Here is an 84,789-nt window from a genome sequence, read left to right as displayed (position 1 = left end):
CGGATCTATGTAGCCATCATCCTGAGCATAACGGGGGAGTACGAACATACCTGTTTTGACCAGCTTGCCCAGGCCCATACGTTTTTGATAACCTATTGGCTGGGCCAGGGCAGCCAACGGGTATCCGCAGGGCAGCCCCTGGGCATCTATCATCTGGTCGAACGCAAAGTCCTGCCCTTCCTGGTCGACATCGTCGATCAACCGGATGCTGCCGCCCGGATCCAGGCGAGAAAAAACCACTTAGCCCAGCACATGACCCGCTACTAACGGTTGCACTCCTATTGATCTACTCGTCAGGGGTATCCTGGCGAAAACAGCCTATAGTGTCAGCTATTGATTGGGCTTGGTGGCCTAGATGAGGTACCGGAAAGATAGTGCCTCCAAGCGGAATGGTTCGTGTAAACGCTACCGACTTTATGGATGCCCGAAGTGGCTGGTGTGCATTTTGTGATTAATAGTAGCCGTCTTAAATGATAGGTTACATTGGACAGCTATTAAAACCAGTGTTCTATAAAAACGCTCCCGATTGTGACGAAGTGACTTGCCTATATCGGCTTCTTACATAGGGCGTTTAATTAATAACTGTCATATTCTATCAGTCGCAGATGCCAAGGCGTTCAATTGGATAATTTGTCGTAACAGTTCGTTCCTTTTCAACACGGGCTGTTTCATTTATAGGAGGCTGGCTATAAAAAAGCAGCAGGTCAGCCTTATTTATAACCAATACCTTGTGGGAATGGCATCATCTTTGATCGGGGTCTTTTTCACTGATCCCCTCGTAAACTACTAGCAGCCCTATGAACGCCCTGTCATTACGCGTTTATCAACAAATACTGGCCCAGCTCAACCAAATGAGTGTACGCAGTAATCGTCATAAAATGACCGTGTACGTTGATTTAAATCCAACTCAACGATCAGTCGATGAGTCTTCCCCTCCCGAAACAGCCGACTTAGAAAAAGTAGTGGCTTTCCATATCATGTTTGAGCGCAAAAACCACGACTCCAAGTGGCAATTAGTGACCCCATTACGGTTTACCGATTAACTTCCTTTCACGGCCCTAAGGGCTGATTGGCTTAATGGAACGGTTCACTACAACAGGCTTAGGGGAAAGCAGTCCGTGGGCGGGTCCATACCCATGGCTTGAGGGAGCTGCCCGTGTCGCTTGCCTGACACCGGCCAGTTTTCGATAAGGCGTCACGCCCCCGATGGGGGGAAGGAAACGAGCCGCCCGGAGCCGCTCCGCTAACCGTTTGGAAACCGTGCGCCCTTTGATGTAGCGCTCGGCCACCAGGGCGGCAATCGGAGAAGCCACATCGCCCCCCCAGCCCGCGTTTTCCACAAAGACGGCTACCGCAATCTTGGGATCGTTCATGGGAGCAAAGCCCACAAAGATCGAGTGATCAAACTTGGCCCCGTGTTTGGCATTTTGCGATGTCCCCGTTTTCCCACACATATCCAGCCCCGGCAAATTGGCCGATTTGGCGCTGCCACTCACAATCGCCCGGCGCATACCATCAATGACCGGCAGATAGTACTGCCGATCGATGCCGGTCGAGTGCCGCTGGCGGTAGTGATCCGGCAGTTGAGCCCCCGCCTGACCAAACCCTCTTAGAAAATGAGGGGTGATGAACCAACCTCGATTGGCAATGGCAGCGGCCAGGTTGGCTAGTTTCAGGGGGGTAATGAGTAGCTCCCCCTCCCCGATACTCAACGAAGAGACATACGAAAACTTCCAACGATTAGCCCCTTTGTACATCTTATCATAGTACGGTACGTCAGGCAGGTTACCCCGCCGCTCGCTGGGTAAATCCACCCCCAGCGCCTGGCCAATGCCAAACTTTTCCACCCGCTCATGCCACCGGGCCAGGCCCACCGCTGAAGCTTTGAAGGTATTGGTTTCGGCATTGTGATAGATCATGTGCCGAAAGACCTGGTAAAAGTAGGGGTTACAGGAATTACCGATGGCCCACCGTAAGGCGTTGCCTCCCCGGCAGTGACAACGCATGGGTGAGCCGGCGTGGCCGTACACCGTAGCAGGAGAAAGCGTCCCCTCTTGTTGGGCCACCAGGGCCTGGACCAGCTTAAAGGTTGAGCCGGGGCGGTAACTGGCCATGATCGGACGGTTAAACAGGGGCTTATACGGATGTTTCAGTAGGGCACCATATTGGTTGGCCAGGTTTTTGGCCGACAGCTGGTCGGGATCAAAGGTGGGGGCCGATACTGAGGCCAGGATCTCCCCGGTGGCCGGTTCGATGGCCACGATGGCGCCCACTTTATTGAGCATCACACTGTCGGCAAACCGCTGCAAGTCGGCATCCACACTGGTGATCAGGTTTTTGCCGGCTACGGCCAGGGTATCAAAGGTCCCATTTTGCCAGGATCCTTTGGGCGTGCCGCGCACATCCTGCATAACAAACTTGACGCCCCGCTGACCCCGTAGCTGTTGTTCGTAGTAGCCCTCCAATCCGCTCTGACCAATGTAGTTTCCCGGTTGATAGTAGGGATAGTCCTGCTCATCGAGCTTTTTACGGCTGATCTCGCTGACATAGCCCAATGTATGAGCTAGTGTATGGCCCGGATAGGTTCGGACCGAACTGATTCGGGCCTGAAACCCCCGGTAGTCGACCAGCGCATCCTGCAGGTGGGCGAATTCCTCCTTAGTCAATCGACGCAGGAAAAGCGAGGGTTTGACCATCGAGTAGGCTTTGGCCGCTGTCATGAGGCTGTCGAATGCGGCTGGTGAGAGCTTCATTAAGTGGCAGAACGCAGCGGTATCGGCTATCGTAACTTTTTTGGGGGTTACATACAGGTCATAGACCGGGACGTTGTCAACCAGCAGCTTGAGGTTACGGTCATAAATTTGTCCCCGATGGGGTGTCTGGTAGACTCGGGTAATGGAGTTCTTCGAAGCTCCCAAAGAGTAGGTATCATCGACGACCTGCAAATAGAACAGCCGGGCTACATATACCAGGGCCACGCAACAGAAAGTCCCCAGCACCACCCACTTACGATCTTCGAACATGAATTAGACGACTATTTATCTCCCGTTACTGTCCTATTTAAGCAATCCCTGGCGAAGCTTGACTTGTTGGCGAGGGCCGTGCTGTCATTGGCCTTCAGCGAGTTGATTCTGCTCATAGCGCGCTTGGCAACTATTCTAAGCGGCCCCTTAAGGGCTATCCCTAGGAGAGTGCCAATATTTCGTTTATATAGCAAGCAATCGGCCTCGTTGACCGAGCACTAAACGGCAGGGTATCATCAAATTTACGAAGAAGTTTGTGCTGGTGAAAGCAATCGTGCTAAATGATCGCGTATAGTAGGAGTCTAAAACGAATGCCTATCGTTGCTTGGTGGGAGATCAACAAAAGGGACGTTTCATTCAACCGCCCACCAATGATTAGCGCCTGTTTTGCTCAACGACAAGAAGGCTCCTTGCGGGTTTACTAATTAATTTTTTGCAACGCCGCTAGGCTTCAAGGGAAAAATACGTAAATAGTGGTGTATGTGGTGTTTGCCACTGATTGAGCCGCCGTGGTCGGCTAGAAGTCCGTGCAATCACCGATGCGGGACCACTGGGTAGTCATAAAAAAAATTAATATTTCGCAAAACGCTCCTCTCTAAGACGAATCAGTCTTTTCATTGCATCCCGTAGAAGGCGAATGTACAAATCTTCATTCGAGTAGAGAGGCGCGATTGCACTGAATGTAAGCGCTCTTTATCTACAACTTTAACCATCAACTATACCGTTGAGCTTAGGGCAATCAAGGGCGGTTGGCTGCCGAGCAAAAGTTCTTCGTAAAAAGTCAGTCGATCTTCGTCATTCGTCAGCTAAGCAGCCACTCAGCTACCTTACTTTTGCTGCATACGTTCACTCATCTACCAACGCCCATGTTTCTAGGTCATTTTGGGGTCGCACTGGCCACCAAGCCCCTTCAACCACGTGTCTCGTTAGGGATCCTGTTTCTGGCTACCCAACTCGCCGATCTGCTTTGGCCGACCCTGTTACTGCTAGGCGTAGAGCGAGTCCAAATCCGCCCCGGTCTAATGGCCGCTTCACCTTTTGACTTCATCTATTATCCCTTCTCCCATAGCCTGCTAGCCCAACTAGTATTGGGCTTGCTACTGGGCACTACGTATGGCCTCATCCAGCGTAATTGGTCAGGAGCATTGCTGGTGGGCTTAATCGTGCCCTCTCACTGGTTACTAGACTTGGTGGTCCACCGTCCCGATCTACCGCTCTACCTGGGATCATCCCCTAAAGTGGGGCTAGGCCTGTGGAACAACCTACCTGCTACGGTAGCCCTCGAAGTAGGTTTGCTCGCCCTAGGTCTGTGGCAGTATACTCGCGCCACCCGACCCCGTAACCATACCGGCCGCTTTGCGCTGTGGGGGCTGGTTGTGTTTTTAGTGGTGATCTATTTAGGGGCGGCCTTTGGCCCACCGCCGACCGATGTGTCCGCCTTAGCCTGGAGTAGTCAAGCCCTATGGCTAATCGTAGTGCTGGGCTATTGGGTTGATAAGAATCGAGCGCCAGCGGGGACCATAAGATAATTAAGAACGTAGGCTAGGGATTGAACGAGACAGTAACGTATTGAACAACAATCCTAAAAGGAGTATTCTCAAGAAGTGCTCCCAAGTGAGACGTGTAGGAATTGTCGATGTTTGCTATTTAAACTGGGCGTTTTGTTGTTTAATACCTGTCAGCGACTACCCCTAGCATACGCTTTTGCAAAAGCCACATGAGTTATACCAATGCTCTCCAAAGAATACCAGTAATGAGGTGCTGCTTCACGATGGCTATTTTGTCCTTGGCGTACAGTGGTCCTACTTGTGGAAGGCAAGTAGGAAGTAGAGACCAGAGGAGTCGGCTGCTTCATGAACCGGAAGCCATCCTTGCGAATAATAAAACTGTAACGCTGACTGGTTGGCTGATTTGCATTTGAGGGTGGCCGGTCGTCCAATCTCCCTTAAACACGCTTGTAAAAGCGATTTACCGACGCCTTTTCCCATAAAGGAGGGATCGACAAACAGAGAATGAATGAAATTGTCCAGTGGCCACCAGGCAATAAAACCAACCGGAAGCTGTTGGCTGGTAGCGACTAACACCTGTTCGTCTTGAGTAACTTGATCAAAGTCCAGTAGCTTAAACGTAGCAGGGTCTACCCAGGGAAACGCCACTTGACGAGCTTGCCGATAGATACGTCTTAGGTCTGAAATATGTTGGGGATGCTGTTTTACAATTGGCCACATCATAAGTTGTCCGGGAAGTGAATGCGTTGAAATAATTTAGCCCTCGTCAAGCTCCCTCGATAGATAACTTTACTAGTACTTTAACGCGATAGGCGACTAGTACGAGTTGAAGAACAGTAGAAAATCATTGTCTCGCAAAACACTCCCTCTTGAGACAAAGGGGATTTTGCTGTTCGTAAAATGGACATTGACTAGACAGCTAGTTCTACCAACTGGTATCGACTAGCCTTAGCCTGCGAAAACCTTGCTGAATTCTTTTTAATTGGACCTGAACGATTAGTCCTGGATTTTTAAGCCGTCCAATGCTTTGGCCACTTTCTTATTCGCTCCGTAGATGATGATCCCGACCAGGTCTAAGTCTTTAACCAGAGAGAAGCTATTTCCTGCACATTTATCTTCTCCAGATTTTATCGCAAAACGAGGGCTGGTGTGAATACCGATGGTAAGATCTCGATCTCTGGCTCGTCGAAAAGCCCGTGGCAGTTTTTCCGATGTATCGGCCTTGTGAACCAGGATTGGATGCTTAATAAATGGAAAGAATTTTACCTGATCCGATGTGGGTGTGCCGATAAACACGTACCGGCACGTTGGATCGCGGCCAACCTAAGCTTGGCTGCGGGGAATTTATAACTAGCCTCTTGCTCCTAATTGAGTACTATTTTTAAACGTACCCAATTGGGGTATGTCATTTTGTCAAACGGGACACGCGTAGCCGTCTGACGCTTTCATGTACGAAGCGAGTTGCTCGATGAAGGTGATGGTATAGGGCGGCAACTGTTTGGTTTTGAGAGTAGCTGCGTACCAGGTTCGCAAAACCCGTTTCTCAGTAATGCGGACGGCAACCAACTGACCCGATTGCAGATAGGGTTTCACCACCCAGTTGGGCAACACGGCCACCCCTAGCCCCGCCTTCACCATCTCCAGAATAGCCTCGGTTAGGGTTATTTTATACACTTTTGGTGGGCGCCGATTCTTGAAAAGCATTGTAAAATTGGAGCTTTCTTCATCTGGAATGTTATACATAACATAATTCTGCTCCGCAAACTCATCGATTTCTACCCAGTTACGCCCTACCCAGGCATGGTCGGGAGCAACAATGGCTACGAACTCATCCTGGAAAAGCGCGGTATACATAAACTTCGGATTGTCGTCGCCTTCAGTGATGGCCACGTCGATTTTATTGGCTAACAGATGATGGTCGGCATCCTGGGTAGCCGCTTCCAGCTCGACCTTAACATCCACCTTTGGATAAATACGCTGGAATTCCCGTAAAAAACCGGCCAGCCAATGGTAAGACGTGTAACACTGGGTACACAGGCGTACTTCACCGGCTTCCTGATCGGTAAGACACCGAACCTTAGCCCGTGTTTCGGCTACTTCCCGCAGAATTGTTTCCGCTGCCTGTAACACCACCTCGCCCGCCGGGGTCAGCAACATCTGTTTTTTATCGCGGATGAATAATTGGGTGTTGAAATCGCTCTCCAGCTCTTTCAACTGGTGACTCAGGGCGGACTGCGTCAGAAACAGCCGGTCGGCCGCTTTGGTCAGATTCCCCCAAGTGGCCACTTCTTTTACCATTTGAAAATGCCGTATTTCCATGATGAATATTATTCATGATTTCGACAAAAATAATTCGTTTTGCTCATATATAAAAACCATTCACCTTTGCAGAGGTCAATCAATTCCCCAGGGTGGGAGCCACAAAAAAGATGAAAACACTACTACACCACAGCAAGCAATGGCTGCTCTTGAGTTTGCTTTTTGCCACGACAGTTGCCACTGCTCAGGCTACTGATAGTCAAGAGGATAATTCGCGATTACAAGCCCGTACATTTGATGTTGGTATGTTCATGGGCGCAGACTGGACAATCAATCTAATGCTGGATGTGCATGAGCCAAAACAGGTCAGCGTCCTATTGCGGAATGCCCGGAACACCGTACTCCACCAGGTGCATTTGAGACGAGTGCCCATGAAATACCGGCTAAAGTTCAAGTTTGGCGAGTCGGAATTTGGCGAATACCAGCTCGAAATCAGCGATGGTCAACAGACCATTGTGCGCCGGGTCGAGGTTGTGAAGACACCGACTATCGAATCCCAACGGTACATTACGTATGGGCCGCAAACGAACCCGGAATGAGCCTGATGACGTGGAGTTTAGTTTACCGTATGTTACTGATAGCGTTGGGCAGATATTAAAATGACTGTCTCACAATTCACTCCTTGTCGAGACGAGGTGGATTGCCTAATCTGGGGCCCTTGAAGGCGAACTAGTAGTGTCGGGGATTGCTTTGGCTCACTTAGTCGCAAAGAGTCTTTGCCGCCTTTTCACAAAACAACCGCTTCCTTTTAGCAGGAAGCGGTTGTTTTGTGAAACACCTCTTTTATTTCAACTGCCAATGATTCGTGACAGCTAACAAAGAAGAAGTCCACAGAAAAATAAAAAGCGGTTGCTTTACTAACGAATCAAATCAATGAGAATTAATGCTAATCCCACAATTAAGGCAATCAGACCCAGCGGAGAAGCTACATTTAAAATCAGCAGCAGTAGCCCCACAATTCCCACGATCACACCGATGGTTAGCATTGACTTGGCCATGGTCCGATCGGGTGACAGATGATGTTTAATTTTCTTGTCCATTTGCTTGAGCATAACCCGCTTCAAAAGCGTTGTTTTGGGGGTCGAGACGTTTTTGCTGGAAACGTCCGCGGCAGCAGGAGTGGACAATACTTCCCGAATACGGGCTATCCGCTTGGTCACCTTTCTATTGGTGGCGAATCGAGTATCCTTGTGAACATAGGCATCCAGTTGGTCAATAGCTTGCTTAGACTCGGAGATTACCTCAGGGGCCGAAGCTAGTTGCCCTCGGTTCATTGGTTCTGCTGGTTGCTGAGCCTGCCTTGAGGGTAGTAATGCCAACGCTGCAGGGGTAGTACCTACGGCCTTTGGGGAGTTGAACGGTTCTCTAGCCGTGGGCTGAAAATAAGCCACGGGTCGGCTACAGGAGGAAAGGACGGCGACACTCAAAAGTGCGCCAATGAAGAACTTGGATAACTGACTCATAATTAAAATTTTAGTGGTTTACTCGACTAGGTAAACTCAGAGGCAATCAATTTGTTAGTTTCGTACAACAATTACTTAATAAAGTCTTGCTGGCGGTTAGTTTTGCGACTAAAAAAAACGCTTAAAGATCGATTCAGTAACCCATTAAGATTCCCCGAACTTAATGGATAAAGCAATGGGGGAAATAGTATGCTGGACAGGTAGAGTTGGACAGGCAGTAAAAACAGCGTTTTGTAGAAAGCTGATAGTATCTTTTTTGAACACTATCAGCAGCCTTAAGATGACAGCCAATCCGCCACCTAACACGTTGGTGGCGGATTGATGGTTTGTCAAGCAACTACTGAAAGGATTACACGCTGCGACCCTGAATTAATCGAAAAATGATGGCAATCACGGCGATGACCAGCAGAATGTGAATTAACCCACTGCCCGCAATACCGGCTCCCAGCACACCCAGGAAACCCAGCAGCCAAATGATAATGAGCACTACAGCGATGGTATACAACAGATTACCCATGAGTGAAAATGTAGTTAATGATTCGTACCCTTAACCAGCCTGGCTAGCAATTGTTGTTGCGTCAGCCTGCCCATGCCCGACTTCCGGTCCGCTCAACGGGCTACTGGGTAACCCACAACAGAGTGGTAAACCCATTTGTGACCAAAGGCAACCATATTAACCTAAATGTTCATGGAAGAGCTGAAACGGCTTTCGCTGAATAATAGGCTATTAAAAAAAGATTAAACCCATTAACTGGTTTCTCCAGCGGTATGTTTAGGGGCGAAGTTTGCGGATATACGCAGGCTACTGACCACTCACCAGGACCATGAAAGACAAGCCACCTTCGACTTCTCCGAGTAGTATCTTCGAACGCTTTGCCTCGGAGGTCACCAAGGCTACCGGCAGCTCGACCGCCTTTATCATCGCGCTCACAGCGGTACTCCTATGGGCTGTTACCGGACCAATCTTCGGCTTTTCAGAAACCTGGTAGTTGGTCATCAATACGGGCACGACCATCATTACCTTTTTGATGGTCTTTTTAATTCAAGAAGCGCAGAACACGGACTCAATGTCGGTGCAACTCAAACTCAATGAGCTGATTGCCGCTACGAAAGGGGCCAGCAATCGGCTGGTGTCGGTCGAAACCTAACCGAAGAGGAGCTATGTGTCTTGCAGCAGCACGATCAAACCATGGCCGAGCTCACTCAGAAAGCTTCTGACCTCCGCCAGTCCCACTCGGTCGAGGAGGCGATTAAGGTAGTGTCCCAAAAATTAGAACAACAGGATGATGCCGGCCATCCGCAGTACATTAGCGTTACGAGCTCGAATTATTTTCACAGCCGTGTTTATCGGATAACGTAGAATGAAGCTATTACTTTGCCGACTCAATCAGTACTGGGCAGCTTACCGGTTCATCTGGCTCATTGCTAAGCTATATTTCTGGGATTGACCCCATTTTCGTCATGCCCTAATCCAGCTTTAGGCCCAGTGAATCCTGAATCATATGCTGTTGGTTTAAGTAGCTTATATAAGTTGCTTCGGCAGGCTTTTGCGGTAGTGAAGTTCGATGAGGATTTTGATCCGAATTATAAGCCAATTTTTACGCTCGATCGCTTGACTTTTAACACAGTTCATAAGAATGCATATGCAACTTGCCTAAGAATTATACAAATACCAAGCCGTGTTCCAAATGAATTGACACTTCAAAGTGATTGATAGTATACGAAAGTGATATTCATTCCTGTTCTCAAAATACGCTCCCCATGAGACGAAGGAACTATCATGCATGTGTTTCTTTATTTGGGCATTTAAACAAACGGATTTTAAAAAGTAGTTAGCCTCAAATTTTATACGTTGACTTCCCATTTAGCGTTCCAGGCGACCGAGTAAACACCCCGCACGTTCGACTTTTGGTGGTTATAGACCCGTGAATTAGTCCGTGAAAAAAGCAACTTCCTTCTTGCGAAAAAAGCAACGGATGCGTTTGCGATCAGCCTGTAAATAATCAACCGTTTCCAACACGGCGGCTTGAAGTGATTCCAGGCTTGTAAAAATTCGATGTTTCAGCGATCGCTTGAGTTGGCTCCAGACTAACTCGACTGGATTGAGCATTGGACTGTAAGCCGGTAAACGCTCTAGAGACACTCGACCAGGTCGATGGTGAAGCCAATCTTTGACGGTCTGCGAACGATGGATGGCCGCTCCATCCGCACAGGCGGCCCGGCCAAATAACCAGCAAGTTTTGATATCGGTAATGCCAACAAAGCTTGCCTAAAAACCAGCTAATCGCTTCGCTGTCAAAAGGCTGATCTTGACCCGCCAGATACAAGCGACCATTTATTTTGTAACACTCATCTGATCTCATCGTGCTTGATTAAAATAGTTAGAGATCCCGAATGAATAACGACCCGATCCGCCCCTGCTTCAATCATCCCTTGTATATCACCCGGCACCTTCGACAGCAGATCATAGCCCGTTAGCTGCTCGATCCCCACTACTAATGGAACAAGCGGGGCGGGCTCATTTGAACGGTCGTATCTATGTAACCGGGCAAGATCAGTCCTTCACCAGTAAGCATTCTTCATCGGACCGTAAATAGGTAAAGTGAGGTTTAAACACAAAAAGGGTGAGTTGTTAACTCACCCTTTTTGTGTTTAAACCTCATACAAGCGGTTAATACGTAACGAGTGTGGGTAATTGCGCTTCAAAAAGGGCGGTAAAATTCTGACTGGTTAGTATATGGCCTTGCTTCTGGGCAGCGTCCGCCACACTGTATCCCCACTCAGCCGCCGCCATTCGTTGCGTGGGTGTTCCGTGGTGGCCATTACTGGTAAACCCACAGTCCCCGATGTTGAAAAATACTTGTAAGAATTGTTTAACCCGTTTCCACTGCATAGACGCTCCCCGTGAATGGGAGAGATAATAAGCCGAGTAGGCATCGGCCATTAATTCGGTTCTACGGGTCGCTTCCGGACTGTCTACCGCCTCGAAAAGGTTCAGTTGAAATTGAATTTGATGACCATACTCATGCGCCAGTATTGCCTGCGACGCGACATCACCGTACCCAATGGCGTAGTAGGCGTCCACGATTCCATCACCCATGATAATCTTGGGAGGAATTACACCCACCGGGGGGAAGTTGAAACTTGGCTGTGCAAAGGCGTTGAACGTAAAGATGGGATGGTTCCCCCGTCGGTATTGCGGCACTTCGTCCAGTAAGGTGATGATCAGATCGGCGTAAAACTCCGCGACAGGTTGGCTATCGCCGTAGATAATCTTGTCAATTCGGATAACTTTCTCTCTGTCAAGCAGCATACTGCCGTGCATGGCAGCCAGCACCATATTATCCGATTGAATATTCCAGAAACGGCGTAAGTCCTTGAAGCCTGTCGTCGTGCGTTGGGAGTACTCGCTACTCACCCCAAAGTATTGATTAGCAGAACTGTTCTCGAATAACAACGCATCATACGTCGGGAAGTCCAGCATGCCCGTAATGGCCGCGAAAAAAAAGACTTCGTCGTCCCAGTCGGCAAGTTGCTGACCCAGCCATTGATTAAGCGGGGTGTTATCGTTACAGGGTGTCGGCGTGATAGCCCGGCTCACCATCTCCCGATACTGCGGGTCGATTTTTGATAAAAGCGGTGTGTTTCGCTGGAGTCGTTTCTCGTAGCCAGCGGGCAACGAAGAACGCAACTTAACAAGCTTTTCTTTTAAGCCAGCTGAAAGTCGGGCAGACCGACTTGTTGACGGGGGCTGGGTAAGACGGCTATCGGTTAGGGTATCCTTTTCGCAACCGGTCATCAGGATAAAGGAAAAAACGAAGACTGTAATAGAGAGTTTAAGGTTTTTCATGAGCAGTAGTTTAGGATTGACTGACTAAGTTTGCTTACTGAGACAAGGTATTTTATTTGTAAGCGCGGGGCTGCTTCTAATCCTGTTAATAACGATACTTTTTATCAAACGGTCAGTTTTCAGCAACCCTACCCTTGATAATCAGGAATGGCTGAATAGCTTTGTCAGGCCAGCGGGTAATTAAACAAAACCCCCCGCTAGCAATGCCAGCGGGGGGTCCCTCTCCCTTAATTACTAAGTGTATGCTATCTTAACGTAGAGTATGTAATTGTATGCAACAGTATACTCTTTAGAAGTTGAGTTATAGCATTAGTCACTTTATTCCCCTAGCGGTATGAACACTTAGTTGTAATGACTCGGGTAAGGTACCTCCCTGGCTTTGTGGTTATAGTCAATGAGCATCATCATGTACCGAAGATCCGTTAGAAACCCAATGGCTGGTCCAAAGCCGTGAAAGTGAAAGGTGCCGGCCTCGGCCAGCAAGCGGCCGGTCACCCCTTTGTAAACATAGCGGCCGGGGCGGTTGAAGATTTCAACAAAGCCCAGCGAGCGAAGTACGTCGTGATTGATTTCCATTAGTAAGCCGTGAGTATGTCTTTCCAGCGGGTGGTGTAACACTTGGATAAATGCTCCTGCCGGTGGCTCCAGTCCGGATGCGGATTCTGAGAAGCCAGCCGGACAAAATCCCGACCGTGCCGTTTGTTTAACCGGTCAATTGTACCGGCTAGTTTCAACAACCGTTCATCGGGTCCTTCCACAAACACCCCCTTTTGCCGGTAATCGAACGGCACAAAGTTAGACAGAATCAGTCCCACCTTCTGGTAACTATAACCAAACTGAAAGATGGACTTTAGGGCTGTTTCGGCGTAACGTATAAGCTCGGCCGTGCTGCTGGTCGGATGAGGCAGTTCAATGGTTCTTGAATTGTAATACTGCTTGCTGGGCATACCGTTGCCGGGCGTTCGGCGGAATCGGTTGGTGTGTAAGAAAACCGTCAGCGTTCCACAAAGCGAGTCCTGTTTACGTAGCTTCTCCGCCGCCCTAGCTAAGTGAGTGGTCAGGGCCTCAGTGACGGTGTTCAGATCGGGCACCATCCGCCCAAACGAGGGAGCCGACACGATGGCCTTTTTGGGGGGTGCGGTCACTTCCAGCATTCGGCAGGGAAAGCCGCGCAGCTCATGCACCAGGCGCAGGCCGTTGACGGTCAGGACGCTGTTGATCCAGTCATCGTTTGCATCGCGCAGCTGGGCGGCCGTGGTGATCCCATTCTGTTTCAGCTTACCCGCGTACCGGCGTCCCACGCCCCACAGATCGCTTACGGGAAAATCAGTTAACACCTCGTTGATTCGTTGAGGGGTATCCAGCACGCAGACCCCGCCCAGTTCAGGCCGGGACTTGGCTACCTTGTTGGCCAGTTTGGCCAGCGTCTTGGTTGGTCCAAATCCTACGCATACGGGTATACGGAGCCACTGTTTGACGGTGGACCGAATGGTTTCACCGAGCCCCTGATAACTTGGATACAAGCCTTCATAGCCATCTACCGCCAGGAAGGCTTCATCAATGCTGTACACTTCAACATCCTCCACGAAGCGATTCAACAGGGACATCAACCGGCTGCTCATATCAGCGTACAAGGTGTAATTGGAGCTAAATACGGCTATGTCATGCTGCAGTTGAAGTTCGGTCAGTTCGAATAAGGGTTGCCCCATTTTTATACCAAGGGCTTTGGCTTCGTTAGAGCGCGCCACAACGCAACCGTCGTTATTACTTAAGACAACAACGGGTTTCCCATTTAGGGCGGGATTGAAGCTACGCTCACAGCTCACATACATAGCGTTGGCATCGACGAGGGCAAACATAGCTAATGAACCGTTTGAATGTTGTGAGTAACAACGCCTAAGATTGAAAATGCTTCGCCGGCATGGACGTAGATGGGCATGTACTTCTCATTCGAGGACTCCAGTATGATCACCTCACCGGCCTGCCGTATACGTTTCACCGAGTGGCCACCGTCGTACCAGACGACTACAATTTTGTTATCAATGTGAACTCGTGAGCTGTCGACCACCAGCACATCCCCCGGACAGATTCTATCCCCGATCATGCTGTCTCCCGTTACTCGCACAAAGAAGGCCGCTTCAGGATGAGCAATACATAGATCATTAAGATCTAACCGCCTTTCAACATAGTTCTCGGCTGGGCTTGGAAAACCACCTTGAACCATTGATGAAAAGAAAGGTATCTTATGTTTAGAAGAAAGTTTAGCCCGAAAGATGGAGCCGGGCGGCAGGTGGTCTATATCATCGATCATAGGCAACTCAAATAACCAAAGGACTGCTATATTATACTTTTGTTATATATGTTGCAAGTATTATATAGCAGATTGGTATTATCTGATGGATAAGGCAGGAACTACTGTACCCTTCCGTACTTGTTCTAAATAGATCAACTTTAAAATACTGCTAGGAGCAATATTTTAAACATGCTTCGAAACTACACTTAAATACGGTTTCAACCTGTATCATATTACCTTTGACAAACCCATGACGCTCGTTATGGGTTTGTCAAGAATGTGAAATAGTATTACATTTCGAGGTAAGTTTGATTAAACACTTATTGACAAACCGTACCCATTTAAATTCATGGAAGTATCTTATGCCTATTCAAATTTCGGTAAGCCCTTGGCCGAAATCACATTAAACGACCTAAATCATTTTTTTGCTACTGAGCAGGAAGAATCGGATACCCTAGAATTTAAGTCTTACGCGGAGAGAGGTCAAAATAACCATACACATAAAGAAGCCGGCGTATTAAAGACTATCTGTGCCTTTCTTAATTCGAGTGGTGGTTTAGTGATCTGGGGAGCACCGGAAGGTCACACACCGCAAGGTCGACAAACGAAAGTATTTACCGGGGATCTATCACCGGTAACCAAATTAATTGAAAAAGATACTTTTATTGCGAAGGTTGCTAATGCAATTGTTCCCCTAAGCAACCTTGTTAAAATGCATCGCGTCGAAGTTGTGCCCAATGAATATGTCTATCTCTTTGATGTGAGCCAAAGCATTAGTAAGCCACATCAATTTGACAATCGGTACTGGGTTCGCTCTGATGGGCAATCGAATGTTGCTCCACACTATTTAATTGACGCCCTTTTCAAGCAAATCAGATATCCTAATTTAGGTGGGTATATAAAGTTTGGTAGTTGTTTTCTTGCTTACACAAATGTCCTTGATTTGCATCTACGTATTATTTTATTTAATCATTCTAAAGAACAGAATGAATACGACTTGTACTTTTCGATTGCAGCAGATAAAGGTAAATTCGTAGGTAATAGAGGGGAAGGATTAGGCATTTTTGAGTTAGATGATACACGATTCAGAAAGGATGAGGTAGCCAAGATTGTTAGTTATAGTCACTCGCCTTTTCATGATATCATACTAAGAATTAACTATGATGAAATAGTTAATGAGCGTGAAGAGGGAATTTCATTCGAAGTTATGCTAACATTTGGTGGTAGGTTATCCCCAATGAAACGAAGCAATTACAAACTTACATTTCGTCGTTTTGGGGGCTTCTCGAGAGGTCAGGAGGAAGAAATAGAAAACATGTTTCAAATTAATAAGGAAGTAAATACAATGATGAACGAACTAGGAATGTCAGAAGAAGAGCGAGTAAGACTATTCTTGAATCAATAAAACTATCACAATAAATCGTAACTTATGACCTTCACGTATCAGCTCTCGTATCTTCAAGAACTGAATTATCCAGCTTTCTTACAAAAACCTGCACTGACGAACGAAGCGAAACATCTTGTACTTGATCGGCATAAAATAAATCAAGCTGTTGAGCAACTCAATGCGGGTTCAAACATTGATGTTATTGCCAATGATGATCCGGTTGCAATTAGCTTACTTGTGCACGAACTTACTTTTCAAGCGACGAAAGTATTTACTAACACATCAACCCCACCTCGTACAATACCAGGCCACCTCTTTGTATTATTTCATGGAGAGTCAATACCGCATAAGATATGGTAAACCAGACTGAGAGCAGATATGTCATCTACTACCGAGTGTCAACTAAGAAGCAAGGCGAGTCAGGATTAGGATTAGATGCTCAGCGATCTTACGTTGGACACTACTACAAAGACAAAAATATTATAGCCGAGTTCCTTGAGGTGCGATCCGGTAAGACAATCAGTAAGCGACCTGAATTAAAAAAGGCATTGGCTTTGTGCCAAAGTGAAGGAGCGGCACTGGTGGTGGCCAAGATTGACCGGCTCAGTCGTGATATAGAACAGGCCCTATATATTTATAGAGAACTGGATGGCCGACTAGAGAGTTGTGACATCCCCAATCTAGACAAGTTCACGCTGACACTTTTCATGGCCATTGCCGATCGAGAGCGCGAATTAATTGGCCTGAGGACCAAGCAGGCACTTGATCAGAAGCGTCTGCGGGTAGGAGAATGGAGAAAGGGAGGTGCAAATAGAAAGAAGGCTGCAGCCGGGCTTATTGGAGCTCAGGTTGTAAAGGAAATGGCTGGCGACAACGAGAATAGCCGCCGGGCTTCGGCGTTAATCGACTCGTTGAGAAAAGGTGGTGAAAGTTATCCGGCTATTGCCCATCAATTAAATCGTGCCGGCTTTAAGACTCCTCGGGGCAAAGTCTTCATTGCTACTCAAGTAAGGCGTTTGTATCAGCGATCCTTGCAGGAGCCAGACCAAACACTGAAATAATGTCTCTCGGCTATTTAAACGCGTAGCCTGTCCAAAACTTCCATAATCTTGACTACCTCCTCAGGCTTCCATAGGTCTGGCCGCTTCGCCCGCTTGTAAAGTAAGTCGCGGGTGATGCCAGCTTGCTCAAGCACTAGACCGATTACTTTGGTTGATTTAAGCCGTTCCTGAAGGTCCAGCTGTGCCTGTGCGAAATCAATTAATGCCTGCTTATCCTCCTGGGTGCCCAGAGCTTGAATAAGATTCTCAAAGTCATCTGTCGACAACGCCCGATGTCCGAGCTTTTTTAAATAGACCGTACCCGGGCTTCCAGACAATAGCCGATCTTCACCTCTATCCAGAAGCTCTTTGGTTTTCCCCTGCACGGCAATGTATCGCTGGGTGGCCGATGAGATTACTGCGTCAATTTCCCTCAATTTATTATCATCTACTTCAATTGGGGGCGAATCTACAAAAATACTTTCCATCACGATGGGGTTTGGTTATTGAGATTGATGTAATGTGCAATGATCATATCCAAAAGCCCAATAGCCGAATACTCGGCTTGATGTATGGGTCGATACTGGCCTATATCCTTCAGGTTAATCTTTTTTCGGATTTCACTTAGTGCATTAATTAGGGACGGTGTATCCAATGCCTCAGCCGGATAGGCATTATTGCGGTTCCAAATGGTTCGGTTTTGACCACTGGCTGCAGCCGCCGCTTCATGGTAGATTTGCCACCAAGCTTTCACCACTTTGCGCAAAACTTCTACCGGGCGGCCGACAAACATGGGCACTTCATTATGAGCCCAGCGTCTGGCCAGCTCAACCTCAACAGAGTTGAATCGAACCTCAACAGCCATGGCCTGCTTTTTCTGAAACATAATCGTGTTTATCATAAAGCATCTTCTGCGTTGAGGGTAGTCAATATATCAGCAACTGGTGCTTCTGCCTCAAGCATTGCCTTAATCGTGGCCATGAATTGATTGAATTCAATCAGAGAGTTGCTGGCTTCAATATCGCGTAGGAAACTCTCTGTGTTCGCTTCAAACAGTTCGGCGTCAGTAACCGGTCTTAGCTCACCCTCGTCTGCAACCTGCATGTCAATGTCAGAAAAAAAAGAATAGAAACCACGACGAAGCGTTTGATTCCGATCGGCATGAGTGGCCACGTAGTGAGAGAGCTCCGGGGTTGAGGTCCCCAGTCCGCATTCTGTTCGGAAGTAGAAAAGGCAATACTCGTATATCGTAGCGTCCTCATCGCCAGTTGCGTTAAAATTCTCTCCGACCAAGGCCTTGTTTAAGGCAATGTTGAGTTGTTCCAGATGCCAAAGTATTTTATCTAACTCATCAACAAGAATCTGGAAGTATACCAGCGATGACATGGCATCATAGATAGCTTGACTCTTCTGTGGATAGGCCTTGTTCCGCAAGTGCATGCAAAGGGTGGAAATGCGCAAGTGCAGTTCGGCTTGCAGGTAATCCAGTGTGGTTTTCATGGCGTGATTCATCGAATTGACTGGGATGATAACGTATTAAAGAATGTAAATTCGTAATGTATAGTCTTTTGTTGGAAATATTAACTTAGCGGTAGCCTAAGGATACCAATGGGTGACCAATAGATTCATTGACTGACATTGGATTCCCCCTACTTGCTATTGTGGAGTAGGCATATCATCTCTATCAACATTAAACACCAAGGTCTTAACCGTTTTCTTGGCCCGGTACAAATTCCAAGCTTTGATGGTCAATGCAAATCGTTCGGAAGGGCTCAGGTTGAGCTTATTCATTTTATACTCAGTGAGCTTCTTCCGGAGAGCGTACATTGGTGAATCAATCTCCAGCTGGGCGCCAGATGAGACAGCATTCAGAAATAATACAGCCTGATCTGGTTCAACCCGACTGAGTATGCAATAAAAGAAAGCGTATTCGGCTTTAGAATAGATGGCTAGTGTCTTGTGCCAGGCCACGGCTTTGCTAAGGTATGGCGTCAAGTCATGGCTAGACGTATACTCCAGAATGTCTTGGTGAGTAACTACGCTGCTTTCTTTGCGGCCTTGACTTTTCATCGTGGCCGCAATTGAACTCCGCTCGTAGTTGATCAGCATTCGGGCTGTCGCAGCTGTAGTTTTGGTGTCAGAGAACCCCGCGATACTTAGAACATCGGCAGCCTGACGAACCCGTCCGGTATCCATTACACTAAAATTCTCATCCGGAACATTGTACAGAATGATCATTTGCTGAGTGGTATCACTTTGCACAATAGCATGGAGTCTATGTTGTCCATCCAGAATTCGGCCCGAAGCGCTAACCTTGATTGGATCACCTGCCATTTTCCACTGTTCTTGTTTCATCTGTTTAGCTAAAAACTTGACGTGTGGCAGATTTAAAGGCCGGTTGTGGGTATTGTGCTCTAATAGCGTTTTGGCTATTTGTGGAGTGATATCGTCGAAGTCAAGAGCATAGTCACCAATTTCAATTAACATTGTCTTATAAGGGGTTAAATCGTTAAAGAATAGAATCATTTGCCATTGACGCTCCCGAGCCAAACTGAGATATTAGCGCGGGGCGTCTTTTTCCGCCGCGATCGCTTTCTGTCCGGGGTTGGTGGTGTATTTAGGGCAATAGCTTCAAGCATACGTTTCCTTTTCTCAGCACTTCGTTTTCTGTCATATTCTCTTCTTTTTTGCAAAAATTCTGCATGCTTAACTGGATCTGCCCTAATTGATGCTTGATGGCGTCTCTGTCTGTCCTGTTGCTTTTGTCGACACACTTCCAACCTGGCTGGATCTTTTTTTATGGCCTCCCGTTTTCTGATATCTGCCTTGCGCTGAATTAAGCGACTTCTCACCAGTTGCCATCCTATGCGAGATTTTAAAGGACTTCGCACTCGACGACGACAACGTTCACGCTCGGCCTCAGCTTTTTCCTGAATGGCCATCATCCGCTGATAGTAATTTCTGTTTCGCTGATTTTTCTTTTCCTTTGATTCCTTATCGCTTACAGGTGGTCTAGGCTTTTTGGGTTTTCTATCATAGGCCGCCTTAGTCCTCAAGCGTTTTTCTTCTTTGTGGGCATCGTCGTACGCTTTTGCTGCTTGACGGCGACGCTCAAGATAAGCTGGGTCGATAGCGGCCCGTTGCCGTCTTCTTTCGGACATCGCTCGATTCCGGCAAGCTTTACAGGTTGACTCATAGCCAATCCCCGAAACCTTTTTATACGTCGGAAATGCATCCTCAGGCTTATTGTCACTACACACCTTGCAAAACATAGTTGACCGAGTTTGATATTTTGGGCAGGAGCCGCTCCTGCCCAAAAGTGATTTAGCTAAATATGGTAGCCTGCTGAGCCACTGTAGATGAGGCAGGTAGCGCAGGCGTTTGAGCGCCAAAGACAGCCTGTTGCTTGTAGAGGGTGAAATCAACAACCTCAGAGATGCCAGCGGCGTAGTCATCGCGTCCGTTACGCAAATGCAGATAAGTGACCAGCGGCTTACATCGCTTATGGCGGTAGTTTGCCCGGTGTACTATCCCCTCCAGATGCTTTTTAAATGCTTCCGGATCGGAAACAGCGTTACAATCCAGTGATTTGATTTGCTTGCTCACGTACTCCTTGAGACGGTTCGTGGCGGTATAGTTGTTTGTGATTTTAGCGAAGAACATAAGACGAAGGAATTAGGCGGCTATGAGTTGATTAACGTGTGAACCATCAGGCAGCCCCACAATATTGGCAGTGGATGTCTGCTCCCAGGATGAGGGGATAAAGTGTACTCGTTCAATGTGGCGGAGTAGGCTTTGATACTTCTTCCTGCCTCCCTCAATGCATCCCCGACATGCGGTGGCTTCGAAGTAGAATACTTTGTAAGGAGACTGCTTCTGTACCCCAAGAATTACAAAGCGCTTGGCTTCGGGCTTACCATCCAGTTAGAATGCAGCCTGGCGATCATAACCATATTGATCGATGCACCTCAGGAAGTCTCCGTAAGTTTTGGCTCTGGTTGATTTGAGGTCTACAATTAGCTTGTCCTCTGCGGCCCATACATCGAGTTGTGATTTACATGGCAACCCGGTTAGTGGGTCCATCCACGTATTGACCTGCTCAACCTCAGCATTAAGCAGTACCTGACGAGCAAATCTGTTTTGTAGAATGGACTCCCGCATAGCGCCTAGTTGCTTGGCGACGGATGGAGTTACATCGGCAGGCGTTACACATTCCAGCGTAAGAGCATGAAACATGATACCAAAGGTCAGCGTCGCGGCTGATGGCTTCTTGGCGTTGAAGCTAAATAAGGAGTCTCGAAACTCGCCTAAGTCCGAGTTCGCGTATCGGGGCATTAATCGATAAGACATTGTTGGAAAGGGAATGAAAGGTTGTTGGCTGGGGTGTCGGAGTGGACTCCCTCCTGTGCTTGCTTTGCTTCGCGCTGGGCCTGCAACATGGCTTCAATTGTAGCGTGGTTAATTTGAAGCAATTCTTCGAAACGTGCCTCCTGAGTTACCATCTGTGCAGGAAAGTTTGGGGGGTATAGAACTCAGTACCCCCATTGATCTACAGAGCAAAAAAGTCCAGTGTAGGCTTGGTGATAATCTCACCCAACCAACTCACGCATTCGCGAGCTTGCTCGACACTCATAGTCGGCTCAGCACATCCGCCTTCGTCATCCGTTCCGGTAAGCAAGGCAACCCCATGAATTGGTGCTGAACCATTAAAAGAGAAGGCTGGCGGCTGTGGCTCCTGGTATAGAGATTCATCGTCAACTGTCAGCGAGTCGCCATTGTCCTGACGAGCACATACGTCAATAAACTGACACTCAATAATGCGATACATTTCTTCTAAAGTGCCGACGGCCTCAATGGCCTCAACAGTTTGCGTTTTGGGGTCAATCTTGATGAGTTTCATATTATCTCCTTTGATTATGAATTAAAGATAGAGCTTATTTACATAAATAGCAATATAATTTGTAGAAATAAATGTAATAGAAAGGCATAGTGATTCTAGTTATAGGAGGCATATACTGTTCATTCCCCATTCACATGGTAGTCAGACTAAATAGTGTGATATTTGCCCCCAACATATTTATTACTTTGATTACATTACTGAAGAGGCCAGCGCGTATAGTGCTGGCCTCTCTTTATTTGTATAATGCTAAAATCTTTGCCGCCAACTGGCTTAAGTTCTTTTCTTCTTGGTAGTTTGCGGTGTAGTCCCTGGCCAAAAAGTAAAATTCGTTGTAGCCATCTAAGCAATATTCAACTTCAATACTTCTTAGCTCATCAGCAATGATTTGCTTTTGAACAAAGTCCTCTGGCAAATCACTTGGAGGGAAAACGTCCGTTTGTCCATCCTCATTGGTATACTCGTACCACAAAGGCTCATTACCAAAGAACGGATTAAGTCCGTCCCGCTTAAGGGCTCGAACTTTCGTAAACTGCTGACTCAAATCAAATAACTCCTTGAACTGCTCTATTCTGCGAGGCAGTGGGTAGTTAAATGCATGGTTAAAAGGGATGTCAAGTTCGCAAAATGGATCGTAGAAGCCACGCTCATCAGCAGGCACGTTGTTCTTCTCCTCAAACCTGTTCTGTTTATCGACATAAGGCTGAAAGTTCCCCGCAGCAAAGTCGGTGCTCACCTTGTGAATACGCTTTAGGTTTTTGTAAATAACTTTCGCCTGGGCGTGAGTTTTAACCAAGTGCACATACAGATTGTCTGAAATTTTAGCAGGAGCAGAATCGTTGTCGGGGTCCGCTGGGACATTAAAGCTCTGCCGGATCGCTGCGTTTCTATTGAGCTGGGCCTCATTGAATAGTATTCGCAGAAGCTCAAGATTTATTAATGCCATAATTATTCGTTTAGTTAATTACTTTGACGTTTGCGGCCGATACGCATTTAATTCTTGGGTACTTATCTTTATCTACCTTTACTAAGCCACCCTCGGTAAAGCCCTTCACGGTGCCTTTCTAAGATCGAAGGTAAATGTCATCCCGATGTACGCTGACAATTACCCTGCTACCTTCCTTGATCTCTTTCATATGCTAAATTTTACTCTTAACGTGGTGGCCGTGACTCATGCGGTATTCGGCTAACATTTCCGTAGTCCAATCACCATAAAGCTTTAACTCCTCCTTCAGTACTTCAGGTAACAACTTCTCTCCCTTTACACCTAAATTCCTTTCTTGATCGCGATGTTTTGCAATCTTAGCTGCTTCAAGTTTTACCCACTCATCCCATTGTTGAGGATATAGCCTGTTAAGGAATACCAGTTCTGGACCCTGGGCAAATGGACACCGCATACAATTTGAAGGCATCGGCACTTTATAGTCTAACTGTTTTATGCTTTCTTGACAACCAGCGCGGTTGACACCCAAATTAACGAGTGGGTAAACGTGTTCTACACATCTCTGCATCCATAATGGCCGACTGTCTTTGCTTTTGACTAATTCTGGAAATAACTCCGTTTGCTTCTTTAATCCACACCGCGACTCCTTTCCTTTTGCGAATCCGATAATAGACTTCAATTTACCAAACTGCTCAAGATATTGGTAGAAAACCCTATTGCCTTTGGCATCATACCCGTATCTCAATCGCAAATAGTCTGCTAAGAACCGATAGTTTGGGCCGATCTTCAAATTGTCTGTACATGTCTTTGGGAAAGCAACAGACATTAGATTTTGATTCCGATTGAACTGCCCAAGTAATGATTGCCATGCTTGAGAATGATAGCCCATCCATGGTTCAATGAAATAAAATTTAACGCCTTCACGTATGCATAATTTACGGATTTCATCTATATGGTTGTATGTGAAATCAAATTCATCTCCGGTGTTGGACATGATTACAATGAAGTGGCTGTCGCCAATAAATTGTTCCCTGTAGGCTTTACTTCGCAAATACCGGTAAAGCAGGTCGGTACTATCCTGACCTGCTCCAAACCAAAGTACAGTTAACGGCTTCATTTGATAAGCGAGTCAATAGTAAATAGAATCAGTCGTCCGACAATATCAGTCGGGTACGTGCGCCAACAAAGTCATTTTTAAGATATTCCGGCAGACTTTCAATTAGCCATTCATACGTGTAGTGCCCCAAACGGAAAGCTATATACGTTTCATGAATCAACCCAACGGCGTGAACCTTCTCCTTTATCTTGACGTGGAGGGCTGCCACTTCGGGACTACTTAACCGGTAAGTGCTTGACTCAGCTTTGATGCGGTGCTTGAAAAGCTCAGCGAATGGGTTGCCGTGCTGGGTGTGGATTGGGCCATACTTGCCAGCCTTCACCCACTGGTTGATTAGCTTCTCGACTTCATTCTGATTAGCTATATTGATACCATCAACTGCCAAGACAGCACGAGCCGAAAAGAAAACGGCATAATAGGATTGAGGGAATACCCAGCTTAATGACTGGTTAAGGTAATCCCGATCCGTAGAAACGGGTTTAATGCGCAGGGCATATTCAGCACTCCAGGCATTTAAAAGTAGTTTGCCAACAGCAGTCACTTCGGGGGAGGTAGAAATCACGTTCGTAGAGAGTTGTGGTTATTCGGTCGCTGGCTATCGACCCAGCGACCGGAACCGTTTGACCTGATTAAGCTTCGTTCTCCTGCTGGTAGTGTCCCTCTACCGCATCCCGTACCTCGGCATTCGTTACACCTTCGGGCAGGCTTTCGAGGGCCTCTGCATGGGCAAACGGATTGTAGAAGTAAAGAGCACTCTTAATGTTTGCCACGTCGGTAAATGTTTCCTGACGGTATAGCTTGCGATCCTGCGCGTATTGCTTGTAGACTTTAGTGACTTCTGGCTCTGCAATCTTGTACGTGAATCCAGCAATGTAATACACACCCTTCGGGGTGATCTTCGTGTTCTCCTTCCGCTCAGCCACTGCGGTAATTACCACATCGGCAAGGGTTAGATCGTCGTAGTAAAGCGGCTCAATTAGACGAAAGATATTGTCAACACTGTAGCCATGAAACAGGATAGAAGCAACGCAATTCTTCTCGTCAATGAAGAAGATCTTCGCCCAGTTCTTTGTGCCCATCCCCAAAATGGAATCAGTGAAAATGCGCAGAGCAATCGGCTGAAAGGTCAGTGTTCGGCCTAACTTCTCACTTCCATTGATATTGAAAATACCCTCCTTCGCTTCAAACCGATACTGGCGCGGGTGGCCTTCGAGATACTTGAACTTATCAACTACCTCGCCGGTCAATTCGTGAACCTTTTGATAAGGCAACAAGCCGTGGTTATTGGTCTCTTCTGTAGTGGCGTTAGTCTTTGCCATAATTGTAAAAATTATAAAGGGGGATGATATGTTGGCCGGAGCATACCCGTCCGGCCTTCGGGTGTTATTTATTGCCAGAGTCGCTTAGCTAAATCGAACTTCTTTAGGCATTCGTTGACCTCCTTCTTGGCATAGGTCAAGGAAAAAGAGTGCGTTCGCTTTATGGCCCCTGACTTTAAGCCTTCGTGTTTCGCTTGAGCCTTCTCCAATTCAAACTCATAGTACTCTACGCTTTCAGGCATTGAGAGATTGATTGTATTGGCGCGAGATTCCCAATACTCAGCCCTACTTTGGTGTTGCTCTGACTTCTCGGCTAATTGAACGCTTTTGCCTAACGCATTCCAGGATTTGTCAAGGTCATTTCTGTGTCGCCGTTCGCTGTGATGCCCGACCAGAATAGGCTGACCCATCGGGATATTCTTAACGATGTCGTGAGATCGGTGATAGCTAGCGTCGGATTGAGTTTTAGCCGAATCAGACCATTCCTGATACTTGTCTGCTCGCCTTTTGGCCCACTCCTGAACGTTAAAGCCATCGGCCCGCACAATCGAGTAAAAGAAGAAACCATCCTTTTCGTAAATGAGGTTAAAGACAATACTCTCGTTTTCCTTGCCGTACTGGGTTTCTACAAGAATGGTATCTCCTTTCTGGTATTGCTCGGTGCATTTAGCCAAAAAGACATTAGGGCAAAACTTGCTGTATGTATTCACTTGGGTAGATTGTTTAGTGGCCCGGTAGTGAGCCGGGCCGGTAAGTGGCTAGGCAAGTATTAGGCGATCTATGCGGAATGAGCGCCAGCCATTGGCGAGTGTATCAAAGTAGCGAACAACAAGGGTACTGGTTGGCTTGCTGTTGATGCTGGAAAGCGTAGCAGATGAATAATGGCCCACAGCAAACCGTTCTGTTCCGTCGTCTTTGAGGTAAAAGAAACTAACGGGCCTGATGAGCATTTCCGCTTTTAATCGGATGGTTGCCCAAGCCTTTTTAAGTGCCTGTGAGAAACTCAGGGAAGCCTCACGAACTAATTGCCACGTTAGGCGCAAAACATCGGCACGGCTAACTTTAATGGGGGTGTTTGACTGAACTTTCATGTGAGTAGGGGTTGACGATTAACAAGGGGAATAATTGGACCACATAAAATGCCCTCGGTGGTGGAGGGCGGTATTCAGTAGTAATGCTCCAATACGTGTTCGATCATTTGCTGTTCCATTTCGTGGGTGATCGCTTTGAGTGGGATTTCTACGCCATTCAATGAAACTTTGGTGATTTCAACCTCTGGGCCATCACCGGGATAATCGCGGGTGGCTGGTTCGCCGGGGGTGTATTTGAAATCAAAATCGAAGGGTACTTCCGTTGCTAGTGTCATGTTTTTATCTGCTTTGATTACACTATAAAGGTCGGCATTATTTACATATAAAGTAAGTAATATTGTAGAAATTAATGTAAAATAATATCATTGGCACACCTTCCCCATCATTTTTATTTGGGAACATCCGTCTACTTTTTTCTGCTTATGGTTACCCTATCTCTCTTATAAATCTTCACTTGTGGGCCTGCCTTCTTTCCCCTTTCCAACCTATTTAAATTAATGGCTTTTGGTTAACTTTACTCCTAATGGAAAACACGATAAAGCCATCTGTGTCTGACGGGGTTGGTTATCTAAATGGAGAGTGTAACCAGGAAGTGTTAGTCAATGGGTCCATAAAAAATCAACATGCTTAAGCCTAAAACAGACTTCAAAAAAGTTTTTCAGGATCGAGCTAAAGCCTTTGTTCAAGCTTTTAATAAGGCTGTAATCTACCGACTAAGTTATCTGGGTGAGCAATGCGTCAACCATGCCCGAAGCCTGGACACTTACAAAGACCAGACCGGCAACCTGCGTAGCTCCATTGGTTATATCATTGTTAAAGACGGTCAGATTGTTAAAAAGAGCTTTGTCGGCTCAACGGTAGAAGGGAAACAGACCGGGCTAACGTTTGCGTCACAGTTGGCCAGCGAAATAGGTTTAGGATGGGGCTTGATTGTCGTAGCAGGTATGAATTACGCCCTTAAAGTTGAAAGCATGGGTTTAGATGTTTTGACATCCGGAGAGCAGCTAGCAAAGTCAGAATTAGACGCTATTGTCAAGGATATTGCCCAAGATGTTGTAGCGGCATTAAACAAATAAGTTAGTTTCTTGGTGAAATAAAAAAGCCCCTAAATTGGGGCTTTAACTATTGGTCAGGGTTAAGCAGCAGGGACTTCCGTCTAGCCTCAAAATCTCGGTAGTCCACCGGGTACACCTTGCAGGTCTGAGGGTATTTCTGTCGCAACAAATCAAGTTGCTTGATGACCTGTTTATGGGTTTTAAATAGGTGCGGCTCATCATCGCTCTGATCGGCCAATCCCACTAAAGAGCCGGTCGTGTTTAAATAGAACTCTTTGCCCCCTCCATCCTCAAGGTTTATTACGAATATCATCTCTCCTGTTGTCCAGTCAACCTGTGGCGTATTTGGCACGAAATTAACTGGTGATAGCGAATCGACTTCAACGTAACCCACCATTGACAAAGGAAATATCATAAAATCGGCGTTAAATTCTTCCGTACCCAGATAGCGCACCTGTTCAACCTGAGCAATAGTGCCACCGAACTGATCAATTGACTCCAGATCAAAGGTTGATGGCAACAGATGGGTAGGTACAAAGTAAGCGGTACAGTAAGGAAGTTTCCCCTGCTCATAAATTAAATCGGTTACCTCCCCGTTGAACCCCATTCCTTCTACTACCTCAAGGAAGGCATCAAGGTCAGTGAATTTCAGTGCATCCCGGTTCATTATCGTTTGGGTTTGGGTTGGTTATCTGGTTGGCGTGGTTGCGGAATTTGCCCCGGCTTAGGCTTATTTTCAGGGTTTAATATCTTTTTCTCTTGATTTGTTTCTAAAAGGTTGCGTTGATTCTTTTCCAGGGTCAATTGCTTATTAAACTCCGGCGTTTGGGTAGCTCGAATTACTACTCCCTTTTCAACTTTTAGCTCCGCCTGCGGTCGCTTAAAGCCAAATGCGTCGCTTTCCTGAAGCGTAAAAGTTTTTGTTTGTCCTTCACCTTCTGCGTGGTGCTTAAGGTGATTAAGTGTTCGGGCCATTATGTTTGCTACATTTCCATTGTAGAGCTCCTGACCGCTTTCATCAACGATGTTATAGCGGTACCGCTGGCCATGCCTCACCTCTCGGGTAAGATCTTCATTGAAATCCTTGCCGCATGCCTTTGCTAGCTTGATGCGCTGATCATACCCGGTAAGTTCAAGTAAATCCTTTGTAAAAGCAGATAGCGCTGCACTTGATTCCGGAATACTTACAACGACCTGGCTACCTGAGCGGCTAATTATTATTTGCTGCGAACTGAGCTCTTTTTTGCCTAGCGTGTCCTGGTCGGATCGACCAAACTGAGCCTGTACATTTTGATTATAGGTGTCAATTCGATCAAGCAAAGCCTTTTGAATCGGCTGGTAGCTTTCAAGCTCTGGCAGCAGATAACTTACCCGATTGATTCCGCCAGTGGTGGGGCTCATGGGAAATTTAATCGCCACCAGCTGCTGGGCAAACTGTAAATCGAATTGATGCCCTTTAACGTCATTATCAAATGCTAAATGAATTGACCATTCCGGGGCTTTCTCGAATGAGTTAATGTAGCGCGTTATGGTATTGGCCTGTTGAGGGGAGAGCTGGCCACCGGTCGAAAAGTAAACCGCATTAAACTTATCGTCGCCGTTGATACTCCTTATTTGCTGATGTGACAGTGCATCAATAGCGCTCTCCATAATATAAAAACGCTGGGTCTGAGGAGGCGCATTGGAGATGAATACACTATTAAACCGATCGCTGCCGGGAGCGTGCAGCTTGACATTTTCATTGCGTAGCTCCAGACCGGTTATCTCGCTGGATAGCCCATTGTAATATGGAAAGGCCACGTTAGTGAATTGCAGGTATTTGCGCTCAGGATGCTCTTTGACTGTAACCAGGCTGTCAGTGTGGCCAGTTTCAGGGTTGAAATAGGCAATCTGAGCGACAACCTTTTTTGCGAACTCTGGCCTCTCTAGCGTTTGCGGTGCGATACTTCGCTTTGTCAGGTAGTTATTCTCTTCAAGCGGACGTATATCAAATTGTTCTTTAGCGAATGGTTGCCTGGGGCCGTTGTCGCTTATAGATGAGGTTACTTTACGATTCTGCTCAACGTGGTTGGGGTCAATCCTAAGGTAATCATAAAGGACGCTGGTAATGTTTCGGAACTCGTGTTCACCTGGGCGATTGAAAGTTGAGAATACCGTCGACAAGCGATTTCGAACGAAATCTATAATTGTTCCTGAGTCAGCAAAGTCTCCAGCACGCTGGTATACTTGCTGGGACGCGTCTTGTGGATTCTTGATGATGATGGTATCCTTGTAAGTAGGATGCTCAAGCACCGGCCGGCTTTTCCCTTTCTGCATCTGTGGTTCGTAGCCATACTGCACAGCTAATTCCACAATGGAAATATTAGAGCGCAATTCCTGCACTGGTATAAGATTAGGAAAGCGCTCCTTTAGTTCATCAAACTTTGTCATATTATCTCCGCAGCTTCTGCGTTCTGTCCTGGGGGTCAATATTGAGAAGCTCTTTTATAGCTTCACTTTGCTGGTTGCTGATCACTGGCGATCCAACGGCCATCTCCCGGCTACGGTTTAAGTCCGTCTTTGCCCCTTCGTTGTTCTGGGCAAGTTGCTGACGAAATTCAGTGCCGGGCTTAAGTCCAATATCTAATCGACTTAAATCAGCAAACTGTAGAGATTGTTTAGAAGCAGATATACTCACCGTCGCATCGAATGGCTCCCCTTGGCTATCCAGTAATCCACTCAATCGAACTGGATGCCCATGCGCTATTTGCATTTGTTGATCCTTTGTTAAGTCTATTCCCATCAGTCGAGTAGGAAGTTGCTCAGCTTTAACTCTCCACAGCTCAACTGTATTCGTCAAAGGGTTCACTCGTAAATAAGTTGGTACATATTCGCCCTTCTCAGGCATGAGGAACGGACGTGGCAGGGCCCCATCCTGGGTAAGTTGTGCCTGCTCAGATTTTGACAGATGAACACCTTCAACGTTTTTAGGCAATGCCAAAGTAGGTTGTATGGGTGTAATTCGAATATCAGGACCATTCTCGGTCATCATAATTCGTAATGTTCCATTCATCTTTAGCTCTGGGGTAACCCACACCTCCAGGGGCACCGTTTGTTTTCCAGAAAATAAGTCTTCCCGAACAGAAGGGTTTTTGTCCATCTGATCAGGGCTCCAACCTACGGCCGCTAACTTTTTTTCGAGGTCCTGCCGGTATGGCTCTAATTGTTGGCGCATCACAGCGGCCTGTTCCTCGGGACTAAAGAAATTGTCTGATTTCGCATACTGCCAGGCTTGTTGACCTTGCAGGCCAGTAGGGGCAATATTGTCTAACCCGTCAGCCTGGCTTCGGGCATAGTTGGATTGATCTGCATTCATAAGCAGCAATGGTTTTAAGTGGTCTACTCGAAATAGTCAGGTAAAAATAAGAATTTATGCAAGTGAAAAGATAAATTATGCAACTTTGTTGCTCTGTAGTTTCATATTATACAGCTAATGAGAAATATCAAGTTGATAATCTGCCTAATTTCGCTACTGGGGCACTTTTCTGTGTTTGGGCAAGGGCAGGCTAAGCGGGATTCTCTGGAAATTGAGCTGCTCAGGACGACCGAGACCTATAGTCAGGTTGTTCGACTCATCAAGATTTTGCCCCCTACGTCGAGCTACCTGTCTTTGTTGCCTTGTGTACTGCCTGTTGATATGCCTATTGAAGCGTTCCGAATTGCTTCCCCCTTTGGTATTCGCCAACACCCAATATTGAAGAGAAGCCGATTTCATGGCGGAGTTGATGTTAAAGCCCAGTCAGGCACCTCAGTAAAAGCAACCGCAGCAGGTGTTGTTAGTCAGGTAGGCTATGATCCGGCTCTAGGTGCATTTGTTCGGCTACAGCACACGTTTGGCTTTGAAACAGTGTATGGACACCTCAAAGGGTATTGCGTGCGGCCTGGACAATGTATTGAGCTTAATGAAGAAATAGGGCGGGTAGGCCAGACTGGTATGACAACGGGACCGCACCTGCACTATGTAATAAAGAAAAACGGGTCCGCCATAGACCCGTTTCAATTCTGCTTTTTACTTCGACATCGCCTAAATCTTTATCAGGCTATTAGCCCCTCAGGTTCGGGCATTTCTGACTCTTCTGCAACGTACCCTTTTTCTAATGAGTTATAGCCCAATACACGCAGCTGTTCGTTAAGCCTGGTGTGGCCAGCATCAAGGCTTTCCCGAATCTCGCGGATTATTTCGCCAATGTCCTGCAACTCTGATCCGGAAGAAAGAATTAGCGGAACCCGGCTGTTATCGGGACTAATGATCCAGTTCATGTTGTATCCATGTGATCCATAGAAGTGCAGCAATCCTAACAATGATATGGGAGTGCCCGCTAAGCCTCGTTCTAACCGGTGGACCTGTTGTTCGGTAAGGTTACTTCGCTCGGCTACAATTTCCATTGTTAGCTTCTCTCCTAATCGGTCACTCAGATGCTTTCTTAGTGCGATTAATCTTGCGCTAATTTCTTCGCCCATTTTTCTTTGCGTGTTTGCTGGTGGTTAAATTCACTTCCTCTGTCAGCAAGGTTAATTCCTCTTCTACCAGCAGCTTAACCTCGTCTTTAATGCGATAATAGTTTTGCTTGACCTGATCAGCGACTGTCGTTCCTTGCTTAGCAAAAATAGAAAAATCAGGCAATTGTTTCGCCTTTTGTTCGGACTTGAAATCGGCTTTGTCAATGACCACCTTAGCATTGAATGCTTTTAAATCGCCCTCCTGACCATAAGCGCCCGCGACAACACCTACAAAGTGGCCTGCCTTCAATTGTCCAATCTTTGAGGCGGGTACCATCGGAGCCAATTCAGTAGTTATGCCATGGGTGGTATCGTCAGTTTGAATATTGATGCTTTGTTTACGCTGTACATTCTTACCAATTCGCTCTTCCATTGCCTTGGCCGTCTGACCCGACACAGCACCGGTAATGACCGAGCCGACGGTGTTGAGGATTTTACCTGCCTCTACCTTACCATAGGCACTCTCAATTTGCGAGTAGTCCTGCAAGGAAAGTGTAACAGCAATTTTATGACCTCTACCTGTTGCAATCAGGTCATCGAGCCCTTGAAAGTATAAGGTTGGCAGCTCATCAATAACAATAGAACATCGATGTTGACCTGGAATGTTAATCTGGTTAAGGACTCTGGCATTGTATAGCCCCAATGCCACGCTGTAAAGGTTGCGCTTTTTACTGTTGTTGGCCATACAAAGAATCTTCGGCTTATCCGGGTTGTTGATATCGAGCGTGAATTCATTGGCGCTCATGGTCCAGTAAATACCAGGGCTGGCAAACTTAGCAAGACCCGAACGCGCCGTATTGATTTGACCCTCTAGCATTTCCATGGCTCCGCCGGTATAGGCCGAAACAAACATAGACATGTATCCTTCAATGTCTGGCTGAGCCATCAGGATAGGAAACAATTTCCGGTAGTCGACCATCATTAACTCAACCAGGTGAGGGAAGGTGCAGTACTTTCCGTTTTTGTAGCACCTTAAATACCAAAGTAGCGCGGTGGTGTAGTTCATGGCCGAATCCGCCCAAATGTCACCCTCCTTCCCTATCCACGTCTTGTTCATGTTAAGCATCATGATTTTAGCCGTTTCATAGGCATCAGAGACGTCAGGCATGTAGCTTGGATCGAGCGGGTTGCACCGGTGTGATTTTTGAGGATCATCAAAGTTGATACAGTAAAAGCGCATGTTCGCTGGCAGACTCTTACGATGTCGCACCATTGCATTAAAGGCGATCAGCGACAAATCCGGGAACTTCCAATCATAGATATACATGGCAAACCCTTTTTCAATGTGTTGCCGAATGATACTATTCACGATACCATACGATTTACCGCTACCTGGCGTTCCCATCACTAAAAGGGATCGAAACGTGTTGGTAAAGTTTATCCATCCTTTCCGGATTTTACCCTCATACTCGAACTCGGTAGGTATGTTGACGGATTCATCGTTTTCAATCTTTTGCTCCTCTTGGGGAAAGGTTTCATTCTCCCGATTAAACGTATCGGTACCCGGCATAAAGTGAAGCAATCGGCTGAGGTAGTGGGAACCCTTGAGTAGATACAGGATGCCAATCGCGCTGGTAATCAGATATACTACACTTAGCTCTGAAACGTCAATCATGCCCAGCAACCAGCTACTTTTTAAAAGTAGTAGGTTGCTCCCAAAGTAGATAATTAAGCCAATAATGAATGCTTTGACAACCGACTTTGTGTCAAGATTTATCGACTTAACGCCTCGGCTGGCAGCCCCATAACCAACAATCAACGCGCCTGCCATCCCCTTCATCAGCCATGGATTGATTAAGAATCGACTATTTAGGGTTAGCTTATCCAGTATACGGTCACTAGCCGGGTGAGTCCAGCCGAGGTTACCGAAGAACGTATGTAGCTCGATGTAAAAATGAAGACCCAGGATAACTAGGCCAAACCAGAGCACTACTTCATTCCCCTTTGTGAGTTCTTTTCGGTCATCTCTCATGATAATCGTGGTTTACGGGATCGCTTAAGCATAGTTTTTAACCCTCTTTCGTTTTCGTCGAGGTTCACATCTTGCCCAAGAGCATAGAGTAGTTGCCTCACTAAGTCAATGTTGTGCATAGGCTCTCTGTCTTCGTTTTTGGTTTGTAATTGATTAATAGCCTGCTCCCGTTGAGGCGGAGCCTGTTTTGTTAGCACTTCCCTGGATTGTGTTTTGTCCTCTGGAGCTACTCGCTGAGTTGGTGCTTGATAGTCACCCAATGCCGTTTTGAGTGATCCTGCCGTAAACTCTTTCCCTAATTCACTACCTGTATAGATTCCCCTACGTTGAACGTCGATGAAGGAGATACCAAACAGATTGTTGTCTTTCCCCATATGAGGAATTACCTCCACCCCGATCTTGGAGAGTTTCTGTTGAAATTGGTCCCAATTGGTGCTCTGTGAAAGTTGTTCTGCCGCAACCTTGCGTACACCCTTTACACGATCACCCTTAATCTTCTTGCCCGCATTCATCCGGCGGTTAACCGTATCCATTGTCGGCTGTAGCGGCAAGCTACTGGACCGGTAAGGTGCGCCCTGACTAACCTTTTGGCTATCCATCACCGAATACAACAGTCCCGGCTTCTTGCCCTCCATTGCGACCTCTGTTGCCTTTACGTTGTAAATGCTGAGGAGCTGGTTGAACTGCGAAAAACTACTGAAGGTGAAGTCTTTTAAAACGCCATTCACCACGGCTGACAACTCCCGCTTTAAATCCCCTTTGCCGTACTCCACTGGCTGCAGCAGGATTCGCTCCGGACGAAGGGCTGTCTTTTCGGCCACTTGTAGTCCGAATTCCTTTTCGATGGATTGCCGAATTTTATTGCTTCGCTCCCGTTCATAATTGTCTGGAATCTTCTTGCCATTATCGTCGACGCGCACGGAGACAATATGGATATGGGTATGATCCGTGTCATGATGCTGATAGATAACATAGGGTTGTTTGGCATATCCCATGCCGGCCATGTATCGATCAGCCATAGCTACTAGTTCAGTTGCGGTAGGATTTTCACCCTGTGCCAGCGACAGACTAGCATGAAACGTAGGCTTTCGAACCAAGTCATTTCCCGCTGCCTGGTCTTCCAGTCTCCCTGCAATTACGCCCAGGCGTAAGTCCTGAACGGCCTGGTTGACACCCTCGTAATTGCGTACGGCTAATCGCTCTGCTTCCCCTTTCCCAACCTTCTCTTCATTGTAATAGACGGCCCCGGTGGGGCTTGTCCCACTACTGATTCGTGCTACCATAAGCGGAGGTGTTTTCGTCTTCTACCTTGTCAATAGTTGTCATCAAGGCACCCATTTGCCGGTCAAAATGAGCTACCTGTTCTGCCATAGCTGACACCTCAGATTGCAGGTTTTGATAGTCTGTAGTGTTATTAATTCGCTTTGCAGACTGATTGACGTTAACTCCAATGCGCAAGATATCAGCTCTCATTTCCCTCAATAGTGAGAGTACATTTTCTTGATGAGTGCTTAATTGGGGCTTCATGCGCATGGGCTTGTCAAGGCAGATTGTTCGAATGAAGACACTTAAATTGCTCACTTTAGCCTTGCTTTTGCGAAGCAGTAAACTGTCATATTCAGCGAAAGTAAATGCTACCTCAACTCGCCTTTCTCGCTTCTCATCATCGCTTTTCTTAGGGGCTCCTCCCCGATGTCTTTTTCTTTCCATTGGGTTGATTGGGTTAAACTAGCCGACTTCGGAGGCTAGTATGTGAATGATCGCAGAGAGTGAACAGAGGTTTTTGCCCGGGCAAAAACACATCTTGCTATCGTAACGCGATCCTTTTTTTGTTGGGCTTAGTTGAGTGTTTTTTAAGCGTTACTGCGTGACAACGTGACAGCGTGACTAATCACTTACGTGACCAATCTATTCAGTAGTCTCGTTATCCTTTTTTGTTGGCGTTACTAAGTGATCAGGTATCTAGTCAATTAGTCGCTAAAGCACATAATCGACTGCGTGACTTGTCTCATATGATCGCCTGTGATTCTGCTCTTAAGTGCACTTGCACATTGTCACGTATGCACTTTGTCAATTGAGTGATTAAGATATTATACACGTTACTGATCACATTGTCACATGCGAGATCAATCACTCACGTGCGTTATCACGTATGCACTCACTCACGCGACGAGTCACATTTAATTTGCTTATCTCATTTTTTCCATTTTGCTTTGAATCGTAATCAAAGATGAAACCTTATGGCAACCTCCAGTACTCAGCCCCAACCGGTGGCTGAAGCCGGCTTATCCGGCCCCCCCAAAGTAATTGCGTTCGCTACCCAAAAGGGTGGAATGGGAAAAACAACACTGTCCGTTTTGGTCGCGTCATGGCTTCACTACAAGCGGGGCATCAATGTTGCCATTCTAGATGTCGATGGCGCCCAGCTGTCCGTCTACAATCAGCGTATTCGAGAAAGTCAGCAGATTGAGACAGATGATGAACTCAGCGCTCGCTTGGAAGAGCAGGACGTTGCTCCTTACCCAATTCTGTCAGGCAATCCTGGGGACGTTCCGGATCTCTTGGCTGAGTTGCCGGCCGATGTTCAATTAGTTTTTGTTGATATGCCTGGTAACATTGATGTGGCAGGGTACGAAACGTCAATCAAGTCCGTCGACTTCCTGATTGTCCCGATGGAAACATCGGAGTACTCGGTCACTACCGGGATTAGCTACCTCAACGCTATTCAGGAGATTGATCTGCTACCGGTTGACAAATGCCGAATCATCTGGAACAAGTACAAACCTTCCCGCGATGGCGAGTTGGCCGATGTGCTGGAGGAACGATTTAAAAACATCGGACTACTATGCCTGCAAAGTCGGATCCCGCAACGGGACTCTTACCAAGACTCTGCCAATCGATCGACACTATTTCCAATGCCCAGCAACTACCTGCGCAATAGTGGACTTAAAGACCTTTTCCCTGAAATTGAACAATTGGTATCCCTTACCGCTAAACCCAAATACGATGGCGACCCAACAGACTCCCAATAAGCGACTAAGTGACGTAACGCGTGCCGCGTCATCGAGCAGAACAAACAAATTCGCGGACTCCCTAATGCCGGCCACACCAAAGGCGAAAGTAGAACCCAATGAAGAGCCTCCGGTTGTAGTCGAGCAGAATGTGCCCGAGGCAGCAAAGTCAATTCCGGAAGTAGTGTCATCTCCCACATCTCAACCAACGACCTCCAACACACCCGCCAAACCAGAGCGAACAAGGAAGGCAGGCTTTACCGTTGAGGATGTCATCAATGGGTCTGCCAGGGAAGGCGATGCCTTCAATAAAATGGTTCGCGTCACAGACGATCACCACGAATTATTAAGACTATTGGCCTTTAAATACCGAAAGCCCATGAATGTAATTGTCCACAATCTGATAACCATTCTTGATCAGGTTTATCAGAAAGAACAAAAAGGAGGGCAGAGCGATGTTTAGTCAATACTCTTGGTGGGACTTTGTTAAGTTCTTTCTCGCTGTGGGCGTTTGCTATTATGCCTTCGTGCTCTGGAAATACTACCGTGAAGACATCCGGGAGCGGATCAGTAACCGGGGTGAGAAGTCCAAGCCAGCAGCCTCAGAGGTCAACGATGATGATGAGGAGGAGGAATTGGAGGATACCGGACTTTATGCGGTGAGAACCTATTCTGACCCCAACATCGAAAGTTATTTAGCCGAGTCTGATCAGGTAGCCTCACCAACCAAATCAACTCCTTACCAAACACCCGCTGAGGTGACAAAAACTACCCCTGAACAGGTTTATCAGGAGGTTGACATACCTGAAGGTGTTATTGTACACGATGAGGAGGAGAGTGTGTTTGGTTTGGCACTGCCCGTAGAGACGATACGGCCTGCAGAACGATCTTTGGCTGACGTAATCAATGCCGCCCAGCGCGTAACGCCTGACGAGCAAGGTTCGATTGCACCAAATGACCCTTCTGATGTGGAAGCGGCTGAGGTAGCCACGATTATCAATGCACAACGGGGTAAATCCTCGCTACTAGATGGCGTTAAGTTTAACCGATAGTTTTCATAATCATGAACCTGATAGCCCTTAACTTCTGGAATGTAGTTGTACTCCTAAGCGGAGGGCTGCTACTGATTGGTATTTATCGATTAGCCTTATGGATGGCCGAAATGTCTCTCAATGCCGTCAGCACTTTAACCTATTCAGGTCTGCGCGGAGTAGCCAGGTTCATGCTAACAATCTTTATTGGCTATAGCTGGCGTACCTATCAAAGCAACCGAATGCTTTACTGGAATAGAGTTGGTTTTCGCTTCGCTATGTTCTGGGCTGGTGCCTTATTATTGGCTTTGGTACTTGTTATACTCAAGCTGGGCAATACTATTGATTCTATAGGGACCATCTGGATCATCACCATGTCCATTTACCTGGGCTTTAGGGCCCTGATGTACCTGACTGCATCACCCAGACAACTAGGTTATGCGTCAGGTACATTTGTTCCTAATGTCAATGAACAACTTGGCAACAATCGGTGGGCGTCTCACCAAATAATCCGCCAATGGGATTTTCTAGATGAGTTATTCGCTCAATAGAGCCGACTTTGATCTATACAACCTTAAAAAAGGCCAGGCTTATGTCTGGCCTTTTTCTTGTGCCATTAACAAAAGTAGCAAAATATATAATTTATAGTGGTAAAAATCATTTGTAATGTATCTACATTAATTATTGTGTTCGTTTAGACCGCTTAATCAACACTTTTCGTTAAAGAAAATATTACGATTCTATTGATGTATAAACATTAAATTATTTTTCAAAAACTTTATCTGATTGACTATCAGATAAATACCATAAAAAGGATATCATGTTCAAGTTTTTTTTCGTCAAGCATTATGCTTGATATAATATTTCATTTTACTTTAGTTTTAAATTATAAGTTTTATTGTCCTTTTGTACTCAAATTCATCTATCAACTCAAGTTTAACAATGAAAAATCAGACTGTACTTCGGGGTATGCGGGTCGCTCTAACGCTTGACCTAATGCTTATGACAATGTTTGCCAACTCACAGGCTGGCAATGGGGCGGGCGCCCTTCAGACGACAGCGACGACAATTCGCGGCTACGGTACCGCAGCACAAACTATTGTTTTGGCGCTGGGTGTAATTATTGGATTAATCGGGGCGGTACGAGTGTATAGTAAGTTTCACAGCGGGGATCCTGACACACAGAAGGCAGTGATGAGTTGGTTTGGAGCGGCACTCTTCCTTGTCGCCGTCAGTGCGATATTAACCAGCTTCTTCGGTTAATGCTGGAGATCAACAAAGGCATCGGAAAGCCCGTAGAGTTTCGAGGACTAAAAGGAAATTATCTTTTCCTATCAGCCGGTATCGTTATTGCCAGTCTGGTACTTTCTCTGATACTCTCCGGGCTTTTTGGCCTCAACACCTACCTGGCCACGCTCATTGTGGTGGGCTCCGGCGGAGGTGGCATCTGGTACTGCATGCGCCAATCGCATAAATACGGTGTGTCGGGTCTCATCAAAAAGGAGGCAACCCGCAATCAACCCAAAGCAATCCTGATCAATTCTGCTCACCCATTCGCTCAACTCCGTGAAACTAAACGCCCGAAGTCTCGAAGCCGCTTTACCACTGCTAGCGGTAGAGAATAATTGTATGATTAGTAAGATGGCAGACATCACGGTAGGGTTCCGACTTCAACTTCCGGAAATCTTTACGCAGTCATCGGATGATTATGTGGCCCTACATAGTGCCCTGACCAAAGCCATTAAGCTTATGCCGATCGGCACCGTGATCCATAAACAAGACTGGTTCATTGAGGAAAAGTACATGCCCGATATGGAGCAGGGAGATGATAGTTTTCTTTCACAGGCCTTCCATCGCCATTTTGTTGAACGGCCTTATCTGAATCATTACTGTTATCTCTACATCTCAAAGTTGCCCAAGTTTCGCCAGAAACAGAAGAGCAATCAACACTCCCTTACCCGGCGTCGACTCGTGCCGAAGGAGCAGATGAACAAGCGCGAGTTACAACCTTTTTTTGATGCTATTTCTCAGTTTGAGCGCATCTTATTGGATGGTGGCATATCGGCCCATCGACTAACCGATGATGAGTTGGTAAGCCCAAAGGGAGATCGGGGCATCATACCCAATTACTTCCGCTTGCAGCCTGATGGGACCAAGAAGGTTATCCTGGAAGATTGGGACATTGATGGCCGGATACGCATTGGCTCCAAGGATGTGATGTGTTTCTCTATCTCGGACACGGATACTATGCCTCAGGTTGTTGATGTGATGGCTAACTATAGCCCCCTGTCGACCGACTCATCTAAGTTTGTTGTCGGCAACGTGTTACCAGTAGGGCTAATGCTTCCGGTTAATCACGTCTATAACCAGTACATCTGCCTGGATGATGCTCCGGCCACGTTGAAGGAATTTGAGCAAACAGCACGTAGCATGCATTCCCTGTCAAAGTTTTCCTCTGAAAACGGCATTAATCGGGACTGGACCCAACGCTATATTCAAGAGGCTATTCAGAACCAGCGCACGGTTTGCCGCTCACATTTCAACGTAATGGTCTGGACTGAAAAGCCGGAACAACTTGACTACTTGAGAGCTCGTACCTCCTCGGCTATTGCGCAACTCGACTGCTTACCCAAACAGAACACCATGGATGCTGCCCGGCTCATGTGGGCGGGAATCCCGGGTAATGCGGGTGATTTGCCCTTCGATGAAACGTTCTACACCTTCGTCGAACAAGCGGTCTGTTTTTTTAATCTGGAGTCAACGTATCAATCTTCTTTGTCTCCCTTTGGCATTCGTCTTTGTGATCGTCAGGGAAAGCCGGTTTGGGTAGATATCTCCGATGAGCCGATGAGCAGGGGGTGGGTGACTAACCGCAACAAGTTCGTGTTGGGTGATACCGGATCGGGTAAATCCTTTTTCATGAACAATGTCGTGCGGCAATACTATGAGCAGGGTACTCACATTCTGATGGTCGATGTTGGCCACTCTTATCAGGGTACCTGCGATTTGATTAACCGCAAAACGCATGGCAAGGACGGGATATACCTCACTCACGATGATGAGAATCCAATCACGTTCAATCCTTTCTACGTTGAGGATGGCAAGTACACCAAAGCCAAGCTGGAATCAATCAATACACTTCTGCTGACACTTTGGAAGAAAGAGACGGAGCCCTTTTCCCGCACCGAAGAGGTTGCCCTAGCGGATGCTGTTGAAGAGTTTGTTAAACGCGTTAAGAAAGGCGAGGCTGAGGCTTCATTCAATAGCTTCTATGAGTATTGCGACCACAAGGATGGATTTCGGGCTTTCCTCGAAGCAAAGGGTTATCAGCGCGAATATTTCGACGTACAGCAGTTCTTGTTGACAATGCAGCCCTTTTACAAGGGTGGCAAATACGACTTCCTGCTCAACTCGAACATGAAGGTGGATCTACTGCAGAAGCGGTTTATCGTCTTTGAACTGGATAACATCAAAGACCATCCGATCTTATTTCCCATCGTGACCCTGATCATTATGGAAACCTTCGTGGCCAAGATCAGCCGATTGCCCAAGACGGTCCGAAAACAAATCATTATTGAAGAGGCCTGGAAAGCGATCGCCAAAGCAAGTATGGCCGAGTACATCAAATACCTCTTCAAGACTGTTCGTAAGCATTTCGGGGAAGCTATTGTGGTCACTCAGGAGATTACCGACATCATTGATAACCCGATTGTCAAGGACACCATTATCTCTCAGTCTGATTGCAAGATTCTGCTAAAGGCCGAAGGAAAACAGGTTCCAATTGAGAAGATAGAGCGTTTGATTGGCTTGTCCCAAAAGCAAAAGGAGCTCTTCATGTCTGTCAATCGCAATAATGACCCCAGACGCAAGTACAAAGAGGTGTTCATTACACTCGGGGCGCGAGCTAAAGTGTATGCCACAGAGGTGAGCCTGGAAGAATACGGAGCCTTTACGACCGAATCATCCGAAAAGGCCGAAGTACAACGACTTATGAATGAAAATGGTGGTGATATCCAAGTCGCCCTCATTGACTTTGCCGATGCCCGGCGCAAACCCGAATTCGCTTAATCTCCCCTTTATTATGATTTTACTACAAGTGCCGGGTGGCGGCTCTTACGTTGACTATGGCTTCTACCAGAAGTTTTCCTCAATGGAGGCCGCCATCACAACGGCGTATACGGAAGTACAGCAGGGGATGGGTAATCTGGGTGGCGTAGCCTCGTCCATTGCGGCCATTGCCGCAACCCTATTCATTGGTATGCGCGTGCTCGGCCAACTGGCTAGGGCTGAATCGGTTGATGTATTCCCACTGCTAAGGCCCTTTGCTATTGGCTTTCTGGTCCTAAACTTCACAATTGTAACGGACTTTCTCAACGCCATGATTAAGCCAATTGAGTCCGTCACCCAGAACATGATCGATGTGCAGACCTCCCGCATTCAGCAACTGGAGCAGATGCGGCTTGACAAGATGGCCGAGAAGCTAAGCCAGCTCGACCAAAAGCTTAGCGAAACCAGTATGTGGAGTTCTACGGGACAGTATATGTCGCTCGTTATTGAGAAGTTAGGGATGTATCTGGACCAGGGCTTTGATCAGATGCTTAAGAACCTTTTCTACGCGCTTTATCTGGCGGCCCGGTTGGTGATTCTCACAACGCGCGCATTCTTTTTAATTGTCCTGACCATTGTTGGTCCACTCTCGTTTGCGCTGGCCATCTTCAATGGCTTTCAGGATTCGCATCTGATGTGGATTGCCCGGTATGTTCAGATTTCACTTTGGTTTCCCCTTGCCAATATTCTGGGTACTATAGTGACCTATTTACAAGGGAAAGTTATCGCACTCCAGTACATGGAGTTGACCAATAATGTGCCCGAAGAAGCGCAAAGCGGGGAGTTGATTTACATGGTCTTTATGATAATTGCCACGCTGGCCTACTTCACGGTTCCTACAATTTCCTCCTACGTCATTTCCTCATCCGGCGTTGCTGGTGCCTTTCAGCGAATGACGAACCTGTCAACAGCTATGGTTATGGGTGGCGCTATGCCGGCGGCTGGCTATGCCGGTGGTGCTGCGATTCAGGGAGGCAAAGCAGTCGCAGGAGCCGTTGGTGGCGCTGCTGTAATGGGTATGGGAGCCGCCGTTGTCGCTGGGCGTGCAGTTGGCCAAACGGCTTCTAATTATGGCTCTTTCTACGCGGAGGCCGCTAAACAGGAATTCAATAATCTTCGAAACATATCTAAAAGCTCTGACTAATCATGGCACAGGAAACCTTTTTCAAGTCCCTCCGGAACCTGGAAACCTCCTACCGGAACATTCGCATTTTTGCCTTTACCATCGCCGGGTTACTAACCGTCATTACCTTATCTGCACTGGGGTTTGCCTATAAAGTAAAGACTGACTCTGAGAGTCAAATGTTCGTTGTGGCAGACGGGGTAACGCTTTTGTCATCGCTACGTAGGGACGTTCGGGAAAATCGTCCTATTGAGGGTAGGGATCACATCAGGCGCTTTCATGAGCTATTCTTCACGCTTGACCCGGATTCGAAAGCCATTGAAGAGCACATCAAAGAAGCGTTGCCTTACGGAGACGAAAGTGTAGAGCGGCTCTATACGGATACGAAAGAGAAAGGCTATTACAGTGATTTGATTCAAGCTTCTGCTTCGCAGGAAATTCAGGTAGACAGTATTCAGCTGGATTTGAATCAATACCCTTACACCTTTCGAGCCTTTGCCCGGCAGCAGATTATTCGATTATCGAATATCACAACGCGCAGACTGGTAAGCACGGGCTATCTACGTAATGTCAGTCGTTCAGAGATCAACCCTCACGGCTTTCTGATTGAGAAGTTCACCATTCTTGATAATACGGACATTGACGAACAACTACGCTAATGAACTGGATTGCTAAGCTAATAATCAAATTGGGGGACTACCTGACGAGTCTATCCAATCAAGCCAGAATACAGATCGTCGTCATTGGATTGCTGGCTTTGGGTGGAGGTGCCATTTATAAGCTTACCGTCAATCTTCAGAACCTACAAAAGCCACTCCCTTCCGCAACACCAGATCAACTCATTCAGCCGATGCAGGGGTTGATGAAACAAACTAGCGCAGGCGTGAGCCAATACCGAATTGAACGAAATCGGCACCTCAAAGCGCTGGATAGCCTGCGAACTCATTACCCGACCAAAACTAACAAACCGCGATGACAACAACTGCTTCACTCTCTCATAGCGACGAGGCTTTCTACCGGGATCGGAAAGCTATGTTAATGTACCCAATTATTGTCCTGCCTTTTCTTGCCGCACTATTTTACATCTTAGGAGGTGGAAAGGGAGAACGATACATCAACCAGCAGGCTGAACTGGATAAGCCTGGCGCAATTGGCTTCAATGCATCGGTACCCAGAGCTAAAAGCGGCACAATTAACGGCCGAGATATTGATAAGCCCGGATATGGTAAGGCATCTGGACAGGTACTCTCCAGCTTCACCAACACACGAAGAGACTCAGCATCCACAGGTATTCAAGCAATACCAGTCAGCAATGGCTCAGCCTTGGCAACTAACCACGCATCAAGCCTGGCCAGTGCACCGGTGCAACCAGCAGTGGCGGCCCCTGCTGCTTATCGACACTCAACGCTGTCAACACGAGCGCCCAGAAGGTCATCCGCTTCACAATCGACTTATTACTACAGTGCTCCAAAGGGTAGTGGCTATACATCTGCCTCTGACCAACAATTGGCATCTCAAATACGTAGTTACGAGAACTCTCATCAGCCAATAAACCAACCTGCTTATACAGGCGCAAATCAGGCCGCAGGAGCCTCGATCGCCGCTAATCCGATTGGAGAGGACAGTAAGGCGGCTAACATCCTTGTGAGTGACAATCTAACCGCGACCCGGCTAGCTGAGCCCGTCAACGCAAAAGATGCATTTTTTACAGCTCCAACGTCAGGGTCCCGTCGGCAGGCTGAACGTGCGGTCCTAAGCGTAGGCAACTCATACGGCTCCAAGAAGATAGTAGCCTGGATGATACCGGTAGTTGTTCATGAAGATCAGACCTTCAAGAGCGGGAATACCGTAAAGCTTCGCCTGACTAAAGAAATATCGGCCGATGGCATTACTATTCCCGCCAATACCATTCTGCATGCCATTTGCCAAACCAGTGAGGACCGGCTTCGAATGGTCGTACGCAGTATTCAGTTGAATGACCAGCTGATTCCTCTGGATTTGGAGGTCTACGACATCGACGGCATTGCGGGCGTCAACATGCCTGGTCTATCTAATCAGACCAGCGGTCAACTTCAAGCCTCCGCGGTTCAGGGGTTACAGGTACCCGGCATAGGTGGACTAGTTAATACCGTTGCTAGCCAGGCCCGCATGAGCGCGTCCAACTCCCTTCGCCAACCTACAGTCCGGCTTAAGGCTGGCTATAATCTTTATCTAAAAGCTCAATAAATCATAACTGTATGAAAAAGCGATTTATCCTCCTTTGCCTGATGTTGGCCACCGTGCCGGCCATGGCGCAACTAGCCTTTGTGTTGCCTATGAGCAACTCCACGATTCGGCCCTCGTATGCTATTCAGGTAAGCAATAGCAAAACTACCCATATTATTTTCCCTTATGAGATTCGATATGCCGATCTGGGCAGTAAAGACATTGCCGGGGAAGCGGTTGAGAAAGCAAGCAACGTATTTCGATTAAAGGCACTTGGTCAGAATCCATTTATGGAAACTAATCTGACGGTAGTGACGGCCGACGGACGGCTGTTCAGCTTTCTAATCACTTATAAAGAGCAACCTGATGCGGTCACCTACGATCTAACTAAGGTGCTCCTTGATGGCGATGTGTCAAAGTCCGCAAAAGTTAGTTCGGGCTCTCAGGCTCGGCTAGCGGATAACTTAAACCGTCAGGGTGAGCTGGCTATGCACAGCCGCCGAAAGATTCGGCACATTGGTTTCAAGGCGCAAGGTATGAATCTATACCTACGCAATATCCTCTACAAAGATGATGTCATGTACCTGGTGCTGGGTATTGAGAACGGATCAAAGCTTGATTACGACATTGACTACCTGCGTACCTACGTTATGCAGATGAAGAAAGCAGGAGAGAGCTCCGCGACTCAGGACGTGCCGGTTGATCCCATTAAAGTATTCGATGCGGCTGAAGGCGTTATTCCCCGGCATGATGAGCTAATCAAAGTGATTGCCATCGAGCGGCTAACACTAGAGAAAGATCGTCGACTGGTCGTGCAGGTAGGCGAGGAGAGTGGCGGGCGTCAATTAGCCATACAAATTGGTCCTGAAGAATTAGCTACAGCCCGGCCCCTATGAAAAATCTACTCACGACACTAGGGCTATTGAGCCTGCTTAGTCTGTCCACGGTTGCCAGCGCCCAAATCCACCAGGCGGGCCAAACAACGATCGAACTGTCTGCCGGTCTGGTCGACGGCTTCAAGCTACCCGGTCAGGACAACTTCGGTGTATTCGGAGGACTGTCCTACAGCAAATACAAATCCCTGAACAGTTACTGGAAAGGTACGGTGCACCTGAATCAGAAGTTCTACGCCTATGATAAGACGCTGGTGCCGGTATCACAATGGTTAGGCGAGGCTACCTACTTTACCCGCGTAATGGGGCTGATCAACCGCTCGTGGGTCATCAATGTGGGGGGTGGAGTTGCCGGTGGGTATGAGTCAATCAATCAGGATCGGGGAGAGGTGCAGGGAGCTAACCTGATGAACCGATCGGAATGGGTTGTCGGCCCGACGCTGGCCATTGAAGGTGAATACATCCTGACCGGCCGCAGCATTCTGATTCTTCGCGCCCAGGAGTACTACTTGTTTCGCTCCAATATCATCCCTACCCGCTTCAATTTGGGCGTGGGTATCAAATTCATTCTTGACACAGACTCGGACTACAAATGAAAAACTTCATCTACCTCGCGCTGATCGTGCTGGCCATGGGCTGCCAGTCCGAATCGTTGGACATCCGGGCCAACTACCGGATAAAGCTTCAGGCCTCCTCGCCGGGGGCAACACTGAAAGTACACCAACCCTACGCTTTACCACTGGAGTTACTCACAGACTCGTACTACTCCGAATACGGCTACCAGCTTCAGTTCTACCAGCAAACAGGTTTAGGACGACTAGATAAAGGTACCGACGCGCAGACAGTGCCTGTGTTTCAGAAAGTCGGTGTCGCGCTACCCCTCGGCGTTTCTTCCTGGCAGTACACCCCAGAAGCGGTTGGTACATCCCAAATTGTTTTAGTGGCTCAGCAGGAGCGGGGATACATCCAGCCGGATACCCTTAGACTAAACTTCCAAATCATTCCATAACCTAAAACACGTAATCGATGAAAACGCTATTTATCCCCATTCTCATAGTTTCGTTGCTGAGTAGTGTACCGGGCAGTGCTCAAGGAGCTGGCGATGTGCTTAACATTGCTCTAAAGGGTGATGCCAATACCGAACAGGCCGCTAAACTGGAATTGATTCGCATCCTGCAGGAGCGGCTCAATAAGTTGACAGTGGCTCAACTTAATTCCCGGGTAATCGTATCAACCGGCGTTAAGAATTATTACAAAGTTGAGGAGATATTTAAAATGCATGATCAAATGTGGCTATTTCAGTCACAGCTGAACAAAGAGGCAAAGGCCCTGGGCACAAACGCCGGCTTCCAGCAGTCGGGTTTCATTCAAAGCTACCAGGCGCAAATTACTGAGGCTATGAATACGGCTTCTGTGGTTCGAAAGCAAACTAAAGTGCTCATAACTGATGGCCGACCGATTGTACTTCCCCCTATGCCTACTTTTAGCATCTCACCCGCCAGCTCGCTTGATGACATCGTGGGTTCGTTCACCTCGACCATGAACGGGATCATGAATGCATTTGGGGTAAAGAGCCAGTCCGATATTGACAACTTGTCTCCCGAGAAAAAAGCGGCCTTCGATGAGGCTGTAAATACCGCTAAAGCAGAATTTGAGAAGGGTTTTAAAGCGTCCTTGGCTTCAACTACCAAATCCTCACTGACGCTGATTGGCAACGTCGTTGGTACCCTGGTAGGTATCCCTGGAGCCGGTTCCCTGATAGCGGGTATTGCCGGTGGCGGCGGGGCTAGTGCCGTGGCGGGGCTAGTGGGATCAATCGTTGACAAGTTTGTAGTTCCTGATGAATATTATGATTCAGAAACCTTGAAGCTAACTGATGCTGAACGGCTCAAGATGATTGATGAGCTTCATGCGCGTATGTCTGAAACATTTCAGCGAGGAATGGCATTACGTGCTAATATGAACTCGGAAGTTAAGAAGCGTTACGACAACATTAGTCAGCCTCGAAACGAGATGATATTGTATGGTCCCAAAAAGTAGCCGTTGCGCTGCCAAACAAGGAAATAAAAGGAAATAAACATAATGAAACGACACGCCCCTTTAGTCTCTGTTCTAGCGTTACTAGTGGGCCTGTGGGCCTGCGGAGGTAAGGATCCAGACCCCCAGAGCCAGCTTCCAAGTTACCTTCGCATACCAGCAACTTTAACCGGTTATGTTGGCTCTGGCCTGGTAACTATTGGTGGTGATTTGAACTTACGAGCTGAGGGTCCCGAGTCGCAAGATGCCATAACAAAAACGTATTCAGGCGTATTGGGCAGTATAACCGAAGATGAGATTACAGCTCAGTTCACGGTTGGTCAGCCCTTGCCCTACAAGCAGACATATTCAGTTCCCCAGGATTTAGTATCCAATGGGCAGCTGCTGACGTTGAATGCTATTAATCCAGGCACATACCCAATGGGGTTTGATAGCCAGAAAACACCAACCGGCGCCCAGGCTAATTTAATTCTCAACCTGACAGGCCCGCAGATTTACCTAGCTCGACTAGGCACGCTTACCATCAACGAATCTACAGTTATCAAGACAGAGGGATCTAGTAAGCTCTACCGCATTCAGGGAACATTTCAAGTGGCGATGAGCGGAGCTGGACCCGGCACGACCATAAATGACTACAAGGTCACAGGAACATTTGATTTACTGCTGCGCGATTAGTCTCCAAAAAACAATTAATAACAAAACAATAATGCCCGGCACTGGAATAGTGACCGGGCTTTATTGTTTTTAGGTATGCGTTCTTCAAAAGTTCAAAATATCAAATTTGCTCTATCACCGAGAGTTTTGTCATCCAATTTTAAGTTGTATTGTATAGTATACTATTGGTATACTCTTTTTTCAGTAAGATAAATGAATATATGCATTGACATATTCTGTTTTATCTGGCCAATCAACGATGAAACCAATACGGTCTATACCGCCACCCGCAGCCCCAAATAAACCAACAACCTTCCCATCACCTTTATAACCAAGACCTCTGGGATTAATTAATTGCGCGACTCCAAAACTGTTTTCACCACCAGAACCACCATAGGGTCCGAGATAGCGCCTATTAGTTTTAAAAGCTATTTTATCGATGTAAATACCAGCTCTGCCCGTAACTGAACTTATATATTCATCTTGGGCTAAATCAATTATTACATTTTGTCCATGTGGTTCTCCATGCGTTGACCCCCAGACAATGCTTCCATCACTCGTTTCCCAGGCAAACTGTATTTGCTGAACATATTGCGTGTAATAGATTGAAATTTTGGCAAGCCGTTTGTAATTTTTTGGTGGGTATTCTCTAAACTCCGATCCACCACGCCCCCCTATCATGTAATTATCATAAATCATTTTTGGGTTAGTAACCGAAGGAGGTGCAGTTCCACCATTACCCCTGGACCCGCCGGTAGACCCGTAGCTCGAACCACCAGATGATGATCTTGGTGGGTCTCCGATCTTCTTCCAAGCGTATGAATTTGTAGTGCAAGTGGGAAGGTCTGAACTACACCTACACGAAAATGTGCCCTTTTCAGTAGTAATTCTAGCTCCGTAACCATACTGCTTAAAATTATATAAACAATAGCCATCGTGCGTTTGTCCGTCTTGCCCCATACTAGGTAAGATCGTAAAGCAGAAAATTAAAAGTAGATAGAAGAGTTTATTCATTGATTTGCGAATTAAATGATACGATTTATCTCGTAACAAAGTTTAAGTTTTTATTTTAAAAGTACAATTCTTTAACTATACTTTAATGCCCTTCTTAAACTATTCTTTTCTTTTTTAGAGACCACCATCTATCCGCTTCTTCTCTCCAAAGAGGCAAAATTGATTTACCTTTCTTTATCTCCTGCTTAGCTTCATAGTGTTCATGGAATTTTTTACCAATCTAAGCTGGTTGCCGGTTACTTTTAATGTAAGTAACAACATCATCAGGTGTTGGTATTTTGTAGACTCGCTTCTTTTTCATGGCTTGATTTATTTATAGAAAAGCCCCAGAAAAGTTTCCAGGGCTTTATCTGACCGTTTGTCAACCTTTTAAAGCAAATATGGCACGCGTGGGCTCCATTGAATAAGGGAGCCATTAGTGCAGTGCTGGCCATATGGTAAAGGTTATCTAGTTGATTATCTCGTTCCACAGCATCCAAATACATCTCTTTAAGGGCTTTATGTCGGCTTACATTGTAATTATGCTGGTTATTTAGTTGAGCATAAAGCCATCGCAATACATCCTGATGGTTAGTCTTTTCCCGACCTTGCCGCAAGCGTCAACATACCCATCTATAAGGCACCGTATTTTACCTCTGACGCCATTATCAAGTAGTTCTGTTTCTGTGGCGCCAACGAAAAAAAACTCCTCCCTTAACTCTTCCAATGCTTTCTTAGGCTCAGTCGAACTAACTGGAGGTAACGCGTCATCCACGGGCAGTTCACCAAAAAGCGCTGATCACCCTCGCCCTGATGGCTCATTTTATGGTGATGAGTAAGCGAACTCGTTACCCGCTTTCATTCTGTTTTAGAAACCCTGGTTTGATTTTTATTGGAAAAATCAGCTACGGTATCTATCTCTACCATCTTACGGTATATTTTTATAGCTACCCGTGTTCAATCTCATCAATAGCCGGCTCCCCCTCCCAATTGGTACCAATCCCAATTTGTATCGAGCGGAATGCCTGGTGATGTTAATTGGAGTAGCCTGGTTATCCTGGAAGTACCTTGAACTGCCGCTTGCCAATTTAGAGCGGAACGTATCTCCTAAACCTCTCCCGGTCCAACCTAAGGAACTTGTCTAATCCGGGGCGTATGCAGGCGATCTGACCTGGGTATTTCGAGGCAAACTGACTCGACTCATCCGGAAAAAGGCTCACTCAACGTCAGGAAGGATTATTTAGGTGTAACAAGGCGTGGTTTTGGAAGCCTGAATGCCTCTTTCAAGTTCAGCTGATGGTCTTTATGCCTCATGCGATCTTGGATCGCACCCACAAGAGTAGTCTTACCACGATACGCGTGCCTTTGGGGAACGGGCCGTTGAGCCCTTCGAGTTGCCTCAACTCCTGCTGAACGGAGCTGTCGTCAAAAGTCACCCTTGTGCAAAGGCTCATTTTAGTATCTCTCCCGCGGCATCCGAGCTCGGAAGATTACTCTAATGACAAAGAAGTTCAGCCTGTTGATACACCCCTAATAAGCGGACGACTCGACGGGATGAACAACTGTTGAAAGACTGTGTCAATGAGCCGATCAAGCAAGCAATCAAAGTGACCAACCTGATCATGCAGCTTCAAAAGAGTATACTTTTGGATACACCTAAATAAGCTACGTTAGAACATTATACTAGTAGTCATCGAAGAAGAGGGAACCCCCGCTAATAGGCTAGTGGGGGTTTATATTTATGAACCAGCCAGGGTTACCACCCACGTTAACCCTTCCGGCTTATCAACTTATCAGCGAAATGTGAGACGCTGGTTTTAATATCTGTCCAACGCCATCCGTAGCATACGTTATCTCTTCTCCTTTTTTACCGCCCGGCGGCCCGACCCACTTTTGTTTACTTTCATTTCACTTCACACATCATCGCCATCGTTTATGCAGCATTCGCCAGAGACAATAAATGCTTTTAAACAAAAAAGTCATACTTAGGCAGGTATGACTTGTTGATAACGCGAACGGGGAACGAGTCTTACCGCTAACGGGGAAATTTAACTAGGTCGTACCAATACGCGCGTAGTGTAGCCAGATAATGCCGCCACTCGGCTAGGCTAAATGGCTTCACATGGTATGCTGCAATACCTTCTTGATAAGCCTGCTCGATAAGTTGAGCATCCCCCATGACAGTAAGTATGACAACTGGCAAAAGCCGGGTGTTGGGTAAATCTTTGATATAAGTTACTAGATCTATCCCCGATTGGGCCTCCTCCAGGTTAATGTCAAGCAACACAATCTTAATTTTATCGCTTTCCAAATTTTGCAGGTAGTTCTTGGCTTGATCGACCGAGTAAACCTGAGTAAAGAACGCCTCGGGAAAACTGCGTTGAGCAGCCTGAGTCAATATGTCTAGTAAGTTAGGATCATCGTCTACTAACAGGATGGGAAAAGAGCTGGGCATAATGTTCAAAAAGGTGTACTGCGTCTTTATTACAGGAAGGCAGCCTTTACCGGCGAATAAATCGCATTAGACAAGCTGTGATTTAGGCGAGAAATTATGTTCCGATACGTAAAAAGTTAAGTACACTTGCTAAGTGATTGTCGTAAATTCAATTACTATATGTAAACTTGTTCACCTAAAAATGAACAAGCCATGTTGCTTTTATTAACATTGGTCAACCAAGGCGGTCAAGCTCACACGTTCGGCTGTTTTGCCTTTGCTTTTGAGGAGGCTTTCGAACGAGCCAAACGTCTGTTGAGCCATACGGACCAACTACTAGAAGCTCGCCGGATAGAGGCCAAAGAGCAGAGAATGCTACCCGTAGATTTATTTGACGAATATAATGTGTCAAAGTCAGCAAGAGCGCCGGGAGAACCTTGGTAATAACTTTTGACACAGACTTAAGAACTAACAACATTGAAATAGTGAAGTCGAAATACGCGTTCGATAGGATAAAATTTTAAAGCTAAAAAACAGCCATTAACTACTAGTAAATGGCTGTAGGTACCCACCGTAACTTGTCTGTAAACAAGTAATAAGACCCTAGTGAAAACAGCTAGGTAGTACTGTAACCGACCGACTTGTAAGTTGTTTGAACCTGAGCGGATTGTATGCGACTAAATACAGTTGAAAGTTAGTAGAATCACCCTCTCACAATTCGCTCCCGCATAAGACGTTAGGGCGTTCATGTATCTGCGGTTCAAACTGGACGGTCAACTGGGTCGCCTGTTTACTACCGGTCAAAGACTATCCCTAGCATACGATTAACCCGATTACTCCGGGCAGGCGTCCATCTGGGCGGTAGCTAACAGCCAGTAAAACCCCGTGCCCACCATACCATAAAACAGGCAGGCCAGCACACATTTCAACCAGCAGGAGGAGCCGACTCGAGTCGTCAAGGCTCTTTAGCAACTAGGAGGCTCATCGCCAACTGCCCGAATGCGGCCAAAATAATAAAGTGACCGTTTAAGGGAGGAACATACCGGCTTGTATTTGGGCTGGCTGGAAAGTGATGCGCTATTAATGTACTATTCAGGCATTGCCACCGGGGGCTTGTTAAGAAAGCGAATCTTTGGATTTATAACTGATTAAGCAACGGTCGACAACTCGGGCTGTCCGCTCAAGCCGGGACTGGCTTTGCTGACTTGTAAGGGCGGGGGATGATCTTGGCCGGTACGCTACCAAGGCGACTGCTCAGTACCTCACCCAGGGCACTAGGATGAAGCGTAGTGCCGGGGAAGATCGATGACAAAACGGGTGCCCTGACCCGGCTGGCTTTCGACCTTCAACTGGCCACTCAACAGTTCGGCTAATTGACGCACGATCCGCAGTCCGATACCTTCTCCAGTCGACGAGCTTCGCTCCCCTGCAGTCGACAAAAAATCCTCGTTGGACGCCTTAAGCGTCTCTAGCTCCGCCAACTGCTGGCTTGGTATACCCGGACCCGTATCTTCGACCGAGAACCACCAGCGTTCCCCTGAAGCTTCACCCCACTCCAGACGGATACTACCCGTCGGGGTGTGTTGTAGCGCATTGAGCAGCAGATTTTGAACCATCCGGCCCACCTGCAACGCATCGCTCATGACCACGAGTTCAGCCGGACCCTGGTGTTCCAGCCGTAAGCCCTGCTGCTCACCCAGCGGATGGACACTCCATAGCCGCTCCAGTAGTAAAGAGGCTACGTCAATCAGGGCTAGTCGACGCACTTCCTGACCCGCCTCCAGGCGGGCATAATCCAGCAGGTCCGTCAGCAGGTGAGTGGCCTGTTGGACATTGCGCTGAAGCATCGATACCAAGGGGTTGTGCTCAAGGCCCAATTGATCCTGCGCCAGCAAGGAAACGGAAAAGGCGATGACCCCAATATAACTCCGCAGGTCATGGGAGCTCATCCGCAGCAGTTCCCCCCGCTGGCGCAAGGTGTTACGGACTTGCCCGAGTGCCTGTAAATCCAGGGTGGAGGCTTGTAAAGCCAGAAGTGCCTGCTGGTGTTGCTCCTGAGCCTGTTTGAAGGCGGTAATGTCCAGTCCCGTCAGCACTACGCCATCCTGTTGTTTAGTTATCGCTAAGCCAATCCATTGCCCAGCGGTTCCCCAAGGCTGTTCAGCATACTGAGGCTGGCCTGTTGCCAGCACCTCCAGCCAGTTGGCCCAGCTGTGGCCTCCCCAGAAGCGGGTATCCAACACGTTAGCCGAAAGCCCTGTTAACGCACTGACCGATTGCCCCACCATTTCAGCAAAGGTTTGGTTGCAGACACTGATGACAAGATCCTGACACTGGCCTGAGGCATCCCGTCGGGCCACTAAGTAAGCAATTGAAGCCGGGGAGGCATCCAGGACAGCCTGAAGGGATTGGACCGCTTGAGCTAAGTCGAGTTGGAGCTGCCGTTGCTGGGTGATATCCTGTACCGTGCCATGCACCCGAACCACCTGGCCAGCGGGATCGGCCAGACTTTCAAACTGGTGATTCACCCAGAAGAGCCGGCCATCCACGCCTTGACTGCGGTGAATCAAGCCATAGTGCCCCGGCGTCTGAAACGACAACTGCTGAAGCGCCTGGAGGGCGCCTCGATCGTCGGGATGGAAGAAGTTTTCAACTCCCTCAATGGTAATTGGGATGGATTGGGGAAGCAGGCCATGCATGCGGTACAACTCGTCCGACCAGTTGACACCGGATTCGCCCAGGTTCCATTCGAAACTACCCACTTGACCAATGGTCTGGGCTTCATTAAGTCGCTGGTTTTCGGCCTGAAGGCTAAGCTGAGCTTGCTGACGGTCGGTGATGTCGGAGAGGAAGCAAAGGAGGGTGTCGGGTTGCTGATAGGTAAGGAGGACCTCGAACCAGCGCCCGTCGGTGGGTAACTGATAGTCCAGTTGTCGTTTCTGACCTGTCAGCGCCACCTGATAGTAGTGGTTCCGCAGGGCGGTTCCCTGGGGGAAAACGAGCTGACAACTTTGACCCAGTAGCTCCTCAGGCGTGGCTCCCAATAGAGCCGCCGCAACGGGGTTTATCAGCGAATACCGAAAATCAATGGGTTGCTGGTTTTGATCACGGACAACCCGGTAGAGGATCAGGCCGTTCGGTGAATTTTCCCACAGCGCCTGCAGCAGATGAGGGGCTGGTATTGAGAGGGATGAAAACATAGGTTGCTGGGAATGCCAAGCGGAACAGGTAAACCAAAAATACCACTTACGGCTTGAAGTCACCAGAAAAAAGTAAACATTTGTTTTTCTTTAAGGACATAGCTTGGCGTTCATCCGTTAAGAAGGCGATGTGTAGTTTATTAATTCGCCTAGGCTCTGGTGTAGGCATCGCAACGGCCTTTGCCTAAGCATTTATCTCAATACTGGTTGGATCCCACTGCTGAAAGTAGGTTAGCATCCAGCCGTTTTTAGTATCGTCAAGTGGAAGTGGTTTTTGAGAGCCTACACCTCGTAGGCGACGGATTAAGCCACGGCGGCCGCTTAGCGGAGGGGGACTACGGGATGATACTAAACCCTGTCTTATAAAACCCTCCTCCTTGAGAAGAAGAAACATTCATGAGTAGGCTCCTGCCTGAGACGACGAAGTACTCATGTATTTGCTCATGAATTCGAGCCTTTTAAAAGACGACTCTTGTAAGTACCTGTCAAAGTTAATTAGTCAAAACTTGATAAATACTCATCACGCTAATAGGAGTTGCTTATAACTGGTACGAGCTGACATATATGCTATTTTCTTTCTTGTCAATATAGCTTACAATACATCAATACATGTAGTTTAGTAGTTCGATAGAGAAAACTAAAGAGAAAACTAAAAGTAGCTTAGTCAGGGCAGCCGGCACCCACCCCATAATGCCTTCTTACCCTTCCCTTGTGAGTATGAATCAACCGCCCCCTTATTTTCAACAGGATCTGGCGACTCAGGTTGAGCGGCTGGAATCGGCCTTATCGGCAGCCAACGTGGGTACTTGGGACTATAATCTAGGGACAGGGGCAGCTTACTGGTCCAGCATCTGTAAGCAGCTTTTTGGCCTGGCGCCCGATGTTCAGGTGACACCGGCCATCCTGCTGGCTCAGGTGCACCCCCAGGATCGCCAATGGGTTGCCCAGGCCAACCAACGCAGCCTTGACCCAACCCGCGTCTACGAACATAATATCACCTTTCGGACCCTTACGCCCCAGGGTAGACTCCGCTGGGTGCAGGCCAAAGGCGAGACGCTTCGCCATGAGCAGGGACACATCCTGCGCTTCAGCGGCATCGTCATCGACGTAACGGCTCAAATGGAAGCCCGTCAGCAGCTGGAAGAAAGTCACGAACGCTATCGCACCCTGGCCAATGAGTTGGAGGAACGGGTTCATCAGCGAACCCAATCCTTGCAGGAGGCTAACCAGGACTTACTGCGATCCAATCAGAATCTGGAGCAGTTCGCCTACGTGGCCAGCCACGATTTGCAGGAGCCCCTGCGTAAAATTCAGTCCTTCAGTAATCTCCTGCAGGAGCGGTATGGGCCGTTAATGGGCCAAGAAGGACTTACTTACCTGAGTCGACTAACCAAAGCCGGGGCTCGGATGTCTACCTTAATCCGAGACCTGCTCGCCTTTTCCCGCATCACTACTCAGCAGGCCGTCCTCAGCGATGTAGCGGTGGAGCGGGTTGTTAGGCAAGCTCTTGATAATCTCTCCATTGCTGTTGGTGAAAGCCAAGCTCATATAACCTTGAGTAATCTGCCGGTAGTTCAGGGTGACTCGTTGCAGTTGAACCAACTCTTTCAGAATCTCTTGAGTAACGCAATCAAGTTCAGACGTATGAATGGCATTCCCCAGATTCAGGTGATCGCCCACCGATTGAACAGAGTTGACCTGCCGCCTGATGTCCAACCCACGCGGCTCACCACTACCTACTGGTGTATCATGGTAAGCGATAATGGGATTGGTTTTGAGGAGAAATACCGGGATCGTATCTTCCAAGTCTTCCAGCGACTACATGGCAAGGACGAGTTTTCCGGCACGGGCATTGGATTAGCTATCTGCCAGAAGGTGGTGACCAATCATGGTGGGGTAATGACGGCGGATAGCCAACCGGGGCAGGGAGCTTCGTTTCGTGTCTACCTCCCTGGGTAATCCTGGCCACATATTCGACTGGTAGTAGTCGACATTTATTAAAACAAGCTCCCTAATTATAACCCCCGACTTAAAGATATTCTAACTTCTCTTCTTCTCAGGCATGAGCGTTTTTATAAGACAGTGTTTTTTTTAAAACTGTTAAGTGGCCAGCAGCGGCACGGTGCGCCGACGCGGGAACGTGTAGCCACCGCAATCCAGTTGGCAGCACAGGATAAAAAAAACTGGGTTACGCCAGGTATCCCCTTAGCGAGGGTTCGCAAATCGAGGGTCATAAATAAACGTACTATCGGTCAACAGACGAAGAAACGACACTAAGTCCGCCTTTTCACCGGGTGTAAAGTGAAATCCGCTCGGCTGACTGGCTAATTCAGGAGCCAGCATGGGACTCGCCTGAATGTGCTCACTGTAATGGTCCAGCACTTGTTCAAGGCTATTAAACCGGCCATCATGCATATACGGGGCCGTTAGAGCGATGTTCCGCAAGGTTGGCACTCGGAAACGGCCCTGATCCTGGGCTAGTCCCGTAATCGCTTGCCGACCCGAATCGGGTGCCAGCTTATCCAGACCGTTATTGTGAAACAATTCCTGGTAGAGTTTCGCGCCCCCATGACAATGGGCGCAGTTGCCACCCCGAATGTTGTGTTCCGGCGAAGGCGACCGGTTAAACAGCAGCATCCCCCGCTCTTCGGATTCGGTTAGCTGATACTGGCCCGCTACATACTGGTCATAGCGGGAATTCGCCGATATTAACGTCCGTTCGAACTGGGCCAGAGCCTTACTGATCCGACCATCGGTGATAGTGTCGGAGCCGAAAACCTGTTTGAATAGCGCAGGGTAGGGTGTTGTTTTCTGCAAAGCTCGGGCCGCTTCGCCTGGTTTAGCCCCCATCTCATCGGCATGCCCCAAGGGTACCAGGGCTTGTTCTTCCAGACTCGTGGACCGCCCATCCCAGAATAACTGACGAACCCAAAGTAAATTCGTCAGCGACATTGAATTGCGCCTGGTTCGTTTTCCACTAACCCCCACGCTGAAGGGTAGTCCATCGGTAAACGCCCGCGCTTGCTGATGACAACTGGCACAAGAGATGGTTCCGGTAATCGATAATCTGGGCTCATAAAATAAAAGGCGGCCCAGGTAAACCCCTTCCTTGGTTGTAGGGTTGTCAGCCGGAATAGTAAACCGTCCCCCAAACGAGGCAGGATAGTGTAGCCTATAGGGGCCCGTTGGCACAGGGTCATCAGCCCCTGTCCAGGCGCATACCCCAGCCACTACAACGGCACTCACAAAAATACCCATCCACAGGCGCATAGTGCGTTAGTTAGCAAATCGTACCTCAATTGCCTTCACTTGCCGAATCCAGCGGGCCGGTTTTTTCTCTCCCGGTACGACGATTCGATACGGGCCAACACCGGCCCCTAGTGGCGAGCCATCCACACTGTCCGCCAAAATAATCGATCGGGAAGCAAATTCAGTATCCAGTTCGGGCAGGGCAAACAGGACCTCATACCCATCAATGGCTTTGACGATAACATATTTGGTTAAGTTTTCACCCCGTAGTTCACCGCCTACGGTGGCACCCGCTTGTTTTAGCAGGTCGACGACTAGGATGCCAGCATACTGGTGTTCCTTGCCATCGCGATCTTTTCCCGTTACCTCTATATGCGCCATCGCTTTCAAATCAGCCGCCTGTAGGGTTAACGGTTTGGTGACTTCTCCAGACACAGTCAATACTGTCTGCGCTTGACTCATCAGCCCGCTTAACAAGAAGACAAACGGTAACAACCGTAATCCATACGTTGCCCTTCTCAATTTTAGATTTTTCATAGTAGCTCCTACAAATTACTGATGGCTAGATTAATAAAGAAATTACGACCCGGTTCGGGGAAGCCTTCCGCCAGCGCATAGTTTCGGTCCAACAGGTTATTCACCCCGCCTTCTAAGCTTATATAGCGTTGCAACCGAACGGAGGCTTTGGCGTTAGCGACCACAAAACTAGCCGCCTGGGTGCCATAACTTGTACTATACCGATCCGAATCATACTCGATATTGCCAATCAACACCACTCGACGCAGGAGTTGGGCCTGAGCATAGACAAAAAGTTTATGGTCGGGCACATCCACAAACTTTAGATCGGGATTGCTTAAATTTTGGCGGTGAATGTAGGAGTATTGGGCACCGGCCTGGAAGGCGGTACTCACCGGTATTTTGAATGATACATCCCCGCCGTAGAACTGGGCCTGGCCCGTATTCTGAAATTGATAGATGCCCGGCTGCACATTATTGACCTGTTGAATGGCATCCGTCAAGCGACTGTAGAAGGCACTAGCTTGCAGGGATACCAATCGGCTAAGCTGATCCGTATAAGCTGCTTCCAGATGCAGGGCGGATTCCGCTTTCAGGTCCGGGTTAGGAATAGCCGCACTCATGCGGTAGGAATAGCGATCCTTCACGGTCGCAAACCGGGTTTTCCGGGCTACCGTCAGGCTGAGCTGCCGCAGTTGAATCGGACTGTAAAACAGACCCACCTGGGCGTTTAGTGCATCACTATTATTTCCGGGAAAAGCCGAAATGGTTTTGGTCGAACTCTCGTAATTTTCCGCCCGCAGGCTTTGGCGACTATTGTAGCTGACCCCTGGAACGAGCGATAACTTAGTACCTAGCGCCCAAATATCTTCTATGCCAATAGATAGGGTCTGGTCGATAAACGTACGGACGGGCTCCCCGGCATTATTTTCACGGTGACGATCCTGTTTATAATGGAGTGACGCTTTTAGATTATGATTAGCCGCGATCCGATTGCCATATTCAAGCGAACCCCCTTTCGTGTCATCGTTATAGTAGCTATTGAAGGATGAACCCCTGGTCTGAGTGGTATAGGTATTGTTGTCGAAGGCACTCAGCAGGTTTGTAAATTTGTCGTAGAACAGACGAACCTTCAAATAACTGTTCGCCGTCAGGGCCGTCCGGGAGATAAAATAGAGACTCTCCTTGTCCCAATTGGGCCACTGCCAGAAGCGAGCTACTTGCCGGGAATCGGCACCTACGTAAGGGGGGGTACCCTTGGTTCCCTGTTGGTTGATGTAGCTGAGGGTATATTCGTCCGTTGCATTGGGGGTAAAACCCACTTTGAGGCTATACTTCCGATCATTCCGATAGGCATTCTCCCGGTTGCCACCGTCTTCCTGGGTCTGTGGGACGAAATCCTTGGATAAGGGAAAAGTTTCCTGTTTGAGCTGCGAAGCGGAGCCTTGCAGGTAAAATTTCCCCAGGTTACTGCCCAGATTCAGGTTAAGTCGGTGACCCTGTCCGCTGAGCAAACCGGCTCGTCCATCAAACTCCAGTTTTTTCTGGGGTCGACGCGATACCAGATTGATGGCGCCACCCAACGTATTGGGGCCATACGTTACCGACGAAAAGCCCTTCGAGACACTAACCTCAGCCAGATCGAAAGTGGTAAACCGCCCCAGATCCACATACCCATCATAGGGTACATAGACGGGGATACCATCAATGAATACAGGTACCTGTCTTAGATCAAACCCCCGTACATACACCATGGATTCGTTGCGGGCACCCACCGTAGAAAGCGTTACGCCGGGTAGCAGGTTGAGGGCCCGTCCCACATCGAGCCGATTGAAAGCCTCAATACGAGCACTCAGTGCCGTATTGGTTGAGTCAATGCCTGGTCGACCCAGCACGGTGACTTCGACTAATTTAAAGATTCGAGTTGAATCAATGGACGTGGCGCGTTGTGAAAATGCCGGTTGAGTCAGCCAAGTACAAAGAATAATTTTCCCCAGTAATGTGGTGTAGAAATGACCGGTCATGAAGGCGCGTTGAGCTAAGCGTTATATTTTGACAAATATAACGCTTGATTCAGTAAACTATCAACATAACTTAGTTGGGCTTGACTATGGCGTGGCAACCGATCGACTTGAGCTGCGTCAGACTTTCCATTTAAGTCAACCGTGATTGGGATCGTATGATCCATTCATTGAACCTATTTTGCCATCCTATTCTTGTCAAGTTGCTGTACCGAGAAACGCCAGGTTTGGCGAAACGTGACTTAAAGTCTATACCGTCTCAGAGGGAGTGTATATTGAGATAGGCGCAAATGCTTCCTGCGGCATAACAGAGTAACTACTTTTCCGTGAGCTTGGTAACCCAAATCCCAGTTAAGAGTCATCATTACTAGTACTGCATTCCTGAATTTAAGACATGGCTGGAGAACTGAAGGGAACCAATTCACACCTGGCTTATTCGAGAGCGTTGACCATGAGCGGTTGCGCCAGCCAATCAACAGAATTTCCTAACTCAAAACCAATAACTTCAAATTTGCTTCATAATTGATGCCTACCCTTGTAAATACATTTTCTTGCGGATGAGCCAATTTATTCTTTGTGTCTTGCTGAGCCTGTCAACGCTGTCAGCATTCGGTCAAACAGGCCGTATAATTCGGGTGGAAGATAGTGCCACGCATGAACCCATTATTGGGGCAACCATTCGGACACCTGCCAGCGTAAAACCTCTCACTGGCACCGTAACGGATGTAAAAGGCGTTGCCACCATGCCGAGTACACCAGCCAGCGTCACGGCGCTTACAGTTAGTGCCGTTGGCTACCAAACCGAATCGTTTTCGCTGCCAGCGGGTAATGATACACTCGTCTTTCAACTCCATAGTCAGAATGAATCGCTGGACGAAGTGACCGTTACATCGACCCGTACTAACTCGCGCATTGAGGATTTGCCTATTAAAGTGGAAGTGCTGGGTCAGGAGGATATGGACGAAGAAAGCGCGGTCGTACCGGGCAACGTGAGCAGTATCCTGGGCGATATTTCCATCATTCACGTGCAGCGGACCTCCGCCGTTAATGGTAACCAGGCCATTCGGATGCAAGGGCTAGACCCAAAATACACCCAAATTTTGCGCGACGGGCTGCCGCTGTATGAAGGATTTTCGGGAAATCTGGGTGTTTTACAAATCCCACCGCTGGATTTAAAACAGATTGAAGTGGTGAAAGGATCCGTCTCAACCCTCTACGGCGGAGGAGCCATTGGTGGTATGATTAATATCGTCTCGAAAAGCCCTCACTTAGAAACCCCCGAATTTACGGCCCTTTTGAACCACTCGAATTTGAAAGAGACCAACCTGAATGCCTACTACGCGCAGCATTATGGCAAAACTGGCCTGACGCTCTTTACGGGTTATACTTACCAGAAGGCTGTCGATGTAACGAACGATGGCTTTACCGATAGCCCTGGCATTAAGCAATTTAATTTTCATCCCAAATTTTTCTGGACCCCGACCGATCATACCAAGCTGGATATCGGTTATGCGTTCACTACCGAAAATCGTACCGGTGGGTATCTACCGGCTCTTGACGGTAAAGAACCTGGTTCCTATAAAAACGTAACCGATTTACAGCGTCATACCGTTGACTTCAATGCCAGCCACAATACCTCGGCAACCAACGCTCTAACGGTCAAAGGGGCGATTAGCACTTTCCATCGGCAGAACACCGATTATCACAAACTCTCCGATGGGCGTCAATCGTCGATTTATGTAGAAGCCAATGATTTAGCGCGTTTTGGTAAGCATCAGCTTATTATAGGCGCTAACCTGACGGTCGAAGCGTTCCGCAAGAACCCCGACAGCACCCGCCTGGTCGATTACACCTACAATACAGTTGGTGGGTTTGTGCAGGATGACTGGCAGGTGGGCGAAAAGGTCGCGATCCAGGCGGGTCTGCGGTTTGATCATCACAATACGTTCGGTAGTTTTCTATTGCCCCGCCTATCGGTTAAACTCAAACCCGCTGACCCCTGGACAGTGCGGTTAAGCGTAGGAACGGGCTACAAAACCCCGAACCTGTTTGTCAACCAAACGCCCGGTGCGCTGAATGTCAGCCTGATATTTTCCCGTTTACTACCGATTGACGTAGCCAATCTGAAGGCAGAAAAATCGGTGGGCACTAACATCGATATTGCGTATTCGAAAAGTTTCGAGAGTGGCTTTTCGGTCCAGGTCGATCAGGCGCTTTATTACACCGTTGTCAACTCGCCCGTGGTATCAGCTTTTTCCAGCCTGTCGAGTAATCTGGGCGCGTACACGCAGTTGATCAATGCGCCTTACAATATCTTCAGCGTTGGCACCGATACGTATGTGCGACTTGAATACAAAGCCTATGAATTGTATGTTGGCTATAACCACACGCTGGCTCGGCGCAATAGCTCTGCCGATAATACGTACTTGCCACTGGCCCCTCAGGATAAGTTTTCGACCACCGTCGCCTGGGAAAATGACCATTTCCGGTTTGGTGTCGAAGCCAGCTACGTGGGTACCCAGTACCTTTACAACAACCAGAAAGTGCCTAATTATACCTTCTTTGCCGCAGCGGCCGAATACCACTACAATGACCATTGGCGGCTGGTGCTCAACGGGGAGAATATCTTCAATGTGAAGCAAGCTAATTATGAAACGGTTGTGCTCGGCACTAACCCGACAGTACAACCCACCTTCCGGCCTATTTGGGGGCCCTTAGAAGGACGAATTGTGAACCTGGCGCTGAAGTTTACCTTATAAGCTCAGCTTGACAGTATCATAAACAAGCTCCTAAAGATCATCTCTTCAGGAGCTTGTTTATTTAATGCTCGTTTGGGTGGATTGAAACACTACATATCGAACTTTTCCAGCTTCCCCTTCCGATAGACATAGACTTCATAGGCATGTTTATCGATGCCAAACACTTCTTCCAATACCATGTGATCGGCTCCCTGGCTGAGTTTTTTCGCTTTAACCTGCTTGTCTGGAGGAAGTTCACCAAAGGGAATCGTGTGTTCGAATTCGAACCCCTCATCGTATTCAAACTCCAGCGAAAACAGTTTATTCCGCCATTGGAGTTGCGTACTCATGCCATTGGCAACGGGAGAATAGTCAATATCGATCGGCGCGTTCGTGACCACCTGGCCAGCCGCTTCGGTAAATAAACTTAGTCCTGAAACGACCATAGCCGTATAGCCAACCCGCCGAAAGAGACCTTCACTCAATCGGGGTAGTAGCCATTTCATGCCATAGGACGCCAGTAGGGCCGCTACGGCGATCACAGCGCCTAACGTGAGTGCTTTCCCTGTTAATAAGCCAAAGGAAGCATACAAGGCAAGCTTGACCAGATGCAGCATCACTTCATTAGCCGCCCGAGTTGCCACGATTTCCTCCTTACCCATGCCGTAGCGCAAATAGAACCGATTGAATAATAAGCCAACCGCACCGGTTAGACCCGAAACAAAACCCGCTGCCAGCCCAATCAGAGCCAGGTAACCGTTGGGTAATGGATGAACCACCTCCAGTTCTTTGGTCGAACGAAAAATCAAGGGCAGATTAGCCATCAGAAATAAACCCATCAACAGCTCCAGATAAAGCGGATTGATGTAGGCAAGCAGCTTTGCCCCAATCCAGACGGCGGGTAAGGCAGGGGGCACAAACCAAACTACCACATCCCAGCGGATACGCGGCCAGAAGGCAATGATGCGGGAAACAGAACTGGAAACCGTACCGATGGACAGTGCCGCCGGAACTTGTGCGCCGGGTAAGAGAGACCCTAATAGGGGTAACAACAACAGACCGGCCCCGCCCCCACAAACCGCACTCAGTGAAAAGGCCAATAGGGCACAGCCAAACAAGAGCAAACCGGATAAAAACATAAACATGCTGATTAATGAGAAATCCAGTGGTTAAGCTACAGTGGCTTTATGAGTCGTCCGCTGCCACTCGGTGAGCACAATGCCCACAATCAGCCAACAGGCACCGAGTAAATAGCCGCCCAACACATCGCTCAAAAAATGAACCCCCAGATAAATTCGACTAAAGCCCACCACCCCGATCAACCCGACGGCACTGACACCCACCAGCCACCGGTGCCGAATCCGACGACGGCCCCGAACCAGCCAGTACCCCAGTAATCCATACAGCGTCATGGCCGTGGCCGAATGACCACTGGGAAAGGAGTAGCCCGTTTCGGCGTAATAAGCAACCTGAGCTGGGCGCTGCCGAATAAAGGTTCGTTTCCCGACCTGAACAAACAGCCCGACGCCTGCCATCAAGCTCCACAGGATAACGATGTTGCGCGTCTTTTTTTGATAATATAAAACAGCTGATCCAACCAGTGTCAGACCAATCGTTACATAAGCAGAACCCAGCCAGGTTAGTGCATAGAGCCACTGACTGATCAACGAACTCCGTTCCTGAAAGAGCCAATGCGTAAACCCCTGATCGACCCGGACCATCGGTTCAACGTTGACCAGATTTTCGGCAATTTCGGAGAGCATCATCACATTGACGATCAGCAATCCGGCCAGCACGGTCAGGGGTAACCCTCGAAAATGGTCGGTCGACAATCGGTGAGCTAGCCAGCTAACAAGACTTGGGTAGCGAGTAGCCAATCGGCCAAAGCGATGATGAATATGGTATTGGAGTTGGTTTGTCGTCATTCAGTAAGAACTCACCCTAGAGCCACGATAATGCGTACAAACTAATGATGGGATTCTAAAGAGACTTTGAAGATTACCCCGATCCTAATTTGGGGCATCGATTTACAGATAAGTTTTTTTCGAACGTCCATTCACTTACCGTAGCTGACGAAGACAAAAAAAACTGACCATTCGCCAGATTGATGTGAACGGTAAGGAACTCGATTCATTCAAAGTGATCAAGTAATTCAACTCTAGGAAGTCTGTATAGTGTTTTTAAGAGACTTTCTTAGGCCAAGCAAATTGCCACAACTCAAAGGAATTGTGGTGTTTCTTCAGTTAGACTCCTAAGCGTTAACTCATGGTTTATAAAATAAGTACCAGCGTGCCACTGATAATCAATAGTGCTCCCAGAGCAGCCTTCCAGGTCAGCACTTCGCCTAGAAACACAACCGACAGAATTAGGGCGATGGCCACGCTGAGTTTATCGACCGGTGCCACCTGCGAAACCTTGCCAAGCTGTAAGGCCTTGAAATAGAAAATCCAGGAGAACCCAGTGGCTACACCCGACAAAATCAGAAACAGCCAATTCTGGCGACTAAGCGCGGGTAATGTATCAAGACCGCCCCGCCAGAACACGAGTCCCCAGGCCACAACTAAAATGACGACGGTTCGAATGGCCGTTGCTAGATCGGTATTTACTCCTTTGATACCAATTTTAGCTAATAGGGCTGTCAAAGCAGCAAAAAGGGCTGAGAGTAATGCGTAAATCCACCACATTGGTTAAACTAGTTTAGACAGACAGAAGGCAGTTAGTAGCTACCCTGCCAGATGCAGGGTAGCTAGCCGCTATTACCTGTAAAGCACATTGGCGATCTATTTTGCTGTTTAGATACTGCCACATGTACCCTCTAAGTGCTTTTAGAGGGGCCTCTGACAAAAGATACCCTATACTTACTACTTGGCTGCGTATTCCAGCACCCTAAACGTTCCCGGCTTCACTGCGGGATGGGGCTTCGGATTTTCAGTCGTAGGGACTGGGGCAGGGCCGTACTCAGCGGTTGTGACAAAAATATGATGAGATGTAGGATCGATAGTAACCGTTCGGGCACCCCGTTGAGTCGTTACGGTTTGAACCGCGTCAAATTGTCCCGGTTTTACTTCCTTTACGATGGTTAACGTGCCTTCCCCGTTGGCGCTGATGGCCGAGCCGGTTGAGGAGTCAAAGACGGCTCCATCGGTTCCGCTTCCCGTTGGGACTTCCGCCAGCACCTTACCCGACTGCGAATCCATGACCACCATGATCTTATGGCAGGTGCTGAACAACCGGTGATGCGGTTTGTCAAACGCCAGGCCAGTGGGTTCTTCGCCTTTTCCTAACTTCCAGTGATGTTTGACCGTTAGCGATTTGGCATCAAAAACAGCTACCTCATTTTTATCTTCCAGGTTCACGAAAATCGTCCCGTGGTCATCGCTAACGGCGGCTTCGGGTGCCCCGCCTAACTCCACCGTTCCGGCAATGTTACCCGTAGTGGCATCCAGCACGGTTGCGCTGTTGCCTTCATTGTTAAAGATAAAGACCCGCCTGGAGAAAGCGTCGTACATAATCGCATCCGGCTTTTTACCCGTCGGGATTTCCTTTGTGGCTTTAAAGGTCTTCGCGTTAAACATCGTCGCCGTGTTCGGGCGGCCATTCGTCGTGTAACCGATAGAGGTACCGGGCACAACAGCGATACCGTGAACACCTGGTGTTGGGGTGATAACCCCCAGTTTTTCGTGGCTTTTCAGGTCGAGTACGTCCACCTGTGTACCGTGCGAAATGTAGAGCCGACTACCCTCGGCATCGGCTAGTAGATAATCCCAGCCCCCTTCGCCCCCAATGGTGGTTTTCTTGACGAGCTGATAATTCGCCGACTGGGCAAAGAGAGAGCCTGTTAGCGACAGGCATACGGCAGAAATCCAAAATGCGTTCATTGAAATAGAGTTGGTTTTAATGAGGGGTGGTTCTATGTCGACCCAGTTTACGTGTCAACCACGGATAGACCTGGTAGGCGATTGCCGTAGAGAGTAGCCCAATCCCTGCCCCAACCAGTACATCCGATAGCCAGTGTTTATCATTAGTCATTCGCAAAATGCCTGTCGAAGTGGCCATCGCATAGCCGCCAAGGGGAATCCAGGGACTAACCCCACTAAACTCCCGATCCAGCAAACTTGCTCCGGTAAAAGCATTAGCGGTATGTCCCGATGGAAAGGAGAGGGTATTGGACCCATCGGGTCGAAGTTCGTTCGTGGTATGTTTCAGTACTAGTACAGCACCCGTACTGATCCCATAGGCAAGCACGCCAATAAGCGCCCGGTCGAGAGGTTGCGATCGACCGCTCACGCCCGCCAGGCTCAAGCCGGCCCAGGCAACAGCCGGACCGTACTGTAGAAAATCGTCGGCATGCGTACGGAAGTGGATTTTATCCTGGATTTCACTTCGGACGTAAAAGCGGTCGAAATGACTGTTAGGATAATTAGGCGAAAGAGCCAGACCAACGGGAATTAGTACCGCCGGTGCAACCCACCGGAACGTAACGGGGCGACCCGGAATCGTGTCCAAGAATTCACGTCGGGATGCAGTGTTTACTGGTTGCCCAAAGGATACAAGTACTGGAAGTAGAAAAAACCAGCCGTTAAGCAGCCAGGAGATTGAGCGCCTGTTTTGTTTCATTAATTGATCAATCTTGGTATCACTTACATACTAGTATGTGACTTGAACCCCCAGAGTGGGTTGAATACGAAAAACTTTATGTAGGCCAGAAACGGATGGGTAAAGGAATGGCGGAAACCTAAAGGAAATCTGTAGTTAGGTTATAGCGGATTTATCGATGCATTTGTTGAGGCCATCTTCAAAATGTATTCAGTATTGGATCTGTACTTTGGGGAAATAACCCCAATTTGGGTCATGAAAATTTTGTTGATTGAAGACGAACCCTCGCTACTAGTGGCCATGCGACTGTATCTGGAAGGTGAACAGTATCAGGTATCGACCGCGAATAATTTCCGTGCAGCCTCCGTGAAGGTGCATGATTATGACTATGATTGTGTCGTGGTCGACATTACGTTGCCCGATGGCAATGGACTGGCCATTGTAAAAGAGTTGAAGGCGGCTCATTCGCAGGCGGGAATCATTATCGTATCGGCCAAAAACTCCCTGGATGATAAGCTCTCCGGGTTGGAGTTAGGGGCCGATGATTACCTGACCAAGCCCTTTCACCTACCGGAGCTTAACGCCCGTATCCGGTCACTAATGCGACGACGTCAGCATGAGGGCGAGACCCAACTCGTTTTCGGGGCCATTACCCTGGTGCCTAACCGTAAACAGGTTCTGGTGGAAAATCAGCCGGTGGAGTTGACGCTCAAAGAATACGAATTGCTCTTATTTCTGGTAACTAACAAAAATCGACTCTTATCGAAAGCCGTCATTGTCGAACACGTTTGGGGTGATTACATGGATGGGATCGACTCTCACGACTTTCTGTATACCCATGTGCGGAACTTGCGACGAAAACTCCTGGATGCGGGCAGTCCAGATTACATCACCACGCGGTACGGGGCCGGGTATATGTTTACGGTAGGCGAATGAAATTACTTCACAAGACGACGCTCTACCTGCTGCTGGCGGCCTTCCCCATCGCACTGGGAGGTGTTTTTCTATTAAATGCGTATATCCACCGGCATATGCTGTATGAAATCGACGAGTTACTGGCCAGTGAACTCGTCCAGGTTAAAGCACGGCTTCGCCAGCACCCGCCCCAGGCCACCTACGTGCCGTACTGGGATCCAACCATACGGATTACCCGGACTACCCCCCTTCATCCAGTATCCCCCGTTTACATGGACACCATAGCCTTCGACCCCGTCGAAAAAGAACAGGTTCCGGTTCGTATGCTTCGCGCTGGGTATTCCATTGGTGGTCAGCAGTACACGATAAGCCTTATGCAATCCTATTTGGAGTTTGACGAAATCGCCAGTGCGGTTTCGGTCGGCGTCATTGTTTGTTTTCTGCTCGTTGTGACACTGTTGGTGCTGGCCGATGTTGTGGTGACCCGGCGGATCTGGCAGCCCTTTTACGGGATCATTCATCACTTGGAGCAGTTTCGAGTCGATGGCCCGAATGAAGTAGCCTTTCCCGTCAGTGATGTAGCAGAATTTAAATTACTCAGTCAGTCACTCGATGAAATGAGTCGCCGTACTCGCCAACAATACGCCCAGCAAAAGCAATTTACCGATAATGCCTCGCACGAAATGCAGACGCCCTTAAGCGTACTCTCTTTCGAATTAGATTTATTGCAGCAGTCAGCAGGGTTAGCTGAAGCTGACCTGGATCGAATTCAGCGGTCACAGCAGGAAATCAAACGGCTCTCGGCCCTAAATCAATCCTTGCTGTTACTCGCCAAGATTGATAATCAGCAGTTTGCTCACACCGATCGGGTGGATATTGGGGAGCTGGTTAATCAACTGGTAAACAACTATTCGGATTATGTGGCGCATCGGGGTATAACCATTAACCGGATGATCAAGGAAAATTCCATTCGACCCATGAACCGACAATTAGCCGATGTCCTTTTTTCGAATCTGATTAAAAACGCGGTCCGCCACGGCGATTCGAACAGTTCAATTTTCGTTCAGGTGGGCATTAACAATTTTATGATTACCAACCAGGGTGATCCGCTGCCCTTTCCGGAAGACCAGCTTTTCCGGCGATTCGTTCGCAATCAGGCACTACCTCAATCCACCGGACTAGGGCTAGCCTTAGTGAAAGAAATTGCCGCTCAGTATGGTATGGATGTGAAATACGACTATGCTTCGTCCATGCGTCGGCATATGTTTCAGGTTGATTTCTAATGGATAGTGACCGGGGCTACAACTTCAACATTCCTTTAGAATCCAAGGGTAGGTTTGGTGCAGAAACTAAACCAACAAATGACGATGTACAAGAACTTGATCCTTAGGGCGCTGATGTTGATGGCTATTGCCAATATGGCTCCTAGTGTTTTTGCCGGTAAGGTAGCTAAGACCTATACAATCGTACTGCAAGCCGGTATCGTGGTTCCAGCAGCTGCCAAAACCACGGTGGCCCGGCTTTATCCAGGTGTGAAGGCCGTGAAATGGGAGAAAGAAGGCGGAAATTATGAAGCGGGTTTAACCCACAATGGAAAGGAATTGTCACTGGTCATCGATGCCAAAGGCAACGTTCTCGAAACGGAAACCACCATTAGGGTATCATCGTTACCCGCAACCGTTCGGGATTATGTGACCAAACACCACGCCGGTAAGAAAATTAAAGAAGCGGCTGAAATTGTTGATGCAAACGGCAGGAAAACTTACGAAGCAGAGGTAGGTGGCAAAGACCTGATGTTCGATGCCAACGGCCAGTTTATTAAATAAATTAAGTTATTGATTACAGCCGTGGCCCGCTTATCGGGACAACGTAAGCGGACCACCGCTTTTATTCAACTGGCTATTTAAGCTATTCGATCCCGTCAATAAGGCATTGGCCACGTTTTGTTTCAATTCATCAGCAGCCAGGGGCAAATTTGCCCACTAGACAGCATTTAAAATTTTTCGATCAGGTTATGTGGCTAAGGACTACCATTTTTTTATTTCTAATAACGATTACCATTACATTCGCCCAAAATCCGGGCGGCACCCCCACTGTATCGAATCCCGCGCCATCGAATCAACCAACTCCCACAGGAGCTAGCGAAGCGTCTGTAAAAGGCAATGCCCGAATTTCGGGCTATGTCGTCGACTCTACCCTGACCAAAGCGGTCGAGTATGCCAACATCGCCGTTTATAATACAGCCACCAATAAACTGGTTGACGGCACGGTAGCCGACGATAAAGGTAAATTTACCCTGAGCAAAATGGCTCCCGGTACCTATAAACTCCTGGTTTCCTTTCTGGGCTACACCGCCAAGCCCATTGATAATGTCGTGATTACCAAAGGTCAGATTAAAGACATGGGCGTTATCCGGCTTAGTGCCAGCACGCGCACCCTAAGCGAAGTGACGGTAGCGGGAACCAAAGCCCTGGTAGAAGATAAAGTCGATCGGCTGGTGTATAATGCGGACGTGGATCTGGCGGCTAAAGGGGGGGACGCCACCGACATCCTTAAAAAAGTACCGATGCTGTCGGTGGATTTGGCCGGGAATGTGTCCTTGCAGGGAAGCTCCAACGTGCGGGTGTTGATCAACAACAAGCCTTCGTCGATCCTGGCGGGGAATCTGGCCGATGCCCTTCGGCAGATACCGGCGGATCTGATTAAAACGGTCGAGGTGATTACGAGTCCATCGGCTAAATACGATGCGGAAGGCAGTGGTGGGATCATCAACATCATCACCAAGAAAAATACCTTGCAGGGGCTACACCTCGATATAGATGGCGGCAGTGGCAACCGAACCTCCACATTGGGCTTGAACGGCAGTTTCCGAAAGGGCAAGCTGGGGGTGAGCGTAAACGGCAATGGCCGTGGCGTTTATAACCCATCGGGTTCCGACTTGAACCAGACGACCTTTCTGGGTGAATCCATTGCTCCCGTTCGGACGCGTCAACACGCCGATGGGTTCGATAAGGGTCTGTTTGGACAGTATGCCCTGGGACTGGATTATGACATCGCGAAAAATCAATCGCTGACCGGTGGGATTCGTTTTGGGGTGCGCAACTTAAACCGCGACCAGCATCTGGCCACCAGTTTACTCAATGGGGATATGGTGGGAGCCCCAACCAAGCGGGATGTGACTAGTCAGGACTTGTCCAATTCGGTGGATATGAACGTCGATTACCTGCATACGTATCCCGGTACGGGCGATGGGCCCAACCGCGAATTGAGTATTTCCAGTCAGTATAGTCAGAATCACCTGGCCAACAATTTTGACGCCAATAATCTGGATACGCTGGGTACGCTGACTACCCGGCAACGAAACCTGAACTACAATACCAGTCAGGAATTTGTGCTGCAAGCGGATTACCAGACACCCATCAGTCAGACCCAGCAACTGGAATTTGGCGCCAAAGAAACTTACCGGCGAGTGAACAGTCAGTACCAATACTTACTGGCGGGACCAACGTCCGTCTATTCCGTTGACAGCCAACGCCCGGATGGCTCCCTGTTATACGACCAGAATATTGGCGCGGCTTACCTCTCCTATACCCTCACAACGCGGAATAAGATAACGATCAAGGCAGGAACTCGGTATGAGTATACGAGTATCCAAGCCTCGGCAGGAAAACAAGGGGCCATTTCTATTCCGGATTATGGCAAACTGGTTCCCAGCATTAATCTCTCGAAAAAACTGAACGCAAATACGACCATTAAGCTAGCCTACAACCGCCGGATTCAGCGCCCGAACGTTCAGGATCTGAATCCTAATTTCAATGCGGCCAATCCCTACAATGTGTCTATTGGCAACCCGTACTTGAAGCCTGAAATAACCGACCGGGTCGAATTTGGCTACAGTACGTACGTCAAAAAAACATACCTGAACCTGACGCTTTATACCCGGCTCAATCGGGATGATATTCAGTCGATTAGCCAACGGTCAGATACGTTGATCGGTGCGGTGGTCAGTCGCCGGTCAAACATTGGCAAAGAATACAATTACGGGACGAACCTGTTCGCTACCCTAAATATTACGCCCCGGTGGAGCGTCAATACAAATCTGGATATCATGTACCGTTACATCAGCGGGGTAGCTCTGGACGTGTCGGGCCTATCTATGCCGATGAGCAACACCGGTATACGCTGGGGTGGTCGATTTGATTCCCAGATACAATTTGATAAAGGCTGGGCTATGCAGGCGAACATTGGCTATCGGGGAAAGGACATTGCCCTGCAAGGGTATCGGATTGGATTTGCTCAATACTCGCTGGGAGCCCGTAAAGCCTTCACCAACAAACGGGGTAGCATCGGCTTAGCCGCCGAGAATTTTCTCACCAGAGGGATGGGCTTCACCTCGGTGTTGAACTCCGCTCAGTTCAATCAGGATTTTCGTCAGTATATCTACAACTCCAATATCCGTCTGACATTCAGCTATAAAATTGGCAACTTGAACGGAGCCAAGGTAAAGAAAGGCAAATCGGCGAGTGGCGACGAAGAGAATTAATTTGTTGGTGTTCTTACTCTTTATTTCTTGTCTTTCTCTGTCTTAGACAGGAACTTTTTGTGAGAATTTATAAGCCTGACATTACAATCCAGAACCGATGTTAGAACGTTTACTAAGTTGTTGCTGGTCAAATAAGGCAGAAGAGGTATCTCTGTAAGCCTTGATTATCAAGGTTGTTGAAAGTAGATGGGATTAGAAAGGCCACGCTTAAGCGTGGCCTTTCCAGTTATAGAATGAATTATTAATTAGGTCTGTAATTTTAAGCGTGCTGCGAATTGAGCGTTTCTATAAGAATACGTCTTGATCGGGCCGCTCTCATTAAATCGGTCCGTAATCCATTAGAGTTGATTCTTTTCGAGTAGATCAATTAGCTTACCCAGATCCACAGGCTTGGTCAGATGGGCCGTGAAACCCGCCTGATGAGCACGGTCAATATCCTCCTCCTGACCATAACCCGTTAAGGCAATAATGGGTACGTGTTGCCCCCGGGCCTGCTGGCGTATCCGGCGACAGGTCTCGTAGCCGTCCAGTTCGGGCATGCCAATGTCTAACAGGATGGCCGAAGGCTGTAAAGCTTCCGCGGCTTCAATACCTGTCTGACCACTCTGGCGCGTATGAACTTCATAGCCCTTGAGTTTGAGCAGCATCCCTAACATCAATACCGCATCCGCATTGTCATCAATGACCAAAACGCGGCTATTACTCGGTAGAACGTTGATTTTCTCTACGGGCTTAGACGCGGGGGCCGTTTCTAGGGTAGGTAAATAAACTCGGAAGGTGCTGCCCTGCCCTAAGCCCTCGCTAAAGGCCTCCACCCGGCCCCCGTGCATCTCCACCAGCCGCTTGACTAGCGTCAGCCCTAAACCTAACCCGCCTTTGGACCGGGCCAGCGAGTTGTCTACCTGGACAAATAACTCGAAAATTGCCTCCAGCTGATCCGCCTCCAGGCCAATGCCATTATCCTGCACCTGAAGAATCGCTTCCTGTTGGTGGTGAGTTAAGCATAACCAAACCCGGCCCGCTTCCCCCGTGTAGCGTACTCCGTTGGTTAACAGGTTGATCACCACCTGCGTCAGTCGGGTTGTATCGCCGGATACGTACATAGGCGCGCTGGGTAAATCAAGCAGTAAGTGCCGCCCCTGGGCGGCAAACAGCACGCCCACGGAGGCTGCGGCTTGGTGGACTAACTCCACCAGGTTCGTCCGCTCGGGATGCAACTCGATCTTGCCCCGCCTGATTCGGCTTACGTCCAGTAGGTCGTCTACCATCCTCACCACATGCTTCATTTGCCGCTCCATCAGCGTTAGCGGGGAACGAGTGGTTTCCTCGGTGAGCGTTAAGTGCAGGATATCCAAGCCCGCCTGAAGGGTGGCCATCGGGTTACGTAGCTCATGGGCTAGCATGGCCAGAAATTCGTCTTTGCGCTGGTCTTCCCGTTGCAGGGCTTCTTGGGCCCGTTTAGCGTCGTCGGTATCAATGCTCAGCCCATACCAGGCCTTGATCTGCCCGGCCTCGTCTCGGCGGGGCAAAGCTCGAAAGATGTGCCAACGGTAGATCCCATCGTGTCGCCGGTAGCGCACTTGCCCTTCGTAGGGTTCGCCCGTTTGCTGGCTACGCTCCCAGTAGGGCAGAATGTAAGCAGCATCCTCAGGATGCAGGGTGGTGATCCAGCCGTGGCCGCTGGCCTGCTCGGCGGTTTGACCCGTGTATTCGTACCAGCGAGAGTTGAAGTAGATGTTCTCCCCGCTGGCCGAGCACACCCATACCAGGGCGGGGGCCGCTTCGCTCATGGTACGAAACTCGGCTTCGCTAGCCTGCAAGGCTGCTTCATTCCGTTTGCGGTCGGTGATGTCCCGGTAAGAACTCACCAGCTCAGCCTTGCCCCGCGGATACAGACCGACTAAAAACCACCGGTTAACCCGGGCTATATACTCCTCAAAGCTCACGGGCTGGTCAGTGGCCAAAGCCTGGGTACATAACTGCAGCCACCGCGTCAGATCGGCCGGGGCTAAGACGTCGGAGAGTCGCTGGCCCAGGATGGTCCGGCGGTCCAGGCCGGTCTGCTCTGCCAGGGCCCGGTTGATGGCCAGGTAGCGCAGGTCGGTCAGTTGGCCGATCTCATCGCGTAGCACGCTAAAGATCGTCAAGCCATCAGCTATCGTGTCAAACAAGGTGCGGTAATTTTCTTCCGACCGACGCAAGGCTTCTTGATCGGCTCGGCGTCGGGTGATGTCGTCGAAAATGACCGCAAGCCGATGGGGGTAGCCCGTTACGGGGGCGGCCCGGATGCGGTACCAGCGGTTTAAGCTGGAGAGCTGGTTTTCGGTCTGGGCGGGGGTTTGACTGGTCAGCACGTGTTGATAAAAGGTGAACCACCACCCATCGACCGGCCCCACCACCTGGCTTACCCGCTTACCGACGGGGTCAATGCCGGTCTGGCGTTCAAAGGTGGGATTGGCTTCCAGATAAAGCCAGTCCACGGGCTGGCCCTGCTGATCATAGATCATCTCGATGAGGCAAAAGCCTTCGTCAATCGAGTTAACTAGAGTTCGGTAGCGCTCTTCGGATTGGCGTAGGGCTTCTATATTCGGCTTCCGACGGGTGGCTTTGGGCATCAGAGCTTGGTTAAAAGGGTAATCCGAGATAACGGCCTGTTGAGAGAGAAGTTAAACGAGCGACGAAAAAGTGAGGCTACTGGCTTTTTCACCCTGGTTGAGGCAATTAAGGCGAGGTCACTAGGAAAGCGTCTTACTTTACGCCCGAATTAAGGAGCAAATACATGAATACGTCTTCGTCTAGGACGGCAGCCTATTCATGAACGCTATTTCGTCTCAAGAGGGAGCGTTTATTGAGACGCTAGTTTTTACGACCTGTCCAATACGATCCCTAGCACCAGGTAACAGCCAATAGGGGTATACACCATCCCCTGGTCGGCCTTTTTTGGCCACGCCCTGAATCGACCCGGAAAATCTAAGTTTGACTGGCCTTGGCTGGTTCTACTAGTTAAGTAGGGACGCTGGGTCCAGGGGGCTTACGCTCGGCATCGACATTGGGCAGGTAGCCCTGCCGATAGTTGGTATTCGATTGACTTCCTGTGCTTCCAGCTCCCTTTACTTGGGCAATCCCACAAAGCGCTTTCATCTTTTTTCCCTTTGTTTCAGCGACCCCATAGTGCTCTACTTCGGCTTGCCTTATCTGCCTACTACTGTAGGCAGATAAGGCAAGCCGAAGTAGAGCGCGTTATAGTTTCTTCAAAAGGCGGAGGCCAGTTCACGCTCCTGATTTACATGTAGTTACCGATTCGCCTACTTAACCTGTATATCAACAGCATGCTCATGTATACATCTATTTTGATTTTTAAGTATGGGTAGTTACATTGAAAAGTTTTTGTACACACCCAGTATTGAAAAATGAAAAAGAAAGCTCCCTGCATCCTAATTGTAGAGGATGATCCCGATTATGCTTATTTGATCGAAGAAGCCCTTAAAATATGTCGGCCCTCTCCGACCATCCACGTGCTTCAGTCGGGTACTGACTTGTTGACCTGGTTGGCAACGGGTCAACGGCCCAGCGTTATTTTTCTTGATCTCAACATGCCCCAAGTAAATGGGTTTGAGGTATTAAAAATCCTGAAAACGGTACAGCCTTATAAAACCATCCCTGTTGTGATGCTAAGCGTGTCAGAGCGTAGAGACGATATCGTCAAATGCTATGAGATGGGAGTCAACGCGTATATAACTAAGCCGATGACATTCAGTCAGTTGTTACCTCGCATGGAAGTGTTTAGCCACTATTGGTTTGATGTCGTTCGAACGCCAGACTCAGCTTGGCAGAGGCCGAATGGTTATTCTGGGTATAATTAATGGCTTAGTAAGTCTGGCTACAGCCGCCGCCATTTTATCGATAATCAGTCAGCCACTAAAAAGCAGCTTAGCTTTGCCAATTTGCTTTTTGTTTTTATCTACACCGTATGCGACGGATTGAGTTGAACAGATATTGAAAGTGACCAACTCAAAAAAGTCGTGCTGTATCAGGCAGGAGCCTATTTGAGATTAGGCTCACTGCTTTTCCAGGCAAATGTTTCTTAGCTTTTTGTCCAGGAAACGATAGCAAGTCCAGTTCGTAAAAACGACCTTTACCTCGTTGAATGATTTACTAGTTCATAGTAAAATTCTCTATTTGTCTCTAGTTAACTTCTTGCCGAGAGTAGTACCCATTAGACCCAAGATGATAAGTAAATAGATAACCATTCAACTATATGTGGCGTTCGAGTAATCCTCACCCAATTTTGTTACACATGTTACAAATTACATGTGTAAAGTTTAGCATTTTATAAATAAAATTAAAGATACATATGAAAATACAATCGATCTCGATGTTTGACCGAGATGAGCTGCTCATTTTTGGGGGCCGGGTTGATCGATGAATACCTGGCCTGATGGCCAGAAAATAACTGTGTCGTCAACCCTTTTCCTTGATTTAAAAGGGCGGGTTCATCTTGGTTCGCTACTTCAGCATTTTTGTCAATACACAAACATCGAAACAGGATTACGTTAACCCAGATGTTAATTTTCCGAATGCAATAGGGGTAATCTCTTACCTGCTCAGCGATCGGTCGCTACCCGTTGAGGTTTGTCGGTTCATGGGGCAACGCTTCCCTCACCGCCCTTACCCGCCTTCTGGCCACGTTCAGCTTAATATCCAGTCCGGCCAACTGGACAACGGCCTCCAGATTGCACCACGCATAGGCCGGATTCACGGCGAATTGTTTGTGGATACGAACAAGCTGTAAACGCGACGTAACGCGGGCGATGGTCATGGACACCAGTAGTTTGCTCCCGTCGGGATAGTGCAGGGTGGTGTAGTTGGCGTCCCCGCTCACATAGGCGACAGGACGAATCCAGTGGATCTGGGTTTTGCGCTGGTTCATGCTGTTTTGACTAAAAAAAAGAAACCCGGTTTAGTTTGGTAAAGTCCAGGGTTTCAATCGGTCGTTCTGGCAGTAACACCTAGTAAAAGGCAGTCAGTTGAGCTGGCTTTGTTCTGCCATTCGCACGTTTCTAACCATCACAGAGCAGTCGCTAGCCTACCCTTCTCAAGCGATAGCTTTACGGCCATTCTTGACGCTCCTGTACGGCTCGGAACCAATGCCGCCGAAGGGCGTTAGGACCGTTTCCCCCGAATTGCTCCACGGATCGACCCGTCGGTGAATACCCTCGAGCTGAAGCGGGTCCGAGGTACATGTTGATAAGGGAAAACCGGACGAATTGACGTTGGACGAACACACGACGGGGGCCGTTATTTGTCCGGTTACGGGCGTAACAATTGATCCTCCTCAGCCACAGCAACGGTTTGTGTCGGCAGCTCTGCTACGCAAGAATGATAACCTGTTACGAAGGCTCCAACACCGGCAGTATGCCAAAGGCTCAAAAGACGATCCATATGGCCAGGCGGCTCACAACGTCAGGCATCAGGAGAATAACCAGTGTAACAACCTCCGAGGTGACATTAACAGGATTTACAATACCCCTACACTGTTCGAGGTAACGGACACACTACGGCTAACAGACGAACAATGGGCCTCGCTTGATTACGGGAAAGGAACACCCTACCACGTTTGTTTGTAATAACCTCACTTGGTAGGGTGTTCATAGTTGGCACGTTGGCCCCCTCCAGCCGGTTTCCAGCAGGCTTCACATTCGGGACAAGTCACAGGTAGGTAAAATACGGAAAGATTAATAGGTCTTTATGATAAAGGCTATCTAGGCCGAAAAATTAGGATAACCAATTAGCCAAATCAAGGTATTAATTTAGTTATCCCCTAAAGACCTACTTAAACAATTCGATCGTAATCGAGTAGTTACTGCGTAGAGAGCACGAGAGAAACTAGTTATAAATTCAGCCAATACCTACTGGGTATTGGCTGTTTTGTCTTAAGGGTAAATAAAGGCTGGATCGCCCAATGGTTCACCCTTTAAGTAACTGCATAGAGTCCTTCATAAAGCTATCGCAAAGCGCTATGCCGAAATCTGTCTTAACATATAGATAAAGCGTGTGGCCCGGATTGTCGTTGACAGTTATTATACAATAGCTTGTTGAGTTAAAGGCCCTACTTACCCTTGAGACGAGGGGAGTCTCAAGGAGGAGCGGTTGTATGATACATTAACTTTTTACTATCTGTCGAATGCTGTCAGTCGCGTAGGCATCCGCTAATGCCTGGAAGCGTTGACAGAATTTGATCCGGACAGCTCCTTCTAGTCGGTCACTGACTACAAAAGTACCATTCGATCCCAAGACCAATCAAGTGTGAAGGGGTTTGGTTTGGGAAAAACTAACTTACTGCCCATGGCTATTTATATACCTGATCACCTGCAAGGTAGCTGCTGTCCGAGATATCCCTGCGGGCCATGACGATTTCGGTCAACAGATAGTATAACCGAAAGGCTGCCTAAAGCCTTGGCGCCTATTACCAGGAGGTACTCACGCCAAGAAGAAATTAGCTTGGCGGCCGTAAATGACTGTTTAGCGAGAGTAGTATATTACCACTTAATAGATATGAAATAATAATACTTTATAGTATACTATTTTTGATATATGATCATTTATGGTTAATAATTATTTTATAATGGCTTTATCGTGAGAAGTAAGCGATCAACTTTTTAAAGACCCATATCGGAACACCTGGTCATTGATCACCCGGGAAAGTATCCTTACGCAAGCAGGAAACTATTTCATGGGCGGTGTATTTGCTCAACCCCGGCTATTGAACGGGGCTAACATGCTGACCGGTGGGCTTTAAGCGTTTGTTCCATTGGCTTTACCCTATACTTGGGTATAGATAAACTTGATACATACGATTCTCTGAACAGGCAGGATAGGCCGTCCTGCTTGACGGGCTAAAAGCTTACGCCGACTCTGACGCTTTTAGTTCTGGTTTGGGCTGGCTGTTTATAGATAACAATATGACGTCTTTAATCGAGTTGACGGGTCAATACCTACCCTACCTGTATTATGGTGGCTTACTATTGCTCCTTATGGCAATAAGCTATCCCATTCGGGCCAATCGGTCCGGGGTCTTTCAGGATGATCGACTGTTTTTTTCTCTGGCGATGCTCTGGCTGCTCATGGCCCGCCTGCCCAGCATTGTGTTTGCGGCCCCCCTTAACGTCGATGAGTCGCAAATGATTGCCGAGGCTCTCACCTTGCTGCGGGATCCGGTTTACTGGCACTCCGTTGACGGGACCACCATTGGTCCTATTAATTCGTACCTGCTGGCCTGGCCTGGCTTGTTGCATTGGCCTATTACCTATGTGACTACCCGACTTACGGGAACCCTGCTGCTAGGCCTGACCAGTTGGTTTTTGTTGGCAGCCATGCGACGGGTGATTTCAGCGGCAGCGGCCCGGATTAGTTTACTTTGTTTACTGTTGTTTCTTGGCTTTACCACCTACTTCGACTTTTTACATTGCAGTAGTGAGTTGCCGGCTTTACCCATTATCGCCTATACCTGGTACGTTTTTATTCGGTTTATCCAACAGCCCGCTTATCTGAGTCAGCAGCGAACGATCTGGTTGATAACGGGTGTGGTAGCCGGGTTGATTCCGTTTGTCAAACTGCAGGCGGTCCCCATAATCGGACTGATCGTGGGGGCTTTGGCCATCAATTTGGTTAGGCACGCTCGTGCCAATCGGTTGGGGCTTGGCAACAATCAGCCCCTTTTTTGGCTCCTGACGGCTTGTCTTCTGCCCAGTTTGCTGGTTGTCGTCTTATGTACCTGGTACGGAGTAGTCGACCGATTTTATCTATTTTATCTTAAATCCAACCTGTTCAACTATAGTGAATACTATAAAGAGCTGTACCCGAATACCCAATTGCCTATCTGGGCTAAATTGGCCCGCTTGCCCTATTTCCTGACGGATGAGCCCACCTTCCGGCAATTTTTCGCGTTGTGCCTTCTGGCGGCCACGCTGGCGGGGGGGGCTCGTTTATCGGGGCGAAAAAAAATAGCCTCTTTCCCCCCAAAGCTGATCGGATGGTCCCTGGGCTGGCTAGCCACGGCTTGTTTTGTCGTAGCGGTACCGGCCACCGAGTACCCCCATCATCTATGGTTCGTCCTGATGCCCCTCAGTTGGCTGTTAAGTTTAGCCATTCAGGAATGCCTCACGGGCTGGGACACCTCGAGAGTAAACCCGGCTCTGCCAGCGGCTATGATTTGTATCCCCAGCCTGATTCACACGGTCGATATTTATCAGACGGGTATCCAGCAGGCCAATCCCTATCTCTACCTTATCCAGAAAAAGATTCCCATCGGGATGGATCCCGTCTCGTCGGTAATCCGCGCCTATGCCCGGACCGATGATCGCTTAGTGGTTTGGGGATGGCAGAACCGATACCATGTCGATACGCAGTTACCCCAGGGAACCAGTGAGAACACCAGTTTTCGAAGCATGTATCCCCACTCCCTGCGTGGTGCTTACCAGGAAAAATATTTAGTGGATATTCAAACGAATCGACCCACTTTTTTTCTGGATGCCACGGGGCCCAATAGCCTGTTCATGACGGATACGGTTCGGTATCGATTTGAGCGATTTCCCGCGCTGGCCCGCTACATAACCCATCATTACAGGTTTGTTGGTCAGCTCGACCAGGTTCGAATTTATCTGCGCAACGACCGGGCCCGGGGTAGTCAACTTTCTTTCCAAAAAGAAACCAATTAAGTAAGCGGCCTCCTGGTATGGGTTCCCCCATCGCTCGAAGTGGTAATTCCTGATGAGACCGTTGATAAACGAAGCCAATGTTGTGGAAGATTATACACACCCTTATGCTTACCTCGTTAACAAAAACGCATCATCCGTTCGGGCTGATTGGGGTCGGTTCAGTAATAATCGTCGTCTCGGTTACCTATTTACAGCCTATAGGCTATTTTTAAGTATATAGGATTGCCAGACTATATTTACTTGGCAGGCCGCTTGCTTGAGTGTAATCTACCACTACGATGAAAACCCGTCCGTTGTGTTCATTTTGATCTTTAGCGTTATGCGACAGTTTCTTCTTATCGTCGGCCTGGTTACGGGCTGTGTCATTGGTTTATTGGGCTATTGTGGGGCTCTGATTGACTGGATATTGGATTATCAACAAGGCGTCTACGCCACTCATCCCCTGGAAGCGATCCTCGAAACGCTGGCGCTAATTGCTTATTTTTTCGCCGGTCTACGTTTTTTCAAATGGCGAATGGCTCAATAGGAACTTAACTCCATCAACCGCTATCCCTTCTGGTGCCTGTACACCCTTGATTAGACCGACTTTAGTGACTTTTTTCTTTATACATCTTCAGCGTTACCCTGATGCCTAAGACGACCCAGGAACTCCTGCCATTGCTACAGCTTTCTCAAAATGTGATTCTTGTGGCCACTGATTATTCCACCGGTCAGCTGTTGGAGATACTCCAGCAGATGGGCCATCAGACCCACATTACGCTGAAAAGAGCAAGTGTAAAATCGACGAGCGAACTGGTCCGTCTCGCCCAGAATAGCCCCCCCGGCAAGATTACTTTTGATTTTTCGTAAACGCGTCAGTTCCCCCTGACCGGCCTGCTGCCCCCCTGTCCCAGCTGACTAACGTCCACTTTAATGAAGGGTTCGCCTAACAAAAACGGCGAAAGCCGGTTTGATCGAAAACGAGTGGGTATGCTGACCAACCGAGTCATTTGTGTTGTCGATGGGGCGATTGATTTTCGACTCGCCCTGGAAGACGTCTTTTTTCGGTATCTGCCTTATTATTCGGTTCGCTTTTTTAGCACCGAGCAAGCCTTCCTCGACGCATTGCCCCACATGCAACTTAAGCCATCGCTCATTTTGCTCGACCAGGCGCTGGCCCGGTTAGGGGGGCATCAAGTTGAGCAGGCGTTGCAGGGCCATCCGATTGATCATTCCATACCGGTGGTGAGGCTGCTGGAGCCGACCGATGAGGATCCGGTGGATTCACCGCCGTTATGCCCACCAACCAGTCTGCGTAAACACCTGGACCGAGTCATTTTGCGGGAAACCCTGTCCGAGCTTTGTTTCACCTGGCTGGAAGCTCCCCCCCTACGGGGAAATTACATTCGCGGAAAATAAGTACCCCTATCCTTAACGCGGCCCGCACCCTGGCTGATTTCACCAGCCGTTCAAATTTCGCTGGTGGTATCGCTGACCGATCAAAACTGGCCAGTAGCGTCTGGCAATAGATTTCCACCTGTTGGCGGGCTTGTTGCCGGGTGGTAAGCAGGTCCCGTTGTGGGTACCACTGCCCATCACTTGCCAGAACAGGGTCAAAAAATGGCCCCCTTCTTCCCGGTGCGCAGGTCAATGTCAATGATTCCCGGGGGTAGGGGGCAACACGTCGTTGTCACCATGATCACCTGATCACCGCTAGTGAGTTGGGTTGGCATAGGTATGGGAAGCATTGATGAGTCTTCTAACAGGCCCAGGCCATTGGCTCAGTTTATCCCCTTATTGAGATAAAAAACACTGCTCGACGTCGCTCAAGTGACCTGGTTTTTCGTTACAACCGGTTGATCCTGTGTTTTTCGTGGCCTATGGGTGCCCCCAGGCAGGCAATTCAGGGTAAGCTGTTGTCCATGAAGAGAACCATTGAAAATCCATTTTACCCTGGCTCATACGATACGTTGCTGCTTATGGTTGGCCAGTTCGAGTCGCTGACCGTTGA

General features: G+C 48.2%; 87 protein-coding genes and 2 pseudogenes. 39 read left to right on the top strand and 50 right to left on the bottom strand.

Annotation, left to right across the window (positions count from 1 at the left end; all coding sequences use genetic code 11):
- Together ACYVK4_RS22115 and ACYVK4_RS22110 are read left to right on the top strand one after the other, a co-directional pair.
- On the top strand, window positions 1–267 hold a 267-nt coding region (locus ACYVK4_RS22115), incomplete at its 5' end, for a hypothetical protein (RefSeq protein WP_461129738.1).
- A gap of 530 nt (window positions 268–797) precedes the next feature.
- On the top strand, window positions 798–1,043 hold the full coding sequence (locus tag ACYVK4_RS22110; protein WP_461129737.1) for a hypothetical protein: 246 nt from the start codon (window positions 798–800) through the stop codon (window positions 1,041–1,043).
- 15 nt (window positions 1,044–1,058) lie between these two features.
- Here ACYVK4_RS22110 and ACYVK4_RS22105 read toward each other — a convergent pair whose 3' ends face one another.
- Window positions 1,059–3,023, bottom strand: coding sequence for a peptidoglycan D,D-transpeptidase FtsI family protein (locus tag ACYVK4_RS22105; RefSeq protein ID WP_461129736.1), 1,965 nt, complete (start codon window positions 3,021–3,023; stop codon window positions 1,059–1,061).
- Window positions 3,024–3,889: 866 nt separating this feature from the next.
- On the opposite strand from ACYVK4_RS22105, the gene ACYVK4_RS22100 reads away from it, so the two are divergent.
- Window positions 3,890–4,552: a hypothetical protein gene (locus ACYVK4_RS22100; protein WP_461129735.1), complete on the top strand. Its 663-nt coding sequence runs from the start codon at window positions 3,890–3,892 to the stop codon at window positions 4,550–4,552.
- 273 nt (window positions 4,553–4,825) lie between these two features.
- Here the strand turns inward: ACYVK4_RS22100 and ACYVK4_RS22095 are convergent, their stop codons facing one another.
- The 3 genes from ACYVK4_RS22095 to ACYVK4_RS22085 all read right to left on the bottom strand — a co-directional run bounded on the left by ACYVK4_RS22095 (window position 4,826) and on the right by ACYVK4_RS22085 (window position 6,850).
- Window positions 4,826–5,254, bottom strand: coding sequence for a GNAT family N-acetyltransferase (locus ACYVK4_RS22095; RefSeq protein ID WP_461129734.1), 429 nt, complete (start codon window positions 5,252–5,254; stop codon window positions 4,826–4,828).
- A gap of 273 nt (window positions 5,255–5,527) precedes the next feature.
- The gene (locus ACYVK4_RS22090; protein WP_461129733.1) at window positions 5,528–5,827 is read right to left on the bottom strand and encodes a DUF2000 family protein; all 300 of its coding nucleotides are present in this window, start codon (window positions 5,825–5,827) and stop codon (window positions 5,528–5,530) included.
- A gap of 117 nt (window positions 5,828–5,944) precedes the next feature.
- The gene (locus ACYVK4_RS22085; protein ID WP_461129732.1) at window positions 5,945–6,850 is read right to left on the bottom strand and encodes a LysR family transcriptional regulator; all 906 of its coding nucleotides are present in this window, start codon (window positions 6,848–6,850) and stop codon (window positions 5,945–5,947) included.
- A gap of 110 nt (window positions 6,851–6,960) precedes the next feature.
- Here ACYVK4_RS22085 and ACYVK4_RS22080 point away from each other — a divergent pair, with 110 nt between their 5' ends.
- Window positions 6,961–7,389, top strand: coding sequence for a hypothetical protein (locus ACYVK4_RS22080; RefSeq protein ID WP_461129731.1), 429 nt, complete (start codon window positions 6,961–6,963; stop codon window positions 7,387–7,389).
- A gap of 318 nt (window positions 7,390–7,707) precedes the next feature.
- On the opposite strand, the gene ACYVK4_RS22075 is transcribed toward ACYVK4_RS22080, so the two are convergent.
- Window positions 7,708–8,313, bottom strand: a complete 606-nt coding sequence (locus ACYVK4_RS22075) for a hypothetical protein (protein ID WP_461129730.1) — start codon at window positions 8,311–8,313, stop codon at window positions 7,708–7,710.
- Window positions 8,314–8,662: 349 nt separating this feature from the next.
- A complete protein-coding gene (locus ACYVK4_RS22070) occupies window positions 8,663–8,830 on the bottom strand; it encodes a lmo0937 family membrane protein (RefSeq protein WP_297367315.1) in 168 nt (55 codons plus the stop codon).
- Window positions 8,831–9,137: 307 nt separating this feature from the next.
- Between ACYVK4_RS22070 and ACYVK4_RS22065 the strand changes: the two are divergent.
- Window positions 9,138–9,461, top strand: a pseudogene (locus ACYVK4_RS22065) (low affinity iron permease family protein).
- 782 nt (window positions 9,462–10,243) lie between these two features.
- Here the strand turns inward: ACYVK4_RS22065 and ACYVK4_RS22060 are convergent.
- The 5 genes from ACYVK4_RS22060 to ACYVK4_RS22040 form a co-directional block, all read right to left on the bottom strand.
- Window positions 10,244–10,507, bottom strand: coding sequence for a transposase (locus tag ACYVK4_RS22060; protein ID WP_461129753.1), 264 nt, complete (start codon window positions 10,505–10,507; stop codon window positions 10,244–10,246).
- A 477-nt stretch (window positions 10,508–10,984) separates the two neighbouring features.
- Complete coding sequence (locus ACYVK4_RS22055) at window positions 10,985–12,163, bottom strand: hypothetical protein (RefSeq protein ID WP_461129729.1); 1,179 nt, start codon at window positions 12,161–12,163, stop codon at window positions 10,985–10,987.
- A gap of 342 nt (window positions 12,164–12,505) precedes the next feature.
- Window positions 12,506–12,739 carry a hypothetical protein gene (locus ACYVK4_RS22050; protein WP_461129728.1) on the bottom strand — a complete coding sequence of 78 codons (234 nt, stop codon included), beginning with the start codon at window positions 12,737–12,739 and terminating at the stop codon, window positions 12,506–12,508.
- On the bottom strand, window positions 12,739–14,022 hold the full coding sequence (locus ACYVK4_RS22045) for a Y-family DNA polymerase (protein WP_461129727.1): 1,284 nt from the start codon (window positions 14,020–14,022) through the stop codon (window positions 12,739–12,741). Before ACYVK4_RS22045 ends, ACYVK4_RS22050 begins: the two co-directional genes overlap by 1 nt.
- Before the next feature lie 2 nt (window positions 14,023–14,024).
- Window positions 14,025–14,474 (bottom strand): LexA family protein, encoded by a 450-nt coding sequence (locus ACYVK4_RS22040; RefSeq protein WP_461129726.1) that lies wholly within the window; start codon window positions 14,472–14,474, stop codon window positions 14,025–14,027.
- A 331-nt stretch (window positions 14,475–14,805) separates the two neighbouring features.
- Between ACYVK4_RS22040 and ACYVK4_RS22035 the strand changes: the two genes are divergently transcribed.
- From ACYVK4_RS22035 to ACYVK4_RS22025, 3 genes are read left to right on the top strand one after another with little or no spacing between them, the layout of a single operon-like run.
- Entirely contained in the window at window positions 14,806–15,861 is a 1,056-nt protein-coding gene (locus ACYVK4_RS22035; protein ID WP_461129725.1) for an AlbA family DNA-binding domain-containing protein, read from the top strand.
- A 24-nt stretch (window positions 15,862–15,885) separates the two neighbouring features.
- A complete protein-coding gene (locus ACYVK4_RS22030) occupies window positions 15,886–16,203 on the top strand; it encodes a hypothetical protein (protein ID WP_461129724.1) in 318 nt (105 codons plus the stop codon).
- Window positions 16,197–16,904, top strand: a complete 708-nt coding sequence (locus ACYVK4_RS22025) for a recombinase family protein (protein ID WP_461129723.1) — start codon at window positions 16,197–16,199, stop codon at window positions 16,902–16,904. Before ACYVK4_RS22030 ends, ACYVK4_RS22025 begins: the two co-directional genes overlap by 7 nt.
- 14 nt (window positions 16,905–16,918) lie before the next feature.
- Here ACYVK4_RS22025 and ACYVK4_RS22020 read toward each other — a convergent pair whose 3' ends face one another.
- From ACYVK4_RS22020 to ACYVK4_RS21950, 15 genes are all read right to left on the bottom strand, one after another.
- The gene (locus ACYVK4_RS22020; RefSeq protein ID WP_461129722.1) at window positions 16,919–17,371 is read right to left on the bottom strand and encodes a hypothetical protein; all 453 of its coding nucleotides are present in this window, start codon (window positions 17,369–17,371) and stop codon (window positions 16,919–16,921) included.
- Window positions 17,371–17,769 carry a hypothetical protein gene (locus ACYVK4_RS22015; RefSeq protein ID WP_461129721.1) on the bottom strand — a complete coding sequence of 133 codons (399 nt, stop codon included), beginning with the start codon at window positions 17,767–17,769 and terminating at the stop codon, window positions 17,371–17,373. Before ACYVK4_RS22015 ends, ACYVK4_RS22020 begins: the two co-directional genes overlap by 1 nt.
- Window positions 17,770–17,780: 11 nt before the next feature.
- Window positions 17,781–18,383 (bottom strand): hypothetical protein, encoded by a 603-nt coding sequence (locus tag ACYVK4_RS22010; protein ID WP_461129720.1) that lies wholly within the window; start codon window positions 18,381–18,383, stop codon window positions 17,781–17,783.
- Between the two features lie 156 nt (window positions 18,384–18,539).
- Window positions 18,540–19,370: a hypothetical protein gene (locus ACYVK4_RS22005; RefSeq protein ID WP_461129719.1), complete on the bottom strand. Its 831-nt coding sequence runs from the start codon at window positions 19,368–19,370 to the stop codon at window positions 18,540–18,542.
- 35 nt (window positions 19,371–19,405) lie between these two features.
- On the bottom strand, window positions 19,406–20,044 hold the full coding sequence (locus ACYVK4_RS22000) for a hypothetical protein (RefSeq protein WP_461129718.1): 639 nt from the start codon (window positions 20,042–20,044) through the stop codon (window positions 19,406–19,408).
- Window positions 20,045–20,207: 163 nt separating this feature from the next.
- Window positions 20,208–20,546 carry a hypothetical protein gene (locus ACYVK4_RS21995; protein ID WP_461129717.1) on the bottom strand — a complete coding sequence of 113 codons (339 nt, stop codon included), beginning with the start codon at window positions 20,544–20,546 and terminating at the stop codon, window positions 20,208–20,210.
- 261 nt (window positions 20,547–20,807) lie between these two features.
- A complete protein-coding gene (locus tag ACYVK4_RS21990) occupies window positions 20,808–21,233 on the bottom strand; it encodes a PD-(D/E)XK nuclease-like domain-containing protein (protein ID WP_461129716.1) in 426 nt (141 codons plus the stop codon).
- 199 nt (window positions 21,234–21,432) lie between these two features.
- Window positions 21,433–21,783, bottom strand: a complete 351-nt coding sequence (locus ACYVK4_RS21985; protein ID WP_461129715.1) for a DUF3846 domain-containing protein — start codon at window positions 21,781–21,783, stop codon at window positions 21,433–21,435.
- Window positions 21,784–22,015: 232 nt separating this feature from the next.
- On the bottom strand, window positions 22,016–22,726 hold the full coding sequence (locus tag ACYVK4_RS21980; protein ID WP_461129714.1) for a hypothetical protein: 711 nt from the start codon (window positions 22,724–22,726) through the stop codon (window positions 22,016–22,018).
- A gap of 193 nt (window positions 22,727–22,919) precedes the next feature.
- Complete coding sequence (locus ACYVK4_RS21975) at window positions 22,920–23,840, bottom strand: adenine nucleotide alpha hydrolase family protein (protein ID WP_461129713.1); 921 nt, start codon at window positions 23,838–23,840, stop codon at window positions 22,920–22,922.
- 28 nt (window positions 23,841–23,868) lie between these two features.
- Window positions 23,869–24,402 carry a HEPN domain-containing protein gene (locus tag ACYVK4_RS21970; RefSeq protein WP_461129712.1) on the bottom strand — a complete coding sequence of 178 codons (534 nt, stop codon included), beginning with the start codon at window positions 24,400–24,402 and terminating at the stop codon, window positions 23,869–23,871.
- A 67-nt stretch (window positions 24,403–24,469) separates the two neighbouring features.
- On the bottom strand, window positions 24,470–25,159 hold the full coding sequence (locus ACYVK4_RS21965; protein WP_461129711.1) for a hypothetical protein: 690 nt from the start codon (window positions 25,157–25,159) through the stop codon (window positions 24,470–24,472).
- 68 nt (window positions 25,160–25,227) lie between these two features.
- On the bottom strand, window positions 25,228–25,869 hold the full coding sequence (locus ACYVK4_RS21960; protein ID WP_461129710.1) for a DUF3560 domain-containing protein: 642 nt from the start codon (window positions 25,867–25,869) through the stop codon (window positions 25,228–25,230).
- A gap of 48 nt (window positions 25,870–25,917) precedes the next feature.
- The gene (locus tag ACYVK4_RS21955) at window positions 25,918–26,250 is read right to left on the bottom strand and encodes an SH3 beta-barrel fold-containing protein (RefSeq protein ID WP_461129709.1); all 333 of its coding nucleotides are present in this window, start codon (window positions 26,248–26,250) and stop codon (window positions 25,918–25,920) included.
- Between the two features lie 74 nt (window positions 26,251–26,324).
- Complete coding sequence (locus ACYVK4_RS21950) at window positions 26,325–26,525, bottom strand: hypothetical protein (RefSeq protein WP_461129708.1); 201 nt, start codon at window positions 26,523–26,525, stop codon at window positions 26,325–26,327.
- A gap of 348 nt (window positions 26,526–26,873) precedes the next feature.
- Here ACYVK4_RS21950 and ACYVK4_RS21945 point away from each other — a divergent pair, with 348 nt between their 5' ends.
- Window positions 26,874–27,326, top strand: coding sequence for a hypothetical protein (locus ACYVK4_RS21945; RefSeq protein ID WP_461129707.1), 453 nt, complete (start codon window positions 26,874–26,876; stop codon window positions 27,324–27,326).
- Window positions 27,327–27,372: 46 nt separating this feature from the next.
- Here ACYVK4_RS21945 and ACYVK4_RS21940 read toward each other — a convergent pair whose 3' ends face one another.
- From ACYVK4_RS21940 to ACYVK4_RS21930, 3 genes are read right to left on the bottom strand one after another with little or no spacing between them, the layout of a single operon-like run.
- Complete coding sequence (locus ACYVK4_RS21940; protein ID WP_461129706.1) at window positions 27,373–27,972, bottom strand: hypothetical protein; 600 nt, start codon at window positions 27,970–27,972, stop codon at window positions 27,373–27,375.
- Window positions 27,972–29,735: a toprim domain-containing protein gene (locus ACYVK4_RS21935; RefSeq protein WP_461129705.1), complete on the bottom strand. Its 1,764-nt coding sequence runs from the start codon at window positions 29,733–29,735 to the stop codon at window positions 27,972–27,974. Before ACYVK4_RS21935 ends, ACYVK4_RS21940 begins: the two co-directional genes overlap by 1 nt.
- A gap of 1 nt (window position 29,736) precedes the next feature.
- Window positions 29,737–30,660 carry a DUF3945 domain-containing protein gene (locus ACYVK4_RS21930; protein WP_461129704.1) on the bottom strand — a complete coding sequence of 308 codons (924 nt, stop codon included), beginning with the start codon at window positions 30,658–30,660 and terminating at the stop codon, window positions 29,737–29,739.
- Window positions 30,661–30,777: 117 nt separating this feature from the next.
- Between ACYVK4_RS21930 and ACYVK4_RS21925 the strand changes: the two genes are divergently transcribed.
- Window positions 30,778–31,452 carry a M23 family metallopeptidase gene (locus ACYVK4_RS21925; protein ID WP_461129703.1) on the top strand — a complete coding sequence of 225 codons (675 nt, stop codon included), beginning with the start codon at window positions 30,778–30,780 and terminating at the stop codon, window positions 31,450–31,452.
- Here the strand turns inward: ACYVK4_RS21925 and ACYVK4_RS21920 are convergent.
- Genes ACYVK4_RS21920 through ACYVK4_RS21905 form a run of 4 tightly spaced genes read right to left on the bottom strand, consistent with a single transcriptional unit; the run spans window position 31,380 to window position 35,526 of the window.
- Entirely contained in the window at window positions 31,380–31,805 is a 426-nt protein-coding gene (locus tag ACYVK4_RS21920; protein ID WP_461129754.1) for a hypothetical protein, read from the bottom strand. The genes ACYVK4_RS21925 and ACYVK4_RS21920 overlap by 73 nt on opposite strands.
- Window positions 31,789–33,816 (bottom strand): type IV secretory system conjugative DNA transfer family protein, encoded by a 2,028-nt coding sequence (locus ACYVK4_RS21915; protein ID WP_461129702.1) that lies wholly within the window; start codon window positions 33,814–33,816, stop codon window positions 31,789–31,791. Before ACYVK4_RS21915 ends, ACYVK4_RS21920 begins: the two co-directional genes overlap by 17 nt.
- Window positions 33,813–35,099 (bottom strand): relaxase/mobilization nuclease domain-containing protein, encoded by a 1,287-nt coding sequence (locus ACYVK4_RS21910; RefSeq protein WP_461129701.1) that lies wholly within the window; start codon window positions 35,097–35,099, stop codon window positions 33,813–33,815. Before ACYVK4_RS21910 ends, ACYVK4_RS21915 begins: the two co-directional genes overlap by 4 nt.
- Window positions 35,080–35,526 (bottom strand): plasmid mobilization protein, encoded by a 447-nt coding sequence (locus ACYVK4_RS21905; protein ID WP_461129700.1) that lies wholly within the window; start codon window positions 35,524–35,526, stop codon window positions 35,080–35,082. The genes ACYVK4_RS21910 and ACYVK4_RS21905 overlap by 20 nt, the downstream gene beginning before the upstream one ends.
- Window positions 35,527–36,056: 530 nt before the next feature.
- Here ACYVK4_RS21905 and ACYVK4_RS21900 point away from each other — a divergent pair.
- The 10 genes from ACYVK4_RS21900 (at window position 36,057) to ACYVK4_RS21855 (ending at window position 44,064) form a co-directional block, all read left to right on the top strand.
- Window positions 36,057–36,848, top strand: a complete 792-nt coding sequence (locus ACYVK4_RS21900) for a ParA family protein (RefSeq protein ID WP_461129699.1) — start codon at window positions 36,057–36,059, stop codon at window positions 36,846–36,848.
- Between the two features lie 64 nt (window positions 36,849–36,912).
- On the top strand, window positions 36,913–37,290 hold the full coding sequence (locus ACYVK4_RS21895; protein WP_461129698.1) for a hypothetical protein: 378 nt from the start codon (window positions 36,913–36,915) through the stop codon (window positions 37,288–37,290).
- A gap of 40 nt (window positions 37,291–37,330) precedes the next feature.
- Window positions 37,331–37,879 carry a hypothetical protein gene (locus ACYVK4_RS21890; RefSeq protein ID WP_461129697.1) on the top strand — a complete coding sequence of 183 codons (549 nt, stop codon included), beginning with the start codon at window positions 37,331–37,333 and terminating at the stop codon, window positions 37,877–37,879.
- A gap of 11 nt (window positions 37,880–37,890) precedes the next feature.
- The gene (locus ACYVK4_RS21885) at window positions 37,891–38,409 is read left to right on the top strand and encodes a hypothetical protein (RefSeq protein WP_461129696.1); all 519 of its coding nucleotides are present in this window, start codon (window positions 37,891–37,893) and stop codon (window positions 38,407–38,409) included.
- A gap of 391 nt (window positions 38,410–38,800) precedes the next feature.
- Window positions 38,801–39,121, top strand: coding sequence for a DUF4134 domain-containing protein (locus ACYVK4_RS21880; protein ID WP_461129695.1), 321 nt, complete (start codon window positions 38,801–38,803; stop codon window positions 39,119–39,121).
- Window positions 39,121–39,483, top strand: a complete 363-nt coding sequence (locus ACYVK4_RS21875; protein ID WP_461129694.1) for a DUF4133 domain-containing protein — start codon at window positions 39,121–39,123, stop codon at window positions 39,481–39,483. The genes ACYVK4_RS21880 and ACYVK4_RS21875 overlap by 1 nt, the downstream gene beginning before the upstream one ends.
- Window positions 39,425–41,926, top strand: coding sequence for a TraG family conjugative transposon ATPase (locus ACYVK4_RS21870; protein ID WP_461129693.1), 2,502 nt, complete (start codon window positions 39,425–39,427; stop codon window positions 41,924–41,926). The genes ACYVK4_RS21875 and ACYVK4_RS21870 overlap by 59 nt, the downstream gene beginning before the upstream one ends.
- 13 nt (window positions 41,927–41,939) lie before the next feature.
- On the top strand, window positions 41,940–43,109 hold the full coding sequence (locus ACYVK4_RS21865) for a hypothetical protein (protein ID WP_461129692.1): 1,170 nt from the start codon (window positions 41,940–41,942) through the stop codon (window positions 43,107–43,109).
- Window positions 43,110–43,111: 2 nt separating this feature from the next.
- Window positions 43,112–43,747 carry a conjugative transposon protein TraK gene (gene traK / locus ACYVK4_RS21860; protein WP_461129691.1) on the top strand — a complete coding sequence of 212 codons (636 nt, stop codon included), beginning with the start codon at window positions 43,112–43,114 and terminating at the stop codon, window positions 43,745–43,747.
- Window positions 43,747–44,064, top strand: a complete 318-nt coding sequence (locus tag ACYVK4_RS21855) for a hypothetical protein (RefSeq protein WP_461129690.1) — start codon at window positions 43,747–43,749, stop codon at window positions 44,062–44,064. The genes traK and ACYVK4_RS21855 overlap by 1 nt, the downstream gene beginning before the upstream one ends.
- Window positions 44,065–44,418: 354 nt before the next feature.
- Here ACYVK4_RS21855 and ACYVK4_RS21850 read toward each other — a convergent pair whose 3' ends face one another.
- A complete protein-coding gene (locus tag ACYVK4_RS21850) occupies window positions 44,419–44,559 on the bottom strand; it encodes a hypothetical protein (protein ID WP_461129689.1) in 141 nt (46 codons plus the stop codon).
- A gap of 173 nt (window positions 44,560–44,732) precedes the next feature.
- On the opposite strand from ACYVK4_RS21850, the gene traM reads away from it, so the two are divergent.
- The 6 genes from traM (at window position 44,733) to ACYVK4_RS21820 (ending at window position 48,898) form a co-directional block, all read left to right on the top strand.
- Window positions 44,733–45,314 carry a conjugative transposon protein TraM gene (gene traM / locus ACYVK4_RS21845; RefSeq protein WP_461129688.1) on the top strand — a complete coding sequence of 194 codons (582 nt, stop codon included), beginning with the start codon at window positions 44,733–44,735 and terminating at the stop codon, window positions 45,312–45,314.
- Between the two features lie 11 nt (window positions 45,315–45,325).
- Window positions 45,326–46,189 (top strand): conjugative transposon protein TraN, encoded by an 864-nt coding sequence (gene traN / locus ACYVK4_RS21840; protein ID WP_461129687.1) that lies wholly within the window; start codon window positions 45,326–45,328, stop codon window positions 46,187–46,189.
- Complete coding sequence (locus ACYVK4_RS21835) at window positions 46,186–46,782, top strand: conjugal transfer protein TraO (protein ID WP_461129686.1); 597 nt, start codon at window positions 46,186–46,188, stop codon at window positions 46,780–46,782. Before traN ends, ACYVK4_RS21835 begins: the two co-directional genes overlap by 4 nt.
- Entirely contained in the window at window positions 46,779–47,195 is a 417-nt protein-coding gene (locus ACYVK4_RS21830) for a hypothetical protein (protein ID WP_461129685.1), read from the top strand. Before ACYVK4_RS21835 ends, ACYVK4_RS21830 begins: the two co-directional genes overlap by 4 nt.
- Window positions 47,196–47,212: 17 nt before the next feature.
- On the top strand, window positions 47,213–48,226 hold the full coding sequence (locus tag ACYVK4_RS21825) for a hypothetical protein (protein WP_461129684.1): 1,014 nt from the start codon (window positions 47,213–47,215) through the stop codon (window positions 48,224–48,226).
- 207 nt (window positions 48,227–48,433) lie between these two features.
- The gene (locus tag ACYVK4_RS21820; RefSeq protein ID WP_461129683.1) at window positions 48,434–48,898 is read left to right on the top strand and encodes a hypothetical protein; all 465 of its coding nucleotides are present in this window, start codon (window positions 48,434–48,436) and stop codon (window positions 48,896–48,898) included.
- A gap of 180 nt (window positions 48,899–49,078) precedes the next feature.
- Here ACYVK4_RS21820 and ACYVK4_RS21815 read toward each other — a convergent pair whose 3' ends face one another.
- The 3 genes and pseudogenes from ACYVK4_RS21815 to ACYVK4_RS21805 form a co-directional block, all read right to left on the bottom strand.
- Window positions 49,079–49,576 carry a jacalin-like lectin gene (locus ACYVK4_RS21815; RefSeq protein ID WP_461129752.1) on the bottom strand — a complete coding sequence of 166 codons (498 nt, stop codon included), beginning with the start codon at window positions 49,574–49,576 and terminating at the stop codon, window positions 49,079–49,081.
- 114 nt (window positions 49,577–49,690) lie between these two features.
- Window positions 49,691–49,837 (bottom strand): annotated as a pseudogene (locus ACYVK4_RS21810) (hypothetical protein); the annotation flags it as partial.
- A gap of 2,068 nt (window positions 49,838–51,905) precedes the next feature.
- On the bottom strand, window positions 51,906–52,325 hold the full coding sequence (locus ACYVK4_RS21805; RefSeq protein WP_461129682.1) for a response regulator: 420 nt from the start codon (window positions 52,323–52,325) through the stop codon (window positions 51,906–51,908).
- Between the two features lie 192 nt (window positions 52,326–52,517).
- On the opposite strand from ACYVK4_RS21805, the gene ACYVK4_RS21800 reads away from it, so the two are divergent.
- The gene (locus ACYVK4_RS21800; protein WP_461129681.1) at window positions 52,518–52,748 is read left to right on the top strand and encodes a hypothetical protein; all 231 of its coding nucleotides are present in this window, start codon (window positions 52,518–52,520) and stop codon (window positions 52,746–52,748) included.
- Between the two features lie 389 nt (window positions 52,749–53,137).
- Here ACYVK4_RS21800 and ACYVK4_RS21795 read toward each other — a convergent pair whose 3' ends face one another.
- The gene (locus ACYVK4_RS21795) at window positions 53,138–53,263 is read right to left on the bottom strand and encodes a hypothetical protein (RefSeq protein ID WP_461129680.1); all 126 of its coding nucleotides are present in this window, start codon (window positions 53,261–53,263) and stop codon (window positions 53,138–53,140) included.
- A 315-nt stretch (window positions 53,264–53,578) separates the two neighbouring features.
- Complete coding sequence (locus tag ACYVK4_RS21790) at window positions 53,579–55,504, bottom strand: PAS domain-containing sensor histidine kinase (RefSeq protein WP_461129679.1); 1,926 nt, start codon at window positions 55,502–55,504, stop codon at window positions 53,579–53,581.
- 717 nt (window positions 55,505–56,221) lie between these two features.
- Between ACYVK4_RS21790 and ACYVK4_RS21785 the strand changes: the two genes are divergently transcribed.
- Window positions 56,222–57,463 (top strand): PAS domain-containing sensor histidine kinase, encoded by a 1,242-nt coding sequence (locus ACYVK4_RS21785; protein WP_461129678.1) that lies wholly within the window; start codon window positions 56,222–56,224, stop codon window positions 57,461–57,463.
- A 246-nt stretch (window positions 57,464–57,709) separates the two neighbouring features.
- Here ACYVK4_RS21785 and ACYVK4_RS21780 read toward each other — a convergent pair whose 3' ends face one another.
- From ACYVK4_RS21780 to ACYVK4_RS21770, 3 genes are read right to left on the bottom strand one after another with little or no spacing between them, the layout of a single operon-like run.
- The gene (locus ACYVK4_RS21780; RefSeq protein WP_461129677.1) at window positions 57,710–58,774 is read right to left on the bottom strand and encodes a cytochrome-c peroxidase; all 1,065 of its coding nucleotides are present in this window, start codon (window positions 58,772–58,774) and stop codon (window positions 57,710–57,712) included.
- Window positions 58,775–58,780: 6 nt separating this feature from the next.
- Window positions 58,781–59,290 (bottom strand): molybdopterin-dependent oxidoreductase, encoded by a 510-nt coding sequence (locus ACYVK4_RS21775; RefSeq protein ID WP_461129676.1) that lies wholly within the window; start codon window positions 59,288–59,290, stop codon window positions 58,781–58,783.
- Between the two features lie 8 nt (window positions 59,291–59,298).
- Window positions 59,299–61,293, bottom strand: coding sequence for a TonB-dependent receptor plug domain-containing protein (locus ACYVK4_RS21770; protein WP_461129675.1), 1,995 nt, complete (start codon window positions 61,291–61,293; stop codon window positions 59,299–59,301).
- Between the two features lie 554 nt (window positions 61,294–61,847).
- Here ACYVK4_RS21770 and ACYVK4_RS21765 point away from each other — a divergent pair.
- Complete coding sequence (locus ACYVK4_RS21765) at window positions 61,848–64,049, top strand: TonB-dependent receptor (RefSeq protein WP_461129674.1); 2,202 nt, start codon at window positions 61,848–61,850, stop codon at window positions 64,047–64,049.
- An 89-nt stretch (window positions 64,050–64,138) separates the two neighbouring features.
- On the opposite strand, the gene ACYVK4_RS21760 is transcribed toward ACYVK4_RS21765, so the two are convergent.
- The 5 genes from ACYVK4_RS21760 to ACYVK4_RS21740 all read right to left on the bottom strand — a co-directional run bounded on the left by ACYVK4_RS21760 (window position 64,139) and on the right by ACYVK4_RS21740 (window position 68,534).
- On the bottom strand, window positions 64,139–65,167 hold the full coding sequence (locus ACYVK4_RS21760) for a sulfite exporter TauE/SafE family protein (protein ID WP_461129673.1): 1,029 nt from the start codon (window positions 65,165–65,167) through the stop codon (window positions 64,139–64,141).
- Window positions 65,168–65,197: 30 nt separating this feature from the next.
- The gene (locus ACYVK4_RS21755; RefSeq protein ID WP_461129672.1) at window positions 65,198–65,953 is read right to left on the bottom strand and encodes a phosphatase PAP2 family protein; all 756 of its coding nucleotides are present in this window, start codon (window positions 65,951–65,953) and stop codon (window positions 65,198–65,200) included.
- Between the two features lie 345 nt (window positions 65,954–66,298).
- Complete coding sequence (locus tag ACYVK4_RS21750) at window positions 66,299–66,712, bottom strand: EamA family transporter (RefSeq protein ID WP_461129671.1); 414 nt, start codon at window positions 66,710–66,712, stop codon at window positions 66,299–66,301.
- A 177-nt stretch (window positions 66,713–66,889) separates the two neighbouring features.
- Window positions 66,890–67,906 carry a YncE family protein gene (locus ACYVK4_RS21745; RefSeq protein ID WP_461129670.1) on the bottom strand — a complete coding sequence of 339 codons (1,017 nt, stop codon included), beginning with the start codon at window positions 67,904–67,906 and terminating at the stop codon, window positions 66,890–66,892.
- A 16-nt stretch (window positions 67,907–67,922) separates the two neighbouring features.
- Complete coding sequence (locus ACYVK4_RS21740) at window positions 67,923–68,534, bottom strand: phosphatase PAP2 family protein (protein ID WP_461129669.1); 612 nt, start codon at window positions 68,532–68,534, stop codon at window positions 67,923–67,925.
- A 345-nt stretch (window positions 68,535–68,879) separates the two neighbouring features.
- Here ACYVK4_RS21740 and ACYVK4_RS21735 point away from each other — a divergent pair, with 345 nt between their 5' ends.
- The 4 genes from ACYVK4_RS21735 (at window position 68,880) to ACYVK4_RS21720 (ending at window position 74,082) form a co-directional block, all read left to right on the top strand.
- A complete protein-coding gene (locus tag ACYVK4_RS21735; RefSeq protein WP_461129668.1) occupies window positions 68,880–69,560 on the top strand; it encodes a response regulator transcription factor in 681 nt (226 codons plus the stop codon).
- A complete protein-coding gene (locus tag ACYVK4_RS21730; protein ID WP_461129667.1) occupies window positions 69,557–70,822 on the top strand; it encodes a sensor histidine kinase in 1,266 nt (421 codons plus the stop codon). Before ACYVK4_RS21735 ends, ACYVK4_RS21730 begins: the two co-directional genes overlap by 4 nt.
- Before the next feature lie 84 nt (window positions 70,823–70,906).
- Window positions 70,907–71,365 carry a PepSY-like domain-containing protein gene (locus tag ACYVK4_RS21725; RefSeq protein ID WP_461129666.1) on the top strand — a complete coding sequence of 153 codons (459 nt, stop codon included), beginning with the start codon at window positions 70,907–70,909 and terminating at the stop codon, window positions 71,363–71,365.
- Between the two features lie 188 nt (window positions 71,366–71,553).
- Window positions 71,554–74,082 carry a TonB-dependent receptor gene (locus ACYVK4_RS21720; RefSeq protein ID WP_461129665.1) on the top strand — a complete coding sequence of 843 codons (2,529 nt, stop codon included), beginning with the start codon at window positions 71,554–71,556 and terminating at the stop codon, window positions 74,080–74,082.
- 338 nt (window positions 74,083–74,420) lie between these two features.
- Here the strand turns inward: ACYVK4_RS21720 and ACYVK4_RS21715 are convergent, their stop codons facing one another.
- Window positions 74,421–76,697 (bottom strand): PAS domain-containing hybrid sensor histidine kinase/response regulator, encoded by a 2,277-nt coding sequence (locus tag ACYVK4_RS21715; RefSeq protein ID WP_461129664.1) that lies wholly within the window; start codon window positions 76,695–76,697, stop codon window positions 74,421–74,423.
- A 388-nt stretch (window positions 76,698–77,085) separates the two neighbouring features.
- Complete coding sequence (locus ACYVK4_RS21710; protein WP_461129663.1) at window positions 77,086–77,223, bottom strand: hypothetical protein; 138 nt, start codon at window positions 77,221–77,223, stop codon at window positions 77,086–77,088.
- 269 nt (window positions 77,224–77,492) lie between these two features.
- On the opposite strand from ACYVK4_RS21710, the gene ACYVK4_RS21705 reads away from it, so the two are divergent.
- On the top strand, window positions 77,493–77,945 hold the full coding sequence (locus tag ACYVK4_RS21705; protein ID WP_461129662.1) for a response regulator: 453 nt from the start codon (window positions 77,493–77,495) through the stop codon (window positions 77,943–77,945).
- A 755-nt stretch (window positions 77,946–78,700) separates the two neighbouring features.
- Here the strand turns inward: ACYVK4_RS21705 and ACYVK4_RS21700 are convergent.
- Window positions 78,701–79,012: a LytTR family transcriptional regulator DNA-binding domain-containing protein gene (locus ACYVK4_RS21700; protein WP_461129661.1), complete on the bottom strand. Its 312-nt coding sequence runs from the start codon at window positions 79,010–79,012 to the stop codon at window positions 78,701–78,703.
- A gap of 343 nt (window positions 79,013–79,355) precedes the next feature.
- On the opposite strand from ACYVK4_RS21700, the gene ACYVK4_RS21695 reads away from it, so the two are divergent.
- The 5 genes from ACYVK4_RS21695 (at window position 79,356) to ACYVK4_RS21675 (ending at window position 84,197) form a co-directional block, all read left to right on the top strand.
- Window positions 79,356–79,709 (top strand): hypothetical protein, encoded by a 354-nt coding sequence (locus tag ACYVK4_RS21695; protein ID WP_461129660.1) that lies wholly within the window; start codon window positions 79,356–79,358, stop codon window positions 79,707–79,709.
- Between the two features lie 1,335 nt (window positions 79,710–81,044).
- The gene (locus ACYVK4_RS21690) at window positions 81,045–82,799 is read left to right on the top strand and encodes a hypothetical protein (RefSeq protein ID WP_461129659.1); all 1,755 of its coding nucleotides are present in this window, start codon (window positions 81,045–81,047) and stop codon (window positions 82,797–82,799) included.
- Between the two features lie 319 nt (window positions 82,800–83,118).
- Window positions 83,119–83,325 (top strand): hypothetical protein, encoded by a 207-nt coding sequence (locus tag ACYVK4_RS21685; RefSeq protein WP_461129658.1) that lies wholly within the window; start codon window positions 83,119–83,121, stop codon window positions 83,323–83,325.
- Window positions 83,326–83,426: 101 nt separating this feature from the next.
- Window positions 83,427–83,648, top strand: coding sequence for a hypothetical protein (locus tag ACYVK4_RS21680; RefSeq protein WP_461129657.1), 222 nt, complete (start codon window positions 83,427–83,429; stop codon window positions 83,646–83,648).
- Window positions 83,649–83,711: 63 nt separating this feature from the next.
- The gene (locus tag ACYVK4_RS21675; protein ID WP_461129656.1) at window positions 83,712–84,197 is read left to right on the top strand and encodes a response regulator; all 486 of its coding nucleotides are present in this window, start codon (window positions 83,712–83,714) and stop codon (window positions 84,195–84,197) included.
- The last annotated feature ends 592 nt before the right edge of the window (window positions 84,198–84,789 follow it).

The sequence above is a fragment of the Spirosoma aerophilum genome (assembly GCF_054782495.1).
This window is presented reverse-complemented; position numbering and strand designations above follow the sequence as displayed.

Excerpts from the sequence above, each read along its gene's own strand:
- ACYVK4_RS22110 (WP_461129737.1), top strand. The coding sequence starts at position 798 with ATGAACGCCCTGTCATTACGCGTTTATCAACAAATACTGGCCCAGCTC.
- ACYVK4_RS22105 (WP_461129736.1), bottom strand. The coding sequence starts at position 3,023 with ATGTTCGAAGATCGTAAGTGGGTGGTGCTGGGGACTTTCTGTTGCGTG.
- ACYVK4_RS22100 (WP_461129735.1), top strand. The coding sequence starts at position 3,890 with ATGTTTCTAGGTCATTTTGGGGTCGCACTGGCCACCAAGCCCCTTCAA.
- ACYVK4_RS22095 (WP_461129734.1), bottom strand. The coding sequence starts at position 5,254 with ATGATGTGGCCAATTGTAAAACAGCATCCCCAACATATTTCAGACCTA.
- ACYVK4_RS22085 (WP_461129732.1), bottom strand. The coding sequence starts at position 6,850 with ATGGAAATACGGCATTTTCAAATGGTAAAAGAAGTGGCCACTTGGGGG.
- ACYVK4_RS22080 (WP_461129731.1), top strand. The coding sequence starts at position 6,961 with ATGAAAACACTACTACACCACAGCAAGCAATGGCTGCTCTTGAGTTTG.
- ACYVK4_RS22075 (WP_461129730.1), bottom strand. The coding sequence starts at position 8,313 with ATGAGTCAGTTATCCAAGTTCTTCATTGGCGCACTTTTGAGTGTCGCC.
- ACYVK4_RS22070 (WP_297367315.1), bottom strand. The coding sequence starts at position 8,830 with ATGGGTAATCTGTTGTATACCATCGCTGTAGTGCTCATTATCATTTGG.
- ACYVK4_RS22055 (WP_461129729.1), bottom strand. The coding sequence starts at position 12,163 with ATGAAAAACCTTAAACTCTCTATTACAGTCTTCGTTTTTTCCTTTATC.
- ACYVK4_RS22050 (WP_461129728.1), bottom strand. The coding sequence starts at position 12,739 with ATGGAAATCAATCACGACGTACTTCGCTCGCTGGGCTTTGTTGAAATC.
- ACYVK4_RS22045 (WP_461129727.1), bottom strand. The coding sequence starts at position 14,022 with ATGTTTGCCCTCGTCGATGCCAACGCTATGTATGTGAGCTGTGAGCGT.
- ACYVK4_RS22040 (WP_461129726.1), bottom strand. The coding sequence starts at position 14,474 with ATGATCGATGATATAGACCACCTGCCGCCCGGCTCCATCTTTCGGGCT.
- ACYVK4_RS22035 (WP_461129725.1), top strand. The coding sequence starts at position 14,806 with ATGGAAGTATCTTATGCCTATTCAAATTTCGGTAAGCCCTTGGCCGAA.
- ACYVK4_RS22030 (WP_461129724.1), top strand. The coding sequence starts at position 15,886 with ATGACCTTCACGTATCAGCTCTCGTATCTTCAAGAACTGAATTATCCA.
- ACYVK4_RS22025 (WP_461129723.1), top strand. The coding sequence starts at position 16,197 with ATGGTAAACCAGACTGAGAGCAGATATGTCATCTACTACCGAGTGTCA.
- ACYVK4_RS22020 (WP_461129722.1), bottom strand. The coding sequence starts at position 17,371 with ATGGAAAGTATTTTTGTAGATTCGCCCCCAATTGAAGTAGATGATAAT.
- ACYVK4_RS22015 (WP_461129721.1), bottom strand. The coding sequence starts at position 17,769 with ATGTTTCAGAAAAAGCAGGCCATGGCTGTTGAGGTTCGATTCAACTCT.
- ACYVK4_RS22010 (WP_461129720.1), bottom strand. The coding sequence starts at position 18,383 with ATGAAAACCACACTGGATTACCTGCAAGCCGAACTGCACTTGCGCATT.
- ACYVK4_RS22005 (WP_461129719.1), bottom strand. The coding sequence starts at position 19,370 with ATGTTAATTGAAATTGGTGACTATGCTCTTGACTTCGACGATATCACT.
- ACYVK4_RS22000 (WP_461129718.1), bottom strand. The coding sequence starts at position 20,044 with ATGTCCGAAAGAAGACGGCAACGGGCCGCTATCGACCCAGCTTATCTT.
- ACYVK4_RS21995 (WP_461129717.1), bottom strand. The coding sequence starts at position 20,546 with ATGTTCTTCGCTAAAATCACAAACAACTATACCGCCACGAACCGTCTC.
- ACYVK4_RS21990 (WP_461129716.1), bottom strand. The coding sequence starts at position 21,233 with ATGTCTTATCGATTAATGCCCCGATACGCGAACTCGGACTTAGGCGAG.
- ACYVK4_RS21985 (WP_461129715.1), bottom strand. The coding sequence starts at position 21,783 with ATGAAACTCATCAAGATTGACCCCAAAACGCAAACTGTTGAGGCCATT.
- ACYVK4_RS21980 (WP_461129714.1), bottom strand. The coding sequence starts at position 22,726 with ATGGCATTAATAAATCTTGAGCTTCTGCGAATACTATTCAATGAGGCC.
- ACYVK4_RS21975 (WP_461129713.1), bottom strand. The coding sequence starts at position 23,840 with ATGAAGCCGTTAACTGTACTTTGGTTTGGAGCAGGTCAGGATAGTACC.
- ACYVK4_RS21965 (WP_461129711.1), bottom strand. The coding sequence starts at position 25,159 with ATGGCAAAGACTAACGCCACTACAGAAGAGACCAATAACCACGGCTTG.
- ACYVK4_RS21955 (WP_461129709.1), bottom strand. The coding sequence starts at position 26,250 with ATGAAAGTTCAGTCAAACACCCCCATTAAAGTTAGCCGTGCCGATGTT.
- ACYVK4_RS21950 (WP_461129708.1), bottom strand. The coding sequence starts at position 26,525 with ATGACACTAGCAACGGAAGTACCCTTCGATTTTGATTTCAAATACACC.
- ACYVK4_RS21945 (WP_461129707.1), top strand. The coding sequence starts at position 26,874 with ATGCTTAAGCCTAAAACAGACTTCAAAAAAGTTTTTCAGGATCGAGCT.
- ACYVK4_RS21940 (WP_461129706.1), bottom strand. The coding sequence starts at position 27,972 with ATGAACCGGGATGCACTGAAATTCACTGACCTTGATGCCTTCCTTGAG.
- ACYVK4_RS21935 (WP_461129705.1), bottom strand. The coding sequence starts at position 29,735 with ATGACAAAGTTTGATGAACTAAAGGAGCGCTTTCCTAATCTTATACCA.
- ACYVK4_RS21930 (WP_461129704.1), bottom strand. The coding sequence starts at position 30,660 with ATGAATGCAGATCAATCCAACTATGCCCGAAGCCAGGCTGACGGGTTA.
- ACYVK4_RS21925 (WP_461129703.1), top strand. The coding sequence starts at position 30,778 with ATGAGAAATATCAAGTTGATAATCTGCCTAATTTCGCTACTGGGGCAC.
- ACYVK4_RS21920 (WP_461129754.1), bottom strand. The coding sequence starts at position 31,805 with ATGGGCGAAGAAATTAGCGCAAGATTAATCGCACTAAGAAAGCATCTG.
- ACYVK4_RS21915 (WP_461129702.1), bottom strand. The coding sequence starts at position 33,816 with ATGAGAGATGACCGAAAAGAACTCACAAAGGGGAATGAAGTAGTGCTC.
- ACYVK4_RS21910 (WP_461129701.1), bottom strand. The coding sequence starts at position 35,099 with ATGGTAGCACGAATCAGTAGTGGGACAAGCCCCACCGGGGCCGTCTAT.
- ACYVK4_RS21905 (WP_461129700.1), bottom strand. The coding sequence starts at position 35,526 with ATGGAAAGAAAAAGACATCGGGGAGGAGCCCCTAAGAAAAGCGATGAT.
- ACYVK4_RS21900 (WP_461129699.1), top strand. The coding sequence starts at position 36,057 with ATGGCAACCTCCAGTACTCAGCCCCAACCGGTGGCTGAAGCCGGCTTA.
- ACYVK4_RS21895 (WP_461129698.1), top strand. The coding sequence starts at position 36,913 with ATGCCGGCCACACCAAAGGCGAAAGTAGAACCCAATGAAGAGCCTCCG.
- ACYVK4_RS21885 (WP_461129696.1), top strand. The coding sequence starts at position 37,891 with ATGAACCTGATAGCCCTTAACTTCTGGAATGTAGTTGTACTCCTAAGC.
- ACYVK4_RS21880 (WP_461129695.1), top strand. The coding sequence starts at position 38,801 with ATGAAAAATCAGACTGTACTTCGGGGTATGCGGGTCGCTCTAACGCTT.
- ACYVK4_RS21875 (WP_461129694.1), top strand. The coding sequence starts at position 39,121 with ATGCTGGAGATCAACAAAGGCATCGGAAAGCCCGTAGAGTTTCGAGGA.
- ACYVK4_RS21865 (WP_461129692.1), top strand. The coding sequence starts at position 41,940 with ATGATTTTACTACAAGTGCCGGGTGGCGGCTCTTACGTTGACTATGGC.
- traK (WP_461129691.1), top strand. The coding sequence starts at position 43,112 with ATGGCACAGGAAACCTTTTTCAAGTCCCTCCGGAACCTGGAAACCTCC.
- ACYVK4_RS21855 (WP_461129690.1), top strand. The coding sequence starts at position 43,747 with ATGAACTGGATTGCTAAGCTAATAATCAAATTGGGGGACTACCTGACG.
- traN (WP_461129687.1), top strand. The coding sequence starts at position 45,326 with ATGAAAAAGCGATTTATCCTCCTTTGCCTGATGTTGGCCACCGTGCCG.
- ACYVK4_RS21835 (WP_461129686.1), top strand. The coding sequence starts at position 46,186 with ATGAAAAATCTACTCACGACACTAGGGCTATTGAGCCTGCTTAGTCTG.
- ACYVK4_RS21830 (WP_461129685.1), top strand. The coding sequence starts at position 46,779 with ATGAAAAACTTCATCTACCTCGCGCTGATCGTGCTGGCCATGGGCTGC.
- ACYVK4_RS21825 (WP_461129684.1), top strand. The coding sequence starts at position 47,213 with ATGAAAACGCTATTTATCCCCATTCTCATAGTTTCGTTGCTGAGTAGT.
- ACYVK4_RS21815 (WP_461129752.1), bottom strand. The coding sequence starts at position 49,576 with ATGATTTATGATAATTACATGATAGGGGGGCGTGGTGGATCGGAGTTT.
- ACYVK4_RS21805 (WP_461129682.1), bottom strand. The coding sequence starts at position 52,325 with ATGCCCAGCTCTTTTCCCATCCTGTTAGTAGACGATGATCCTAACTTA.
- ACYVK4_RS21800 (WP_461129681.1), top strand. The coding sequence starts at position 52,518 with ATGTTGCTTTTATTAACATTGGTCAACCAAGGCGGTCAAGCTCACACG.
- ACYVK4_RS21790 (WP_461129679.1), bottom strand. The coding sequence starts at position 55,504 with ATGTTTTCATCCCTCTCAATACCAGCCCCTCATCTGCTGCAGGCGCTG.
- ACYVK4_RS21785 (WP_461129678.1), top strand. The coding sequence starts at position 56,222 with ATGAATCAACCGCCCCCTTATTTTCAACAGGATCTGGCGACTCAGGTT.
- ACYVK4_RS21780 (WP_461129677.1), bottom strand. The coding sequence starts at position 58,774 with ATGCGCCTGTGGATGGGTATTTTTGTGAGTGCCGTTGTAGTGGCTGGG.
- ACYVK4_RS21775 (WP_461129676.1), bottom strand. The coding sequence starts at position 59,290 with ATGAAAAATCTAAAATTGAGAAGGGCAACGTATGGATTACGGTTGTTA.
- ACYVK4_RS21770 (WP_461129675.1), bottom strand. The coding sequence starts at position 61,293 with ATGACCGGTCATTTCTACACCACATTACTGGGGAAAATTATTCTTTGT.
- ACYVK4_RS21765 (WP_461129674.1), top strand. The coding sequence starts at position 61,848 with ATGAGCCAATTTATTCTTTGTGTCTTGCTGAGCCTGTCAACGCTGTCA.
- ACYVK4_RS21760 (WP_461129673.1), bottom strand. The coding sequence starts at position 65,167 with ATGTTTTTATCCGGTTTGCTCTTGTTTGGCTGTGCCCTATTGGCCTTT.
- ACYVK4_RS21755 (WP_461129672.1), bottom strand. The coding sequence starts at position 65,953 with ATGACGACAAACCAACTCCAATACCATATTCATCATCGCTTTGGCCGA.
- ACYVK4_RS21750 (WP_461129671.1), bottom strand. The coding sequence starts at position 66,712 with ATGTGGTGGATTTACGCATTACTCTCAGCCCTTTTTGCTGCTTTGACA.
- ACYVK4_RS21745 (WP_461129670.1), bottom strand. The coding sequence starts at position 67,906 with ATGAACGCATTTTGGATTTCTGCCGTATGCCTGTCGCTAACAGGCTCT.
- ACYVK4_RS21735 (WP_461129668.1), top strand. The coding sequence starts at position 68,880 with ATGAAAATTTTGTTGATTGAAGACGAACCCTCGCTACTAGTGGCCATG.
- ACYVK4_RS21730 (WP_461129667.1), top strand. The coding sequence starts at position 69,557 with ATGAAATTACTTCACAAGACGACGCTCTACCTGCTGCTGGCGGCCTTC.
- ACYVK4_RS21725 (WP_461129666.1), top strand. The coding sequence starts at position 70,907 with ATGTACAAGAACTTGATCCTTAGGGCGCTGATGTTGATGGCTATTGCC.
- ACYVK4_RS21720 (WP_461129665.1), top strand. The coding sequence starts at position 71,554 with ATGTGGCTAAGGACTACCATTTTTTTATTTCTAATAACGATTACCATT.
- ACYVK4_RS21715 (WP_461129664.1), bottom strand. The coding sequence starts at position 76,697 with ATGCCCAAAGCCACCCGTCGGAAGCCGAATATAGAAGCCCTACGCCAA.
- ACYVK4_RS21710 (WP_461129663.1), bottom strand. The coding sequence starts at position 77,223 with ATGAAAGCGCTTTGTGGGATTGCCCAAGTAAAGGGAGCTGGAAGCACA.
- ACYVK4_RS21705 (WP_461129662.1), top strand. The coding sequence starts at position 77,493 with ATGAAAAAGAAAGCTCCCTGCATCCTAATTGTAGAGGATGATCCCGAT.
- ACYVK4_RS21700 (WP_461129661.1), bottom strand. The coding sequence starts at position 79,012 with ATGAACCAGCGCAAAACCCAGATCCACTGGATTCGTCCTGTCGCCTAT.
- ACYVK4_RS21690 (WP_461129659.1), top strand. The coding sequence starts at position 81,045 with ATGACGTCTTTAATCGAGTTGACGGGTCAATACCTACCCTACCTGTAT.
- ACYVK4_RS21685 (WP_461129658.1), top strand. The coding sequence starts at position 83,119 with ATGCGACAGTTTCTTCTTATCGTCGGCCTGGTTACGGGCTGTGTCATT.
- ACYVK4_RS21680 (WP_461129657.1), top strand. The coding sequence starts at position 83,427 with ATGCCTAAGACGACCCAGGAACTCCTGCCATTGCTACAGCTTTCTCAA.
- ACYVK4_RS21675 (WP_461129656.1), top strand. The coding sequence starts at position 83,712 with ATGAAGGGTTCGCCTAACAAAAACGGCGAAAGCCGGTTTGATCGAAAA.